Origin of the sequence: Pseudarthrobacter sp. NPDC080039 (assembly GCF_040702335.1) — a bacterium.
GTDB classification, from domain to species: Bacteria; Actinomycetota; Actinomycetes; order Actinomycetales; family Micrococcaceae; genus Arthrobacter; species Arthrobacter enclensis_A.
Genome location: NZ_JBFBKY010000010.1, coordinates 1 through 115,078, shown reverse-complemented (window position 1 = coordinate 115,078; position 115,078 = coordinate 1). Strand labels below are relative to the sequence as shown.

At 66.3% G+C, this 115,078-nt stretch carries 96 protein-coding genes, 5 tRNA genes and 1 riboswitch; of the genes, 48 read left to right on the top strand and 53 right to left on the bottom strand.

The genetic code is table 11. The annotated features are described in order from the left end of the window. Positions 1-372 precede the first annotated feature (372 nt). Genes AB0313_RS13135 through AB0313_RS13125 form a run of 3 tightly spaced genes read right to left on the bottom strand, consistent with a single transcriptional unit; the run spans position 373 to position 7,935 of the window. Positions 373-4,101 (bottom strand): 1,4-alpha-glucan branching enzyme, encoded by a 3,729-nt coding sequence (locus AB0313_RS13135; RefSeq protein WP_366305981.1) that lies wholly within the window; start codon positions 4,099-4,101, stop codon positions 373-375. Position 4,102: 1 nt separating this feature from the next. Then, entirely contained in the window at positions 4,103-5,896 is a 1,794-nt protein-coding gene (gene treS / locus AB0313_RS13130) for a maltose alpha-D-glucosyltransferase (RefSeq protein WP_141943646.1), read from the bottom strand. Beyond that, positions 5,893-7,935: an alpha-1,4-glucan--maltose-1-phosphate maltosyltransferase gene (locus AB0313_RS13125; protein ID WP_141946559.1), complete on the bottom strand. Its 2,043-nt coding sequence runs from the start codon at positions 7,933-7,935 to the stop codon at positions 5,893-5,895. The genes treS and AB0313_RS13125 overlap by 4 nt, the downstream gene beginning before the upstream one ends. A gap of 191 nt (positions 7,936-8,126) precedes the next feature. Between AB0313_RS13125 and glgP the strand changes: the two genes are divergently transcribed. Next, positions 8,127-10,745, top strand: coding sequence for an alpha-glucan family phosphorylase (gene glgP, locus AB0313_RS13120; RefSeq protein ID WP_186338486.1), 2,619 nt, complete (start codon positions 8,127-8,129; stop codon positions 10,743-10,745). 129 nt (positions 10,746-10,874) lie between these two features. Here glgP and AB0313_RS13115 read toward each other — a convergent pair whose 3' ends face one another. The 8 genes from AB0313_RS13115 to AB0313_RS13080 all read right to left on the bottom strand — a co-directional run bounded on the left by AB0313_RS13115 (position 10,875) and on the right by AB0313_RS13080 (position 18,375). Then, on the bottom strand, positions 10,875-11,231 hold the full coding sequence (locus AB0313_RS13115) for a barstar family protein (RefSeq protein WP_366305979.1): 357 nt from the start codon (positions 11,229-11,231) through the stop codon (positions 10,875-10,877). 5 nt (positions 11,232-11,236) lie between these two features. Further along, a complete protein-coding gene (locus AB0313_RS13110; RefSeq protein WP_141943653.1) occupies positions 11,237-11,725 on the bottom strand; it encodes a ribonuclease domain-containing protein in 489 nt (162 codons plus the stop codon). Continuing rightward, on the bottom strand, positions 11,726-13,831 hold the full coding sequence (gene glgX / locus AB0313_RS13105) for a glycogen debranching protein GlgX (RefSeq protein WP_366305977.1): 2,106 nt from the start codon (positions 13,829-13,831) through the stop codon (positions 11,726-11,728). It abuts the gene before it with no gap. 93 nt (positions 13,832-13,924) lie between these two features. Further along, positions 13,925-14,914, bottom strand: coding sequence for a 23S rRNA (guanosine(2251)-2'-O)-methyltransferase RlmB (rlmB, locus tag AB0313_RS13100; protein ID WP_141943657.1), 990 nt, complete (start codon positions 14,912-14,914; stop codon positions 13,925-13,927). A 90-nt stretch (positions 14,915-15,004) separates the two neighbouring features. After that, on the bottom strand, positions 15,005-16,471 hold the full coding sequence (cysS, locus tag AB0313_RS13095; RefSeq protein WP_366305975.1) for a cysteine--tRNA ligase: 1,467 nt from the start codon (positions 16,469-16,471) through the stop codon (positions 15,005-15,007). Between the two features lie 21 nt (positions 16,472-16,492). Then, entirely contained in the window at positions 16,493-16,993 is a 501-nt protein-coding gene (gene ispF / locus AB0313_RS13090; protein WP_141943661.1) for a 2-C-methyl-D-erythritol 2,4-cyclodiphosphate synthase, read from the bottom strand. After that, on the bottom strand, positions 16,990-17,772 hold the full coding sequence (gene ispD / locus AB0313_RS13085; RefSeq protein WP_141943663.1) for a 2-C-methyl-D-erythritol 4-phosphate cytidylyltransferase: 783 nt from the start codon (positions 17,770-17,772) through the stop codon (positions 16,990-16,992). Before ispD ends, ispF begins: the two co-directional genes overlap by 4 nt. 120 nt (positions 17,773-17,892) lie before the next feature. Beyond that, positions 17,893-18,375, bottom strand: coding sequence for a CarD family transcriptional regulator (locus tag AB0313_RS13080; RefSeq protein ID WP_011690592.1), 483 nt, complete (start codon positions 18,373-18,375; stop codon positions 17,893-17,895). A gap of 271 nt (positions 18,376-18,646) precedes the next feature. Between AB0313_RS13080 and AB0313_RS13075 the strand changes: the two genes are divergently transcribed. Next, positions 18,647-19,222, top strand: a complete 576-nt coding sequence (locus AB0313_RS13075) for a hypothetical protein (protein WP_307309530.1) — start codon at positions 18,647-18,649, stop codon at positions 19,220-19,222. Positions 19,223-19,307: 85 nt separating this feature from the next. Here AB0313_RS13075 and AB0313_RS13070 read toward each other — a convergent pair whose 3' ends face one another. Next, complete coding sequence (locus AB0313_RS13070) at positions 19,308-19,988, bottom strand: response regulator transcription factor (RefSeq protein WP_141943665.1); 681 nt, start codon at positions 19,986-19,988, stop codon at positions 19,308-19,310. Next, complete coding sequence (locus AB0313_RS13065) at positions 19,985-21,247, bottom strand: ATP-binding protein (RefSeq protein ID WP_366305972.1); 1,263 nt, start codon at positions 21,245-21,247, stop codon at positions 19,985-19,987. The genes AB0313_RS13070 and AB0313_RS13065 overlap by 4 nt, the downstream gene beginning before the upstream one ends. A gap of 205 nt (positions 21,248-21,452) precedes the next feature. On the opposite strand from AB0313_RS13065, the gene phoU reads away from it, so the two are divergent. Beyond that, the gene (gene phoU / locus AB0313_RS13060; protein WP_141943667.1) at positions 21,453-22,115 is read left to right on the top strand and encodes a phosphate signaling complex protein PhoU; all 663 of its coding nucleotides are present in this window, start codon (positions 21,453-21,455) and stop codon (positions 22,113-22,115) included. 73 nt (positions 22,116-22,188) lie between these two features. On the opposite strand, the gene AB0313_RS13055 is transcribed toward phoU, so the two are convergent. Then, positions 22,189-22,935, bottom strand: coding sequence for a phosphoglyceromutase (locus AB0313_RS13055; RefSeq protein WP_307309360.1), 747 nt, complete (start codon positions 22,933-22,935; stop codon positions 22,189-22,191). Between the two features lie 111 nt (positions 22,936-23,046). On the opposite strand from AB0313_RS13055, the gene AB0313_RS13050 reads away from it, so the two are divergent. Further along, positions 23,047-23,892 carry a class I SAM-dependent methyltransferase gene (locus tag AB0313_RS13050; protein WP_366305969.1) on the top strand — a complete coding sequence of 282 codons (846 nt, stop codon included), beginning with the start codon at positions 23,047-23,049 and terminating at the stop codon, positions 23,890-23,892. 67 nt (positions 23,893-23,959) lie between these two features. On the opposite strand, the gene AB0313_RS13045 is transcribed toward AB0313_RS13050, so the two are convergent. Both AB0313_RS13045 and AB0313_RS13040 read right to left on the bottom strand, forming a co-directional pair. After that, a complete protein-coding gene (locus tag AB0313_RS13045; RefSeq protein WP_307309365.1) occupies positions 23,960-24,313 on the bottom strand; it encodes a DUF2516 family protein in 354 nt (117 codons plus the stop codon). A 9-nt stretch (positions 24,314-24,322) separates the two neighbouring features. After that, entirely contained in the window at positions 24,323-25,513 is a 1,191-nt protein-coding gene (locus AB0313_RS13040) for a PLP-dependent transferase (RefSeq protein ID WP_141943676.1), read from the bottom strand. 133 nt (positions 25,514-25,646) lie between these two features. Here AB0313_RS13040 and tmk point away from each other — a divergent pair, with 133 nt between their 5' ends. The 4 genes from tmk to AB0313_RS13020 all read left to right on the top strand — a co-directional run bounded on the left by tmk (position 25,647) and on the right by AB0313_RS13020 (position 29,258). Beyond that, complete coding sequence (gene tmk / locus AB0313_RS13035) at positions 25,647-26,354, top strand: dTMP kinase (RefSeq protein ID WP_141943678.1); 708 nt, start codon at positions 25,647-25,649, stop codon at positions 26,352-26,354. Further along, positions 26,351-27,514 (top strand): DNA polymerase III subunit delta', encoded by a 1,164-nt coding sequence (locus tag AB0313_RS13030; protein WP_307309371.1) that lies wholly within the window; start codon positions 26,351-26,353, stop codon positions 27,512-27,514. Before tmk ends, AB0313_RS13030 begins: the two co-directional genes overlap by 4 nt. Next, the gene (locus AB0313_RS13025) at positions 27,511-29,079 is read left to right on the top strand and encodes an alpha/beta hydrolase (RefSeq protein WP_366305967.1); all 1,569 of its coding nucleotides are present in this window, start codon (positions 27,511-27,513) and stop codon (positions 29,077-29,079) included. Before AB0313_RS13030 ends, AB0313_RS13025 begins: the two co-directional genes overlap by 4 nt. A gap of 106 nt (positions 29,080-29,185) precedes the next feature. Then, positions 29,186-29,258, top strand: a tRNA-Thr gene (locus tag AB0313_RS13020). Positions 29,259-29,529: 271 nt separating this feature from the next. Here the strand turns inward: AB0313_RS13020 and AB0313_RS13015 are convergent. Further along, complete coding sequence (locus AB0313_RS13015; protein WP_366305965.1) at positions 29,530-30,768, bottom strand: transglycosylase; 1,239 nt, start codon at positions 30,766-30,768, stop codon at positions 29,530-29,532. Between the two features lie 266 nt (positions 30,769-31,034). Here AB0313_RS13015 and AB0313_RS13010 point away from each other — a divergent pair, with 266 nt between their 5' ends. Continuing rightward, positions 31,035-31,208 carry a CsbD family protein gene (locus tag AB0313_RS13010; protein ID WP_141943686.1) on the top strand — a complete coding sequence of 58 codons (174 nt, stop codon included), beginning with the start codon at positions 31,035-31,037 and terminating at the stop codon, positions 31,206-31,208. A gap of 135 nt (positions 31,209-31,343) precedes the next feature. After that, a complete protein-coding gene (locus AB0313_RS13005) occupies positions 31,344-31,652 on the top strand; it encodes a hypothetical protein (RefSeq protein ID WP_141943688.1) in 309 nt (102 codons plus the stop codon). Between the two features lie 92 nt (positions 31,653-31,744). On the opposite strand, the gene AB0313_RS13000 is transcribed toward AB0313_RS13005, so the two are convergent. Together AB0313_RS13000 and AB0313_RS12995 are read right to left on the bottom strand one after the other, a co-directional pair. Then, a complete protein-coding gene (locus AB0313_RS13000) occupies positions 31,745-32,680 on the bottom strand; it encodes an FUSC family protein (RefSeq protein WP_366305962.1) in 936 nt (311 codons plus the stop codon). A gap of 480 nt (positions 32,681-33,160) precedes the next feature. Further along, positions 33,161-33,373: a hypothetical protein gene (locus AB0313_RS12995; protein ID WP_141943691.1), complete on the bottom strand. Its 213-nt coding sequence runs from the start codon at positions 33,371-33,373 to the stop codon at positions 33,161-33,163. A gap of 440 nt (positions 33,374-33,813) precedes the next feature. Between AB0313_RS12995 and AB0313_RS12990 the strand changes: the two genes are divergently transcribed. Together AB0313_RS12990 and AB0313_RS12985 are read left to right on the top strand one after the other, a co-directional pair. Beyond that, on the top strand, positions 33,814-34,800 hold the full coding sequence (locus AB0313_RS12990) for a polysaccharide deacetylase family protein (protein WP_366305960.1): 987 nt from the start codon (positions 33,814-33,816) through the stop codon (positions 34,798-34,800). A gap of 122 nt (positions 34,801-34,922) precedes the next feature. Continuing rightward, on the top strand, positions 34,923-35,561 hold the full coding sequence (locus tag AB0313_RS12985) for a hypothetical protein (RefSeq protein WP_366305958.1): 639 nt from the start codon (positions 34,923-34,925) through the stop codon (positions 35,559-35,561). Positions 35,562-35,613: 52 nt separating this feature from the next. Here AB0313_RS12985 and AB0313_RS12980 read toward each other — a convergent pair whose 3' ends face one another. Continuing rightward, positions 35,614-36,855, bottom strand: a complete 1,242-nt coding sequence (locus AB0313_RS12980) for an NAD(P)/FAD-dependent oxidoreductase (protein ID WP_366305956.1) — start codon at positions 36,853-36,855, stop codon at positions 35,614-35,616. Positions 36,856-36,982: 127 nt separating this feature from the next. On the opposite strand from AB0313_RS12980, the gene AB0313_RS12975 reads away from it, so the two are divergent. From AB0313_RS12975 to AB0313_RS12965, 3 genes are all read left to right on the top strand, one after another. Beyond that, the gene (locus AB0313_RS12975) at positions 36,983-37,999 is read left to right on the top strand and encodes a hypothetical protein (RefSeq protein WP_366305955.1); all 1,017 of its coding nucleotides are present in this window, start codon (positions 36,983-36,985) and stop codon (positions 37,997-37,999) included. A 64-nt stretch (positions 38,000-38,063) separates the two neighbouring features. Then, complete coding sequence (locus AB0313_RS12970) at positions 38,064-39,158, top strand: hypothetical protein (protein WP_366305953.1); 1,095 nt, start codon at positions 38,064-38,066, stop codon at positions 39,156-39,158. An 81-nt stretch (positions 39,159-39,239) separates the two neighbouring features. Further along, positions 39,240-39,425, top strand: coding sequence for a hypothetical protein (locus AB0313_RS12965; protein ID WP_141943703.1), 186 nt, complete (start codon positions 39,240-39,242; stop codon positions 39,423-39,425). A gap of 138 nt (positions 39,426-39,563) precedes the next feature. Here AB0313_RS12965 and AB0313_RS12960 read toward each other — a convergent pair whose 3' ends face one another. The 7 genes from AB0313_RS12960 to AB0313_RS12930 form a co-directional block, all read right to left on the bottom strand. After that, the gene (locus tag AB0313_RS12960; RefSeq protein WP_366305951.1) at positions 39,564-40,409 is read right to left on the bottom strand and encodes an aldo/keto reductase; all 846 of its coding nucleotides are present in this window, start codon (positions 40,407-40,409) and stop codon (positions 39,564-39,566) included. Between the two features lie 107 nt (positions 40,410-40,516). After that, positions 40,517-40,969 (bottom strand): hypothetical protein, encoded by a 453-nt coding sequence (locus AB0313_RS12955; RefSeq protein WP_366305949.1) that lies wholly within the window; start codon positions 40,967-40,969, stop codon positions 40,517-40,519. A gap of 7 nt (positions 40,970-40,976) precedes the next feature. Beyond that, on the bottom strand, positions 40,977-41,603 hold the full coding sequence (locus tag AB0313_RS12950; protein ID WP_141943708.1) for a bacterial proteasome activator family protein: 627 nt from the start codon (positions 41,601-41,603) through the stop codon (positions 40,977-40,979). An 80-nt stretch (positions 41,604-41,683) separates the two neighbouring features. Further along, complete coding sequence (locus tag AB0313_RS12945; protein ID WP_366305947.1) at positions 41,684-41,887, bottom strand: YbdD/YjiX family protein; 204 nt, start codon at positions 41,885-41,887, stop codon at positions 41,684-41,686. Beyond that, complete coding sequence (locus AB0313_RS12940) at positions 41,887-44,184, bottom strand: carbon starvation CstA family protein (protein ID WP_366305946.1); 2,298 nt, start codon at positions 44,182-44,184, stop codon at positions 41,887-41,889. Before AB0313_RS12940 ends, AB0313_RS12945 begins: the two co-directional genes overlap by 1 nt. A gap of 404 nt (positions 44,185-44,588) precedes the next feature. Continuing rightward, positions 44,589-45,194, bottom strand: coding sequence for a PadR family transcriptional regulator (locus tag AB0313_RS12935; protein WP_366305944.1), 606 nt, complete (start codon positions 45,192-45,194; stop codon positions 44,589-44,591). A 122-nt stretch (positions 45,195-45,316) separates the two neighbouring features. Beyond that, complete coding sequence (locus AB0313_RS12930) at positions 45,317-46,300, bottom strand: NAD(P)H-quinone oxidoreductase (protein WP_141943716.1); 984 nt, start codon at positions 46,298-46,300, stop codon at positions 45,317-45,319. 109 nt (positions 46,301-46,409) lie between these two features. On the opposite strand from AB0313_RS12930, the gene AB0313_RS12925 reads away from it, so the two are divergent. Next, positions 46,410-46,497: transfer RNA gene (locus AB0313_RS12925), tRNA-Ser, on the top strand. 157 nt (positions 46,498-46,654) lie between these two features. Here the strand turns inward: AB0313_RS12925 and AB0313_RS12920 are convergent. Next, positions 46,655-48,586 carry an FAD/NAD(P)-binding protein gene (locus AB0313_RS12920; protein ID WP_366305942.1) on the bottom strand — a complete coding sequence of 644 codons (1,932 nt, stop codon included), beginning with the start codon at positions 48,584-48,586 and terminating at the stop codon, positions 46,655-46,657. 85 nt (positions 48,587-48,671) lie between these two features. On the opposite strand from AB0313_RS12920, the gene AB0313_RS12915 reads away from it, so the two are divergent. From AB0313_RS12915 to AB0313_RS12905, 3 genes are all read left to right on the top strand, one after another. Then, positions 48,672-50,939: a prolyl oligopeptidase family serine peptidase gene (locus tag AB0313_RS12915; protein WP_366305940.1), complete on the top strand. Its 2,268-nt coding sequence runs from the start codon at positions 48,672-48,674 to the stop codon at positions 50,937-50,939. Between the two features lie 115 nt (positions 50,940-51,054). Further along, positions 51,055-51,144 (top strand) — tRNA-Ser (locus AB0313_RS12910). Between the two features lie 117 nt (positions 51,145-51,261). Next, complete coding sequence (locus AB0313_RS12905; protein ID WP_366305938.1) at positions 51,262-52,788, top strand: MFS transporter; 1,527 nt, start codon at positions 51,262-51,264, stop codon at positions 52,786-52,788. Here AB0313_RS12905 and AB0313_RS12900 read toward each other — a convergent pair. Continuing rightward, a complete protein-coding gene (locus AB0313_RS12900) occupies positions 52,712-54,913 on the bottom strand; it encodes a RecQ family ATP-dependent DNA helicase (protein ID WP_366305936.1) in 2,202 nt (733 codons plus the stop codon). The two genes, AB0313_RS12905 and AB0313_RS12900, sit on opposite strands and share 77 nt — an antisense overlap. Before the next feature lie 150 nt (positions 54,914-55,063). Here AB0313_RS12900 and AB0313_RS12895 point away from each other — a divergent pair, with 150 nt between their 5' ends. From AB0313_RS12895 to AB0313_RS12880, 4 genes are all read left to right on the top strand, one after another. Continuing rightward, complete coding sequence (locus tag AB0313_RS12895; protein WP_141943727.1) at positions 55,064-56,482, top strand: phosphomannomutase/phosphoglucomutase; 1,419 nt, start codon at positions 55,064-55,066, stop codon at positions 56,480-56,482. 6 nt (positions 56,483-56,488) lie between these two features. Next, a complete protein-coding gene (locus AB0313_RS12890) occupies positions 56,489-56,986 on the top strand; it encodes a hypothetical protein (RefSeq protein WP_366305934.1) in 498 nt (165 codons plus the stop codon). Positions 56,987-57,001: 15 nt separating this feature from the next. Then, positions 57,002-57,451 carry an Rrf2 family transcriptional regulator gene (locus tag AB0313_RS12885; RefSeq protein ID WP_141943731.1) on the top strand — a complete coding sequence of 150 codons (450 nt, stop codon included), beginning with the start codon at positions 57,002-57,004 and terminating at the stop codon, positions 57,449-57,451. Positions 57,452-57,588: 137 nt separating this feature from the next. After that, positions 57,589-58,749 (top strand): globin domain-containing protein, encoded by a 1,161-nt coding sequence (locus AB0313_RS12880; RefSeq protein ID WP_366305932.1) that lies wholly within the window; start codon positions 57,589-57,591, stop codon positions 58,747-58,749. 143 nt (positions 58,750-58,892) lie between these two features. On the opposite strand, the gene AB0313_RS12875 is transcribed toward AB0313_RS12880, so the two are convergent. Further along, positions 58,893-60,719, bottom strand: coding sequence for a phosphoenolpyruvate carboxykinase (GTP) (locus AB0313_RS12875; RefSeq protein ID WP_366305930.1), 1,827 nt, complete (start codon positions 60,717-60,719; stop codon positions 58,893-58,895). Between the two features lie 276 nt (positions 60,720-60,995). On the opposite strand from AB0313_RS12875, the gene AB0313_RS12870 reads away from it, so the two are divergent. From AB0313_RS12870 to AB0313_RS12850, 5 genes are all read left to right on the top strand, one after another. Further along, positions 60,996-61,072, top strand: a tRNA-Arg gene (locus AB0313_RS12870). A 63-nt stretch (positions 61,073-61,135) separates the two neighbouring features. After that, a complete protein-coding gene (locus AB0313_RS12865; RefSeq protein ID WP_307309434.1) occupies positions 61,136-62,590 on the top strand; it encodes an NAD(P)/FAD-dependent oxidoreductase in 1,455 nt (484 codons plus the stop codon). A gap of 67 nt (positions 62,591-62,657) precedes the next feature. Next, positions 62,658-63,377, top strand: a complete 720-nt coding sequence (locus AB0313_RS12860) for an ABC transporter ATP-binding protein (protein WP_366305928.1) — start codon at positions 62,658-62,660, stop codon at positions 63,375-63,377. Then, the gene (locus AB0313_RS12855) at positions 63,374-65,410 is read left to right on the top strand and encodes a YhgE/Pip domain-containing protein (RefSeq protein ID WP_366305926.1); all 2,037 of its coding nucleotides are present in this window, start codon (positions 63,374-63,376) and stop codon (positions 65,408-65,410) included. The genes AB0313_RS12860 and AB0313_RS12855 overlap by 4 nt, the downstream gene beginning before the upstream one ends. After that, positions 65,407-66,054: a TetR/AcrR family transcriptional regulator gene (locus tag AB0313_RS12850; protein ID WP_141943742.1), complete on the top strand. Its 648-nt coding sequence runs from the start codon at positions 65,407-65,409 to the stop codon at positions 66,052-66,054. The genes AB0313_RS12855 and AB0313_RS12850 overlap by 4 nt, the downstream gene beginning before the upstream one ends. Before the next feature lie 604 nt (positions 66,055-66,658). On the opposite strand, the gene AB0313_RS12845 is transcribed toward AB0313_RS12850, so the two are convergent. Then, entirely contained in the window at positions 66,659-67,663 is a 1,005-nt protein-coding gene (locus AB0313_RS12845; RefSeq protein WP_366305985.1) for an EamA family transporter, read from the bottom strand. A gap of 73 nt (positions 67,664-67,736) precedes the next feature. On the opposite strand from AB0313_RS12845, the gene AB0313_RS12840 reads away from it, so the two are divergent. Next, positions 67,737-68,654: a LysR family transcriptional regulator gene (locus AB0313_RS12840; RefSeq protein ID WP_366305924.1), complete on the top strand. Its 918-nt coding sequence runs from the start codon at positions 67,737-67,739 to the stop codon at positions 68,652-68,654. On the opposite strand, the gene AB0313_RS12835 is transcribed toward AB0313_RS12840, so the two are convergent. From AB0313_RS12835 to AB0313_RS12825, 3 genes are all read right to left on the bottom strand, one after another. After that, a complete protein-coding gene (locus tag AB0313_RS12835) occupies positions 68,623-69,150 on the bottom strand; it encodes a histidine phosphatase family protein (protein ID WP_307309447.1) in 528 nt (175 codons plus the stop codon). The two genes, AB0313_RS12840 and AB0313_RS12835, sit on opposite strands and share 32 nt — an antisense overlap. 297 nt (positions 69,151-69,447) lie before the next feature. Further along, positions 69,448-70,311 (bottom strand): winged helix-turn-helix domain-containing protein, encoded by an 864-nt coding sequence (locus AB0313_RS12830; protein WP_141943750.1) that lies wholly within the window; start codon positions 70,309-70,311, stop codon positions 69,448-69,450. Positions 70,312-70,875: 564 nt separating this feature from the next. Continuing rightward, positions 70,876-71,838, bottom strand: a complete 963-nt coding sequence (locus AB0313_RS12825; RefSeq protein WP_366305921.1) for a hypothetical protein — start codon at positions 71,836-71,838, stop codon at positions 70,876-70,878. A gap of 229 nt (positions 71,839-72,067) precedes the next feature. Here AB0313_RS12825 and AB0313_RS12820 point away from each other — a divergent pair, with 229 nt between their 5' ends. The 6 genes from AB0313_RS12820 to AB0313_RS12795 all read left to right on the top strand — a co-directional run bounded on the left by AB0313_RS12820 (position 72,068) and on the right by AB0313_RS12795 (position 81,090). Next, positions 72,068-72,808: a response regulator transcription factor gene (locus AB0313_RS12820; RefSeq protein WP_141943754.1), complete on the top strand. Its 741-nt coding sequence runs from the start codon at positions 72,068-72,070 to the stop codon at positions 72,806-72,808. A 12-nt stretch (positions 72,809-72,820) separates the two neighbouring features. Continuing rightward, a complete protein-coding gene (locus AB0313_RS12815; protein ID WP_141943756.1) occupies positions 72,821-74,314 on the top strand; it encodes a HAMP domain-containing sensor histidine kinase in 1,494 nt (497 codons plus the stop codon). A gap of 113 nt (positions 74,315-74,427) precedes the next feature. After that, complete coding sequence (locus AB0313_RS12810) at positions 74,428-75,807, top strand: bifunctional glycosyltransferase family 2/GtrA family protein (protein WP_366305919.1); 1,380 nt, start codon at positions 74,428-74,430, stop codon at positions 75,805-75,807. Further along, positions 75,804-77,969: a glycosyltransferase family 39 protein gene (locus AB0313_RS12805; protein WP_366305917.1), complete on the top strand. Its 2,166-nt coding sequence runs from the start codon at positions 75,804-75,806 to the stop codon at positions 77,967-77,969. Before AB0313_RS12810 ends, AB0313_RS12805 begins: the two co-directional genes overlap by 4 nt. Before the next feature lie 6 nt (positions 77,970-77,975). Continuing rightward, positions 77,976-80,039, top strand: coding sequence for a glycosyltransferase family 39 protein (locus AB0313_RS12800; protein WP_366305915.1), 2,064 nt, complete (start codon positions 77,976-77,978; stop codon positions 80,037-80,039). 173 nt (positions 80,040-80,212) lie between these two features. Beyond that, positions 80,213-80,374, top strand: a riboswitch (cyclic di-AMP (ydaO/yuaA leader). A 5-nt stretch (positions 80,375-80,379) separates the two neighbouring features. Continuing rightward, the gene (locus tag AB0313_RS12795) at positions 80,380-81,090 is read left to right on the top strand and encodes a hypothetical protein (RefSeq protein WP_366305913.1); all 711 of its coding nucleotides are present in this window, start codon (positions 80,380-80,382) and stop codon (positions 81,088-81,090) included. 72 nt (positions 81,091-81,162) lie between these two features. Here the strand turns inward: AB0313_RS12795 and AB0313_RS12790 are convergent, their stop codons facing one another. From AB0313_RS12790 to AB0313_RS12780, 3 genes are read right to left on the bottom strand one after another with little or no spacing between them, the layout of a single operon-like run. Next, complete coding sequence (locus AB0313_RS12790; RefSeq protein ID WP_366305911.1) at positions 81,163-81,576, bottom strand: glyoxalase superfamily protein; 414 nt, start codon at positions 81,574-81,576, stop codon at positions 81,163-81,165. A gap of 44 nt (positions 81,577-81,620) precedes the next feature. Beyond that, entirely contained in the window at positions 81,621-82,256 is a 636-nt protein-coding gene (upp, locus tag AB0313_RS12785) for a uracil phosphoribosyltransferase (RefSeq protein ID WP_141943767.1), read from the bottom strand. 12 nt (positions 82,257-82,268) lie between these two features. Beyond that, complete coding sequence (locus AB0313_RS12780; protein WP_307309465.1) at positions 82,269-83,072, bottom strand: phosphatase PAP2 family protein; 804 nt, start codon at positions 83,070-83,072, stop codon at positions 82,269-82,271. A 55-nt stretch (positions 83,073-83,127) separates the two neighbouring features. Between AB0313_RS12780 and AB0313_RS12775 the strand changes: the two genes are divergently transcribed. Beyond that, positions 83,128-83,634: a nucleoside deaminase gene (locus tag AB0313_RS12775; RefSeq protein WP_366305909.1), complete on the top strand. Its 507-nt coding sequence runs from the start codon at positions 83,128-83,130 to the stop codon at positions 83,632-83,634. Positions 83,635-83,701: 67 nt separating this feature from the next. Here AB0313_RS12775 and AB0313_RS12770 read toward each other — a convergent pair whose 3' ends face one another. The 4 genes from AB0313_RS12770 to AB0313_RS12755 form a co-directional block, all read right to left on the bottom strand. Continuing rightward, positions 83,702-84,820 carry a glycosyltransferase family 4 protein gene (locus AB0313_RS12770; protein WP_366305907.1) on the bottom strand — a complete coding sequence of 373 codons (1,119 nt, stop codon included), beginning with the start codon at positions 84,818-84,820 and terminating at the stop codon, positions 83,702-83,704. Beyond that, entirely contained in the window at positions 84,787-85,182 is a 396-nt protein-coding gene (locus AB0313_RS12765) for a 6-carboxytetrahydropterin synthase (protein WP_307309472.1), read from the bottom strand. Before AB0313_RS12765 ends, AB0313_RS12770 begins: the two co-directional genes overlap by 34 nt. A gap of 3 nt (positions 85,183-85,185) precedes the next feature. After that, positions 85,186-86,226 (bottom strand): dehydrogenase, encoded by a 1,041-nt coding sequence (locus tag AB0313_RS12760; protein ID WP_366305905.1) that lies wholly within the window; start codon positions 86,224-86,226, stop codon positions 85,186-85,188. A 145-nt stretch (positions 86,227-86,371) separates the two neighbouring features. Beyond that, on the bottom strand, positions 86,372-87,730 hold the full coding sequence (locus AB0313_RS12755; protein ID WP_366305903.1) for an acyltransferase: 1,359 nt from the start codon (positions 87,728-87,730) through the stop codon (positions 86,372-86,374). 201 nt (positions 87,731-87,931) lie between these two features. Between AB0313_RS12755 and AB0313_RS12750 the strand changes: the two genes are divergently transcribed. The 4 genes from AB0313_RS12750 to AB0313_RS12735 all read left to right on the top strand — a co-directional run bounded on the left by AB0313_RS12750 (position 87,932) and on the right by AB0313_RS12735 (position 90,676). Next, a tRNA-Ser gene (locus tag AB0313_RS12750) sits at positions 87,932-88,021 on the top strand. A 112-nt stretch (positions 88,022-88,133) separates the two neighbouring features. Then, positions 88,134-88,667 carry a hypothetical protein gene (locus tag AB0313_RS12745; protein WP_366305901.1) on the top strand — a complete coding sequence of 178 codons (534 nt, stop codon included), beginning with the start codon at positions 88,134-88,136 and terminating at the stop codon, positions 88,665-88,667. A 310-nt stretch (positions 88,668-88,977) separates the two neighbouring features. Further along, positions 88,978-89,835 carry an alpha/beta hydrolase gene (locus AB0313_RS12740; protein WP_366305899.1) on the top strand — a complete coding sequence of 286 codons (858 nt, stop codon included), beginning with the start codon at positions 88,978-88,980 and terminating at the stop codon, positions 89,833-89,835. Between the two features lie 220 nt (positions 89,836-90,055). Beyond that, positions 90,056-90,676 (top strand): Rho termination factor N-terminal domain-containing protein, encoded by a 621-nt coding sequence (locus AB0313_RS12735; RefSeq protein WP_366305897.1) that lies wholly within the window; start codon positions 90,056-90,058, stop codon positions 90,674-90,676. A 79-nt stretch (positions 90,677-90,755) separates the two neighbouring features. Here AB0313_RS12735 and AB0313_RS12730 read toward each other — a convergent pair whose 3' ends face one another. The 10 genes from AB0313_RS12730 to AB0313_RS12685 all read right to left on the bottom strand — a co-directional run bounded on the left by AB0313_RS12730 (position 90,756) and on the right by AB0313_RS12685 (position 103,399). Continuing rightward, positions 90,756-93,011 (bottom strand): gluconokinase, GntK/IdnK-type, encoded by a 2,256-nt coding sequence (locus AB0313_RS12730; protein WP_366305983.1) that lies wholly within the window; start codon positions 93,009-93,011, stop codon positions 90,756-90,758. A gap of 78 nt (positions 93,012-93,089) precedes the next feature. Further along, entirely contained in the window at positions 93,090-94,319 is a 1,230-nt protein-coding gene (gene manD, locus AB0313_RS12725; RefSeq protein WP_366305895.1) for a D-mannonate dehydratase ManD, read from the bottom strand. Positions 94,320-94,357: 38 nt separating this feature from the next. Beyond that, positions 94,358-95,779: a mannitol dehydrogenase family protein gene (locus tag AB0313_RS12720; protein ID WP_366305893.1), complete on the bottom strand. Its 1,422-nt coding sequence runs from the start codon at positions 95,777-95,779 to the stop codon at positions 94,358-94,360. Next, a complete protein-coding gene (gene uxaC, locus AB0313_RS12715) occupies positions 95,776-97,179 on the bottom strand; it encodes a glucuronate isomerase (RefSeq protein WP_366305891.1) in 1,404 nt (467 codons plus the stop codon). Before uxaC ends, AB0313_RS12720 begins: the two co-directional genes overlap by 4 nt. Before the next feature lie 3 nt (positions 97,180-97,182). Then, positions 97,183-98,088, bottom strand: a complete 906-nt coding sequence (locus AB0313_RS12710; protein WP_366305889.1) for a sugar phosphate isomerase/epimerase family protein — start codon at positions 98,086-98,088, stop codon at positions 97,183-97,185. 4 nt (positions 98,089-98,092) lie between these two features. Then, positions 98,093-99,253: a Gfo/Idh/MocA family oxidoreductase gene (locus tag AB0313_RS12705; RefSeq protein WP_366305887.1), complete on the bottom strand. Its 1,161-nt coding sequence runs from the start codon at positions 99,251-99,253 to the stop codon at positions 98,093-98,095. Then, complete coding sequence (locus AB0313_RS12700; protein WP_141943796.1) at positions 99,250-100,098, bottom strand: sugar phosphate isomerase/epimerase family protein; 849 nt, start codon at positions 100,096-100,098, stop codon at positions 99,250-99,252. The genes AB0313_RS12705 and AB0313_RS12700 overlap by 4 nt, the downstream gene beginning before the upstream one ends. A gap of 2 nt (positions 100,099-100,100) precedes the next feature. Further along, positions 100,101-101,024: a carbohydrate ABC transporter permease gene (locus tag AB0313_RS12695; RefSeq protein ID WP_331324908.1), complete on the bottom strand. Its 924-nt coding sequence runs from the start codon at positions 101,022-101,024 to the stop codon at positions 100,101-100,103. Further along, a complete protein-coding gene (locus AB0313_RS12690; protein WP_141943800.1) occupies positions 101,021-102,031 on the bottom strand; it encodes a sugar ABC transporter permease in 1,011 nt (336 codons plus the stop codon). The genes AB0313_RS12695 and AB0313_RS12690 overlap by 4 nt, the downstream gene beginning before the upstream one ends. 6 nt (positions 102,032-102,037) lie before the next feature. Next, positions 102,038-103,399 (bottom strand): extracellular solute-binding protein, encoded by a 1,362-nt coding sequence (locus tag AB0313_RS12685; RefSeq protein WP_174237541.1) that lies wholly within the window; start codon positions 103,397-103,399, stop codon positions 102,038-102,040. Between the two features lie 220 nt (positions 103,400-103,619). Here AB0313_RS12685 and AB0313_RS12680 point away from each other — a divergent pair, with 220 nt between their 5' ends. Beyond that, positions 103,620-104,672, top strand: coding sequence for a LacI family DNA-binding transcriptional regulator (locus tag AB0313_RS12680; protein ID WP_366305884.1), 1,053 nt, complete (start codon positions 103,620-103,622; stop codon positions 104,670-104,672). Positions 104,673-104,823: 151 nt separating this feature from the next. On the opposite strand, the gene AB0313_RS12675 is transcribed toward AB0313_RS12680, so the two are convergent. Together AB0313_RS12675 and AB0313_RS12670 are read right to left on the bottom strand one after the other, a co-directional pair. After that, the gene (locus AB0313_RS12675; protein WP_366305882.1) at positions 104,824-106,071 is read right to left on the bottom strand and encodes an FAD-dependent oxidoreductase; all 1,248 of its coding nucleotides are present in this window, start codon (positions 106,069-106,071) and stop codon (positions 104,824-104,826) included. Further along, positions 106,064-107,356 (bottom strand): aromatic acid/H+ symport family MFS transporter, encoded by a 1,293-nt coding sequence (locus AB0313_RS12670; protein WP_366305880.1) that lies wholly within the window; start codon positions 107,354-107,356, stop codon positions 106,064-106,066. Before AB0313_RS12670 ends, AB0313_RS12675 begins: the two co-directional genes overlap by 8 nt. Positions 107,357-107,403: 47 nt before the next feature. Between AB0313_RS12670 and AB0313_RS12665 the strand changes: the two genes are divergently transcribed. The 7 genes from AB0313_RS12665 to AB0313_RS12635 form a co-directional block, all read left to right on the top strand. Beyond that, positions 107,404-108,210: an IclR family transcriptional regulator gene (locus AB0313_RS12665; protein ID WP_366305878.1), complete on the top strand. Its 807-nt coding sequence runs from the start codon at positions 107,404-107,406 to the stop codon at positions 108,208-108,210. Between the two features lie 107 nt (positions 108,211-108,317). Continuing rightward, a complete protein-coding gene (locus tag AB0313_RS12660; protein WP_366305876.1) occupies positions 108,318-109,448 on the top strand; it encodes a cupin domain-containing protein in 1,131 nt (376 codons plus the stop codon). Continuing rightward, complete coding sequence (locus AB0313_RS12655) at positions 109,448-110,275, top strand: fumarylacetoacetate hydrolase family protein (RefSeq protein ID WP_366305874.1); 828 nt, start codon at positions 109,448-109,450, stop codon at positions 110,273-110,275. Before AB0313_RS12660 ends, AB0313_RS12655 begins: the two co-directional genes overlap by 1 nt. Next, positions 110,275-111,027, top strand: coding sequence for a maleylpyruvate isomerase family mycothiol-dependent enzyme (locus AB0313_RS12650; RefSeq protein WP_366305872.1), 753 nt, complete (start codon positions 110,275-110,277; stop codon positions 111,025-111,027). The genes AB0313_RS12655 and AB0313_RS12650 overlap by 1 nt, the downstream gene beginning before the upstream one ends. Before the next feature lie 246 nt (positions 111,028-111,273). Then, positions 111,274-112,869 carry a helix-turn-helix domain-containing protein gene (locus AB0313_RS12645; RefSeq protein ID WP_366305870.1) on the top strand — a complete coding sequence of 532 codons (1,596 nt, stop codon included), beginning with the start codon at positions 111,274-111,276 and terminating at the stop codon, positions 112,867-112,869. Then, the gene (locus tag AB0313_RS12640; protein ID WP_366305868.1) at positions 112,866-113,798 is read left to right on the top strand and encodes a glutaminase; all 933 of its coding nucleotides are present in this window, start codon (positions 112,866-112,868) and stop codon (positions 113,796-113,798) included. Before AB0313_RS12645 ends, AB0313_RS12640 begins: the two co-directional genes overlap by 4 nt. Positions 113,799-113,843: 45 nt before the next feature. After that, on the top strand, positions 113,844-115,078 hold a 1,235-nt coding region (locus AB0313_RS12635), incomplete at its 3' end, for an amino acid permease (protein ID WP_366305866.1).

Here is a 115,078-nt window from a genome sequence, read left to right as displayed (position 1 = left end):
ACAGGGGCGGCACGATTCGGCAAATTCAACCAATTACATACATAATCGGTATCAACAAACTTGGCACACTATTGAGTTCTCAAACAACAGACACACCCGGCACCACCCAAACCAACGTTCAGGATCGCTCCGGAGCAACTTTTCAAACTTACCCGCTGGCTTCCTGCGTGTCAAACCGGCGTCCGCGACCATCCTCAGCATAAGCTTTGGGGGATCGGTTTTCCGTCTGACTCCGTGGAGCAGCGCGGAAATAAACTGTACCACCACTCGTTCCGGATCGCCAGTCCACCCCGGGCAGCCGTCCCGGGTGCAGCTGTAAGGCCCGGAATCACGCGGATTCCGGGCCTTACGTTCCTTACCGGACCAGCCGGCTCAGACAGCCGAAGTGGATCCGGGTTTAGAGGCGGTGCCGCCAGGTTTGAAGTAGGAAGCGCCGAGCGGGGGCAGCGTCACGGTCAGCGTCGCCGGCTGGCCGTCCTGTCCTTCGTCGGTTGCCTCCAGCTCGCCCTCGTTCAGCACGCCGGATCCGCCGTAGGTGGTGTGGTCCGTGTTCAGGACCTCGATCCAGGCTCCGGCAGAGGGAACTCCGAGGGTGTACCCCACGTGCGGGCCCCCCGAGAAGTTGATGGCGCAGACGATCGGGGTGCCTTCGGTATCCCACCTGATGAAGGACAGCACGTTACGGTCCGCGTCTCCCCCGTTGATCCATTGGAATCCTGCGGGAACGTTGTCCTGCGTGTACAGGGCCGGCGTAGCTGCGTACAGCTCGTTCAGGTCCTTGGTCAGCAACTGCAGTCCCCGGTGCGAGGGGATGTCGGCCAGCCACCAGTCCAGGCCGTGCTGCTCCGACCACTCGGCCTCCTGGCCAAACTCGGTCCCCATGAAGATGAGCTGCTTACCCGGGTGCGCCCACTGGTACGCGAAGAAAGCGCGGAGGTTGGCCAGCTGCTGCCAGCGGTCACCCGGCATCTTGCGGAGCATCGAGCCTTTGCCGTGCACAACCTCGTCGTGGCTGATGGGGAGCAGGAAGTTTTCGGTGAAGGCGTAGACCAGGGAGAACGTCACCGTGCCGTGGTGCCACCTGCGGTTGTACGGGTCCTCGGAAATGTACTTGAGGGAGTCGTGCATCCACCCCATGTTCCATTTCAGGCCAAATCCCAGGCCGCCGTGGCTGGTGGGAGCCGTGACGCCGGGGAATGCCGTGGATTCTTCGGCGATCATGACGGCACCGGGGTGGGTCTTGTAGACGGTGGCGTTGACTTCCTGGAGGAACGAAATGGCTTCCAGGTTCTCCCTGCCGCCGAAACGGTTGGGCCGCCACTGGCCTTCCTGGCGCGAGTAGTCGAGGTAGAGCATGGAAGCCACCGCGTCCACGCGCAGGCCGTCGATGTGGAATTCCTCCAGCCAGTAGAGGGCGTTTGCCACCAGGAAGTTCCGGACCTCGGTGCGGCCAAAATCGAAGATCAGGGTGCCCCAGTCAGGGTGTTCCCCCAGTGCCGGGTCCGAGTGCTCGTAGAGCGGTTCGCCGTCGAACCGGGCCAGGGCCCAGGAATCCTTCGGAAAGTGTGCCGGCACCCAGTCGAGCAGCACGCCAATACCCGCCTGGTGGAGTGCGTCAACCAGGTAGCGGAACTCGTCGGGGTGGCCAAACCGGGATGTGGGCGCGTAGTAGGACGTGACCTGGTAGCCCCAGGAACCGCCGAAGGGGTGCTCCGCTACGGGCATGAATTCGACGTGCGTGAACCCAAGCCACTTGACGTACTCCACCAGTTCCTTGGCGAGTTCCCGGTAGCCAAGGCCCAGGCGCCAGGACCCCAGGTGCACTTCGTAGACGCTCATGGCCGAGTTGTGGGGGTCGCGCTTGGCCCGCGCCTCCATCCATTCATCGTCCTTGAAGGCGTAGGAGGGCTCCACCACACGGGAGGCGGTCAAGGGGGGAACCTCGGTGCCGAATGCCAGCGGATCGGCCTTTTCCACCCAGTAGCCGCCCCGTGTGAGGATTTCGTACTTGTAGCAGGCCCCTGCGGCGACGCCGGGAATAAAGACTTCCCATACGCCGGAGGAACCCAGGGAGCGCATGGAGTTTTCCCGGCCGTCCCAGGCGTTGAAGTCACCCTTGACGCGGACTGCCTGGGCGTTGGGTGCCCACACGGCGAAGGAGACACCGTTGACGTCCCCCAGCGATGACTTGTAGTGCCGGACGTGGGCGCCAAGCACCTGCCAGAGTTTCTCGTGCCGGCCCTCCCCGATGAGGTGCAGGTCTACTTCGCCCACGGTGGGAAGGTAGCGGTAAGGCTCGTCAATGGTCACCGGGTCCTTGCCGGGGTAGGTCACGGCGAGCCGGTAGTCGGGAACGTGGCCCTGCTCCGTGGGCTCAAGGACGGCAACCCAGACGCCGTGGGCCTCGTGGGTCATGGGAACTTCCCCGGCCTGGGTGATCACGCTGACTGCCTCGGCGAGGTGCTTTACGGTGCGGATGGTGACGTGCCCATAGTCGTCCAGGTGCGCGCCCAGGACGGAGTGTGGGGCGTGGTGTTCGCCGTTCGCAATCCTGCCCAAGGTGCCTTCGTCCACGTGCAGGGGCACCCCCGGGCGGTCAGTTCGTGCTGAGCCTGTCATTTCGTTACCTTCCGATGCTGCACCGGCGTGATCGCCGGCGCCGTTACTGCCCAGGAGCCGCCTGGCGGCGTTTACGGGAATCGCCAGCCAGTCGGGCCTGTTACGCATTTCATAAACAACTTCGTACAGCGCCTTGTCCAGCCACAATGCCACAAACAGGGGTGAGGTCCGGTCCACCGTGCCGGAAATAACTCCCGCATACCCTGCCAGGAAGGCATCGGCGCAGTCGTCAACCCAGGTGTCAGGGACGTGTGCACCCTCCTGTTCGCGCTGCGCTGCCCCCGCCGCGTAGTCGAAGGACCGTAGCATTCCGACGACGTCGCGCAGGGGCACGTCCGGGATGTTCCGTTCAGCGATGGGCCGCAAAGGCTCGCCTTCGAAGTCCAGGATTGCCCAGCGGGACTCGTCGCCTGACTGCCCGGTGACCAGGAGGATCTGGCCCAGGTGGAGGTCTCCGTGGATGCGCTGCAGGGTTCCGGCCGGTGCCCTGTTGAGGTCGGCCAGGAGGGCGTCCAGGGCGTCGTCGTAGGGCCCGACGGCGGCACGGGCTTCAGCCCAGGCGGCGCGGACACGCTGGGCAACAGCACGTCCTGCCCCGTTGCCGGGTTTCGTCTCGGCTGATTGCCCCAGGGCCTCTGCCAGGCGCTTGTGCACCGTGGCCGTGGCCGCGCCAAGGGCGCGGGCTTCGGACGTGAAATCCCTTCCCGTGCGCGCGGCATCCACGGCCAGTCGCCAGGCGTCACGGCCGCCGGCGAGGAATTCGTGGGCCACGGCAAGCTCCCCCTGGACGTAGCGGCTGCCCTGCCCGGAGCCAGCCGAGCCAGCGGAGCTGTGGTTGCCGTGGCCGAGCCACTCCCCCCTGACCCAGCCAAGGGTGGCAGGAACCTCCGACGTACCCGCCTTAGTGAGGGCAGCTCCCACTTCGATCTCCGGGTTGGTCCCTTCGGAAAGGACCCGGAAGAATTTCACCATGGCGGCCGATTCGCCGTCGTCAACGAGGACGGAACTGTTGGACTGCTCGCCGGATAGTACTTTGACCACACCCTTGGCCGTCGGCAGGCGGTACGGCCCTTCCACGCGGTAACCCGTCGCGGTGCCACTGTCTGCTTTCCCTTCCTGCCGGATGAGCTCCAGCCAGGCGCCCACGAAGTCGGGGTCGTGTACGGCGTCGTAGACCCAGGGTCGGGTGGGGTCCATACCTGCCGCTTGGCCCACCAGCGCCCGTTCCATGCCGCCGGCCGGTGCCGGCCGGAAGCTCAAGGGAACCTGGACCACTGCGGTGCGGCGGCCGCCGTCGGGTCCCTCAGTGGTGACGTTGAGGAGGAACACGGCAAGGGCGGCGTGGCCGCTGGGGTCCGTGAGGCCCAGGCTGCCGGCCTGGGAAACGCTGAAATTGGGGGTCTTGACAGGGAACCAGCGCTGCTGCGGCAGCCATTCCTTGAGCAGCGCGGTCAGGGCGGGAGTGAGGATTGGCTGGTTCATCTCAGTTCTCTATCGACAGGATGGGCATGGCCTGGGTGTAGGGCGACGACGGGTTGGACCCCGCCGACCGCATGCGGAGCCAGAAGAAATCGTGGCTGCCGATGGTCAGGGTGAGGCTGCCGTCATCGCCGATGCCGGGGAAGATCTGTCCGCCAAAGACGTCGCGGAGCCCCCGGCCGGCGTACTCGGGTATCCGCAGCGTTGCAGCGACCGGATGCTGGGAGAGGTTGAACGCGCACAGGATGGTCTCGGCGTCGGCCCCGGCGGGGTTGCTGTCCGGCAGGACGCGCAGGTACGCCAGTACTGCATCGTGGTCTGCCTCAACGTGTTTGAACCCACCCAGGCCAAACGCGGGGTGGTTCTTGCGGACGCTGAGGATCTGGCGGGTCCAGCGCAGCAGGGAACCGGAGTGCGCAGCCTCTGCTTCCACGTTGGCCATGCTGTAGTTGTACACCAGCGACTGGATGGGCGGCAGGTAGAGTTTGCCGGGGTCCGCGTGGGAGAAGCCCGCGTTCCGGTCCGGGTTCCACTGCATGGGCGTGCGGACCGCGTCACGGTCCTCCAGCCAGATGTTGTCCCCCATGCCGATCTCGTCCCCGTAGTACAGGAACGGGCTGCCCGGAAGCGAGAGCAGGAGTGCGTTGATCAGTTCGATCTCGGCGCGGGAATTGTCCAGCAGGGGTGCCAGCCGGCGGCGGATGCCGATGTTGGCCCGCATCCTGGGGTCCGGGGCGTACCAGCCAAGCATCGCCGCGCGCTCGTCAGCGGTGACCATTTCCAGGGTGAGTTCATCGTGGTTGCGGAGGAATGTTCCCCACTGCGCACCTTCGGGGATGTCCGGGGTGTCACGCATGGTCTCGATGATGGGGGCGGCCTTCTGGTCCCGCAGCGCATAGTACAGCCGGGGCATGATGGGGAAGTGGAATGCCATGTGGCATTCGGGCTCCTCGGCGGTGCCGAAGTACTCCACCACCTCGTTGGGCGGCTGGTTGGCTTCGGCGATGATCACCCGGCCGGGGTAGTTTTCGTCCACCATGGTGCGCAGCCGGCGGAGGAACTCGTGGGTTGCCGGGAGGTTCTCGCAGTTGGTGCCCTCCTCCTCGTAGAGGTAGGGGATGGCGTCGGCCCGGAACCCGTCGATCCCCTGGTCCAGCCAGAACCGAACCACATCGAAGACAGCATCAATGACCGCAGGGTTTTCGAAGTTCAGGTCCGGCTGGTGGCTGAAGAACCGGTGCCAGAAGAACTGGCGGCGGATGGGATCGAAAGTCCAGTTCGATTCCTCCGTGTCCACGAAAATGATGCGCGCGTCCTGGTACTTCTCGTCGGTGTCGCTCCAGACGTAGAAGTCGCCGAACGGGCCGTCCGGATCCTTGCGCGACTCCTGGAACCATGGGTGCTGGTCCGAGGTGTGGTTCAGCGGCAGGTCGATGATCACGCGGACGCCGCGGGCGTGGGCTTCCGCCACCAGGCGCTTGAAATCACTGATGGTGCCGAACTCGTCAAGGACAGAGTTGTAGTCGGAGATGTCATAGCCGCCGTCCCGCAGCGGCGACTGGAAGAACGGGGGCAGCCAGAGGCAGTCCACCCCCAGCCACTGCAGGTAGTCCAGCCGGTCGATGAGTCCGGAGAAGTCACCGGACCCATCGCCGTTGGCATCCGCAAAGGCCCTTACCAGTACTTCGTAGAACACTGCCTTGCGGTACCACAGGGGGTCATGCTGAAGGCCGGGCGCATTTAGCTCGAACGTGCTCTTGGGGGTGAAGTGGCCGGAACTTTGCGGATTGAAAGTCACTGATGCATTCTCCTCACGCTCAGGATGTGGGCGGGCTCCACATGCGGATCGAGCCGCACGTAGTTGTACTCGCCCCACTCCCAGCTTTGGCCGGAGATCAGGTCATCCACGTAGAAGCCGCCGCCGGGGGTGAGGTCCTGCGGATCCAGTTCCAGGGCTGCCAAGTCCAGCGCCACGCTGCATTCCTTGGTGACGTGCGGGTCAACGTTGACTACCACGATGATGGTGTCCTTGGACCCGTCGGGAAGCGTCTTGTGCTTGGAGTAGACCACGGTGGAGGCGTCGGTGCTCTGGTGGACCGTGAGGTTTTGCAGATCCAGCAGGGCAGGATGGTCGCGGCGGATGTGGTTGAGCCGGGTGATGTACGGGGCCAGCGATCGCCCTGATTCAGCGGCGGCATCCCAGTCACGGTGCTTGTATTCGAACTTTTCGTTGTCGATGTACTCCTCGGCTCCTGGCCGGGCAACGTGCTCATAGAGTTCGTAGCCGGCGTACACCCCCCAGAGCGGGCTTCCGGTGGAGGCCAGCACGGCGCGGATCCGGAACGCAGCAGGTCCCCCGTACTGCAGGTACTCGGTGAGGATGTCCGGCGTGTTGACGAAGAAATTGGGGCGGAAGAACGCCGGGGATTCGTGGCTGACTTCGTCGAAGTACGCCTCGATCTCCTTCTTGGTATTGCGCCAGGTGAAGTATGTGTAGGACTGCTGGAAGCCCGCGCGGCCCAGCGCGTGCATCATGGCGGGCCGGGTGAAGGCTTCGGCGAGGAACACCACGCCGGGGACCGCTTTATTCACTTCCGCGATAAGCCATTCCCAGAACCAGACGGGCTTGGTGTGTGGGTTATCCACGCGGAAAATCTTTACGCCGTGGCTGACCCACAGCAGCACAATCCGCAGAATTTCCTGGGAAAGGCCTTCCGGGTCGTTATCGAAATTGAGCGGATAAATGTCTTGGTACTTCTTTGGCGGGTTTTCCGCGTAGGCAATGCTGCCGTCCACCCGGGTGGTGAACCATTCCGGGTGCGACTGCACCCAGGGATGGTCCGGGGCTGCCTGCAGTGCCAGGTCCAGGGCGACTTCCAGGCCCAGCTCATTGGCCCGGGCCACGAAGGCGTCAAAGTCCTCGAAGGTGCCGAGGTCGGGGTGGATGGCGTCGTGGCCGCCTTCCTTGGCGCCAATGGCCCAGGGTGAACCAGGGTCGTTGGGGCCAGCCACCAGCGTGTTGTTGGGTCCCTTGCGGTGCTGGATGCCGATGGGATGGATGGGCGGCATGTACAGCACATCGAAGCCCATGGCGGCCACGGCGTCGAGCCGCTTTGCCGCCGTCCGGAAGTTTCCCGACGTCCAGGCGCCGGTGTTGTGGTCCTTCACGGCTCCCTCCGAGCGGGGGAAGAACTCGTACCAGGCACCCCGGCCTGCGCGGTCCCGCTCCACCAGCAGGGGGAACTTCTGGGACACGGTCACCAGTTCACGGATCGGCTGGCGCGCGACGATGTCCGCGATCTCCTGGCTGAAGCCAGCCCCGAGCCGTTCCTCGGTGCCGCGGGACTGGTCACCCAGTACCTCCGCCGCGTGCCGGAGGGCTGCCCGGTCCACCTCGTCACGAGAGTCGTCAGCGGACGCTTCGCCGAGCAGCTTGGCGCCTTCGGCGAGCATCAGTTCGACGTCGATCCCGGCGTCGATCTTCACCTCCGCGTTGTGGTGCCAGGTGCCATAGCGGTCATGCCAGGCTTCGATGACAAAGGACCAGTTGCCGGTTTCCGACGGCGTGAGCACGCCTTCCCAGCGGTCCGTCCCCATGCCGCGTTCCCCGCGGGGTGGCGCGAGCCGCACGCGCTGGCGCTCGGCGCCGGAGGGGTCCAGCAGCACGGCGCTGACGCCGAGTTGGTCGTGCCCCTCGCGGAAGGCCGTGGCGCCCACCACGATGCCCTCGCCGGGCACCGCCTTGGCCGGAAACTTGCCGCCCTCGACGACGGGCTGCACGGCAGTGATGGGGAAACGCCCGAACTGCAGGCCCTCGGTGATACGGCGCTGGGGCATTTTGGTGGATGCGGCACTGGTTCCTGAGTTAGTCGTCACAGGCTCGACGTTAGCGAGAAATGACCAGGATTGCTAAGCCTGCTCAGTAAATTCGGCGTGCCGCCGCCGAATTTCTTCATGCCCGTGTCATTTACCCAAAAGAAACCGAAAGCTGGTTCCAGCCGCGCATGTTGTCGATTAGTGTGACGCAGGTGAAGGCAATCCGCAGGTTTACGGTCCGTACAGTCCTCCCTGAGCCCATCCGGCCCCTGGCCAGGCTGGCAAGCAACTTGCGGTGGTCCTGGCACCGCCCCACCCGGGAGCTCTTCGCCGCACTGAACCCCCGGCTCTGGGAGGAAAGCGGGCAGGACCCCATCGGTTTCCTTGGCATGGTCAGCCGTGAAGAGTTCCAGCAGCTGGCCGCTGACCAGACGGTGGTGAACCGGGTGCGCGCCGCCGAAGACGATCTTGACCGATACCTCGAGGAGCCGCGGTGGTACCAGGGCCTGGGCGCGGATGCCCCCGCCTCCATCGCATATTTCTCGCCCGAATTCGGTATCACCGAGGTCCTCCCCCAGTACTCCGGTGGCCTGGGCATCCTGGCCGGCGACCACCTCAAGGCAGCCTCGGACCTGGGCGTTCCCCTGATCGGTGTGGGTCTGCTGTACCAGGCCGGATACTTCAAGCAGTCTCTCTCCAGGGATGCGTGGCAGCAGGAGACCTATCCCGTCCTGGACCCGGACGGCCTGCCGCTCACCCTGCTCCGCGAGCCGTCCCCCGACGGCACCGGCAACGCCCTGCAGATCTCCCTCCCGCTGCCCAACGGCAGGCGCCTGCTGGCACACATCTGGCGTGCCGACGTCGGACGTGTTCCCCTGCTGCTCCTTGACTCCAACGTGCCCGGCAACGATGACGCCGCCCGCAGCATCACAGACCGCCTGTACGGCGGCGGCGGCGATCACCGGCTGCAGCAGGAGCTGCTGCTGGGCATGGGCGGAGTAAAGGCCCTGCGTGCCTTCCAGAAACTGACGGGCTGCGCAGCGCCGGAGGTGTTCCACACCAATGAAGGGCACGCCGGCTTCCTTGGGATCGAGCGCATCCAGGAACTGATGTCCGGGGAGCAGGCCCTGACGTTCGATGAAGCCCTGGCCGCCGGGCGCTCCTCCACGGTGTTCACCACCCACACCCCGGTTCCCGCAGGCATCGACAGGTTCGAGATCAACCAGATCAACCACTTCTTCCAGGCCGGACTGGCGCCGGACGTGCCGCTGGACCGGATCCTGGAGCTGGGCAGGGAGAACTACGCGGACGGCAACCCGTCTGTGTTCAACATGGCGGTCATGGGCCTGCGGCTGGCGCAGCGGGCCAACGGCGTGGCCAAACTCCACGGGGAAGTGTCCCGCGGAATGTTCTCGGCGCTCTGGCCGGGGTTCGACCACTCGGAGGTCCCCATCACGTCGGTGACCAACGGCGTGCACGTGCCCACCTGGGTGGACAGCCGCATCTCAAAGCTGGCCCGCGACCAGTTCGGCAGCGAGGCGGAAGCATTGGGCAAGTGGGACCTCGCATACAACGTCAGCGACGCCGACGTGTGGGCGCTGCGCCGGGAAATGCGGGCAGCCCTGGTGGAGGACGTCCGGCGCAGGCTGCGCGCGGCATGGAAGAAGCGCGGTGCCGCGGATGCTGAGCTTGGCTGGACGGACAATGTCCTGGACCCGGATGTGCTGACCATCGGGTTCGCCCGCCGCGTCCCCACCTACAAGCGCCTCACCCTGATGCTGCGCGAGCCTGCCCGGCTCAAGGCACTGCTCCTGCACAAGGACCACCCCATCCAGCTGGTCATCGCCGGCAAGTCCCACCCGGCCGACGACGCCGGCAAGAAGATGATCCAGGACCTGGTGCGTTTCTCGGATGATCCGGAGATCAGGCACCGCATCGCATTCCTGCCGAATTACGACATCGCCATGGCACGGACCCTGTTCCCGGGCTGCGACGTCTGGCTTAACAACCCGTTGCGGCCTTTGGAGGCCTGCGGAACCTCGGGCATGAAGGCGGCGCTCAACGGGTCGCTTAACCTGTCCGTCCTGGACGGCTGGTGGGATGAGATGTACGACGGCGAGAACGGCTGGGCGATTCCCACCGCCAACAACGACGCCTCGCCCGAGGAACGCGACGACATCGAGGCGGCGGCGCTGTATGAGCTGCTCGAAACGCAGGTGGCGCCCCGCTTTTACGGAAGCACGGTGTCCGAAGGCGCCGGCTCTGCGGGACCGTCCACCAGCAGGAATGAGACGGTTCCGACGCACTGGGTGTCCATGATCAAGCACACCCTCTCCCACCTTGGGCCGGCCGTCTCCGCGGAACGCATGCTTCGCGACTACGTCAACATCCTGTACCGCCCCGCTGCGGAAGCGGGCCGCAATGCCACCGCCAACTCGTACGCGCAGGCACGGGCCCTGGCCTCCTGGTCGGCGAAGGTCCGTGGCGCCTGGCCCCAGGTGCACGTGGAGCACGTGGATTCGGTGGGCGTGTCCGAGGATCCGCAGATTGGCGACACACTGCAGGTCAACGCCTATGTGGCGCTGAACGCCCTTACCCCTGAGGACGTCTGCGTCGAGGTGGCCTACGGCCGGGCCGAAGAGAACGACGCACTGGCGGACATCACCATGATGGAACTGCAGGTGAAGGAGGACCTGGGCAATGGAAGGCACCTCTTCAGCGGTTCCCTGGTGATCGACCGCTCCGGGCCGTTTGGCTACACGGTCCGCGTCCTGCCACGGCATGAAGCCCTTGCCTCAAAAGCGGAGCTGGGACTGATCGTCAACGCTTAGCCCGCGCGCCCGATGGGTAAGGCTCCTGGCACGCAACGCCGGAACCGAAACCCGGGAGGGCGCAATGACCGAACGAACGGCGTCCTACGTGATCGTGGAGCGCCTCACCGCTTGAGGCGGTCTGTTGCCTTAGAGCAGGACCGCCGTCACGGCCAGGTCCTTGCCCGCGTACCGTTCGGCATCCTGCAGGATTTCACAGATGATGCCAAAGGACCTGTCGGTCCGGAACGGGGCGGCCACCTGCCACAGGACCGTGACGGGCGGGTGGCCGTTCTCCGTGATGCTGTCTGCGAAGTCGTGGAGCGAGTCGTTCAGGGCGTCGAGGTTCACCCCGTAGTGCTCCGGGAAGCTGAGGACCTCACCGAAAGTTTGCAGGACTGCGCGCTTGCTGTCCGCCGGTGGGACCACAACGCTGCGGCGTCCGGAGTCGGCCACCTGTTCCTGCAGTTCTTCCAGGGTCCAGGTGTCGCCGGAATAGATTCTCATGGGGGCTAGCTGCCTTCCGCTATGTACTTGAACGTTGTGTAGTGGTCTGCGGTGTAATATTTTTCCCCGCCGTTGCCCGCAATAATGCGCCGCGCACCGCGGTCCGCCTCACCCGGCGTGGGCACCGTGTATTCGCGGTAGTAGCCCCGGTCGCGCACGGGCAGGACACGTTCGAAGTTGCCGAACACCTGGTCATCCTGGCTGTACTGGTACGGGCCGCCGGCGCGGACCAGCGCCAGCACCCTGCGGCCCTCGACAGGAAGCGCCGATTCCCGGATCTCCGGGAGGCTGGACGGGTTGGCCCCGCGGTGGGGCGCTGACTGCTTCGCCGGTGCGGACGCCGGCGTCCGGCCCGGGGCGGTGGTGGCGCTGGAAGCAGTTCCCGGCGTCGTACTTTCCGTCTGCCCGCCCAGCAACCCGGCGCCGCCGAACGCCACCATGGCCAGTACCACCAGGGTGGTGAGGAGCAAGGGCAGGATGGAACGGTTGCGCATTTACGTCCGGTAGATACTGATGGAGTTGGCCTCGGCAAGGTCCGTTTCACCCGAGGCCACCTGGATGCCCTGCCGCTGTTTGTGATGCGGGGACGTGGTGAGCCGAAGCTCGAACAGGCTGGGAGTCTGCCTGCCGGCATCCGGAAGCGTGAACTGCACGTCCGAGGCGCCGCCGTTCACCACCACCAGGCCGGCAAGGTCACCGCCGTCGTCGCCGAGCAGGAGCTGCATGACGCGGTGCTGGGGATCGTTCCAGCGCTCCGCGGACATGGGCTGGCCGTACTGGTCGAACCAGTAGAGGTAGGACTGCTCATCACGGACGGGGAAGTCGTGGGGCTGGGCGGCCAGGAACTCCTTGCGCAGCCTGATGTAACGCTTGGTGCTGCGCAGCATTTCGTGCGCTTCGGGAGTCAGCGTCCAGTCCAGCCACGTCATGGCGTTGTCCTGGCAGTAGGCATTGTTGTTTCCCTGCTGCGTCCTGGCCAGCTCGTCGCCGGCCGTAATCATGGGGACTCCGAGCGAGACCATCAGCGACGCCATGAGGTTGCGGCGGGACTGCGCACGCTTCGCCAGGATCAGTCCGTTCTCGGTGGGCCCCTCCACGCCGTGGTTGTAGCTGCGGTTGTCACCGTGCCCGTCCCTGTTCTCTTCCCCGTTGTCCTCGTTGTGCTTCCGGTCGAAGGAGACGAGGTCATTCATGGTGAAGCCATCGTGGGCGGTGACAAAGTTGACCGACGCGAGGCGTGATCGGCCGGAGGCCTGGAAGAGGCCTGCGGAGCCGGACAGGGCGTCTGCGAGTTTGGCCATGGTGCCCCCGTGTCCGCCCGACTCGATCGCCGCCCTGTCTGCCAGCCAGAAGGTGCGTACCGCATCGCGGAAGTGGTCGTTCCAGTCCACCCACCCGGGCGGGAAACGGCCGGTCTGCCAACCGTCATAACCGATGTCCCAAGGCTCGGCGATCAGCTTGACCTCGGAGAGCACGGGGTCCGCGGCGACGGCCGTGAGGAAAGGGTGCTTGGGGTCGAATTGGTTCGCTGCGTTCCGGCAGAGCGTAACGGCCAGGTCGAACCGGAATCCGTCTATATGGAACTCGTCCACCCAGTACCGCAGCGAATCTGTGACCAACTGGACCACGCGATGGTCGGCGAAGTTAAGGGAATTGCCGCAGCCTGTGGTGTCGATGAACTTGCCGTGGCTGTCCACCCGGTAGAACGTGTCCTTACCCAGGCCCTTGAAGTTCAGGACTGGCCCGTCCGCTCCACCCTCGGCCGTGTGGTTGTAGACCACGTCGAGGATGACCTCCAGCCCGGCCGTGTGCAGGGCCTTCACCATGGCCTTGAACTCATCCTGCACGGCCTGCGCGCCGGCTTCCCGGGCAGCGCGCGTGGCGTACCCGGGGTGCGGGGCAAAGAAGGCTGCGGTGTTGTAGCCCCAGTAGTTGTTGAGCCCCAGGTCCTGCAGGTGCGGCTCGTCGATGTGGAAGTGGACGGGCAGCAGCTGGACGGAAGTAATGCCCAGGCTGGTGAGGTGCTCCACAACTGCGGGATGGGCCAGACCCGCGTAGGTGCCCCTCAGCTCCTCCGGTACGTCGGGGTGGAGCATGCTTTGGCCGCGGACATGGGCTTCGTAAACGATGGTGTTGCGCCAGGGCAGGCGCAGCAGCTCATCCGTTTCCCAATCGAAGTCGTTGGCCGTCCGCACGCTGGTGAGGACACCGCCGCGCTGGTCCACTCCCCTGCCATAGGGGTCCAGCAAAAGAGGCTGGACGCCGGAGCCGCTGCCGTTGCCCGCCTGGATGCGAGGCGGCAACGGCTGGTTGTCCGACGACGGGCGGAAGCCGTAACGGGATCCGTAGGGCAGGTCCTCCACGATCCCGTGGTGCACACCCTTTGTGATGTTGGCCAGGGTCTGCGCCCGCCACTCACCGCCGGGAGGGCAGTAAACGATGTCCAGGCTGGATACGGCGGGAGCGAGGACGGCAACGTTGGCCCGGCCGCCCGCGTGGTGCCGGGTCCCGCCGGAATCAACGCGCGGGGCACTGACACCGAGGGGAACAGCCGATGAGGCGTCCATGGTGGAAGCGGTGTCGAAGAGCGGCATGACCATCACCTAAATAGTAGCGGCCTGCGGCACTTGACCTGCCCGTCTACACCGGGGCACGGCAAACCTACCCACCGGAAGACGCGGGCAGGGAGTTGGTTAGCGCGTCGCCCTCTGGCGGGAGACCTCATACAGCGAGATGCCAACGGCCATGGAGGCATTCAGCGACTCCATGGCGGAATCGATGGGAATGGAAACGATCTGGTCGCAGTTTTCCCGGACCAGGCGGCTCAGGCCCTTGCCTTCGGAGCCCACCACGATGCATACCGGTTCGGTGGCCAGGGTGAGGTCAGGCAGCGAAACGTCACCGTCGCCGTCGAGACCCAGCACGAAGATGCCCATGTTCTTGAACTGCTTCAGGGCGTTGTTCAGGTTGGAGGCGCGGGCCACGGGCACGCGGACCGCCGCACCGGCGCTGGTCTTCCAGGCCGCCGCGGTGACGCCCACGGAGCGGCGTTCGGGCACGATGACGCCGTGGCCGCTGAAGGCGGAGACTGAGCGGATGATGGCGCCGAGGTTGCGGGGGTCGGTGATGCCGTCCAGGGCGACGAAGAGCGGGGCGTTGGCGATGTGGCCCTTCTTCCACTTCTCTACGGTTTCCTCGGCAAGTTCGTAGGCGTCCTGGTACTCGTAGGGCGGAATCTGCAGCACCAAGCCCTGGTGCACAGCGTCATCCGTCATCCGGTCCAGCTCCGGCTTGCCCGTTTCCAGCAGCGGGATGCCGCGCTCTGCGGCAAGCTTGAGGGATTCCTTGACGCGGTCATCCATCTCGATCCGGATGGCCACGTGCAGGGCCTTGGCGGGGATGCCGGCGCGGAGCGCTTCCACTACCGAGTTGCGTCCGGTGACCACTTCCTCGGTGGCACGGCCCTTGGGGCCGGACTTTGCGGCGCCGGCACTGCGGGCACCGGTGCCGCGCTTGGCGGCAGAGCGTTCAGCAAGCTGCCTGGCCTTGTGCGCCTTGTGGTAGACGCGGTCCTCCGCCTTGGGCGTGGGCCCCTTGCCTTCGAGGGCCTTGCGGCCATGGCCACCGGTTCCGACGGTCGGGCCCTTCTTCGCTTTAACCGATCGGCGACCATTGTTGGCCATGATGTTCCACCCTTGATTGTGCTGACTGAGTCTGCGTACCAGTCTACTGACCCGAAAAAAATCGGGGGCAGCCGCCCGTTCAGGCCGGGCTCAGTCCCGTTTGAGGCTCCAGGTGGCCCCGTCGGGCCCGTCCTCCACCACCACGCCGGCCTGATTGAGCGTGTCCCGGATGGCATCGGACCTTGCCCAGTCCTTGTCAGCGCGGGCGGCTGCCCTCTCTGCAAGCTGTGCCTCCACGAGTACGCCCAGCGCTTCGGCCTCCCGGGTGCTCACCGCGTCGGAGCCTGCGACGGCGTTCAATCCCAACACGTCCGTCATGAGGACCACGGCGTGCATGGCATCCCGTGCGGCGTCGTCATCGCCCTCAGCGAGGGCTGTGTTGCCTGCCCGGACAGTCTCGTGCAGGGCTGCCAGGGCGCGCGGGACGTTGAGGTCGTCGTCCATGGCTTCGCAGAACGCTTCGATGCCCGGGGACGAGGAGCCGTTGTTGCCGGCCGACGGTCCGCCGTCGCCGCCAAAACGGGCCGCGGCCTTGGCCAGGAAGCCGTCAATGCGTTCGACGGCGGCCGCCGCCTCCTGCAGGGAGGTGGGCCGGTAGTCCAGCACGGAGCGGTAGTGGGCCTGGCCCAGGTAGTAGCGGACTACTCGGGGCGCCGCCAGTTCCAGCATTTCCGCCGGGCTGATGGTGTTGCCGATGGACTTGGACATTTTCTCGCCCTGGTAGGTCACCATGCCGTTGTGCATCCAGAAGTTGGCGAAGGGGTGGCCTGCCGCCTGGGACTGGGCCATCTCGTTTTCGTGGTGCGGGAAGCGCAGGTCCAGGCCGCCACCGTGGATGTCGAAAGCGGTACCGAGGTATTTGGTGACCATGGCGGAGCACTCCAGGTGCCAGCCAGGGCGGCCGGCACCCCACGGGGAGGTCCAGCTGGCGGTGGCAGGTTCACCTTCCTTGGAACCTTTCCACAGCGCGAAGTCGCGGGGGTCCTTCTTGCCGCGGGGATCGGCGTCGGGCGCCGCCTGCATGTCGTCGATGTTCTGCCGGGTGAGGGCACCGTACTTGTCCCAGGAGCGGACATCGAAATAGACGTCACCTGAACCGTCCAGTGCCGGGTAGGCGTGGCCGCGGTCGATGAGCTGCTGGATCAGGGCGTGCATCTCCGGGATGTGGCCGGTCGCCCTGGGTTCGTAGGTGGGGCGGGAAACACCCAGGGTGTCGTAGGCCTTGAGGAACTCGCGCTCGTAGCGGTACGCCAGCGCCCACCACTCTTCGCGGGGCACCTCGCCGGATTCCGCGGTGAAGTCCGGCGCGAAGGAGGCCTCGGACTTGGCCAGGATCTTGTCGTCAATGTCCGTCACGTTCCGGACTACAGTGACGCGCAGGCCCCGGAATTGCAGCCAGCGGGTGAGCTGGTCGAAGGCGATTGCGGAACGGATGTGTCCCACGTGCGGCATGCCCTGCACGGTGGCCCCGCAGTAATACAGGCTGACCTTGCCCTCGTCGATGGGAATGAAGTTCCGGACTTCGGCGGAGGCGGTGTCATAGAAGCGCAGGGTCACCGCTCCAGACTAACCGATGCCTTAGGACTGGCGCGGGTACACCAGGGCGGTGGCCACCGCTGAAATGCCCTCACCGCGTCCGGTGAATCCCAGGCCGTCGCTGGTAGTGGCGGTGACGCTTACCGGTGCGCCTGCAGCGTCCGAAAGAACCTCCTGCGATTCTTCCCGCCGTGGACCGAACTTGGGGCGATTGGCCACGAACTGGACCGCTACGTTGCCGATCTCGAAACCGGCCGCCCGGACGATCCTTGCCGCTTCGGCGAGGAGGGTGGTGCCGGAAGCGCCGGCGAATTCCGGGCGGTCGGTACCAAAGTGGGTGCCGAGGTCACCAATGCCGGCTGCCGAAAACAGGGCATCTGCCGCAGCGTGCGCCACGGCGTCGCCGTCCGAATGGCCGGCCAGGCCCCGTTCTCCGGGCCACAGGAGGCCGCCGAGCCAGAGCGGGCGCGGAGCATCCTCCGGGGCCAAGGCATGGACATCGATTCCCACTCCCGTGCGCGGAAGGGTCACCTCCGGGCTCACCCCTCCACCCACCTGGCGCCGAGGGGGCCTTCCAGGAGCCCTTCGGCGAAGATCAGGTCCAGGGGCGTGGTGATCTTCAAAGATTGCGTTGATCCCCGGACCGCATAGACCGGCGTGCCAAGCACTTCGACGAGCATGGCGTCATCCGTGACGGCGGCCGCCTGCTCCTGGTCCATGGCCTGCGCGGCCTGGTGCGCCTGCAGAAGAGTGTTGATTGTGAACCCTTGCGGCGTCTGCACCGCGCGCAGTTCTTCACGGCGGGCAGTGCCGGTGACAACTTCGGGCGCAACTGCGGTGCTGTCCCCCGCCGTGGTGGACACCGTCTTGATGGTGTCCACCACGGGAAGCACGGGGATGACGGCATCGGCGCCGGCCGCCAGTGCGTCAGATACCCGGTGGAAGACGGATTCGGGGGTCAACGCGCGCGCGGCGTCGTGGACCAGCACGGCTTCGATGCCCTCCATGAGCCCGGCAATGCCTGCACGGACTGAATCGGCCCGGGTGGATCCGCCGTCGACAAGGGTCAGGAGGGGACCGCCGTCGGCAAGTTCCTCGCGGAAGTCATCACATAAGCGACGCAGTCCCTGGTCACCGGCGGGCAGCGCCACGCACACCTGGCTGGCGATGCCTGACGCGACAATTCCCCGCAGGGCATGCATCAGGATCGGCTCGCCCCCGAGCGGCACAGCGGCCTTGGGCATGCCATAGCCAAGGCGTTGCCCTGAACCGGCAGCCACGAGGATAACGGCCGCGGCCAGGCGTGGAGGTGTATCACTCATGCGGACAAGCCTACGACGCCGGCGCCCAGGTTGAGTGCCCGCGACACTGCACGGTTGCAGGCAGCGAATCCGGGCAAAAAGAAGCCCCGGCAGCACTTGCGTGCCGCCGGGGCTCAATTCTTAGGAAGCCAGGACCTCGTCGAGAACGCTTGCAGCCTTCTCCTCGTCGGTCTTCTCAGCCAGTGCCAGTTCTGAAATCAGAATCTGGCGGGCCTTGGCCAGCATACGCTTCTCGCCTGCGGAAAGGCCCCGATCGTGATCCCGGCGCCACAGGTCGCGAACAACCTCTGCAACCTTGATGACGTCACCGGAAGCAAGCTTCTCCAGGTTTGCCTTGTACCTGCGCGACCAGTTGGTGGGTTCCTCGGTGAACTCGGCACGAAGCACATCAAACACGTGCTCCAGGCCTTCCTTGCCCACTACGTCCCGGACCCCAACAAGGTCAACGTTCTCTGCTGGAACTTCAATGGTCAGATCACCCTGGGCCACCTTGAGCTTGAGATACATTTTCTCTTCGCCCTTGATGGTGCGCATCTTGATTTCTTCAATCTTCGCAGCACCGTGGTGAGGGTAAACTACTGTCTCGCCGACCTCAAATACCATGTGGACATTTCCCCTTTCCCGCAGACCAGTTTATCACGATTCAGGCATATGACCGGCCGGAGAACGGCCCCTCAACCGCGAAAATACGCGGAAAAATGGCCCAATCCACCCCCTCCACCCCCTTGACGGATGCACGGATTAGTGCATCGGGTGAGCGTTCCCACGGGGGTTGTGACGGCACCGAATCCTCGTTTGGCGCTCTTTACGGATAGGCTATGGCTGAAAAAGACTTCAAATTTCTTGAGGAGTACGTGACGTGCGTTCCACTGCGATGAACCGGGCCCAGCGCGGCAAACTGGCACTGACGGCGGCTGCCCTTGGCGCCAGCCTGCTGACAGCGGGCTGCGGTTACATCACGCCCCAGCAGACCAGCCACCAGTACTCCGCCTCGGACGGCATCCGGACGGACCTCGGTCCCCTGCAGTTGCGGAACATCCTCATCGTCTCCAACGGCGAAGACGAGCCAGGCCGCCTGATCGGTGCCGTTTACAACTCCTCCTCGAAGGACGTCACGCTTACGGTCAATGGCGCAAAGGGCTCGCAGACCCAGGTCCCGGTGAAAGCCAACTCCTACACGCTGCTCAATGACAAGTCCGACGCCGCCATTCTGAGCACCACCGGCGGCAAGCCAGGCTCCATGGTGGACGTCAAGATCAGCGAGAACGGTACAAACGTCAGCAACACGGTCAAGGTTCCCGTCCTGGACGCCACCTTGAAGGAATACAAGGACTACGTGCCTACCCCCAGCGCCTCGGCAACGGCCACACCGTCGTCGTCCGCTTCTGCAAGCGCAGGCGCAACCTCGAGCGCCAGCGCAACGGCCTCGGCTACCGCAACAGGCCGCTAAAGCCAGCACGGTCCGTAGGGACACAGCAAAAAGGGAGGAGCCGGCGGCTCCTCCCTTTTTGCTGTGTCCGCTCTCCGCTGCCGGTTTACGGCTCGAACTTGTACCCCAGGCCGCGGACGGTAACCAGGTAGCGGGGAGCGGATGGATCCGGTTCAATCTTGCCCCGCAGGCGCTTTACGTGGACGTCCAGGGTCTTGGTGTCGCCCACGTAATCGGAACCCCACACCCGGTCGATCAGCTGGCCGCGGGTGAGTACGCGGCCCGAGTTCCGGAGCAGCATCTCCAGGAGCTCAAACTCCTTCAAAGGAAGCAGGACCTGCTCGCCGTCCACACTCACCACGTGGCGCTCAATGTCCATGCGGACCGGGCCCGCCTGGACCGTTGAAGAGACCAGCTCCTCCGGCTCGCCCTGGCGCCGCAGCACGGCCCGGACCCTCGCCACCAGCTCACGGGAGGAGTACGGCTTGGTCACGTAGTCATCGGCGCCGAGCTCCAGGCCCACGACTTTGTCGATCTCGGAGTCCTTGGCGGTCAGCATGATCACGGGAACGCTCGATCGCTGGCGCAGCTGGCGGCATACCTCCGTGCCGGACAGGCCGGGGAGCTGCAGGTCGAGCAACACCAGGTCGGCACCGTTGCGGTCGAACTCGGTGATGGCGTCAAGGCCGTTATCCACAACCTCAACCTCGAACCCTTCCTTGCCCAGCAAATACGACAAGGGGTCGCTGAACGATTCCTCGTCCTCCACAATCAAGATCCTGCTCAAGCGTTAGCTCCTTGTTCTGTAGCGCCCGGTTCTGTTGCGCCGGCGGCGCGGGGTACCTGGGTAAGAGTTGGCGGGTCGGGTGTCTCCCGCGCGGCCACCAGCGCCGCCGCTTCCGAAGCCTGGGTGCCGGCGTCGTTGTCCTGCCCTTCCATCTCGGGCAGCCGGAGGGTGAAGGTGGACCCCTGCCCGGGCTGGGACCACAGCGTCACCTCGCCGCCGTGGTTGGAGGCCACATGCTTGACGATGCTCAGCCCCAGTCCGGTGCCGCCGGTGTGGCGCGACCGGGCGGCATCCACCCGGTAGAAACGTTCGAAGACGCGCTCCCGGTCCTCGGGGCTAAGCCCCTCCCCCTGGTCCGTCACAGAGATGGAGACCAGGCCTTCCCGGGACCGTACCCCGATTCCCACCCGGGTGTTGGGCGGTGAATAGCGGATCGCGTTGTCGATCAGGTTCCGCAGCGCGGTCACCAGCAGGTCCTGGTCGCCGAACACCTTGCCGTCGGTGCGCCCACCCACCACGATGCTGATGTTCTTGCTCTCCGCGGGAAGCTGGGACCGGTCCACGGCCTCCGCGATGACGGCATTAATGTCCACGGGACCGCCTTGCTGGGTGACGCTGGCACCCTGCAGGCGGGAAAGTTCGATGATGTCCTGGACCAGGGCGGCGAGCCTGGCCGACTCCTTATGCATGCGCTTGGCGAAGCGGCGTACGGCTTCCGCGTCGTCCGCCGAGGATTCAAGCGCCTCGGCCAGCAGGGAGATGGCACCCACCGGAGTCTTCAATTCGTGCGATACGTTGGCGACGAAGTCGTTGCGGATCTCTTCGGTCCGCGTAATCTCGGTCCGGTCATCGGCCAGGAGGAGGATGTATTCCTCACCCAGCATGGCCGCCCGGACCTGGACGATGATTGTCCCCTGCCCAAGCGGACCCCGGGGAAGCTCCAGCTGCTTTTCCAGGATGACGCCGTCGCGCCGGACACCGGCCGTCATGTCCAGGAGTTCCTTGTGCACCACGGTGTGCCCGCGGACCAGGCCGTACGCATACGCTGCGGGGCTGGCACGGACCACGCCGTCGACGTCGTCCAGCACCACAAAGGCGCGCCCGACGACGGCCAGCACCTCCGCAGCGCCCGCCGGCAGGGCGGGTTCTCCCGCGTCGACGTCCAGCAACTCGCGCTGCTTCTCGCTGACCCTGTAGGCAAGCACGCCGAAGGTGCCAAGCGCCAGGCCGATAAGGCCGGCAACCAGACCAATGAGCATAGGATCCACAGCTCCACTTTATGCTCATGGCTGCCGCGCCCCGCCGCCTGGGGGTGCTTCGGGCAAACGGTTCAACTAACGTTCATCTGTGTGGGCATAATCGTTTACCGGGCGATGACAAAGTGTGTGGTTAGAGCGCCCATCGGCGACACGATTCCTGCTGCCCTGGAGCGGCCGGCGGGAGTTCCAAGGAAAGGACGCCTACGTGCGTAAGGTTTTTCAGGAAGAACTCACCCAGGTCGGTGACCAGCTGGTGGAGATTTCCCGGCTCGTCAGCGAAGCGATGGACAAGGCCACCACCTCATTCCAGGTGGCGGACGTGGACCTCGCCCAGGATGTCATCGCAGCCGATGCGCGCATTGACTTCCTGCAGAACAGCCTTGATGAGCGGGCCATCGACATCCTGGCGCTGCAGGGTCCCGTCGCCAGCGACCTGCGCATGATCGTGGGTTCCCTCCGGATGAGCGCGTCCCTGGAGCGGATGGGCGACCTGGCTCGCCACATCGCCCAGCTCGCCCGCCTCCGCTACCCCTCCACCGTGATTCCGGCGTCCATGACGGAGACCTTCAACAAGATGGCCGAACTGGACCAGGAGATCGCCGACAAGCTGACGGTCCTGCTGGAGAGCCGCGACCTGGAGGTGGCCCGGGACATCCTGAAGGCCAATACGGCCATCAACGATCTGCACCTGAGCGTCTTCAAGGCCATCGCTGCTCCCGAATGGTCCGAGTCCCCCGCCACCACCGTGGACGTGGCCCTCGCAAGCCGCTACTTCGAGCGGTTCGCGGACCATGGCGTTTCCGTTGCCCAGAAGGTGACCTATCTGGTCACCGGTGCGTGGCAGCCGAACGCCACTGAGCACAGCTGATCCCACTTCGGGTAAAAACCGACGGCGGGCTGGTCACCAAGGTGACCAGCCCGCGGTCGTACGCGTTTAAGCCTTACTTCTTGCCCTGGTTGGCCACCGCAAGAATGGCCTGCTCGGCGGCCTCGGGATCGAGGTAGGTGCCGCCGGGCTTGACCGGCTGGAAGTCCTCATCCAGTTCGTAGACCAGCGGGATGCCGGTGGGGATGTTGAGGCCGGCGATCGCCTCGTCACTGATGCCGTCAAGGTGCTTCACCAGCGCACGGAGCGAGTTGCCGTGGGCCGTGACCAGGACGGTCTTGCCGGCCTTGAGGTCTTCCTTGATGTCCGATTCCCAGTACGGGAGGAGGCGCACCAGGACATCCTTCAGGCACTCGGTGCGCGGGAGGGCGTCCCCCAGGTCCGCATAACGGGGGTCATGGGCCTGCGAGAACTCGGAGTCATCGGACAGGGGCGGCGGCGGGGTGTCATAGGAGCGGCGCCATTCCATGAACTGCTCTTCACCGAACTCGGCCAGGGTCTGCGCCTTGTCCTTGCCCTGCAGGGCCCCGTAGTGGCGTTCGTTAAGGCGCCAGTCACGCTTGACCGGGATCCAGCCGCGGTCGGCTTTGTCCAGGGCAATGTTGGCGGTGTTGATGGCCCGCTTCAGCAGGGAGGTGTAGAGAATGTCCGGCAGGATGTTGTTTTCCACCAGCAGTTCACCGCCACGCGCTGCTTCCGCGCGCCCCTGGTCGTTCAGGTCGACGTCCACCCACCCGGTGAACAGGTTCTTTGCGTTCCATTCGCTGTGGCCGTGGCGCAGCAGAATCAGCTTGTAAGTCATGATTTTCATCCTAGCCGAGCAGCGTTGCGGGCCGCCCAGCGTTACAAGGCCGGGCGATCCGGGACCCCTGCGATTGCGGCCCCTCCCCCGCCCTGGCGATAGGGTGGGGCGGTGGTTCAAAAGGCTGAACGGGTCAACGCCCCGCAACTTTCCGGCAGGACATCCGATGCCAGGCACGGGCGCCCGGTGGGCAACGTAACCCGCGGCACCACCAATCCCAACCGCATGCGCCGGGTGGACCGCTGGCTGACCGGGCCCCAGGCCTGGCGGCTGCGGCGCGCATCAGACCCTCTGGTCGTGGACCTGGGCTACGGCGCAACGCCGGCCACCGCCGTCGAACTTCATGAAAGGCTCGCCGTGATCCGCCCGGACGTCAAGGTCTGCGGAATCGAAATTGAGCCGGACCGGGTCCGTGCGGCACTTCCGCTGCAGCGGCCCGGGCTGACCTTCCACGTGGGCGGCTTTGAACTGCCCGTCCCGGGGCGCCCTGTACTGGTCCGGGCATTCAATGTCCTCCGTCAGTATGAGGAGAACGATGTTCCCGGTATCTGGCGGCTGGTGCAGGACCGGCTGGCCCCTGATGGGCTGTTCGTCGACGGTACGTGCGACGAGATCGGACGGCGCGTGACCTGGGTTGCACTCGACCAGGACCGGCCGTTGTCCCTGGGCATAGCGGTCCGGTTCGGAAGCTTCGACCTGCCTTCAGTCGTGGCCGAACGGCTTCCCAAGGCACTGATCCACCGAAACGTCCCCGGTGAACGGATTCATGCCTTCCTGCAGGCAATGGACCGTGCGTGGCTTGAGAGTGCGCCGCTTGCATCCTTTGGCAACAGACAGCGCTGGGTGGGCATGTGCCGGAGCCTGCGCGATGCCGGGTGGCCTGTCCAGGACGGTCCGGCCCGTTGGCGGCTGGGTGAGCTGACGGTGGATTGGGAGTCTGTGGCGCCCCTGGATTAGGCGTTCCTGTGCCCACGCCGGCAGGGATCCCTGCGCGAGCTTGCTTAGCGGAGGGAGCCGGTGGGGATCACCAGGGGCCGTAGGGACCCATGTTGCGGCTGCCGCCGCGGCCTGCGTCCTTTACGGCCGGCCGGACATCGGCAAGGTAGACGGAGGCGGCAACCACTGCCGCCAGTCCGAACAGGCCGAGGGTGCTGAAGAGGCCGCCGCCGGCCCCGAACAGCGAAATGACGCCAACCAATGCCGAAGCGCCGGTGAGGGCGAGCCAGAACGTCTTGGTCCGCTTGCCGGTCGCTTCGAAGGCGTTCGGTTTGTGCCGGGCACAGTCCACAAACGCCCACAGCTCAAGCCCCAGGGCCACGAGGCCGAGGATGAAGAACACTGCCTGTTCTACGTACGCAATGATTATTCGACCGTCCACAAGCCCAGCCTAGCCGTCCAGCGTGTCCAGCGCCTGCTTCAGGTCGGCCCAAAGGTCCTCAACGTTTTCCACGCCAACGCTCAGGCGCACCAGGTTCTCCGGCACGCTGGCGGGTTCGGCCGAGTGCCGGCGCCGGCGTTCAATCAGGGACTCGACGCCGCCGAGGGACGTGGCGGGCAGCCAGAGGCCAAGCGCCTGCACCAGTTTGTCGGCGGCGTCGGCCCCGCTCAGGCCTGCCGCAGGTGCCACCTGGATGCAGATTATGGAGCCGAACCCCTTCATCTGCTCCTTGGCGCGGATGTGCCCGGGATCGGTGCTGAGGCCCGGGAACCGGATGGATTCGATGGCGGGGTGCGTGGCAAGGCGTTCGGCCAGGACCATGGATGACTCCTGGGACCGTTCCACCCGCAGCGCGAGGGTCCGCAGCCCGCGCAGCGCCAGCCACGCTTCGAAGGGACCGGCGATGGCGCCATGGATGATGCGGTGGTGGAGCAGGGCGGCCCGGATCTCCGGGTTGGAGGTGACCAGCGCACCGAGGACGACGTCGGAGTGGCCGGCCAGATACTTGGTCACCGAATGGAGGACGACGTCGGATCCGAGCAACAGGGGTTGCTGCACCAAGGGTGTGGAGAAGGTGTTGTCTGTGACAACAACCGCGCCTGCCGCGTGTGCGGCCGCTGCCACGGCCGTCATGTCTGCAATGCCCAGCATGGGGTTGGTGGGGCTCTCCAGCCAGAGCATGGACGCGGCTTTGCCCGACGGGCCGCCCGGAGCGAGTGCTTCCTTGACGGCGTCGGTATCGGCAATGTCAACGGTCCGGAGCTCGATGAAGCCCTTTTGGGCGAGTTCCGAGGCCATCACCAGGGAACCGGAGTAGCTGTGGTTGGGCATGACCAGCACGCCGCCGGCAGGAACCAGGGACAGCGCCGAACTGACCGCCGCCAGACCAGAGGCGTAAAGCAGGCCGGGCAGCGCGGAACCTTCCAGCTGGCCCAGCGCCTCTTCGAAGGGATCCCAGGTGGGGTTGGAGTAGCGGCCGTAACCCCGGTCGCCGTCGCCGAGCGGACCCGTCCCGAAGTAGGTGGAGGAAAGGGTAATGGGCGGATTGACCGGCTGGTCCCTTTCCCGCGGCGGACGCCCAGCCGCCACCACCACAGTTTCGGGTGAAAGGGACGCGGCCTGGTGCTCGGAAAGACTCATGCTCAAAAGATTACTGTTCCTGCCGATTAGGCCGGAAAGCAGTGTCGCTTTGTGGACGCCGGTACATCCACCCGTCCTGCACAGGGTATGTACCAAGGCCAAAAATGTCGCTATGCCTCGGTAGGCTTGAGAAGTGAACAAACAGAAGGCCGGGGTATTCATCGCATTCGAAGGTGGCGATGGCGCCGGCAAGTCCACCCAGGCGGCCCGGCTCGCGGGATCACTGGAGTCCCGTGGCTACACCGTGCTCCGCACCCGGGAGCCCGGCGGAACCCCTGTTGGCGAAAAACTGCGCTCGCTGGTGCTGGACCACGGCAACGGCGAGATCGATGCCCACACCGAAGCCCTCATCTTTGCCGCTTCCCGCGCGGCCCACGCCACCCAGGTCATCCGCCCGGCACTTGCCCGCGGCGACATCGTCCTGACAGACCGGTACATCGACTCGTCCGTGGCGTATCAGGGCGCGGGCCGCGGCCTCGGCCAGGACGCAGTGCAGTCGCTCAATGAGTGGGCCACCTCGGGCCTCCAGCCACACCTTACTGTCCTCCTCGACGTTGATCCGCAGCTGGGGCGGCGGCGCCGCACCGCCGGCCAGTCGGCCGAAGACCGCCTCGAGTCGGAGGCGGACGAGTTCCACATCCGCATCCGCGACGCTTTCCTCAGCCTCGCAGCGGACCGCCCAGCCGCATACCTGGTTCTCCCTGCCCAGTTGCCGGTCGATGAACTGGCGGGGCGAATCCTCGCCCGGGTTGATGTCCTGCTCGGTACTCCTGTCCCGGCAGAAGGGAAGGAAACTGCACCGGCAGTCCCGGAAGCCGGTGTAAAGGGCAGCAGGCCATGACCGTCTGGGATGACCTTCAGGGCCAGCCGGCCGTCGTCGAGCAGCTGCGCCAGGCCGCCGGCAGCGACAGCCTCACCCATGCCTGGCTGTTTACCGGGCCGCCCGGCTCCGGGCGCTCGAACGCCGCCAAAGCCTTCGCAGCGGCGCTGAACTGCGACCAGGAGGATGTGAGCCTGCGCGGGTGCGGACAGTGCCACGCCTGCCACACGATCCTGGGCGAAACCCACTCCGACGTGACTTTCGTGCGTACCGAAAAAGTCACCATCACCATCGACGAGGCCAGGGAACTGGTGGCTGCAGCCGGAAACCGGCCGTCGTCGGGGCGCTGGCGGATCATCGTGGTGGAGGACGCGGACCGCATGGCCGAACGCACCACCAATGTACTGCTCAAGGCCATCGAGGAACCCACGCCCCGGACGGTGTGGATGCTGTGTGCGCCCTCCCCGGCCGATGTCCTGGTCACCATCCGGTCCCGCTGCCGCAGCGTCGCCCTGCGGCTGCCGCCTGCGGCTGATGTTGCAGCCCTGCTGGTCCGGCGCGACGGCGTTGACCCGGCCCTCGCCGAACAGGCTGCCCGGGCAGCGCAAAGCCACGTGGGCATCGCCCGCCGGCTGGCACGGGATCCCGCAGCACGGGAACGGCGGCTGGAGACAGTCCGCTTTCCGCTCGGGCTGCGCGGTGTCACGGCTGCGGTCATGATGGCGGACAAGCTGGTCAAGATCGCCACCGCGGAGGCCAACAGCTCCAATGAGGAACGGGACGCCGCAGAGAAGGCCGCGCTGTTGGCCACCCTTGGGGCACCCGAGTCCGGGACGCTGCCGCCGGCCATGCGCAGCCAGGTGAAGCAGCTCGAGGACGACCAGAAGCGGCGGGCCAAGAGGTCCATCACGGACTCGTTGGACCGCACGCTCACGGACCTGCTGTCCTTCTACCGGGACGTACTGATCATCCAGCTCGGGAACGCGGTGGAATTGGTCAACCTTGAACTGAGGAGCGAGCTGGAGGAATTCGCCGCCCGCAGCACTGCCGAGACAACGCTGGCCCGCATGGACGCCATCAACAAGGCCCGTGAACGTATCACCACCACCAACGTAGCCCCGCTGCTGACCATTGAGTCCATGGCGGCCAGCCTGATCCAGCCTTCCAAGGAGACCCGATGACTGCCCGCCCCCTGCCCGTGCCACCCAGGTCCCTTGCAGTCACAGTCCGCGCCCTCGGTGCCATGGTCCTGGCTATGGTCCTGGCCTCATGCAGCCTGCTCAACAGCGGCGACAAGAACCCGCCGCAGGCGGCCACCGCCAAGGCCGATCCCTCCATCGTCGCGTCCGCGCCTGCCGGACTGGAAAAGTTCTACTCGCAGGAGGTCGTGTGGCAGCCCTGTGAGGGGGAATTCCAGTGCGCCAAGGTGACCGTCCCCATGGACTACGCCAACCCCGGCGGTGACACCATCCAGCTTGCCGCGCTGCGGGCACCCAGCACGGGCAAGAAGACCGGCAGCCTCCTGGTTAATCCCGGCGGTCCGGGCGCATCCGGGTACGACTTTGTCAAGGACGCGGCGTCAACCCATTTTTCCGCTGCCATCCGCAACGCCTACGACCTTGTGGGATTCGATCCGCGCGGCGTGAAACGGTCCGCTCCTGTCACATGCATGACAGACGCGGAACGTGACGCAGCCCGGGCGAAGATCTATGCCCTCCAGACCGATTCCGGACTGGCGGCGGCCCTGGCTGACAACAAGGCAATTGCCGCCCAGTGCGCTGCACAAACGGGCCCCGTTCTGGGGCACATCGACACCGTGAGCGCAGCCAAGGACCTGGATGTTCTCCGCGCCGTGGTAAACGACGCCAAGCTGAACTACCTGGGCTACTCCTATGGCACGTTCCTGGGTTCCACCTACGCTTCGCTCTTCCCGGACAACGTGGGCCGGATGGTCCTCGACGGAGCCCTCGACCCATCCATCAGCAATGAGGACCTGACCAGCGGGCAGGCCCGCGCGTTCGAGAAAGCGCTCCACAGCTACGTGGCCAACTGCCAGAAGCAGGGCAAATGTCCCCTGAGCGGGGACGTGGATTCCGGAGTACAGCAGATCCGGGACCTCATCGCCGCCGTCGAGCAGACACCCCGCACCGCGAAAGACGGGCGCCTGGTAAATGCCACCATGTTCGTCAGCGGGCTCATCACCCCGCTTTACAACGACCAGAGCTGGCCCGCCCTTACCCAGGCACTTGAGGCTGCGATGTCCGGAGACGTCAGCCTCATGCTCAGGCTTGCCGATCTTGGGGCAGACCGCGGGCCCGACGGAAAGTACACGTCCAATTCGACGTTCGCGTTCAACGCGATCAACTGCCTCGACTACCCCATGGTCTCCGACACCGCAGGCATGCGTGCCGAAGAAAAGCGGTTGGAACAGGACTCCCCCACCCTCGGCTACTACTTCGCCTACGGCGGGACCACCTGCGCTGACTGGCCCTACAAGAACGTGCGTACGCCCGCTCCTGTGGAATACAGCGGAGGTTCCCCCATCGTGGTCGTCGGTACTACGGGTGATCCAGCCACCCCTGTCGACTGGGCGGCGTCGCTGCGCAAGCAGTTGGGGAATGCTTCGCTGCTGACCTGGCGCGGCGAAGGGCATACCGCTTACGGCCGCGCCAACAGCTGCCTGGATGACGCGGTGGACAACTACCTGGTCGGCGGCAAGCTTCCGGCCGACAACACGGTCTGCTGACCACTCCAACGCCTTGGGCAGGCCCCATTTTGACCGGGGCGAGGAGACTCTATTACAGTTGACTCTTGCATGAAGGGACCGGCTCCGCCGGGAAATTTCACGCGGTGCTTCCTTAGCTCAGTCGGTAGAGCGTTTCACTCGTAATGAAAAGGTCATCAGTTCGATTCTGATAGGAAGCTCGGGATAAACCCCGGACAGCCCCTTGTTTTAGGGGTTTCCGGGGTTTTTCGCTGGTTAACGGGTGGCCTTCAAGTGCGGGGCTGGGCACACTTTCGGCACCGTTTCGCCTCTTTTCGCTTGCCGTTCCCATTGCGAGGTGCGCGGGACTTCCTCAACAGAACGCATCGTCCCGAATGCCACGCCCATGGATGGATCCAGGCCGCGGGAGAATCCTGCCTTCGATACCGTGGCCCGGGCGCTACTTAGGCCGCGGGCACGGAAAAGCTCAGCTCAGTACCAGTTGTTGGACATTTCGTGATCCCAGGCTCCGCAGGGGGAGCCGTACCGCGCCGCGATGTATCCAAGCCCCCAGTTGATCTGGGTACGGTAGCTGGTCAGCCAATCAGCCCCCGTGGAGGAATACTTCTCCGGTGGAAGGGCCTGCGCGACACCGTAAGCTCCGCTGGAGGGGTTTGTTGCGTTAGTCATCCAGCTCGATTCCTGATTCCACAGCTTGAGCAGGCAGGTCATCTGGTCCCCGCCCCATCCGTGCGCACCTAACTGGCTGGAAGCGTAAGCCTGTGCACCGGCGGGATCATTGACCGCCCCGCCGGGAATGTTCGGCAGCAGCACGTCTTCCTGGGGGCGGACCGGGGACGGGGCGGCGGACTTGGCGGCCTCGGCCGCCGCCGCGGCTGCTGCTGCCGCCGCTGCTTCTGCTGCACGCTGGCGGGCGGCCTGCTGGGCCTCATAGGCGGCCTCGGCCTCGACCCCGGCACGGTAGTTTTCTTCGACGGCGGCGCTGGTGTCCTTCAAGGTGGCCAGCTGGGCATTGAGGGTGTCACTATGCGCCGTTTCCTCGGCCACCTTCTGCTGCGCGTCCCGTTGCGCGTCCTGTGCGGCAACAAGTTTTGATTGGGCGTCGTCGGCAAGCCGCTGGTTCTCAGCCTGCACCACTGCCTGCTGCGCATCGAGGGACGAGGCAACCGCCTCCGCGGCGCGCGAACTAGCGTAGAGATCGGTGGTCCGCTGGGTAACGATCTGCAGGACGTCCAGCTTCTGCAGCCCGTCCGGGCTCTGCAAAGTATTCATCACCGTCAGGGGTCCCAGGTCGTTTCCGCCTGTCATGTAGTCCTGGGCCGCGAGGGCTCCTGCTTGCCGCTTCAGCTTTGCTGCGATTGCATGCGCCGTGTCGGTCTTGTCCTTGAGGGCGCTCAGCTTCGCGGTGGAGGCGTCAAGCTCGTTGCGCGCCAGGGCGTAGGCCTGACCCGCTTTGACCGCCGCGGCCCCGAGCGCGGAAGCCTGTTGCTCCAGTCCGTTCAGAAGATCGTTGATTTTTTGGATCTCGGCACTCTTGGCGTCGGCATTGGCCCGGGCGGCCTGGACGTCGGCCCACGACGGGTAGCCGGAGGGCGGCGCATCGTCTGCGCTGGCCGTCGGCACGGCAGTGACCGCCAGCAGAGCGGCGGTCGTCAATGCCGCACAGATTTTGCTGGCGGATACTTTGCGCATGAGTGTGAATCTGGGCATATCCCTTTGAGCCTACTGGGTTACCCAATCACAGCTGGGACCGGCCGGGGTGTCGCACCCCGGGGGGCCCTCCCGATGATCGGCATTATCGCTGCCTGCACCCATCCTGGGCACCGGCAGGGGTACTTGGGACGACATATGAAAAGCAGCAGCGAATTGTGCTGCCGGCGACCAAATCACCCCAGGGACTTGCGTTCCAATTCCTAAGCATGCTTAGTATGGGTATAGCCGAATGCGAACGGCTACCAACCAGAGGAGGAAACACCATGGGATTGGGCGACAAGATTGAGAACGCCGCCGAGAAGGCCGGCGGCAAGGGCAAGGAAGCGGCCGGCAGCGCCACAGGCGATGAAAGCCTGAAGGCCGAAGGCCAGGCTGACCAGGCCAAGGGCGACGTGAAGCAGGCCGGCGAAAAGGTCAAGGACGCCTTCAAGGACTGACAGGCATACCGGGAAGGGCGCGCTCAGCGAACGGAGCGCGCCTTTTCCGTGCCCCGCTTCTGACAGACAGATGGCTGGGCTAGGATCCCCTCAACCCGGGAATCGGCCCGGGTTGAACTGTTTGGGGGAACAAGAGTGAAACGCTCGACCGGCTTTGGGCGCATCGGGCACGGGAGGCGGGCAGTGGGACTGGGCGGCGCAGCCCTGCTGGCTTCGGCAACGCTGTCGGGCTGCACGACAGCCTCTTCCATCCAGGCGAGCCCGCCAGCAGCACCGGTCAGTCCTCTCCCCGTCTTCGGCCTCATGAGCGCCGTCTTCGCGATCCTCACCGTCGCGCTGGGTGTCCTGGCGGCGTACGCCCTGGTCCTGCTCATCATGTTCCTGCGGCTGCGCATCGCCGAACTCAGGCGGACCGCGCCGCCGAAGAACAAGCCCCAGGACTGACGGCTGCCACGACGCAGATCAGGCGCCCGGCCACGAACCCCGCGTGGTGCAGACGGACCGGCAGGGCATTCCCGCCTCCGTTGCCTCTCCGGTCAGCTCGACCGCAGCCTGCCACGGCCAAGGAGGAGGACGGCGACAACCATGCCGATGATGGCGCCGATCAATGTTTCAAGTCCGCGGTCCCTAATCAGGGTGCCCGGATCCATCGGGTGCGCCAGGAACGTCATGATCAAAATCAGGGGTGTGAAGAATACCAGCGCCAGGCCGTAGTGCCGAGTCATGAACAGCTCGGAGGGGAACTGCAACGCGGCAATGCATACCACCAGAAGCACTGCGGCAGGGTGTTGGTACAGGATCAGCGCCGTTACGCCCAGGCCCAGGAACGTTCCCAGGATCCGATTGAGTCCACGCCGGATACGACCGGCAAAATCTGCGCCGGCAAGGGGTACAGCAGCGGCAGCCATAGCCCAATACCCATGGCCGTTCCCGGTGAGTTGTCCAGCGGCGCCGGCCGCACCGACCGCCAGGACGTAGGCGAGGGCGTGAAGCAAGGCTACGCGGAGCCTGGCCCCCCTAAGCACCGGCACAACCCGCCGGACCCCGGCCTCCCAGGACGGTCGTCGACGCGCCCAGCCGGCGAAACCCACCGCAACCGAGAACGCAGCAGCTACTGCTGCCACCGCGACAACGTCCAGCACCGGGGCTATCGGCGAAACGGACGCGCAGGCACCGAGGGCGAAGATGCAAAAGAACGGGCCGACGGGTTTCAGGTTTGCCCGGTCTGCCGCCAAGGACGCGACCCCGGCGGCCAGCGGCTCAATAGCCAGGAGGCCCAGCGGGCCGGCGTGCGTTGCTGAAAGCACGGCACCGACCGTGACCCCGGAGACGAGCAGGACCGCGGCCGTCAACTGGTGGAACAGACGCAGCTGGTGGCGTTCATCCCTTCCGTACATTCCAGTGAAAGCGCCGAAGACTGCGTAGATGGAAAGGTCCGGCCGGCCCATGGCCAGCAGAACTAACAAAGGCACCGCGACGCTGACCCCGACCCGGAGCGCCGCAAGGTGATCGTTCGTCGCCGGACTGAGTGCAAAGTATTCGCCAGGAAACCTCGCCGCGCGCCGCGCCATACTTCTGCAACTCCTCGCTGTTCGCGGATGACCGGCCCCGCGCGGGCAGCCACTCCGTCAGCTCCAACGTACCCGGGTGCGCTCCCGGCCAGACCGTTCCACCGCAAATGTAACCAAGCTCTCCCCCTGACCGACCGGCCCTGCCGTTTCTCCGGCCGGATGAATGAGCAAAAGCGGCTGGGCGCGGCGATGGCGTCCGTATCGAAATCGAGGGGATCGGCGCATTGACGAACACGCCCGTCTAAGCGGGGAAGAAACCCGGCCCGGGGAAACTCAGGGAGCAGCCTGAACTGGTCTCCGGAAGTCTTAACCGGCTATCCCGGTCCCGCTCCCGGGAAAGGTTGAGTGGGCAGATGAAATAACCGGCCTCGTCGCGCGTGTTCAGCCGTTGCGCTCATTGACCTTTGAACGGATGAAGTCCTGGTCCTCTCGTGAGATCGGCGCCTCTCCGTGGAGGCCGGTGGGAAGGTTTTCCCCTGTCTCTTTCGAGATGACAGCGGTGATTGTCCGCGGGAGTATCTGGCAGCCCGGGTTGTCCATGAACCACTTCCGGGTGGCAGGGTCGAGGTGTCCCCAACGATCTTTGAGATTCATTGCCTGGCACTGTCTCCTTTGCTCTCCTCCCGGGGTCCACGGCCCCGGGAGCGGGCGCTCTGCCCATTCCAACGCACAAGTAAACCCGGCCGGCAATTAGCCGCACAGGGGCAAAAGTCCCGGTATCCACGAAATCCAGTGGTCCTGCACCTTCCGCTCAGCGTGCCACGGTGATCTTTGTCGTTGGGAAAGCGTCAAGATAACCGGTCGCTGCGCCGGTTCCCCTCCGGTACCGCGCTCCCTGTTCCTCGCACAGGAGGAACCCTCCCCCTGTGGTCCAAGAGGTCATCCGGCAAAACGAACCGGATGCGCTGCGGCGGCCCGCATCCACGTCGGGCAAGGAATCCCCAAACGGTGGCGAAAAGCCTTTGTTACACACGACGCCGCCGCTTCAGGCCAAGGTTCAGCAAACGGCAAGGCAGCCGGGGTATCCTCCCCTCATGACCCCCCGCTTTCAGGCTGCTGTTTGGCGCCCAGACGCAGAACCGCCTGCACCGGGCAACGCACCCAGGCACCTTGGCCAGGACGGCAAAGGACCCGGCCGCAGGGCAGTCCTCCTGGCCGCCGTGCTGACATTAACGTCAGCCGTCCCGGACCTTCAGCCGCACCCAGAGCACGGGCCGGAAGCACAGGGAGGGGCGGGGGAAAATGACAACACTGCTGTCTCTTCGCCGGTCCTGGATACGGGCCCCGACGGCGATTCGCCTGCACCGGCCCGTTCCGCGCCCCCTGCGGCATCGCGGGCGCAGATCGTGGACACCTTTGGCAAGCGTCCGGCCCGCTACTGGGGCCTGGAAGCCCCCGGCGTCCTCACACGGCTATCAGCCGCGCCCCAGGGAATCGCCCTCACCTTCGACTTTTGCGGCGGTCCTGGCGGCAGCAGCCTCGACCAGGCACTGCTGGACACTCTGCGCCAGCGCCACATTCCCGCAACGCTCTTCCTGAATTCGCGGTGGATCACCGCCAACCCCGCCGCGGCCCGGCAACTGGCAGCCGATCCGCTCTTTGAAATCGCGAACCACGGCACCTCCCATAAGCCGCTGTCCACCACCGGCAACACGGCCTATGGCATCCCGGGCACCAGGAATGCCGGGGAAGTCTATGACGAGGTCATGCCCAATGACGGCGTGCTGGCAGGCATCACCGGCACGCGTCCGCGATACTTCCGGCCAGGCACGGCGTTCATGGATGACGTCGCTGTAGACATCCTGAAGGCGTTGGATGTGAAGCCAGTGGGCTTCAGCGTCAACGGCGACGGCGGCGCAACCTACCCGGCCCCCGTCGTCGCCAGGGAAGTGGGAAAGGCCCGGCCCGGGGACGTGGTGATATGCCACGGCAACCATCCCAGCGGCGGAACAGCCGAGGGCGTGAAACAGGCCGTAGACAAGCTGCTGGCGGCAGGAATGTCCTTCACCCATCTGGCCTGAGAACGTCCTGCAGCTCCGGTGGCGGGCCACGGGCTGATCCGATACGTTGAAAGGGAAGCCCTGCCCATCAGCGGTGGATGCCAGCTCACGGTCCTGCTGCTGCCACACGTTAGGAATTCCCCATGCCGGAACAGCACGACATCCCAACGACCGGCTGGGTTCCTGCCTGGGCCGACCTCCAGGAACGTCCGGCCGAGGCCGCCAGCCACGGGTTCGCCGTCGGGACCGGCGCGGAGCAGTCGTCCGAAAGCCGGGAGTACATAACGGGCTGGCCGGGCCCGGGCACGGAGGAGCTTGCAGCCAAGGCAGCGGCCGAAGGGATCCGCCTCACCCTGGTTACCGCCGAATCCGGCGCTGCGGACGGTCCGGCCCCCGGGGGCCTCACCCCGGTGTCCGAGCGGGTGCTGCTCATGGCCCCCACTGCGGAGCTGAGTACGGGTGTGGAGCTGCCTGAGAATGCCCAGGTGGCGCTGGCACCCATGGAGACGTTCGACGCCGTCGAAATCACCCTCTTTGACCGCCCCGTGGCACGGGGGCGCATCCAGGTCCGGGACGATTTCGCGGCGGTGGCCATCAGGGAGCTGCCCGAGGGGCCGGAAAAGGAGACGCTGGAACGGGCGCTCTTCGCGGCCATGGCCGAAGAGGCCTTCATCCACGGCGCAGAGTACCTGCACATGGTGGTCGCACAAGAGGCCGCTGCGTCCTACGAGGCGTCGGGATGGACGGCGGCGGCCCGGCTGGTGAGTTTCGAAAAGATATGACGACGGCGGCACGGCCTCCGTGGCCCGGGCCGCCCGAGCGTCATGGCAGGAACTAGTAGGGCCTGCCCACCACTACCTGCGACGGGCTATGGGTGACGTAGCCGTTTGCCCAGGAGAACAGTGCCCGGACTTTCTGCTGGAAGCCCGGGAGCAGGGCAAGGTGGACCGCCAGCCACGATACGAATGCCAGCGGACCCTGCAGCTGCAGGCGCCGGCGGCCCAATTCCGCCACCGCTGCTCCGCGCCCCACCATGGCCATGTACCCTTTGTCCCAGTACCGGAAGGGCTCCCGCCTGCCGCCGGTCAGGTCCGCATAGATGTTACGTGCAGCCCACTTCCCCGACTGCTGGGCCACCGACCCCAGCTGGGGAAGTTTGTTGCCGTCCGCATCGGTGATGTTGGCGGAGTCGCCCAGAACGTAGACGCCCTCGAGGTCAGGTGCGGTCAGGTCAGGCTGCACGTCCACACGGCCGCCCCTGCCCTGCTTCAGGCCCGACTCAGTGATGATCCGTCCGGCCTGCAGCCCGCCCGCCCACACAACGATCCGTGCGGGGATGACGGTCCCGTCCTTAAGGGTCACTCCGTCGGTGCGCACTTCACCCACTGGCTGGCCCATATGCAGCTGGACTCCAAGTTTTGTCAGCCGGTCCCGGGCGTAGGCCTGCGACTTCTCCGAAAAGGCAGCCAGCACATTGGGAACCATGTCCACCAGGTGGACATGGCATCGGGCTGCCAGCCCCGGTGAGAAGTACTTTGGCACGAGGTACTTGACGTTCTCCGCGAGCGCCCCGGCAGTCTCCACGCCGGTGGGGCCTCCCCCCACCACGATCACGTCAGCTTCGGCGGACGGCTCGCGGTCGGCCTCGTCCAGGGCTGCGGTAATGGCAGCGCTGAGCCGCGTTGCGTCGGCCACCGAGTACAAAGGATAGGCGTGCTCATCAGCGCCGGGGGTGTTGAAGAAGTTCGGCACCGCCCCCGTGGCGATGACCAGGATCCGCGCGCGGTAACTGGACCCGTCCGCGGTGGTGACCGTCCGGTTGGCCGCGTCAATCGCGGTCACTTCCGCAGTCAGGACGCGGACGTTATTGATCCTGCGGAACTCCGACCGGAGTGGCCGGGTGACTGCGGAAACACCAATCTGGGAAGCAGCCACTTGGTAAAGGAGCGGCTGGAACTGCTGGTAGCTGTTCGCATCGAGCAGCAGCACCCGGACGCCCTTGCGGCCCAACTCCTCAGCCGCCGCCTTTCCTGCGAAACCGCCGCCAACCACAATGACCTGGTATGAATCGTCCATTCGAGCAACATACCCCTCCCAGCCGGTGAGTAACAGGGTCCCCGGGGCGCTGCGTCACCGGGACGTTCACCGGGCTGCAGGCCCCGATGCCTGCGGGAGCCCGCCGGCAGGCACCTAAGATGGCGGCATGGAAGACGAAGCCCTGGCGGACATTGCGGACCGCCTGTATGCCGGGGCGCTGGACAACTTCGTGTCCGCCCGTGCCGCCGCGGCCAAGGAGGTGGCGCACCGGGATAAGGATTTGGCGGCGGCGGTCCGCGGCCTGCCAAAGCCGTCCGTCGCTGCGTGGGCAGTGAACATGCTTGCACGGCACCGGCCGGACGTTCTGGCGGGGCTCGGCGAACTTGGGGAGCGGATGCGGTCAGCCCAGGACTCGCTTGATGCTCCCGCCCTGCGCGAACTGGGCCGTGAACGCCGCACCATGCTCGCCGACGCCGTGGACACCGCCCGGTCCGTCGCCCGGGAACAGGGCCGGTCCGTCAGCGACACGATGGCTTCCGATGTCGAGGAAACCCTCCGGGCCCTGACGGCAGACCAAGGCGCGGCCAGCGCCGTCGGCAGCGGGCGCCTGTTGAAAGTCCTCTCTGCGGACGGCGTCAATGACGTCGACCTTGAAGGGGCGGTAGCCCTCCCCGGGCTGCTTCCGGCGCGGTCCACGGAAGACGCGGGCGCTGCCCGCCGGGCCCCGGAGACAACAGCGCCAAAGACAACTACGTCCAGGGGGCAGTCGGCAAGGGAGCCGTCAGCAAAAACGCGGACGACGGCGGCCCTTGGACCGGAACCGAAACCAGACAAGCCCCGGCTTGAGGCCGTCCGGCAGACTCCGCGAGCGGCCTCACCGCCGGCGCTGGAACGCGCCAGGGCGGCCCTGGCGGAGGCGCAGGCCGCAGAAGGGGAGGCGTCCCGGCTGGCCGCTGAACTGCAGGAGCAGGAAGAGCAAACCCGCAGCAGGATTGTGGAACTGCAGCAGGAGACAGCGGAGCTGCGCGCCCGGCTCAAGTCCGCGGAAGAAAGCCTGGAGCGCGCCCGCAAGCAGGTTGCGGGCACTTCCGCCGAAGCGAAACAGGCGAAGCGGGCGGCAGAAAAAGCCAGCCGCACAGCCATGCTTGCGCAGGAGAGGGTGCTGCGCCTGGACAACCACTAAAGTCCCATGGCTCCGGTCCGGAAACTCTCTCGCCCTGGACGGCGCCCGGACTTACTGTTGACCTATGGATGCCGCAGCAACCCGTGCTTTCGCAGTACCACCTGTTTCGGTCCACCGCCCCACAACGGCCGCTGAAGACGTCGTCACCCTCGCGGCCGGTGTCTGGCTCCTGGCCGGGACCTATGTCGACGGCTGGGCCCACAACAACCTCCGCGGGCTCGAGACCTTCTTCACCCCGTGGCACGCGATCCTCTATTCGGGCTTTGCAGCCTGTGCCGTGTGGATCGCGGCCCTCACCTGGCGCCGGCACGCCGCGGGCACCCCATGGACGGAAGCAATTCCTGCCGGACACGGGGCCGCTGTTGCCGGCGTGGTCCTCTTCCTGGCATCCGGACTGGGCGACTTCGCCTGGCATTCGGCATTCGGTATTGAACAAAACATCAGTGCCCTCTTCAGCCCGTCCCATCTGGGGCTCGCGACCGGCGGCTTCCTCATTCTCGGTGCCCCGTTCTCCGCAGCCTGGAATGCTCCCAGGCGGCCATGGCAACAACTCATCCCCGCCGCGGTGAGCGCCATGCTCGCAGGAATGGTTGCAGCGTTCATCCTGCAGGAGTTCGCCGTCTTCGCCCGCCACGGGCTCGTCCAGACGTACGTCACCGCAGGCGGGGCCCCGCCCACGGTGACGGGCCCGACGTCGTCAAGCATCATGATCTCGCTGGCAACCTTCCTCGTCTCCACGGTGGCGCTCTTCGTTCCTGTCCTGTTGATGTCCTTGCGGTGGCGCCTGCACGCCGCGGTTCCTGCGGCCATGGTGCTGCTCCCCTCCGCGGCCCTGCAGACCATGGTGGCGCTGCGGGACGCCTGGCTTATCCCGGCAGCCCTCGCCGGTGCCCTCCTGGTGGGCCTGGTGTGGGCTCTGGTACGTCCGGCTCCCGACCGCCCGGGAAGGATCATGGCCGCGGCAGGCCTGTGCCCCATCGTGTTCTGGGGGCCCTATTTCGCAGGGGTGGCTATCCATGACGGCGCGCTCAGCTTCCCGCCTGAAATCTGGAGCGGAACACTCGTGTGGACGGGGCTTGGGATGCTCGCATTGACTGCGCTCACACTGAAGGTACGGGGAACGGCAAGTTCCGGCCCAGTGCTTGAAGAGGGCCGGTGATCCAGGCTTTGATTGCTCCCGTCGTGACAACACGCGGCCCTGGTTCCACAGAATGTCAGACCCCGGTTGCAGACTGGATTCATGGAAAACCAGGCAGTACAGGAATTTCACGTAACGTACTTTGACGCCGATTGCGGCCGGGCCCGGGCCGAAGTCTTTGAGACGCTGGAAGAGGCGGAACGCTTCGCCTGCCGCCACTGCCACGGCGAAGACAGCTGGGCCGTAGTGGACGCCATTACCGTGGAGCACATCCAGGCGGCTGCCTGAGCTCTCCCCGGAACGCCCTCCGCGGGTCCAGGACCCTTAACGGCGTCAGCCCGTGCTGCCCGGCGATGGCCGGCAGCACGGGCTGACGTCGGTTCGGCGGCGGTTGCCGGCCGGTCGGGCCGGTGCCGCCGTCGCGGTCTAGGCGAAGTCGGAGACCGCAGGATCGGCACCGATGCGGCCTTCGCCGCCGGCGGTCCGGTCCAGGTTGTTGATGGCTTCGACGTCCTCGGCGTCCAAGGACACCTCGAGGCCTGCGAAGTTCTCCTTGATGCGTGACTCGGTCACGGACTTGGGAATGACCACGTTGCCAATCGCCAGGTGCCAGGCGATGACTACCTGGGCCGGGGTGGCCTGGTGCTTCTCAGCGATGGACGCGATGGTGGGGTCCTTCAGCAGCTCGCCGCCCTGCCCCAGGGGGGACCAGGCCTGGGTCAGGATGCCCTTCGACGCTGCGAACTCACGCAGTTCGCCCTGGTTGAAGTAGGGGTGCAGCTCGATCTGGTGGATGGCCGGCACTACGCCCGTTTCGTCGATGATGCGCTGCAGGCCCTCGACGGTGAAGTTGGAGACGCCAATTGACTTGACGCGGCCGCGCTTCTGGAGCTCGATCAGCGCCTTCCAAGTGTCAACGTACTTGTCCTGCTTGGGCTGCATCCAGTGGATCAGGTAGAGGTCCAGCGTTTCCAGGCCCAGCCGGTCCATGGATTCCTCGAAGGCGGCGAGGGTCGACTCGTATCCCTGGTCCGCGTTCCACAGCTTGGTGGTGATGAAGATCTGCTCCGGCGACAGGCCCGAACCGGCGATGGCGCGGCCCACACCGGCCTCGTTGCCATAGATCTTTGCCGTGTCGATGTGGCGGAAGCCGGCTTCGAATGCCTGGCGGACAACCTTTTCAGCCACGTCGTCCTCAACCTGCCACACACCGTAGCCGAGCTGGGGAATCGTGTTTCCGTCGTTGAAAGTCAAGGTAGGTGAAAGAGTCATGACTTCATCCTGCCAAAGCCGCCGGACCCGGCGCTGCCATTTTCGGCGCTGTCAGCCAGACGCTTAACCGGAAAGTATGCTTCCGAACTGGGAATAATCCGCTGCGGCTAAGGCAACTTGCCCCCGCGCAGCTGCCGCTCGGCGTCGTCCACCTGCTGGAAGACGGCGTCGGCACGGCGCCGGACCGACGCCGCCCCTACGGGTACGGGACCAACGGCCAGCCGAAGCATGGCTGCTGCTTCGGCCGTCGTGGCAAGTGAATTGCCCGCCTTGGACAGGGACCTATGCACGTCCGCGAGGGATGCCGGAATGTCCAGGCCGTCACTGGGCGCGCGCCGCTGGGCCTCCATGCACACCGCTCTGACCCGCTGCAGCAGGGCAGCGAGTTCATTGGCGATCTCCACCAGCTCGGCGTACAGCTGGTCATCCTCCACGCCCTCAAGCACCTGGTGGAAGCGGTCAAGTCCCCGGTGGAAGCGGTCATGGGCGCGGCGCCACAGCCCCTTGCCCAGTTCCGCGTCGTCCCTGCGCCCCTGCCTGGCAGCACTGAAAAAGCCCAAGCGGAACCTACAGGTACTGCCCCGGACCGTGGTCCGACTCGTCGCGCTGGTTGGGCGCGCCCTGCGCGGGCGGCCGTGCCCCGGCCGGCGCACGCTGCGGCTCACCGTTTTCACCGATGACGACGCCGGGCGCAATCATGGTGCCCGGCGGCAGTTGGCGAAGCTGCAGCTGTGCCGCAGCGTGTTCCCGGGCGGCGTTCTGCGCCGCGATGGCCGTCTGGATGCCATGGAACAGGCCTTCCAGCCAGCCCACCAGCTGGGCCTGGGCGATGCGGAGTTCAGCATCCGAGGGGGTGGCATTGTCGGAGAACGGCAGGTTGATCCTGTCCAGTTCAGCCACCAGCTCGGGGGCAAGGCCGTCCTCCAGCTCCTTGATGGAACGCTTGTGGATGGCTGCCAGCCGCCCCCTCGCGGCCTCGTCCAGGGGTGCGGACTTTACCTCTTCCAGCAACTGCCTGATCATGGTGCCGATCCGCATCACCTTGGCCGGTTCGTCAACAAGGTCGTGCAGGCTGCTGCGCTGCGGCCTTCCGTCCGTTCCCCGCGACGCCTGGAGCGGCGACGGGTCGTCGTCAACGGGGGTGCCTTCTACCGGGAGGTCCTCAGCTGCCTGAGTGTCATTGGGATCGCTCATGCGTTCATACTCTCATGCGCCATCGGGCCCCGGGCCACTCCATGAACGCCCTCCGGACGCCCTGTCCGCTGCGGGCTCAATCAGCAGCACCTGCCCTGCGGGTTGCTGTCCTGGCGGTCCGTGCGGTCCCGCCAGAACTCCCGCTCGCTGAGCGGCGCGTCCTGGTGCCCCGCCGCCCTGTGGTGTTCCAGGTACTTGGCGTACGCGTCCGCGCCCATGACGCCGCCGAGGTACCGGGCGAAGCCGCGGAACCCGTTGGCCACCAGGGCGATGCCGCTGCTCATCAGTGCCCTGCCCGCTCAAGGCGGGCGTCCGCCGGAACTTTCTCCCATTCGGCGGCCAGCTCGCGCTCAGCAGTGGTGGGCACCAGCCCGGCCGGGGCAAACACCCGTGACGGAACAAATGGGTCCTCGTTGTCCGTGGTGGCTGTCCCTGCCGCCCTGTCCCGGAACGCTTTTAGGGTGGCGAGCACGGCCGTCACAATCACGATGATGCTCAGCACCACGAAGATCACGGACAGCCAGCCCTGGATGGCGGTGTTGCGGACCACTGCCTCCATGGCCGCCACGGTCTTGGCGGTTCCGAACTCGGTCTTGCCGTCCGCCAGGGCCTTGCTGAAGGCTGCGTTGTTGGCGAAGTACCCCACGGCCGGGACGGGCGAGAAGATCTTCTGGTAGCTCGCGGTGATGGTCACCACGGCGGCGAAGGCCAGCGGCAGGGCGACAATCCACAGGTACTTGAAGGTTCCTCGTTTGGCGACGATGGCCAGGACCACGGCCAGCGCGATGGCGGCGAGCAGCTGGTTGGCGATGCCGAACAGCGGGAACAGGGTGTTGATTCCGCCCAGCGGATCGGTGACGCCCATGAGCAGCACGGCGCCCCAAGCGGCCACCATGATGGCGGTGCAGAGCCAGGCACCGGGACGCCAGGAGGCCTCCTTGAACTTGGGGACGAAGTTGCCGATCGAGTCCTGCAGCATGAACCGGGCAACGCGTGTTCCGGCGTCCACTGCCGTGAGGATGAAGAGCGCCTCGAACATGATGGCGAAGTGGTACCAGAAGCCCATCATGGCCGTCCCGCCCACGAACTGGTGCATGATGTGCGCCAGGCCCACGGCCAGGGTGGGTGCACCGCCTGTCCGGGACACAATGCTCTGCTCCCCCACGTTCGCGGCCGTTTCGCGGAGCAGGCCGGGGGTGATGTTCACGCCGCTGAGGCCCAGGCTGTTGACCCACGTGGCTGCCGCCTCCGCGGTTCCGCCGGTGAGCGCTGCGGGGGCGTTCATGGCGAAGTACAGGCCGCGGTCAATCGAGATCGCGGCCACCAGGGCCATGATGGCCACGAAGGACTCCATCAGCATGCCGCCGTAGCCGATGTACCGGGTCTGACGTTCCTTCTCCACCAGCTTGGGGGTGGTTCCGGACGAGATCAGGGCGTGGAAACCGGACAGGGCACCGCAGGCGATGGTGACGAAGAGGAAGGGGAACAGCGCACCGGACAGCACCGGTCCGTTCTCACGGGAGGCGAACTCACTGAAGGCCGGGACGCTGACTTCGGGCCGGACCACGATGATGGCCAGCGCGAGCATCACGATCACGCCGATCTTCATGAAGGTGGAGAGGTAGTCACGCGGGGCCAGGAGGAGCCACACGGGCAGGATCGCCGCGACGAAGCCGTAGATGAGCAGGCCCCAGGCGATGGTCACCTTGTCAAGGTGGAAGAACGCGGCTCCCCATTCGGTGCCGGCCACCGCGCCACCGCCCATGATGGCGGCCATCAGCAGGACGAAGCCGATGACGGAGACTTCCATGACCTTGCCGGGGCGCAGGTAGCGGAGGTAAACGCCCATGAACAGGGCAATGGGTATGGTCATGCCCACGGAGAACACACCCCAGGGGCTTTCGCCCAGGGCATTGACGACGACGAGCGCCAGGATGGCCACGATGATCACCATGATGAGCAGGGTGGCGATGAGGGCGGCCGTGCCGCCGATGACGCCGAGTTCCTCGCGGGCCATCTGGCCGAGCGAGCGGCCGCCGCGGCGCATGGAGAAGAACATGACCAGGTAGTCCTGGACGGCGCCGGCGAGGACTACGCCGACAATGATCCAGATGGTGCCGGGGAGGTAGCCCATCTGGGCGGCGATGACCGGGCCCACCAGCGGCCCGGCCCCGGCGATTGCGGCGAAGTGGTGGCCGAATAGTACGTTGCGGTCGGTGCGGACGTAGTCCTTGCCGTCGGCCTTGTACTCGGCCGGGGTAGCGCGGCGGTCGTCCGGCTTGGTGATGTAGCGCTCGATCACCTTGGAGTAGAAGCGGTAGCCGATCAGGTAAGTGCATACTGAAGCGAAGACAAACCAGATGGCGTTGACGGTTTCACCGCGGACAATGGCCAGCATGAACCAGGCGACGCCGCCCAGCAAGGCGATGGCGGCCCAGAGTGCGATCTTTGCCGGGGTCCATTTCCGGTCTTCGGCCTCGAGCCTGGCCTCGTCCACGGCGGGTGGCGGAAGATTCGGATCCGTAGCCAGCCCGCCCCCCGCCCGGGATCCGTTGTTCCGTTGGTCAGGCACTCCGGCCATGTCTCCTCCTTGAGAGTTATCCCACTTTTGCTACTGGGCACCCTACCAACGCGGGTTCCGCCTTAGAGGGCCGACGGCGGCGCAGCGCCGGGCCGTGCGGTGAGCGGCAGCGACCCGGCGACGAACGACGGGCGGAGCCTTCCCGCTAGCCGGTCCCGTCTGGACAGCGGCAGGCGTTGCATGGCCGGCACGGGCGTCGGCCAGGGACAGGCCTGTGGTGATGCCTGCTGCGCTGAGGAACAGGGGGTGGTCACCACTATCCCGTCGGCATCCAGCCCACCCAACGCCTCCCTGGAGGGATCACGGCCCAGCACAGTCGCGGGGGGCAGCCACCGCCGTCGGGCCTTCCCCGTATACCCTGCCCCCTTTGGCGGGTTTTGGGACCTGTTGCGGCCCTTGCACGCTCACCGGCGGCCGTCCGCGTTGAACGGGGCGTCTTCCGTTGCCCCGTTGGACGGCTTCCGGGCTGCGCCGGCGGCGTTGGCCTGCGCCTGCTGGACCATTCTGGCTTCGCAAAGGTCCAGCCAGCGGACTTCCGCCTCCGTCTGGAAGATCAGCGAGTCGAGCACCAGCAACCACGCCGTATCCGCGGCCCGTTGGTTCGCTGCCGTGTCACGGCGGGCCTTGGTGTAGTCCTGCAGCACGCGGATGGATTCCACGCGCTGGGCCTGGATGATGGCCTGCACGTCCACTCCAGGCAGGGTGACGGCGAGCGCGAGCTTGATGGCGAGTTCGTTGCGTGGCGGGTTGTTCCGCTGCACCGGGGCGGCGAACCAGTTCCTTACCTCGGCCTTGCCGGCGGAGGTAAGGCTGTACACCACGTGGCCTTCACCGTCATCGCCTTCCTTGGCCACCAGGGCATCGCGCTCAAGGCGGTCCAGCGTGGTGTACACCTGCCCGATATTCAGGGGCCAGGTGGCTCCCGTACGGTTCTCGAACTCGACCCGCAACTGGTAGCCGTAACGCGGCTGGTCCTGCAGCAGGGCAAGGAGGCTGTGGCGAATGGACATGTTGCTCCCCCGGGCTAGTCACGACCGGCATGCACAGGCCCCCAAGACCCGTGCATACCGCGTATATCGAGCCTAGCGCCCAAGACCAGTGAAGGCAATACCGGGTATGCACCCCAGGCTGCTTACATGACCAGGAGGACCTTCCCCACGTGGTCGCCGGAGTCGAAGTAGCGGTGGGCTGCCGCCACCTGGTCCAGCGGGAAGGTCTTGGCCACCAGCGGCCGGATCCTGCCATCGGCGACCAGCGGCCAGACCGCGTCCCGGACAGCGGTCATGATGGCACCCTTTTCCGCCACGGGCCGGGGCCGCAGGGCAGTGGCCACCACGGCAGCGCGTTTCTTCAGCAGCAGCCCCAGGTCCAGCTCCCCCTTGGCGCCGCCCTGCAGTCCAATCACCACGAGGCGTCCGTAATCAGCCAGGGCATCGATGTTCTGGGCAAGATACTTGGCACCGACCACGTCCAGGATCACGTCCGCCCCCTTCCCGCCGTTCTGCCGCCGGAGGCTCTCCGGGAAGTCCTCCTCCTTGTAATTGATGGCGATGTCCGCGCCGAGGAAGGCCTTGGCGGTGCTGACCTTCTCTTCCGTACCGGCAGTCGTTGCCACCTTGGCGCCGAACGCCTTGGCAAGCTGGATGGCCATGGTGCCAATGCCTCCGGTGGCCCCATGGACCAGGACCGTCTCGCCCGGCTGAAGCTGCGCCGTCATGATCAGGTTCGAGTACACGGTGGCGGCAACCTCGGGGAGGGACGCCGCGGTGACAAGGTCCACTCCTTCAGGCACCCTCAGTACCTGCTCGGCAGGAACCGCCACCTGCGTGGCATACCCCCCGCCGGCCAGCAGGGCGACTACCTTGTCCCCCAGGGAGAAAGGCTTGCTGACGCCCGGGCCGAAGCCCGCTATCCGGCCCGACACTTCCAGCCCGGGGACCTCCGATGCGCCGGGCGGCGGCGGATAGAAGCCGCGGCGCTGCTGGACATCGGCCCGGTTCAGGCCGGCCGCCACCACATCGATCAGCACTTCGCCCTGGCCGGGCACCGGGGCATCCACCTCCCGGACCTCCAGCACTTCCGGGCCGCCCGGTTCCGATATGTAGACGGCTTTCATGGACTTCTCCCGTTCCTGATTCAAATCCTGGCTGCAACCAGTGTGCACCGGGCACCGTCCCTGGTCCTGTTTTGTTGCAGGCAAGTGCCTATGAAACACTACTAGCTGAGGAAGGTTGTCCGAGCGGCCGAAGGAGCTGGTCTTGAAAACCAGTGTGCGGTAACCCCGTACCAAGAGTTCGAATCTCTTACCTTCCGCAAGGGAACCCCTGGCAGCCGGCATCGGCCGCCAGGGGTTTTTTGCTTCGAGCACCCAGGGCCGCCAGGGTTTTTTGCTTCGAGCACCCAGGGCCGCCAGTGGCCAACAGGTATAGCGGCTTCCGCGCCCGCCTGCACTGCCCGTGGAGCCCTTTTGTTAGAACCTGCTGAGGATGGCGGCGGCGATCTCGTCGGCATCGCGCAAGGTGCGCTGGCCGCTGCGGTAAGCGGGGCTGCCGTCCTGGACCGCCTCAGCAGCGATCGCAGTTCCCCACTGGGCGGAAGACAACTGCAGCCCCAGCACGAAGAGGCCTTCGGTCACGGAGCCGTTGGCGGCCACCGGACGGTACGGGTGCGGCTCCACATCCAGGCCGGTGGACTCGATGGGGGCGCCTTCGGGGGTCATCATGAGCCTGGGCCGCACCAAACCCTCAGACAGCAACTGCGCCAGCACGGGCGAATCGTTGGCCGAGACCCGGTTCCCGGGAGCCAGGGCCTCCACCATGGTCCGTGCCATGGCGGGCGGACCGGAAACCCACGGCGAAGCAGCGGTAAATACCCCCGCTTTACGGTCCACCCCAAACTTCGGGTCCGGCCCCACGAAACTCACCACCCCGGCCCTGGCCAGCGCGGCGAGCTGTTCGGCACGCAGCGCCGGCGGCCCGCTGGCCAGGCCCTCCACAAAGGACTCAAACCAGCCACGCAGCCCGGCGACCCATGACTCATCGGTGATGCCGCCGTCGGCCACTGCTGTTTTAAGGACCGCACGTCCGTGATGCAGCGCCCCAATGGCCATCTTGACGGGATCGTCCTCACCCAGCGCGGAGCGGCGTGCATCGTCAAGCAGGAACTCCACCACGGCGGCGTCGTGCTCGCGGCGGGAGGCGAAGGATCGGCCCGCCAGTGGAGCCGCCAGTCCCGGCAGGTCAAGCCGGTGGCGGGGGCCAACGTGGACGGCCAGCACGCTTTCCACGCTGTCTTCCCAATTAACGGCGCTGTGCGCGTGCGGCTGGAGGGCCTCCTCCAGCGCCGCAAGGAATGCCGCCGCGTCGGGCACGGCGCCGGGCTGCGAGCGCACCAGTGTGGAGTAGTAGGCCCACAGGGCGTCCCGGTGCAGCAGCGGCCAGAGATCATGGTCAAAGGACGGACGGATCCCTGTTTTGGCCAGCCGCTCGATGGCTCCCTCGGTGAGGTAGCGCAGGGTGATGGACGAGGCGTAGTAGCCGTTGAGTGCCGCCTTTGCCCGGTAAGGCGTTCCGCGCCGGGATGCGGCGATGATCAGCGGTTCCTGGCCGGACGGTTCGTAGTCGAGCCGGCTGCCGTTTGACACGAATTTGCCCCCGCGGCCTTCGGTGAGCTGGCCCATGGTGTCGAAGAAGTTGAGTCCCATCCCGCGGACCAGGACCGGTTCGCCGGCCGGGATGCGGGACCAGTCGACGTCCGCTGGCACGGCAGGGGGAAGGTACTGCAGCCCCAGCTGGGCGGCTGAGGCCTGGAGTCCGCGCTGCTCGGGGTTGAGCCTGGACGGAATGTGTCCCAGAGCCAGCACCACGGAGTTGGCGTGGATGGCTGCTCCGGTGGCAAGGCCGACGTCGAACCTTCCGTCCCCCGCAGGGCGCACGGACAGCGCCGACGTTTCGTGGAAGTCGACCGTGATACCGCCGGGCGCCTTGCCCAGCAGTTCGTCAAGGGTGCTGCGCAGGTAGCGTCCGTAGAGGGCGCGGCTGGGAAAGTCAGTGGCCTCCAGGACCGCCAGTTCCGCCCGTTCCCCGGCGCTGAGCGCGGGCAGCGGGTCCCGACGCTGCTTCAGGCGCCACTGGTCGAAGGTGGTGCCGGCAACCGGTGCGGGAAGTGACGGGTCCTGGGGAATCAGCGTGGGATAGAAGGACTGGGTGTTCATGAGGAACAGCCGGGACTGGTCCGGCTGCCATACGTGTCCGGGACCTGCAGGATAGGGGTCCACGACGTCGATGTGGAGCCGTACGGAGCGTCCCGCGGCAGCAGCGTGGGCGAGCAGCCGCTCCAGCACGCTGGTGCCGCGGGGGCCGCCGCCGATGATGACAGCCCGGATGCTCTGCGATTTTTCCACGGCATCCAGCGTACGGGCTGAAACAGGGTTGCGCTCCGGAACGCTTGACTTGCCAGCATGTGGCCCAGTTGTTTGGATGGGGCGCATGACCACCACAGCAGCTGATCAAGAGTCCGTTCCCGGTTCCGGCCGGCACACCTCCGGCACCGCCTCCCTGGAGACGGCCTTACTGGACAAGGCGCCGGAACCCGTCGACGAAAATGTGTGGCTGGAGGACATTTACGGCGAGGAACAGCTGGCCTGGGTGAGGGAGCAGAACTCCCGTACCGAGGACCTTTTGGAAGACGCAGACTACGCCGGGCTGGAGGCCAGCATCCTGGAAGTCCTTGACTCCACGGACCGGATCGCCATGGTGGGCAAGCGTGGGGACTGGTACTACAACTTCTGGCGCGACCAGCAGAACCCTAAAGGCCTGTGGCGGCGAACCACCTGGGAGAGCTATTGCACCGATTCCCCGGAATGGGACGTCCTGCTGGATGTGGACCGGCTGTCCCGCACCGAAGGCGAAGAATGGGTGTTCCACGGTGCAACGTTCCTGCGCCCGGCAGCCGGCGAGCCCTACCGGCTGGCGCTGCTCGCGCTTTCCCCCGACGGCGGCGACGCCAACCGCTACCGGGAGTTCGACGTCGAGGCACGCGGCTTTGTCGATCCCGCCCAGGGCGGGTTCGACCTGCCGACGGCGAAGGGCAACGTGTCCTGGCTGGATGCGGACACGCTCCTGGTGGCTTCCACAGCGGACGGCCTGCCGAAAACGGCCTCCTCCTATGCGCGCACCGCGGTGACCCTCACGCGCGGCCAGGCCCTGGACTCGGCCCCAAGGCTCTTCGAGGTGCCCGAAGACCACATGATGGCCGTGGCCGCGCACGACTCCACACCCGGCTTTGAGCGTACCTTCGCCGTGGACTACATCGACTTCTTCAACCGCACCAACTTCGTGCTGCGGGACGGCGACTGGGTCCGGATCGACGTACCCACTGACGTCAACGTCAGCGCCCACCGGGAATGGCTGCTCTTCCGCCCGCAGCAGGACTGGGTGCTGGACGGCACCACCTACCCGTCCGGCTCCCTGCTGGCAGCCAATTTTGAGGGCTATCTGGCCGGGGTCCGGCAGCCAACCGTCCTGTTCACTCCTGACGCCCGCACCTCCCTGCAGTCCTGGAGCTGGACGCGGAACTTCCTGCTGCTCAACCTGCTCAAGGACGTGTCTTCCGAAATCCGGGTGCTGGACCCGTCCCGTCCCACCGGCAACGGTGACGGCGGCTGGGCGGCAACGGTCCTGGACGCCTGCCCCCCGCTGCATGACGTGAACGCGTACGCGGTGGACGACGAGGACGAAGAACCTGCCGATGGGGGCGCCGGGGACGACTTCTGGCTCATCGCCACCGGCTTCACCACCCCCACCACCCTGATGCGCGGCACGCTGGAACGCGCCAAGCCGGAGGGTGCCGGGACGTCCGGCGTGGTGAGCCGGCACGCGGCAGTCAAGGCCTCGCCGTCGTTCTTTGACGACGGCGACTACGAGGTGGAGCAGCACTTCGCCGTGTCCGACGACGGCACCCGGGTCCCGTACTTCCAAATAGCTCCGCGCAGCCTGCCGCTGGACGGGCAAAACCCCACCCAGCTCTCCGGCTACGGCGGGTTCGAAGTGTCTCAGACCCCGGCCTACAGCGGCACGGTGGGCCGGGCATGGCTGGAGCGGCGGACCACGCTCTCCGACGGAAGCGACGGCAAAGCTCCGCACTCCCGGGGCGGCGTATACGTGGTGGCCAACATCCGCGGCGGCGGCGAATACGGACCGGCCTGGCACCGGGCGGCACTGAAGGAAAACCGGCACCGTGCCTACGAGGACTTTGCAGCCGTGGCCCGCGACCTGATCTCACGCGGCGTTACCTCGCCGCGGCGGCTGGGCTGCGTGGGCGGCTCCAACGGCGGCCTCCTGGTGGGGAACATGCTCACCCGGTATCCGGAACTGTTCAGGGCAGTCTCCTGTGGGGTGCCCCTGCTGGACATGCGCCGCTACACCAGGCTCTCTGCCGGGCATTCCTGGATTGCCGAATACGGGGACCCGGATGTTCCCGAACATTGGGATTACATCCGGACGTTCTCGCCCTACCATCTGCTCAAGGACGCCGTGGAGTATCCCGAAACGTTTATCTGGACCGCAACCTCGGACGACCGCGTGGGACCCGTCCAGGCCCGCAAGATGGCAGCCCGGATGCTGGCCATGGGGATTCCCAATGTCTGGTTCCACGAGGCCCTGGAAGGCGGGCACGCCGGCGCCTCCGACAACCGGCAGGCGGCCGCGCTGCAGGCCCGGAGCCAGCACTTCCTGTGGAAGGCACTGGCGGGCTGAACCCTTTGGAAACCCCTCCGCGGCTCTTTGTCGTTGGGCCTGAAGCCCTTGGCGGGGACGGTTTTGCACTGCGTGGCCGGATCTGCGTATCCTTGGTGGGCTAGGAATAGCAATTGGAGACGTGCCAGAGCGGCCGAATGGACTTCACTGCTAATGAAGGGTCGGGGTTAAAACTCGACCGGGGGTTCAAATCCCCCCGTCTCCGCGTTTGGCCCCGGTCCTCGGACCGGGGCCTTTTTGCGTTCCCGGAGACTTGTGGAACGCGCTGTCCGACCAACGGACGCGGCGGGCGCCACCGGTGCCGCAGTGGCAGGATTAGCGCATGGCGGCACGCACCCACCCAGACCAACCGGACAGCACCCGTTCGGGCTGGAACCCGCGGCTGGCGCTGCTGGTGGCGGCCACCTTCTTCATGGAGTTCCTGGACGGTACGGTCCTGACCACGGCCATTCCCAGCATTGCGGCCGACTTCGCCATCCCTGCCGCTGACGTCAACATCACAATGACGGCCTACCTGCTGACGGTGGCCGTGGGAATTCCCATCAGTGGCTGGCTGGCGGAACGGTTCGGTGCCCGGCGCATCTTCTGCTCAGCGATCGCAGTATTCACCCTGGCCTCCCTTGCCTGTGCCCTCAGCCAGGATCTGGCCGCCCTTACCCTGAGCCGGATCGCCCAGGGCGCCGGCGGGGCCATGATGGTTCCGGTGGGAACCCTGGTGGTCCTGCGCGGCACTCCGAAGTCCGATCTGTTGCGGGCCACCGCTTTCCTGGTGTGGCCCGGACTCCTGGCGCCTGTCCTTGCGCCGCTGGTGGGCGGGGCGCTCACCACCTACCTGTCATGGCACTGGATCTTCCTGGTCAACATTCCCCTCGGCGCAGCAGCGTTCACTGCCGCCCTGCGCCTGGTTCCGGTTGCGGCCGGCGATCCCCGGCGGCGCCTTGATTGGCCCGGGATGGTGCTGACCACCGTCGGGGTGGGCGCGCTCGTAGCAGGGCTGGAACTGGCCAGCAGCCACCCGGAGCTGCCCTGGGCCGGAATCAGTGCCGCGGCAGGGGTTGCGGCCCTGATAGGTGCGGTGGCCTGGATGCGCCGCGCTCCCCATCCCCTGTTCAACCTGCAGGTCTTCCGCACACGGACGTTCCGGGCCATGGCCACCGGCGGATTCGTGTACCGGGTTACCATCAGTTCGGTGCCGTTCCTGCTGCCGCTGATGTTCCAGACGGGATTCGGGTGGTCCCCCCTGCAGGCCGGCGCCATGGTGGCGGCGGTGTTCGTAGGCAACATCGGTATCAAGCCGGCCACCACCCCCTTGATCAGGAAGTTCGGCTTCAAGGCGGTGCTGGTGTTCGCCTCGCTGGCGTCAGCCACCACCTTCGCCCTGTTCGCGCTCCTGACGCCGGAGACCCCGGAAGCCCTGATGTTCGTGCTGCTGGTGTGCAGCGGCGCGTTCCGCTCCATCGGCTTTTCGGCCTACGCCTCGGTTCAGTACTCGGACATCCCACCGGCGCAGCTCACGTCCGCCAACACTGTTTCCGCCACGATGGTGCAGCTCGGCACGGGCTCGGGCATCGCCATCGCAGCATTGCTGATCCGGATCTTCGGCGCGCAGGACGCGGTGATCCACGACCCGGCCCGGCCCTTCCGCGGCGCCTTCCTGGCAATGGCTGTCCTGATGCTCGCCAGCACGGCAGACAGCCTGCTGCTCCCCCGGCACGCGGGGGCGGCAGTGAGCCAGCGCGGTCACCGGCAGGATCAACCAGCCAAGCCCGGCGTCAGCCCGCCTGAGCCAGAACCAGGGGAAGCACCGCACCCGCCCCGGCCTGCCGAAGGGCCCGCCCCGCGACGGTAACCGTCCACCTGCTGTCCGTCAGGTCATCGATCAGCATCACGCTCTGGCCCTGAACCGGCTGGAGCGCGGCTTCGAGCTCCGGGCCCACCAGCAGCCGGTCCCAGACGCCGGCCAGCCGGTACGCGCTGTTACCGCCGCGGCTTCCTGTGGGGCCGCCGTGGGCCAACTGCAGCTCGCCGAGGTAGGGGATGCGTCCGATCTCGGAAATCCCCCTGGCGAGTGACCCGACCAGCAGAGGCTTGCTGCGGGAGGGGATGTTCACAATGGCGGCCGGCCTGCCCGCCCCGCTCCACCCCGGATTCCGGTTGTCTCCGGAGCCCCATTCACGCAGGACCTGCACACAGGCCTGCAGCATTCCAGGGTCCACCGGCCGGTCCTCCGCACCGGCGGCAAACAGCTCCCGCAGGGCTCCGCCCCAGCCAAGGTCCGTGAGGCGGGCGAGGACACGGCCCTCCGAGACGCCTTCGCCCGGCTTGAGTTTCCCCTTCACCGGCACCCCCAGGCGGTCCATGCCGCTGGGCCACTGAAGCCGCGGTTCCAGGACGCCGCCCGCCCGGCTCAGCGTCTGCCCGGCCGCTTCCGTGGCGCTGGCTGCCACATCCACCGGGAACCATCGTCCCGCACAGTTGTCGCACCGCCCGCAGGGACGGGCTGTCTCATCATCCAGCACCGAGGTGATGTACTCCATCCGGCAGCCTGCCGTGTCCTGGTAGATCACCATCGAGTCCTGTTCATCCACCCGGGCTTCGGCGATACGGCTGTAGCGCTCCGCGTCGTACACCCACGGCTGGCCGGTGGACCGCCATCCGCCGCCAACCCGTTCCACGGCGCCGTCCACTGACAAAACCTTCAACAGCAGCTCGAGCGGCGTGCGGCGAAGATCAACCCTCGCTTCCAGCGCCACCGTGGACAACGCCGTTCCGGCGTCGGCCAATGCCGTCAGCACGGCCGCTGCCTTCTCCTCTGAAGGCATGGACGCGGTGGCGAAATACTGCCAGATGTCGCGGTCTTCGGACCCGGGCAGCAGCAGGACGTCCGCGTTGGCAGCGCCACGGCCGGCACGGCCCACCTGCTGGTAGTACGCCACCGGGGAGGACGGTGCCCCCAGGTGGACCACGAAGCCAAGATCGGGCTTGTCGAAGCCCATGCCGAGCGCCGACGTGGCCACCAGCGCCTTGACCTGGTTGTCCTTCAACAGCTGTTCTGCCCGCTCCCGGTCCGCCGGGTCGGTCCGCCCCGTGTAGGCAAGCACATTGTGTCCCGCTTCGGACAGCAGCCGGGCGGTGTCCTCCGCCGCGGAAACGGTCAGGGTGTAAATGATGCCGCTGCCGGGGAGATCTGCCAGGTGCGTCAGCAGCCAGCCCAGGCGCGCCTTGGAATCGGGCAGCGACAGGACTCCCAGCCGCAGCGAGTCACGGCCAAGGGAACCACGGATGGTCAGGACCCCGGCGCCGAGCTGTTCCTCGATATCGTGCACTACCCGCGAGTTGGCGGTGGCGGTGGTGGCCAGAACCGGTACCGAGTCCGGCAAACGGGTGATGAGGTCTGCGATGCGGCGGTAATCGGGACGGAAGTCATGGCCCCAGTCCGAGATACAGTGGGCCTCGTCAATGACCAGCAGCCCGGTACGCCGCAGGAGTTCGGGCAGCTGGGTTTCCCGGAACGCCGGATTGGTCAACCGCTCCGGGGAGACCAGGAGGACGTCAACCTCATCGGTTGCCAACTGCTCACGGACCGTGTCCCATTCCAGCTGGTTGGCTGAGTTGATGGCGACCGCGCGTACCCCTGCGCGCGCGGCTGCGGCCACCTGGTCCCGCATCAAAGCAAGGAGGGGCGAAACGATCAGCGTGGGGCCCGCTCCCCGGCGCCGCAGCAGCAGGGAAGCCACAAAGTACACGGCAGACTTGCCCCAGCCGGTTCGCTGGACCACCAAAGCCCGCCGGCCGCCGTCGACCAGCGCCTCGATGGCTTCAAACTGCCCATCATGGAACACGGCGCCTGGGTTCCCCACCAGGCCGCGCAGGACGTCCAGGGCCTCGGCGTGGGTGGCGGTGCCCGGCGTATCCGGACCTCCGGCGCCTGCATCTGCGGTGGAAACTGTGGAAGCGTACTGGTTATTGGCCATTGATTCAGTATCCCAGCACCCTCCGACAGCCCGGACAGGGCGGGGCTGCTATGTGGAAACAGCCCCAACAAGGGACACAAAGCCGCGCTGTTGCGCAAGTTCCCATAAAGCCCCCTTGGCCACATGCGCCGCACACGTAAGATAAAGCCCGTGACTAGCGAACAGACAACGACATTTGATCTCTCGGCATCCTTCAAGGCCTACGACGTCCGTGGGATTGTGGGCGAGTCGATCACCGCCGAAATCGTCGAAGCCGTGGGGGCCGCGTTCGTGGATGTCCTGCAGCTCGAAGGCCAGACCATCGTGGTGGGCGGCGACATGCGTCCCTCCTCCCCCGAGTTCTCCAAAGCGTTCGCCAACGGGGCGGCAGCACGGGGGGCAAGTGTGGAGCTGCTGGACCTGATCTCCACCGACGAGCTGTACTTTGCCTGCGGATTCCTCAACCGCGCCGGAGCCACCTTCACCGCCAGCCACAACCCCGCCGAGTACAACGGCATCAAGATGGCGAAGGCAGGCGCCGTCCCCATCTCCTCCGAAACCGGGCTCAAGGAGATCCAGGCCCTCGCGGAGCAGTACCTTAACGCCGGTTCCATCCCCGCGGCAGGCACCCGGGGCCTGATCAGCGTCCGGGACGTGCTCAAGGACTACTCCGAGTACCTTCGCAAGCTTGTTGACCTTTCCGCCTCCCGCCCGCTGAAGGTGGTGGTGGACGCAGGGAACGGCATGGCAGGCCTGACCACCCCGGCAGTACTGGGTGACACCCTGCTGCCCAAGCTGCCCTTCGACATCGTTCCGCTGTACTTCGAACTGGACGGGTCCTTCCCCAACCACCCCGCCAACCCGCTGGAGCCGGAAAACCTGCGAGACCTGCAGGCAGCCGTCATCGAACACGGCGCGGACATCGGCCTTGCCTTCGACGGCGACGCCGACCGCTGCTTCGTGATCGATGAAAAGGGCGAGCCCGTATCGCCGTCGGCCATCACCGGAATGGTGGCCCGCCGCGAAATCGCCCGGGCCAAGGCCCAGGGTGAAGAGACGCCAACGATCATCCACAACCTGCTCACCTCCCGCGCCGTGGCGGAGTTGGTGGAGCACGACGGCGGACGCGCCGTCCGCACGCGTGTCGGCCACTCCTTCATCAAGGCAGTCATGGCCAAGGAAGGCGCGGTGTTCGGCGGCGAGCACTCCGCGCACTTCTACTTCCGCGACTTCTGGAACGCGGACACCGGCATGCTGGCGGCCATGCATGTCCTGGCAGCGCTGGGCGAACAGGAAGGCCCCCTCTCCGAACTGGCCCGCGAATACGAGCCGTACGTCAGCTCCGGTGAAATCAACTCCGAGGTGGAGGACAAGCCGGCAGCGGTCGAGCGCGTCCGCCAGGCCTTCGCGGACGAGGACCTCACCATCGACACCCTGGACGGCAGCACGTTCACGGCCAACGACGGCAGCTACTGGTTCAACCTTCGCCCGTCCAACACCGAGCCGTTCCTGCGGCTCAACGCCGAGGCCACGGACCGGGCAACGATGGAACGCGTCCGCGACCGCGTCCTGTCCCTGGTGCGGGCCTAGCACCGGATGGCTGGACATACCGGTCAGGCAGCGGACGGAAACGGCGGGCAGGACAGCTGGCGCGATTCCGTCTCCGAAGCCACGGCAACTGACCTGGAAAACCTCCTGGGCACGGGCGTCAGCGCGGCCCAGGAGCAGCTCCAGCGCAACGGCGGCTTCCTGCCCTTCGCACTGACCGTGCAGAACGACGGCGAGGTGCGGCTGGTTGCCGTCTCCCCGGCGGATGCCGGCGAGGGCAGCGACGGGGACTTCGACGCCGACGCCATGATCAGCGACCTGCAGGCCCTCCTCCGCCAGAACCGGGACGATTTCCGGGCAGCCGCCGTAGTGTGCGACATCCTGCTGGTGGAGGATGACTCGGACGCTATCCATGTGGCAGCGGAACACCGCGACGGTTCCCTTTTCGCCGCGGTGCTCCCCTATTCGGCCAATGCCACCACCCAGTCCTGGGAATTCGGCGAGCTGGGGGCCGATGCCAGCGAGCCCGCCATCTGGGTGGACTAGACCGGACCTGCTGCCATGAAGATCAATGCCTTTGCCGACGTCAGCCTGCGCGCCCTCATGGTGCTCGCAGCCGTTCCGGACGGCACCCTGCTTACCACGCAGAGCATCGCAGACTCCGTGGGGACACCGTACAACCACGTCAGCAAGGCCATGGCCAAGCTGCGGAGCATGGGCCTGATTGAGGTGGTCCGCGGCCGCTCCGGCGGCTCCCGGCTCAGCCATGCAGGACGTATCGCAACGGTAGGTCAGATCCTCCGCCAGCTCGACAGCCGCACCGATCCCGCCGACTGTGTGTCTCCCGCCGGAAACTGCCCCCTCATCAACGAGTGCAGGCTGCGCGGCGCTCTGGCCCGCGCCCGCGAGGCTTTTTACGCCGAGCTGGATTCGGTGGTGATCGGGGAACTTCCCCAGGCCCGGCAGATGGCGCCGGTCTTCCAGATGATCGGCCTCCGGCCGGGGATTTAGCCCGGAATCCGGGTGCCTGCTCCCGGTTTGATTTCAAACTTCTACAAGGTGTAGAACTGAGGCAGAAATACTTGTATTTGAAATACGAGTTTTCCTCCGGCCGGACGAAGGCCCCGGCCATAACCTCAGGAGTACAGATGCTCTCGGACAAGTCCCGCCCCGTCATCGAGGCCACCCTGCCGCTGGTCGGCTCCCGGATCGGATCCATCACCCCGAACTTCTACGCCCGCCTTTTCGCGGCGCACCCCGAACTGATGGATGGCCTGTTCAGCCGCTCCAACCAGCGCTCCGGGAACCAGCAGCAGGCCCTCGCCGGGAGCATCGCGGCCTTCGCCACCCACCTGGTCAACAACCCGGGCACCCTGCCGGAGACGGTCCTTTCCCGCATCGCACACCGGCACGCCTCCCTGGGCATCACCGAGCCGCAGTACCAGGTGGTCTACGAGCACCTGTTCGGAGCAATCGCCGAAGACCTGGCGGAGGTCATCACCCCCGAGATCGCAGAAGCCTGGACCGAGGTGTACTGGCTGATGGCAGACGCCCTGATCAAGCTGGAGAAGGGCCTCTACGCAGCGCAGGCAAATGACAGGATGTGGACGCCGTGGCGCGTGGCCGCCAAGACCCCCGCAGGAACCGGGTCCATGACCTTCACCCTCGAGCCCGCGGACGACACTCCCGTCACCGCGGCCCTTCCCGGCCAGTACATCAGCGTGAAGGTGCCGGTCGCTGACGGCCTGCGCCAGGTCCGCCAGTACTCCCTTTCCGGGGACGCGGGCACCAGCCGCACCTTCACCACCAAGCTGGACGACGGCGGCGAGGTCTCCCCCGTGCTGCACAACACTGTCCAGGTGGGCGACGTCGTCGAAATTTCCAACCCCTACGGCGAGATCACCCTCAAGGAAGGCGACGGCCCCGTGGTCCTGGCCTCTGCCGGCATCGGCTGCACCCCCACCGCCTCCATCCTCCGCTCCCTCGCCGAGTCGGGCTCCGACCGCCAGGTCCTGGTGCTTCACGCCGAAAGCACCCTGGACAGCTGGGCCCTCCGCAGCCAGATGACGGACGACGTCGAACGCCTGGACGGCGCCGAACTGCAGCTCTGGCTGGAGAAACCGGTGGACGGCGCCAAGCAGGGATTCATGACGCTGCGCGAAGTCGACCTCCCGGCTGACGCCTCCCTGTACCTCTGCGGCCCGCTGCCGTTCATGAAGAACATCCGCAACGAAGCCATCAACGCGGGCATCCCCGCCACCCGGATCCACTACGAGGTCTTCGGCCCGGACATCTGGCTCGCCAGCTGATCCCCACCGCCTCCCCAATCTCGCAAGCTCGATTGGGGCCCCTCGGCGGCGTGGGCCCAAGGTCAATGTTCATCTGAACGACGACGGCCCCGCACCTTTCGCGAAAGGTGCGGGGCCGTCGTCGTGCTTCAGGCGGCGGACGCTTAGGAGAGGCGGCCCTTCAGGCCAGCCAGCTCCGACTGCAGCGCCTGGGGCAGGGACTCGCCGAAGTTGGCGAACCATTCCTCGATGGAGGCCAGTTCAGCGGCCCACTCCGTGGGATCAACCTTGACGGCTTCCTCCACCTGGGCGGCGGTCATATCCAGGCCGTCGAGGTCGACGGCGTCGCCGGTGGGCACGAAACCGATCGGGGTTTCGACGGCGTCCGCCTTGCCTTCAAGCCGTTCGATGGCCCACTTGAGGACGCGGGCATTGTCGCCGAAACCGGGCCAGGCGAAGCCGCCCTCGGCGTTCCGGCGGAACCAGTTGACCAGGAAGATCTTGGGCAGGCGCTCCGGGTTGGCCTTGGCGGAGAGGTTGACCCAGTGGTTCAGGTAGTCGCCTGCGTCGTAGCCGATGAAGGGCAGCATGGCCATCGGGTCGCGGCGGACCACGCCCACCGCGCCGGCAGCGGCGGCGGTGGTTTCCGAGGACAGGGTGGAGCCCATGAAGATGCCGTTGGACCAGCTGCGGGCCTCGGTGACCAGCGGGATGGTGGTCTTGCGGCGCCCACCGAACAGGATGGCGGAAAGTTCCACGCCGTCGGGGCTGTGGTACTCCTCGGCCAGCATGTCGATCTGGTCGATCGGGGTGCAGAAGCGGGAGTTCGGGTGCGCCGCGGGCTTGTCCGAACCGGAGGTCCAGGAGTTGCCCTGCCAGTCGGTCAGGTGCGCGGGCACCTCGTCCGTCATGCCCTCCCACCAGACACCGCCGTCGTCGGTCAGCGCCACGTTGGTGAAGATGCTGTTGCCCTTGGCGATGGCGCGCATGGCGTTGGGGTTGGTGCCCCAGCCAGTGCCGGGGGCAACGCCGAAGAGGCCCGCCTCGGGGTTCACCGCCCGCAGCTCGCCTTCCTTGCCGAACCGCATCCAGGTGATGTCGTCACCCAGGGTCTCAACCTTCCAGCCCTTGATGGTGGGGTCCAGCAGGGCGAGGTTGGTCTTGCCGCAGGCAGAGGGGAAGGCCGCTGCCACGTAGTAGGTCTTCTGCTCGGGGGAGGTCAGCTTGAGGATGAGCATGTGCTCGGCCAGCCAGCCTTCGTCGCGGGCCATCACCGAGGCAATGCGCAGGGCGTAGCACTTCTTGCCCAGCAGCGCGTTGCCGCCGTACCCCGAGCCGAAGGACCAGATGGAGCGCTCCTCCGGGAAGTGGACAATCCACTTGTCCGGGTTGCACGGCCACGGCACGTCATCCTGGCCCGGCTCCAGCGGAGCACCTACGGAGTGCAGCGCCGGAACGAAGAAGGCGTTGGTTTCGGTGATGCGGTCCAGGACATCGGTGCCGATGCGGGCCATGATGCGCATGGAGGCCACAACGTAGGCGCTGTCCGTGATCTCGACACCGAACTTGGGGTCCTCGGCGTCGAGGTGGCCCATGACGAACGGGATGACGTACATGGTGCGGCCGCGCATGGAGCCCGCGAAAAGGCCGCGGAGCTTGTCCTTCATCTCCGCCGGGTCCATCCAGTTGTTGGTGAAGCCGGCGTCGCGCTTGTTCTCGGAGCAAATGAAGGTCTGTTCCTCAACGCGGGCAACGTCTGCGGGATCCGAGAACGCGGCGAAGGAATTCGGGAACAGGTCCTGGTTGAGCCTGGTCAGGGTGCCGGCAGCAACAAGCTCGTCGGTGAGACGGGTGTTTTCCTCTTCGGACCCGTCAACCCAGTAGATGCGGTCCGGCTGCGTAAGCTCAGCAACCTCTTCGACCCATGCCAGCAACCCGGCATGTGTGGTGGGTGCTTTCTCAAGCAGCGGCTTCTGCGCCAGATCGCCCATTGCAGTTCCCTTCCTCGGGTTCATCGGTGTGAGCTAAATGCTATGGTCCGGACCGGTCCAGTTTTTGGGGGGCTTGACTGACATCTGCGGTCACCGAAAGTGAATTCCGCGGAAAATCAAGGAATTGTTGCCGCGAAAACGCGAATTAAGTGATAAAGGTCACCTAGACCGGTCTAGTAGCGGATATTACAGGGAGTTCGATTTGGCATCAGGGCCGGGCTCGCGTAAAGTAATTCGAGGTTCAGGGAGAGCGGTTCTTCTCCCGGGACACGAAATGCGCCCATAGCTCAGCTGGATAGAGCGTCTGTCTACGGAACAGAAGGTCAGGGGTTCGAATCCCTTTGGGCGCACCAGCAAGGTCCGCACCGGTTCGCCGGTGCGGACCTTTTTTGTGCAGTCGCGGTTAGGCTTTGCACATGATGCCAGAGGCCGCTGGGCGCGAGTTTGATGTTGTTGTAATCGGCGCGGGCGCCGTTGGGGAAAACGTGGCGGACCGCGTTGTCCAAGGTGGACTGACAGCCGTCCTTGTGGAAGCGGAACTGGTGGGCGGCGAATGCTCCTACTGGGCCTGCATGCCGTCAAAGGCACTCCTCCGCCCGGGCACCGCACTGCACGGGGCACAGACCACGCCTGGCGCAAAGGAGGCTGTAACCCGCACCCTGGATGCAGCAGCTGTGCTGGAGCGGAGGAATTACTTCACCTCGAACTGGCAGGACGACAGCCAGGTCTCGTGGGTGGAGGACACCGGCATCGCACTGGTGCGCGGGCACGGCTGGCTGACCGGGCCCAAGACCGTGGAAGTGGCAGGCCTGGACGGAACGCAGCATCTGCTGCGCGCCCGGCATGCCGTGGTGCTTGCCACCGGTTCGACCCCCACCACGCCGCCCATCGAGGGCCTGGAGGATGTGCAGGTCTGGGGAACGCGCGAGGCGACGTCGGCAAGCGAGGTCCCGGAGCGGCTGACCGTATTGGGCGGCGGCGTAGCCGGAGCCGAACTGGCCCAGGCCTTCGCGCGCCTGGGCTCCAGTGTCACGCTTGTAGCGCGCAGCGGATTGCTGGGCAACTTCCCTGAGGAAGCATCGGCCCTGGTGGCGGCAGGGCTGCGTGCAGATGGAGTGGAACTGCGGCTGCATACCGCTACGGAGCGGATCAGCCGGAACGACGACGGCACTCTCACCGTCAGCCTGGGCGGCGGGGCCACTGTCACCTCGGAGAACGTCCTGGTCTCCACCGGCAGGCATCCGGCGCTGGAAGGCCTGGGCTTGGAAAGCGTGGGCATCGAGCCCGGCGAATCCGGGCATCTGACCCTGTCAACGGATGCCTCCGGCCTTGTCAGGGAAACGCCCGGCGATGAACCCTGGCTCTACGCAGTAGGCGACGCCGCCGGGAAGAACCTTTTCACCCACCAGGGCAAGTACGAGGCCCGCGCCACCGGCGATGCCATCGCAGCCCGGGCGAAGGGTGACCTCAAGGGCTCCCCCAGCGACTGGTCGCGCTACGCCCAGACCGCCAACCAGCACGCCGTGCCAAGCGTCGTCTTCACCGACCCCGAGCTGGCCAGCGTGGGACGTACCCTCCAGGCCGCCCGGAAAGACGGGTACAACGCATCTTCAGTGGAACTGCCCATCCAGGTGGCCGGCTCCTCGCTGCACTCCGAGAACTACGAAGGGTGGGCGCAGCTGGTGGTCGACGAGGACCGGAAAGTGCTGCTGGGCGCGACATTTGCCGGCCCCGACGTGGCGGAACTGCTGCACGCAGCCACCATCGCCGTGGTGGGCGAGGTGCCGATGGAGCGCCTCTGGCATGCGGTCCCCTCCTACCCCACCATCAGCGAAGTGTGGCTCCGGCTCCTGGAAAAGTACGGACTCTGACCCTTATTTGAACTGACCGGTCAGTTTGGTTAGCCTTGATGCAGACCTCTTCTGCGAAAGGCAAGCTTTGCTCTCAGCACACCAGCTCCACGCCAAAGGACGCCGGGACCCGCTGCTTCCACCCACGTCACTGACGGCTGCCCGCGGCGGGCTGCTGCTCGTCACCGGCGACCGCCAGGACCAGCGGACGGCCCTGTCCCTCCTGCTCAGCGGGAGGATGAAGGCCACGGACGGCCAGCTGGGCTGGGACGGAAGCTCCCGGACCAAACAGCTCCGCCTCGCCGCAGCCCTGGTGGACTCCCCCGGCGTCAATGAACCCGAGGAACACCTCAGCGTCCGCGACCTGGTAACCGAGGACCTGGCCCTGATCCCGCGCCGGTACCGGGGGGCGCTGCTCAGCGGCCCATGGCTCAAAGTCAACCGCTTTGAGGACATCGCGGACCTGTGGACAGAGCAGCTGGACCCCCGGCGGCGGCTCGAGCTGCTGACGGCCCTTGCCCTGGCCAATCCGCGCACGGACCTGCTGGTGGTGGACTCCCCGGACCGCCACAGCGCGGATGAGGCCACCTGGCTGCCACGCCTCCAGGAGTTGGCGTACGACGCCGGACGGCCGCTCGCCGTCGTGGCGGCGGTCAGTGCCGTCCCCGCCTCGTGGGACGGACCGTCGGCCGCGATCGGCAATGCCCTCCCCGAACCTGCTACGAAGGCGTCCCCCGGCAAATACGCTGCAGGGGCCACGCCAGAACCGGAAAACGAAACCACACTCGAAACCGAGGTTGCCAAGTGACTGTCCTGCGGCTGGCCCGCTCCGAACTGAAGCGCATGACGGGTGGGCTGCTGCCCAAACTGACCATCCTGGCGCTGACCATGGTCCCGCTCCTCTACGGCGCGGTGTACCTCTACGCGAACTGGGATCCGTACGGACATCTCAACAACCTCGATGCCGCCCTGGTGGTGGAGGACTCCGGCGCAACCGCTGCCGACGGGACGAAGCTCGATGCCGGAGCAAAGGTGGCCGACAGCCTGGTGGAAGGGAACGTCTTCCACTGGATTCCCGTGGCCAGCTCCACTGAGGCGGATGCCGGTGTCAGCAGTGGCCAGTACGCATTTGCGCTGAAGATTCCGAAGGACTTTTCGGCCAACCTGGTGTCCCCCGGCAGCTTCGACTCCGCCAGCCAGGCGATGCTGAACGTCACCACGAACGATGCCAACAACTATCTCCTGAGCACCATCGTGGACAAGCTGACCACCGCCGTCCACTCCACTGTGGCCAAGGAGGTGGGTGAGGAGACGGCCAACCAGTTGCTTACGGGCTTCGGCACCATCCATTCCAAGATGATCCAGGCCGCAGACGGCGCCTCGCAGCTGGCCGACGGCGTGGCCACGCTCAGGGACGGAACAGTCACCCTTCATGAAGGGACCTCAGCCTTGAGCAGCGGGGCGGACCAGTTGTACGCGGGCCAGTTGAAGCTGCGGGACGGGGCCAACCAGCTGACCGACGGCGCAGGGCAGCTCAGCAAGGGATTGTCCACGCTGAAGGACAAGACCGCCACGCTGCCCTCCGATGCCCAGACGCTCGCCTCCGGCGCGGCCCAGGTGGCTGCCGGGAATGCCCAGCTGAACGCCAAGGTGCAGGACGTGGCCACCCAGCTCGCGGCCGCGGACCAGGGCCTCCGTTCACGGGTGGTTGAGTCGAACAGCAGGCTTGTCGCCTCAGGTGTCCTGACCCAGGATCAGGCAAACAAAGTCCTCGCAGACTTTGATTCCGCCGCAGCGTCCAGCCCCGTGGCAGCCGCCAAGGCCAAAATCCAGACAGACGCCGAACAGGTCCAGCAGCTGGCCGACGGTTCCGAAGCGGTCAGTGTGGGCGCGGCCCAGCTGGCAGCCGGCATGCCGGCGCTGAAGGACGCCATCGCACAGGCCTCGGCAGGAGCAGACCAGCTCCACACGGGCGCCGCCGCGCTGGCGGCCGGTGAGCAATCCGCCGTCGACGGGTCCGCCGGCCTTGCGGACGGAGCCCGGAAGGTCGATGCCGGGGCCGCGCAGGTTGCCGACGGTGCCGGCCAGGCCGCCACAGGCTCCCGCACACTGGCAGACGAGATCGGGAAGGGCGCCGGCCAGGTCCCCAATCCCGACGACGCTCAGAAGAGCAACCTGTCCCAGGTGATGGCCGATCCCGTGGCCGTCAGCAACGTGTCGCAGGCCAAGGCCGGCTCCTACGGCGCAGGGCTCGCACCGTTCTTCCTCACCCTGGCCATGTGGATCGGCATCTTCATGCTGGTCCAGGCAATGCGTCCCATTACGCAGCGGGCGCTGGCCTCGAATGCACCGTCGTGGAAGGTCGCCCTTGGCGGCTGGCTGCCCTTCCTTCTGGTCTCGGTGGTGCAGGCATCCCTCCTGACAGTGGTGGTGGACGTGGCGCTGGGCCTCAACCCCGCCCACCCGGTCCTGATGTATCTGTTCATGCTGGCGGCGGCCATGGCGTTCAGTGCGCTCATCCAGGGCGTGGTGGCTCTGCTGGGCTCGCCGGGCAAGCTGGTGGTGCTGATCCTCCTGGTCCTGCAGCTGGTGTCATCCGGTGGCACCTTCCCGTGGCAGACCACGCCGCAGCCGCTCCACGTGGTCCACCAGGTGCTGCCCATGGGCTATGTTGTGACCGGCATGCGGCACCTCATTTATGGCGGGGACCTGTCCATGATTGTCCCCACCCTGGTGGGCCTGCTGGGCTACACCCTGCTGGGGGCTGCGATGTCCACGCTGGCCGTGCGCAAGAACAAGTACTGGACGCTCAAGACACTGAAACCGGAGATTGCAGTATGACCACCGAACCGGCGGCCGCGGGCAAAGGGCTCCGGCCCGCCCGGACCAACGCCACCCGCCAGAAACTCTTCGATGCCTCCATGGAGCTGATCGGCGAGCGCGGCGCCGCGGGCGTCACCGTGGATGAGATCGCGGCGGCCGCCGGGGTTTCCAAGGGCACGGTCTACTACAACTTCGGCAGCAAGTCGGAGCTCATAGCCCAGCTCCTGCGCCATGGCGTGGACATCCTCAAGGCCCGGCTGCTCGAAGCCGCCGACAGCGGTGGAACCGGCCGCGATCCACTGCTCGCCATGGAAGCGATGATCGGGCAGGCCATGGATTTCATGGCCGAGTACCCGTCATTTGCCCGTCTTTGGGTCAGCGAGAACTGGCGAATCCCGAGCGAGTGGCAGGGCACGTTCTCCGTCCTGCGGTCGGAGCTCCTGGAGGTGATCGGCCAGGCAGTGGAGAAGGTGGCCGCGGCCTACCCCGTAGATGATTCGGTGTCCCGGGGCAGCCTGGAAACGGCCATCTTCGGGGCCTGCTTCGTGGTGGGCCTGGACCGCCAGACGTACAACCCCGAGCGCACCCGTGACCAAAGTGTTGCAGCAATCATGGCCATCATGCGCGGCTACGTGCTCAGGGAGCCTGCTCCTCGGGGATGATGGAGCACATGCGGCATACGGGGAAGAGCGGTAAGTTCGCGGTCATCTGCGGTGTCGTGGCCGCAGTGTTGCTGGTGCTCACGGCGATGACCCTCGCCGAACCGGTGTTTCTCGCGTTCGTGGCTGTCCTGGCGCTGGCCTACCTTGCCGCGCTTGCGGAGGTCCTGGTCCGTCGGCGGCGCCTTGCCCTGCTGGCCACAGGGGCCGGGACCGCCCTGGCGCTGGGTTTCTCCCTGGCGTTCCTCAGCACGTGGGAGTTGGCGTTCGACGGGCAGTCCTCCTTCCTGGGGACCCCGCTGCCCACCCGCGACCCCGACAACTACTTCATCGGCGCTGCCGGCGCGCTGGTGGCCACGTTCGGAGTCCTCTTCCTGGGCGCGCTGTGGCCGGGCAGGAGGCGTCCAGCGCCAGCACCACGCCCCGCGGCACAGCGCGGCGCGGCACAGCGGGGCCCAGCACAGCGGGGCCCAGCACAGCGCCCGGCAACGCAGCGCCCCGGCACGACGGCACGCAGCCCCCGGGCCACTGCCGCCCAGACTGCCACGCCCCGGGCTGCCGCATCCCGAGCGGGCGGCCAGGCAGCCGCCACCCAGGGACCTGCCGTTCAGCGGGGGTCGGCCTCCCGCACCCCTGCCCGCGGGACGTCCTCCGCAGCCAAGCGCCCGGCGTCGTCCACGGTGCCGCCGGCCAAACCGGCACCCAGGTCCGGCAGCGGCTCCAACTCCCGCCGCTGACCGCGCCTGCCTGCCCGGCTGAGCACCGCCGTCGCCACCCCGCCCAGCAGGAGCACTCCGCCTGCCAGTTCCGTCGGCGACGGCACCTCGGCCAGAACCAGCCACGCGGCACTCATGCCCACCACGGGGACCAGAAGGGTAAACGGGACAACCGCCGACGACGGGTGGCTTGCAAGGAGCCGGTTCCAGATTCCGTAGCCCACCAGCGAGGCGAAGACGGCCGTGTAGAGTGCGCTGAGCAGGGTGGGCGCCTGAAGCGTTGACAGCGAATGCCAGACGGTGCCGGGACCGTCAACCAGCACGGACAGCGCCGCCAGCGGAAGTGGCACCACGGCGCCGGACCAGACCACCAGGCCCAGCCCTGAAGCGGCTTTGGCTTTCCGGGCAATGACGTTGCCGGCAGCCCAGGACAGCGCCGCGCCCAGGACAATGACCAGCGGCAGCAGCGGCGCCACTGCACTTCGTCCCACCGCCACGAGGCCGAGTCCGGCCACGCCCAGCCCAACGCCGGCCAGTTGCCGCCTGCTGGGCCGCTCACCCAGGAAACCAGCGGCCAGCAGGACGGTCAGCAGTACCTGCGCCTGCAGCACCAGCGAGGCAAGGCCCGCGGGCATGCCGAGCGCCATGGCCAGGTACAGAAAGCCGAACTGGCCGGCGCTCATGAAGAGTCCGACGCCGGCAATGGCCTTCCAGCTGACGTTCGGCTTCCTGACGAAGAAGATCCAGGGAACAACCACCAGGACGAACCGCACGGCCACGAACAGGAGCGGGGGAAAGTCCTGCCCGCCGGCATGGAGGCCGATGTCGATGGCCACGAAGTTCAGGCCCCACAGCAGTGCGACGAGGATGGCAAGGAGGGAGTCGCGCAGGTTCACGGTTCCCACTTTGGCAGCGTCTGGCATGAAGCACCAGCGCACATTTCAATGCCAGAACATGTAGGTTTGCTTCATGATCGACATCGGTTCGCTCCGGGCCCTGGCCGCCATCGAACAGTACGGCACCGTCATCGCAGCCGCGGACGCCATGGGGTACAGTCCTTCCGCCGTTTCCCAGCAGGTGAAGAGACTGGAGAAGGAAGCCGGCTTCGCAGTGCTGGAACGGCGGGGCCGCGGGGTCCTGCTCACCGAGCGCGGACTGGCCCTCGCAGCGTATGGCAGGCGGATACTTGCCGAACTGGAGGAGTTGGAGTCCACACTGCTGGTGGACCCGGCGAAACCCAGTGGCAGCCTCCGCCTGACATCATTCTCAACTGCCTGCCGAGGCCTGGTGGGTCCGCTGCTGGCGCGGCTTGGGCAGTCGGCGCTGGATATCTCGGTGCTGGCGGAGGACCCGCGTGAAGCCGTGGCCCGGGTAGCCAACGGGGACGCCGACTTGGGGCTGGTCCATAACTGGAATTCCGTCCCATTGGTCATCCCGGAGCACCTCACCCTGGAATGGCTGTGCGAGGACGTGGCGGACCTCCTGGTGCACCGCAGCCACGCCCTGGCAGGCCGCCCTTACGTCGAACCCGCGGAGTTGGTCGATGAACGCTGGATCAGCACCCCTGCCGGAGCCATCTGCAACGAGGCCCTGCTGCGGATTTTCGCCGACCTGGGGCGGGTGCCTGACATCCGGGTCTACGATCCCGATTTCGCGACGCATATCGCTTTTGTGGAGCAGGGAGTGGCGGTTGCGCTCGTCCCCCGCCTGGGAAGGCCTGCACTGCCGCCGGAGGTCGTCGCCATTCCGGTGGTCAATCCGGTGCAAGCGCGGCAGGTGGGGCTCGTCCACCGCAGGACCATGACGTCCAGTCCGGGCATCAGGCACGTGTCAGCCCTGCTGCGCAGCATCGCCGTCAGCGCGAACGGGGAACCGCAAACCGCGTAATCCGGGCGTCCTGCCCATCAAGTTCGGCCCAGGGCTTCTCCGTTTCCAGGACCGTCAGGGCGTTGGTGGGAAAGCGGGTGGCCGCGTCCATGTAGGCATCGTGGTCGGAGTCGCGGGAGGCGAGGTGCATGGCCAGGTCCTGCACGCCGGGGAGATGCGCGATCAGCATCAGCGTGGTCACCGTGTCCGGCACATGGTTCACCACGGTGAGCATCCGCAGGGCCGAGGCCGCATACAGGCCATCCTCGAGCTTGGGCGTGGGGGCCTTGTCGCCAAGCTCCGAGCACACCCAGGTGCAGGTCTGGCGGGTGCGCAGCGCGCTTGAGCACAGGATGAAGTCCGGGACGATATTGTGCTTGAGCAGCCAGCGGCCGGCCAGCGGCGCCTCCCGGTGCCCACGTTCCTCCAGCGGCCGCTCATGGTCGGCCACCCCGCCCGGCCAGTCAGCCTTCGCGTGGCGCATGATCACAAGGCGTCGAACATGGTGCGAACTCATGGCCCAAGCCTAGCCCGAGCAAAAGCAGCAAGGACAGGAAGGGAGAACCGAAGAAGCGTCACGCCAAGCACTGCCCACAGCGGCGCAAGGACCAAGCAGTCGCGGAGGCACAGTGCCCGGAGAGCCCTCGAACGCGCCGGAAGTGACGGTCACGTTGTCGCCGGTCGCTTGAGCGTAGCGGCACATCCCGACAGCGCCGTTGTTGCGTGAGGAACGAGCGCAGGCGCAGAGGGATTGTGCCGCGAAAGCGAAAGCGACCCGTTCCACCGGAGCAGGTCGCCTTCGCGCGAAAAAGAGTTAGATCGAGTACTCCGGAGCGGCCCAGACAACAACTTCCGGGTGCTCGTAGAACCGGTAACCCTGGCCACGGACCGTGCGGACGGTGTTGGCGAGGCGGCCCAGCTTGGAGCGGAGGCGGCGGATGTGGACGTCGATGGTGCGTTCGTTGGGCACTTCTTCGGCATTGCGCCACAGCCCCTCGAGGAGTTCATCGCGGCCCACGGTGCGGGTGCCGTTTTCGACGAGGTAGTTAAGGAGCTCGAACTCCTTGAAGGTGAGGTTCAGGGATTCGCCGTCAAGGTGTACTTCGCGGCGGGCCAGGTCAATGAGAACGCCGGACGGGCGCGGCTCCTGCGACTGGGCAGGGCGGGGTGCTTCAGCGCGCTGGCGGTTGACGGTGGGGTCACCAAAGGTGGAACGGACGACGTCGAGCGCGGAACCCGGGGTGCCTGCAGGGGCTACGGCCACTGCTGCGTAGCTCTCGGCCCCGGAGACCAGCGATTGGGCGTAGGCCCGGATTTCCTGGGCGAGCTTTGCGATGGAGGTCCCGGCTGCTGCTGCCGTCTCTTCATCGATACCCATGTAGAGGACGAATCCACGGGCCACGTTGTCGTTCGCAACCGGGCGGACCGGGTTTGACCCGGCCACGACAGGAGTGGGTGCGGTGACGGGTGCGGACTCGGCAGGATGCACGGCGCGGAGTTGGCCGTAAGAGTTCGGGTTGTACCCCTGCGGGGCAAAACCCTGGGCAGGGAAGTTGCTTCCGGGGGTGGAGGGGGCGAGCGCCGGCCGGGGCCCGAAGCCGGGACGAAGGCCGGAGGACTGGCCTGCTTTGGCGGCGTTACGGACAGAGATGTGGACGTATCCGGATGCAACTGACATGGAATGCTTACCTCAATGTGAAATGGCCGTCTTCGCGGCTCGAATGCTGGCTTCCCCGTCAGGCGGACCGGGGAGGGGCGCCCGACGCTGGGCTGGAGGGCGAATGCCTAAGAACTTCAGGGGGTGGGAAGGTCAGGCGTGCATTCGACAACAGCGCATGTCGGCAGCAGCGGATGTGCTGGGCCAATATTCTGCGGCTGCAGGAGCTGTTGAGTTCTTGTTCACATTGGAAGTGTGCAGCGTAACAATGCCAACTTGCAAGTAACAATGGACCGAATCGTCCGCATCGTGAGACAAATCGGAGATTTGTGCTGCATGTCACTATTTCGGCGGCGGGAATTTTTTTGGGTCTACATCCCGCCTGAGGCCTTATTTGGCTGGTAATTTCAGAATAAAATTCGGGCGTTTGTCTTTTTTTCGAACGTACCCGAAATTCAACCGTTTGACGTGGAATCGTCCGGATGGAGAAGGGGCGTGTCCAGCCGGCGTCCTGCCTCCGGCTGATTTTTCGCATCAGGATTGTGCCGGAGGCAGGAGGTGCTGCCATCTCCCTGCCCGCAGGAGTCAGTTGCTGCTTGTCCCCGAACTGGGCGCGGTGCCCGTGGTGGACGTTGTGAGCTGAACGGTTTGGACTGTGTAGGTGTCCGCACTTTTGAGTGCTGTTATGCGGACCGTCGCCCCGGTGGTTACGTCGGACATGCTGAGTGTGCTGCCGGTGGAGCTTCCGCCACGCTGCCGCATCCCCTGGGTTACCTGCACGTCCGTGCCGACCGCATAGGTACGGGAAAAACCATCTTCGCTCTTGACGGTGATTGACGTGGCCGAGACCTCCGTGACCGTGCCCGTCTGGCCCGCCATGGTCACGTAGTTGGAGCCCTGGAGGACCACGTATTCAGAATGCACAGCGGCGTTCAGGCCTGCGCCTCCCATGCCCAGCCCTCCCGGGCCGCCGTCCATGCCACCGTCACGGCCGGTCATTCCACCCCCGTCCACACCGGCCTGGCCGCCTTGCCCCATCATGCCGCCCTGGCCCGACGTACCATTCTGGCCTCCGCGGCCGAACTGGCCGCCGGCTCCCGTGCGCTGGCCATTCGCCGAAGCGCCCGCGGTACCGTTGCCTGCCGCATATGCGCCTGCGCCGGCGCCGGCAGCTGCGGCAACCACCACCGCCACACCGCCCACCAGCAGGCTTTTCCTGGCGGTCCAGTTGCCTTTCCCGGGCCGCCCCGAGGCTTTGGCTGCGTTCTGCTGTGGTACGCCCCATCCTGCGCCCGCACTGTGACCCTGGCCGTTTGGCGGCGTAGCACCCCAGCCTGCGGACTGGGAGGCTGGGGACGGCGTGCCTGCAGACGGTGTACCGCCCAAGGGGATGGTCCGCTCCTGGGCGGACTGGCCCTCGGGCCCCCCTGCGTTGGGTGTCCCGCCCCAGACCGCGGCGGGCGGTTGTTCCCGTCCTTCAGTGGCACGCTGCGGCTGTGCATTCTGCCCTGCTGCCCCGGGGACGGCGTTGTTGTCCTGCTGGTCCATGGCTTTCTCCAAGAAGTTGAAACTGCTGGTGGTGATGCTGTTGTCCCAACAGGCTCTGACGGTTTGCTGTGCAGGGGCTGTGCGGCAGACCTAGGCGGCCTGTGACCTTTAAGGGCACCACGGCCGTGAGGCAGCGCTTACCCGAACCACAGGTGGCTAGGCTGGAGCTCACAGCCTGAACACAGCAACGGCAAAGCATCGGCAAACCGACAGATCGGAGAGTTGTCCCATGGCATCCCCGCACCCCATGACCAACAACCTTCCCCAGCTCACTCACCCTGACGGTTCCCCCATCCGAGCCCTTGTGGTGGATGACGAGCCGAGCCTGTCGGAACTCATGAGCATGGGCCTGCGCATGGCCGGATGGTCTGTTGCCGTGGCCGCGGACGGCCCGGCTGCCGTGAAACTGGCCAAGGACTTCCACCCGGACGTGCTGGTGCTCGATGTCATGCTGCCAGGGTTCGACGGCGTGGAACTGCTGGGCAGGATCCGCGCCTTTGCGCCCGAGGTGCCTGCGCTCTTCCTGACCGCCAAGGACGACGTCCAGGACCGCATCGTCGGGCTGGCCGCCGGCGGGGATGACTACGTCACCAAGCCCTTCAGCATGGAGGAAGTCCTGCTGCGCCTGCACCGCCTGGTTCAGCGCTCCGGCGTTGCTGCCATGGATACCGCCGAGCTGGTAGTGGGCGACCTGGTGCTCAACGTGGACACACGCGAAGTGACCCGTGCCGGCGAGGAGATCCAGCTGACGGCCACGCAGTTCGAACTCCTGCGCTACCTGATGGAGAACCCCAAGCGCGTGGTGAGCAAGGCCCAGATCCTTGACCACGTATGGGATTACGACTTCGGCGGCCAGGCGAACATCGTGGAACTGTACATCTCGTACCTCCGCAAGAAGATCGAAGCCAACCACCCGCCGATGATCCACACAGTGCGCGGAGCGGGCTACGTCATCAAGCCCTCAGACTAGCCAAGGAACAGCATGTCCTCGCTCTCCGGTGTTCCCCGGCCCGCCGGCCGGTCCTGGTTCAACCCTTCCACCTGGCACCTCCGTACCCGGCTGATCCTGCTCTCCATGGCCCTCCTGGTGGCGATTTCCAGTGCGATCGGCGTGGTCAGCTATGCCTCCATGGATGTGGTCCTCACCAACCAGCTGGACGCGCAACTGAAGCTGGCATCCCGGGGCCGGCCGCCGGAAGGCAATCCCTCCGGCCGCCCCGATCCCCTGGACGCGCGCGGACAAAGCGTGGGGACGCTCAATGCAAGGGTGGTGGGCGGACAAGTCAGCCGGGAAGCCGGTTATCTTTCCTCTGACGCCACCCGCATAGCCCTGACAAACCGGGACGTTGCCACCTTGCAGGCACTCCCCCACGACGGCGTGCCCGTGGACCGCGAGCTGTCCAATGGCGATTACCGCCTGATGGCAACCGAGACCCCATACGGGGATGTGGTGATCACCGGCCTGCCGCTGGCAATGAAGCAGAGCACCGAGGCTTCACTTGTGCTCACGATGGTCCTGGTGTCGCTCGGCGGCCTTCTCCTGATAGGACTGGCCGGGACGGCCCTGATCCGCCGGACCATGCGGCCGCTGGAACAGCTCTCAGACGTGGCCACCAAAGTCTCCAAACTGCCCCTCGACGCCGGCGAGGTGGCCCTTGCCGTGCGTGTGCCGCCTTCCGCAGCGCATCCCACCACCGAAGTAGGCAGCGTGGGCCATGCCCTGAACCTCATGCTGGACAACGTCTCCAGCGCCCTTGAAGCCCGGCAGCGCAGCGAGATGAAGGTGCGCCAGTTCGTGGCCGATGCCTCGCACGAACTTCGAACACCACTGACGGCCATCCGCGGCTACACCGAGCTGATGCGCATGACCGAAACCCTGACGGACGATGGCCGGAAGTCGCTGGGCCGGGTGCAAAGCCAGTCCGAGCGGATGACCGCGCTGGTGGAGGACCTGCTGCTGCTGGCCCGGCTGGACGAGGGCAAGGACACCGAAACCGCAGACGTGGACCTGACCCAGCTCGTGGTCGAGACCATCAGCGATGAAAAAGTCATGGCGCCGGATCATACCTGGCAGCTGCAGTTGCCCGACGAACCCGTGGTGGTGCGCGGCGACACCACCCAGTTGCACCAGGTCCTGGCCAACCTGCTCTCCAACGCCCGGAAACACACCCCGGCCGGCACCAAGGTTACCGCGGGCGTAATGCGCTCCGCCGACGGGAGCGTGGTGGTGACGGTGACCGACGACGGCCCGGGTATCCCTGCGGAGTTCCAGGGCAGCATCTTCTCCCGCTTTACCCGCGCAGACGCTGCCCGTTCCGGCCAGGGAGGTTCCGGTTCGGAGGGTTCTTCGGGCCTGGGGCTGTCAATCGTGGAATCCATCGTGATGGCCCATGGCGGCACGGTGGAGCTGGTCTCCCGGCCGGGCAGGACCGAGTTCGCGGTGCGGCTTCCCGCGGGCGGCACCGCCCAGGCCTGAAGCGGCGCCACCCCCGGCACCTGTCCGGGTGGGGACAACCCTGGCCGCACTTACACAGGCGCAGCACAGGTTGCGCCTAAAGCCTTCAAATCCGGGAGCGCCACTCTTGATCCATGACGCTCACCGACTCCCCTTCAGGAACCCTGCAGGACGCCGCGGTGGCGCCGCCGGGCATTCCGTCCCGGGGGCGCGCCGTACGGCGCGCCCCCGTGGATACACGCACCACCGCACCGGTCCTCGACGTGACCATCCCGGTCTTCAACGAGGAACGCGACCTCGAGGAATGCCTTCGCCGGCTTCATGCACACCTGGTGGATTCCTTTCCGCACAGTTTCCGGATCACGGTGGCGGACAACGCCAGCACTGACGGCACGCTGAAGATCGCGGAGCGGCTGGCGCGGGAGTTCCCGGAACTGGCTGTGGTCCACCTCGACGAGAAGGGCCGCGGGAACGCGCTGCGGAAAGTGTGGCTTGCCTCCCCGTCCCCGGTGCTGGCCTACATGGATGTGGACCTTTCCACCGATCTCGCCGCGCTGGCACCGCTGCTGGCACCGCTGATTTCGGGGCACTCGGACCTTGCCATCGGCACCCGGCTCACCCGCAACTCGAGGGTTGTCCGCGGCCCCAAGCGGGAGTTCATCTCACGCAGCTACAACCTGATGCTCCACTCCTTCATGGGTGCGCGGTTCAGTGACGCCCAGTGCGGCTTCAAGGCCATCCGCGCCGACGTCGCCCAGCAGATCCTCCCCTACACCGTGGACAACTCCTGGTTCTTTGATACAGAACTCCTGGTCCTGGCCGAGCGGTGCGGACTGCGCGTCCACGAGGTTCCGGTGGACTGGGTCGACGACCCTGACTCCAGTGTGGACGTGGTCCGGACCGCAGTGGCGGACGTCCGCGGAATGGCCCGCCTCACCCGTGACCTGGTGTACGGCCGGATTCCAGTTCCGGAACTGCGCGCAGCGCTGGCGCGGGGCCCGCTCCCGGCATCCTCCCGGGCCGACGAGCAAACGCCCGGCAGCAGCCTGTTCGGCCAGCTGGTCCGGTTCGCCGTCATCGGCGCCGCCTCCACCCTGGCCTACCTGCTGATTTTCCTGTTCTGCCGCGGCTTCATGGACCCGCAACTGGCAAACTTCCTGGCGCTGCTGATCACCGCGGTGGCCAATACCGGCGCCAACCGGCGCTTCACGTTCGGCATCCAGGGCGGGAACCCGGTCCGGCACCACTTCGAGGGCCTGATAGTGTTCGGCATCGGCCTGCTGCTCACTTCCGGCGCGTTGGCCCTGGTGCACAGCACGACGACGCCGGACCGGTGGTTGGAAGTCGTCACCGTGGTGGCGGCGAACCTCGCAGCCACCGCGGCCCGGTTCCTGCTGTTCCGGCTATGGGTCTTCCGTGAACGCACACCCCGCGGGCAGTCGGCCGCCGCAGGCGGCCCCAGCCCCACCAACCTCAACACTTCAGCCACCTCCACAGAAACGGCAGCATCATGACCTCCACCATCGAAACGGCGGGTGGCGGTTCCACCGCTGTCCCCCAGCCCCCAGCGGGCGAACCGGCCGTGGCCCCTCAACCCGCGGCACAGCCCGCAGCGCCCCGGACCGAAGCGGCCCATCCTGACCGGCGCTGGACACGTTACGCCTTCGGCAGCCAGCCCCGCTGGGTCCGTCCTTCAGCAGCCGCTCTCCTGGTGGCCACCGGGATCCTCTACCTCTGGAACCTCGCGGCCACCGGTTTTGGGAACTCCTTCTACGCGGCAGCCATCCAGGCCGGCACCAAGGACTGGACAGCGTTCCTCTTCGGGTCACTGGACGCCGGCAACGCCATCACGGTCGACAAGCCGCCCGCGGCACTGTGGATTCCGGCCCTCGCAGGACGGATCTTCGGATTCTCGCCGCTCAGCATGCTGGTGCCGGAGGCACTCATGGGCGTGGCCGCCGTCGGCATCCTCTACCTGACCGTCAAGCGGGTCTCGGGACCGGCTGCCGGCCTGGTGGCCGGCGGCGCCCTGGCCCTGACGCCCGTTGCGGCGCTGATGTTCAAGTTCAACAACCCGGACGCCATGCTCACCCTGTGCCTGGTGCTGGGAGCGTACTTCACTACCCGGGCCATCGAACGTGCCGGCTGGAAGTGGCTTGTTGCAGCAGGAGCCGTGATCGGCCTGGCGTTCCTCGCCAAGATGCTGCAGGGCTTCCTGGTCGTTCCGGCGCTGGGGCTCGCCTACCTGTGGGCCGCGCCCACCACGCTGGGCAGGCGGGTGGCGCATCTGTTCGGCGCACTGGGCGGAATACTCGTCGTGGCCGGCAGCTACGTTGCCCTTTTCCAGCTGACCCCTGCCTCGGACCGTCCGTATATGGCCGGGTCCACCACCAACAGCTTCCTTGAACTGACTTTCGGCTACAACGGCCTGGCCCGGATCACCGGGTCCGGCGAAGGCATGCCCGGCGGTGGCGCCGGAGGTGCTGCCGGAGGGCCGGGAGGCAGCTTCGGGGGCGGCAACGGCGGATTCGGCGGTGCGGCCGGCGTGCTGCGGATGTTCGGGACAAGCTTTGGCGGCGAAGTCTCCTGGCTCCTGCCCGCCGCCCTGATCCTGCTGGTGGCCGGGCTGTGGTTCACGCGCCGTGAGGCACGCACTTCACCGGGCCGGGGCGCGCTGGTCCTGTGGGGCGGCTGGTTCCTGGTCACCGCCGGAGTCTTGAGCTTCATGAGCGGAATAGTCCACCCCTACTACTCCGTGGCGCTCGCACCGGCGATCGCGGCACTGGTAGGCATTGGCTCAGTGGAACTTTGGCGCGGCCGCCAATCCTGGGCTGCCCGGATCGTCCTGGCCGTGACCGTCCTCGGCACCTCGGTGTGGTCCGCAGTCCTGCTCGGCCGCGATGCATCGTGGCTGCCTTGGCTCCGTGTGACCATCATCGTCCTCGGCGTCCTCGCCGCAGCGGCAATCCTGCTGCGCCTCGACGCAGGGCGCACCACCGGACGGTTCCGGCGCGCGGGTGCGGCCGCCGTCGTCGTCATATCGCTTCTTGCCGGGGGACTTGGGTCCGCCGCCTGGACCCTTGCCACTGCTGCGACCGCACATGCCGGTTCCATTCCGACGTCGGGGCCGGCGGGTTCGTCGGCGGGCGGCTTTGGAAACCGTGCCGCGGGCTTCCGCGGCGACCGCACCGACGGCAGGGATGCAGCTGCAGGCACTGACGGGGCAACCACCGGCACCGACGGGTTCGATCCCGCCAACGGATTTGGTGGTCCGGCCAACGGCGCCGACCCGGCTGCCGGTGGTCCGGGTGGCGCGGCGGGTGGACCCGGCGGTGAGGGACCCGCGGACGCCGCCGTGACCGCACTGCTCTCGTCCACCACCACCAAATGGTCCGCGATCGTCTCCGGCGCCAGCCAGGCGGCAAGCCTGGAACTTGCCACCAACACCAACGTCATTGCGCTGGGCGGCTGGAACGGCGGGGACCCCTACCCCACCCTCGCGCAGTTCCAGGACATGGTGGCCAAAGGCCAGATCGGCTACTTCATCCAGGGCGGCGGCATGGGCGGCCGCGGCATGGGTGGCCGGGGCGGCAACTCCGAGGTGGCCGCGTGGGTCCAGGCCAACTTCCAGGCCGAGACCGTCGGCAGCTCCACCGTGTACAAACTCACCAAGTAGGACGCGATGACCAGCCATTCCCCAACCCATGCAACTGCACTCCGAACCGCCCCCGGACACCGGGTTCCTGCACCACGTGCAGCCTCTGCCGGCGTCGTGCACGACCCCCAGGCACTCCGCCGGCGGCTTGAACTGGCGGCAGTACTGGCTGGCACCGCAGTGTTGTACCTGTGGAACCTTGGGGCCTCAGGCTGGGCAAACGCGTTCTATTCGGCGGCAGCCCAGGCCGGATCACAGGACTGGGCTGCCTGGTTCTTCGGTTCCTCCGACGCCGCGAACTCCATCACGGTGGACAAGCCGCCGGCCTCCCTGTGGGTCATGGGGCTGTCGGTCCGGCTCTTCGGCCTGAGCTCCTGGAGCATCCTGGTTCCCCAAGCGCTCATGGGGGTGGGGACGGCATGGCTGCTCTATCTGGCTGTGCGCCGGACGGCCGCGCCGGCAACCGGCGATGCCCGGCTGGCGCACCGGGCGGGCCTGCTGGCCGCGGCGGTCCTGGCCCTTACCCCGGTTGCCACGCTGATGTTCCGGTTCAACAACCCGGATGCGCTGCTGGTGCTGCTCATGACCGCTGCCGCCTACGCTGTCCTCCGCGCCGTGCAGGACGACAGGCTGCGCTGGCTTCTGCTGGCCGGCGTGTTCCTGGGCTTCGGATTCCTGGCCAAGCAGTTGCAGGTGCTGCTGGTGGTTCCCGGTTTCGCGCTGGCCTATGCAGTGGCGGGGCCGGGCAGGTTGCCCCGGCGGCTGCTCCGGCTGGGAGCTGCAGGGGCGGCCATGGTGGCCTCGGCCGGATGGTGGTTGCTGGCCGTTGAGCTGACGCCGGCCGGCATGCGGCCGTACATCGGCGGATCACAAAACAACTCCATCCTGGAACTTACCCTCGGCTACAACGGGCTGGGCCGGTTGACCGGCGAGGAGACGGGCAGCGTGGGCGGCGGCAACGGCTGGGGCATTCCCGGCCTGCTGCGGATGTTCGGCAGCGAGTTCGGTGGCCAGATCGCCTGGCTTCTGCCGTCAGCCCTGATCCTCGCGGGGGGCCTGTTGTGGGTGGGACGCCGCGCCCCCCGCACTGATGCCGTCCGTGCCTCTGTCATCATCTGGGGCTCATGGGTCCTGGTCACGGGGTTGGTGTTCAGCTTCATGGCGGGCATCATCCACCCCTACTACGCGGTGGCACTGGCACCGGGGATCGCCGGGCTGGCCGGCCTGGGCGCCGTCCTTCTGTGGCAGCACCGGCAGCAGGCCGTTGCAGCTTCCCTCCTCGCTGCAGCCGTAGCGGCAGCGGGCCTCATGGCCTTCTACCTTCTGGGTACCACGACCGCCTATGGCCCGTGGCTGCGCTGGGTGGTCCTGCTGGGAGGGCTGGCCGCCGCAGCAGGCGCAGGACTCACGAGCTTCCTGCGCCCGCGTTCCCTCCAACGGACGACGGCGGCGCTCGCCATCGCAGCGTCGCTCGCCGGACCGTTGGCCTACTCCATCACGACGGCGGCGACCGCCCATAGCGGAGCAATCGTCAGCGCGGGGCCTGTGCAGGGCTTCGGCCCCGGCGGTGCCGGCGCAGGCGGGCGCGGAGGCGCTCCTGGCGGAACCGGCGGGACCCGGCAGCCGGCCGCCCCTGGCGGCATCAGGCAACAGGGCACCTTCAGCGGCGCAGCACAGGGCGGAACCGGATTTGGCGGCGGAGCCGGCTTCGCCGGTGGCCGCGGCGGCGGCATGGGCGGGCTCCTGGGCGCGCCCACCCCGTCCGCCGACCTCGTGGCGGCGCTGAAGGACGGCGCGTCCAACTACACGTGGTCCGCAGCAGTGGTGGGTTCCAACAACGCGGCCGGTTACCAGCTGGCGACGGAACTGCCGGTGATGGCGGTCGGCGGCTTCAACGGCACCGATCCCTCGCCTACCCTGGCGGAATTCCAGGACCTGGTGGCGCAGGGGAAAATCCACTACTTCATCGCGGGTGGAACCATGCGCTCCAGCAGCGGATCCGATGCCGCTGCACAGATAGCGCAGTGGGTGGCGCACAACTTTGCGCCACAGAGCATCGGCGGCACCACGGTCTACCTGCTGGCGAGGTAACGGGCAGGTCTCCTCGCCGCATTGCGCCTGCCCCGCGAAGACGGTGCAGGCGCAATGCGGCGCGCCCGAGCGCGTGACTTCCGTTACCTAAATGTGACTTTCGCGCGATCTTCCTGTACCGTCGATTGGGTGCGGTCCGCGTTCGGGCCGCATATCCCGGGTTGACGCCAAGCTCTGCCGCTTCCCCGGATTCCCGATTGAGCAACGGCAGAGGCGGGGGACCCACCGTCCCGGGCAATGAATGCCCTTGGGGTTAAGCCAGTACGTGATCTTTCCGTACAGCCGGATGCCCTCATCCGAACCCGACAGCTAACTCCGCAGGTGTGAGAGGCGATCAATCATGTCCAAGAACAAGGCAGAAGCACGCCTGCATGCCAAGGCTAAACACCGGGCCGCGCAGCGGGCAAAGAAGACAACCCTCGGCCAGCGCGCCGGGATCCTCGCAGCATCCTGTGCGGTGCTGGTGGGGGTAGGCGCAGCAGGTCAGGCAACCAGCAGCATGACTCCGGTGTCATCCACCGGGTCCAACTCTTCCACCGCTGCGTCCGATGCCCAAATGAGTATCGAGAAAAGCGAAATCCGTTCCAACCCGGCAACGAACCCGGCTCCGGCCGCCATCAGCGTGGCACCGCAGGCGGCCGAACCAGCTCCCGCGGCCGCCCCTGCGGCACCTGCTCCCGCCCCTGCCCCACCGGCGCCGGCGCCCGCTCCCGCACCCGAGCCGGCACCCGCCGTCGCGATTAACGATCCTGCCGGTGCCCAGGCCTACGCTGCCGGCCAACTGTCCTCTTTTGGCTGGGGCCCGGACCAGATGCAGTGCCTGCAGACGCTGTGGACCAAGGAATCCGATTGGACCACCACGGCCACCAATGCCAGCAGCGGCGCATACGGCATCGTCCAGTCCCTGCCTGCCGAAAAGATGGCAACGTTCGGCGCGGACTACCTCACCAACTACCGCACCCAGATCAACTGGGGACTGGACTACATCAAGAAGAGCTACCAGTCGCCTTGCGGAGCCCTGAACTTCCACCTGGCACACAACTGGTACTAGGCACTCCCGGACCGGGGACATTCCGGCAGCTAACGGCGGGCCGCATCACCACGATGCGGGCCGCCGTTTGCCTTAAGGCGCGGCCCCCGCCCCGCCCTGCCCCGCGCCCCGGCCCGCATTCCGCCACGGGATGTACTGGACCGACCACTTATTCCCGTCCGGATCGGCGAAATACACGAAATGGCCCCAGGGAAGCACCTCGATATCACTGACGTCCACACCATTGCTCTTCAGTTGGTCGTGCGCCGCGTGGATGTCGTCGACCACCAGCTGGAGGTTGGTTCCCGTGCCGGCAGGGGCGTCAAGGAGCCCTTCGCCCATGCTGATGGAGCAGGCCGAGCCGGGCGGCGTCAGCTGCACAAAGCGGATGTTGTCGGATGGCCGCTCGTCGTAGTCCGCGTTGAAGCCCACCTTGTTGACGTAGAAGTCCTTGGCGCGGTCAACGCCCGTGACGGGAACGTACACAAGTTCGAGTTTCCAGTCCATGCGCACAGGCTAGCGGCAGGGACAGCTTCCAGAAAGGGTGAAAACTACCCTGCGATGCCGTAGAGGCGGTCACCGGCGTCACCGAGGCCCGGAACGATGTAGGACTTCTCGTTGAGCTTCTCGTCGATCGAAGCCAGAACGACGTGAACGTTGGCACCGGACAGCTCCTCCTCCAGGCGGGCCAGTCCTTCCGGGGCCGCCAGCAGGCAAATGCACGTGACGTCGGACGCCCCGCGCTTGAACAGGAACTTGATGGCTTCCCGCAGGGTGCCGCCGGTGGCGAGCATGGGATCCAGGACGAAGACCTGGCGCCCGGTCAGGTCTTCCGGAAGGCGCTCCGCATAGGTGATGATGTCCAGCGTCTCCTCGTCCCGGGCCATGCCCAGGAAGCCCACCTCAGCGGTGGGGACCAGCTTGGTCATGCCCTCCAGCATTCCAAGGCCGGCGCGCAGGATGGGGACCACCAGCGGGGTGGGCTTGGTGAAGGCCGTGCCAATGGTGGTGCTGACCGGCGTCTCGATGGTCACGGGCTCCGTGCGGACCTCCCGCGTGGCCTCGTACGCCAGCAGGGTCACCAGCTCTTCCGTCAGCTGCCGGAAAACCGGCGACGGGGTGTTCTTGTCCCGCAGGACGGTGAGCTTGTGGGCGACCAGGGGGTGGTCAACAACGAGAGTGCGCATCCCCCAAAACTATCATCCGGCGCTGCCCTTCCCGGGTCCGGAGCCTCCACCCTCGTGCACTTCCTGGGCCACGACGTCCCGGACAATGGGACGGTCGAACGACGGCGCAGCGCCGGCATGCTCCCGCCTGCGGATGAGATGGAACAGCCGGTGGGCCATAATCACCACGCCCACCCAGGCAAACCCCAGCAGCCAGCCCGCCATGACGTCCGTCAGCCAGTGGTGGCCAAGGAAAACCCGGCTCAGGCCCATCGCAATGATGAAGATGGTGCCGGCCGTGATGGCGCTGACACGGACCCACATCAACTGGAACTGCAGGCAAATGAGGTACACGATCAGGCTGATCACCACTGTGGTGTTCAGCGTGTGCCCGCTGGGGAAAGAGGGCGAGTCCTCGTAAGGGGGAACGGCGTCAGCGTGGTCCGGGCGGGTACGTCCCACGAGCTTCTTGCCCAAAGTGGTGGCCGTGATGGAGGCCGCGGCAGCACCGCCCACCAGGATCAGTGGACGCCAGTTCCGGCCGAGGAAGGTCAGCCACGCAGTGAGGATGCTGGCCAGGATGGGCATGCCCACGCCGCCGCCGATGTTCGTGAAGCCGGTGACGAATGCATCCAGCCCGGGACTGCGCAGGCTTTCGGCAAAGGCCAAAGCCGGTTTGTCCAGGTTGGCAAGCCCGGCCGAGTCCACCACGTTGTCGTAGACCTCAGCTCCGAGCAGCGCCAGGGACACGATGATCACGCCGCCCACCAGGATGGTCAGCACCAGCGCCGCATAGGGTTTGAACCAAATACTTATGCGGTCCCGAAGAGTGTCCATGCTGCCTCCCGGCATCGGTAAGTAACCTGAGTATCCCCGAAACTATCATTGAGCCATGCCTTTGCCCGAAAAGAAACACGACGCCTGGATGGGCCTTGCCCTGATCGAGGCCCGCCGTGCCCTTTCCACCGAGGACGTGCCCATCGGCGCCGTGGTGATTGGGCCCGACGGCGGCGTGCTGGGTTCCGGACGCAACCAACGGGAGGAACTGGGCGACCCCACCGCCCACGCCGAGGTGGTGGCCATCAGGGAAGCAGCGGCGCGGTTACAGGAACTCGCCAGGAGCGCCGGCGGTGCGGGTGACGGTTGGCGGTTGTCCGACTGCACCTTGGTGGTCACCCTGGAACCCTGTGCCATGTGCGCCGGCGCCATCGTCCTGGCCAGGATTCCCAGGGTGGTTTTTGGCGCCTGGGACGAAAAGGCAGGCGCTGCCGGATCGGTGTTCGACATCCTCCGCGAACGGCGGCTCAACCACTGGGTTGAGGTGTATCCAGGGGTCCGCGAGGAAGAGTGCGCCCTGCTGCTGCGCGAGTTCTTTGCCAGCCACCGCAGCAGCCTCTGAAGTGGCTGCCGGCCCGGTCGTTGCGGCCCAGCGGCGGCCGGCCCGCTGTTGCGCCCGGGCCGTGCCGTCAGCCCTTCGGAGCCAGTAAGGCCAGAACCTCCTCCGCTGTCCTGCTCCAGTCAGGGAGGCGCGTCCGTGCGTCCCGGGCCGCGGCCCGCCAGTTCTCCCTGGTCTCCGGATCCTCAAACCACTGGCGCAGGACCCGGCCCAGCCGCCCGGGACTCTCCTGTCCCCCTTCGGGAAGTGGCAGGGCCGCGCCGGGAAGCCAGGGGTCGCCGTCGTCCGTTGCCAGCGTCCCGAGGCCAAGCGCTTCAACCGCTCCTGTCCCGCCCCTGACCAGCACCGGGATTCCGTGGGCCACCGACTCCGTGACCGCCATGCCGAATGCTTCATGCCGGGACACTAAAAGGCTGAGGTCCGTACGTGCCCATTCGGCTTCCAGCGCGGCGCCTGCCAGTTCACCGGTGAGCAGCACCCGCTCCCCCAGCCCGCTTGCTGTGATGGCTCCCCGCACCTCCCGCGCATAGTCGGGGTCCGCCTGGTCCGAGCCCACGAATGACGCAGTCCAAGGGAGGTCCCGCACGTGGGCCAGCCCCTCCACGGCGAGCAGTTGGTCCTTGTTGGGCAGCAGCGCTGCGACCACCAGCAGGTGTGGAGGTTTGGAGCCGGTGGCCTGAGGGGCTGGGTCGACTCCCGGGAGGGCAACGGCGGGCTGCGGAAGCCCGCGTTCCGCGAGCCGGGTTGCGGCCCACGTACTGGTGCAGATCACCCCGGCTGCCGCGCGGAGGGCACGGGCTTCGCTTTCAAGGGCCGCTCGCCCGGCACTTTCCGGAACAGGCATATGTATCAGGACCCATGCTTGCCGCCCTGCGGTGGCCGCCAGTTCCAGCTCGTCCGGGGCACCAACGGCCACCAGCCCGTCCACCAGGACCACTGCCTGCCCGGGCCCTGCCGCAGGTTCCCCTGTTCCGAGGAGGGCACCAAACCGCCGTCGTTCCCCTGCGCCGGCGTCCGGCCAGCTGCCCTCGACGGCGACGACGTCCACGTCAGCGCCGAGGGCCTGCAGGCCGGCAACCAGGCGCGCGTTGTAGACGTTGCCGCCTGAACTGTGGCGGATGTTGCCCGGAACCAGCAGGCGGATGGGGCCCATGCTCAGGTGGTGAGGTCCAGCGAATAGGTGGCCCACGCATCCGGATTCTCGCGGAGGGTGACGTCGAGTCCAGCGAGTTCAGGGCCGTCCGCGGTGTCCTTGATCCTGGCGGCTACCTTCTGCGCGATGTATTCGGCGAGGGCCTCGGTGGTGGTGAGCTTGCCGTCGAAATCCGGGTGCTCGTCCAGGTTCCGGTAGTTCAGGGCGCCCAGTACGTCCTCGATGATGGTCCCGGCGGCGCCGATGTCCAGGACGATCGCGTCTTCGTTGAGGGCACGACGGCGGAACGCCACCTCGGCGACGAAGGTTGCCCCGTGCAGGCCCTGGGCAGGACCGAACGCTTCACGGGGCAGGCTGTGGGCGATCATGAAGTGGCGGCGGACGGTCAGGCTGAACATGGTTTACCTCGGGTTTCCGGAGTTGTCGGCGGCCGGGTTGGACGCACGGCTGCTGGCGGGGTACTCAACGACGTGGCAGAGGGCTTCCAGGGTGCCGTCTGCCAGGCTTTGGACGACTTCCGGCAGGTCCTCGAAGCGGGAGGAACCGGTCAGGAAGACATCGAAAACGGGATCTTTGAGCAGCGATACGGCGAGGTCCAGGCGGTCCGCGTTGGTCCGGCGGTGGCGCCGGGCGCGGGCCACCGCGCCCACCTGGCTGGCCCTGATGGACAGCCGCCGGGCGTGGAAGTCCTCGCCGAGCGGCACTGTTACCTCACGGTTCGCGTACCAGGACATTTCGATGACGTCGCCCTCATCCCCCACCAGCTGCAGGCTGCGCTCCAGCCCTCCCTGGGATGCCGAGCAATGGAAAACGATGTCGCAATCGGCCAAGGCTTCGTCAGGGTGTGCGAAGTCCACGCCCAGGCTGTCCGCGAGCTGCTTCCTGCCGGGATCAAGGTCCACCAACTGCAGCCGCTGCAGCGGGAACGTGCGCAGCAGGGTTGCCACCATGCCGCCCACCAGGCCGGCTCCGACAACGGCAATCCGGTCCCCGAGGCGCGGCCCGGCCTCCCACAGCGCGTTGACGGCCGTTTCCACCGTGCCCGTGAGGACCGCGCGCCGGGACGGAACGCCATCCGGAATCCTGGTCAGCGACTCCACCGGAACCACGTACAGGTCCTGGTGGGGGTTGAGGCAAAAGACCCGCTGCCCCTTCCACTCGTCGGGCCCCTCCTCCACGACGCCCACCGAGAGGTAGCCAAACTTCACGGGACCGGGAAACTGCCCCTGCTGGTGCGGGGCCCGCATCCGTTCCGCCACGCGTGCCGGCACCGCGCCGGCATGGACCACCATTTCGGTGCCCTTGCTGATCCCGGAGTACAGGGCACGCACCAGCGCCTCACCCGGGCCGGGGGCGGGTACCTCTTCACCTCTGAGCTCGCCGTGCTCCTTGGCGGTGGTCCAGTATGCGGTTGCGTAGATCGGTGTCTGTGAATTTGTCATCTTGCTGATGAATCTAGCCGGACGCGCATGGACGACGAAAGTCCGGCGGCGCGTGGCGGCGTTTTGGTGAGGCTGTAACCGTGGGTCCGCCGCCGTGGGCACGAGTGCGGCGGGGGCGGCGGCCGCCCCTCGGGCACACGTGTGCTTAGCGGGTCTCCTCGAGGAACTCCCGTGAATCAGCAGGCTTCGCGCCGGAAATCCCGACCGGGGACGACATGGAACCAGATCGTTCGAAGGACGCCACCTCTGCACTTGATATCCCGCCGGGCACCCCCGGGCCTCCCTTGGCGGCCCTCCCAGTAGGCTTCTTCAGCTTCATCGCCGGCCGCTCGACCAGGTAGTACGTAAGCGTGGACAACGGGAGAGCGATGGCGAGGACCAAAAGGCCGTTGAGCGGCATTGAACGGGCGTTGGATCCGAACAGCATGTCGTGGCTGATGAGCCAAAGAAGAATCGGCAGGTGCCACAAGTAGATGCTGTAGCTGATCAATCCAGTGAAACGGAACGGGAGCCACTCCAGGACCTTCGCGGCCCTGTTGGCATTGCCGTGGCGCGACGAGGGAAGGACGACGGCGAGAAGGATGAGCGCGGCCGCAATGCCTGACATATTGCTCAGGAGCGGGCGGAGCAGCGTGAAACCCGTCAACTCAACGAGGCCTGCCGCCAGAAGCAGCACGATCTTCGAACCAGTCGATACGCGGTGGACGTCGCGGTCATGGAGCTTCGCTACGACGACGGCAGCGATCATCCCGTATCCGAATAGGTCCGCTTGGCCCAGGACGCTGCGGAGGAGGACCGCTGTCCAGTTTTGCCCGAACGCGAAATCACCGGCTGCGGCCGGCGAAAGTCCGAGGGTCGCTTTGTACCCCCAGAGGGTCACGCCAACACCGAGGGCAATCATCCCAACCGGAAAACCAAAAAGCACCGCAGTCTTACTGGCACCTCGTCGGATCAACCGTGCTGACCATATGGCGATCAGGGCCAGGATGATATAGAAGCTCACCTCAGCAGTGAGCGACCATGAAACGGGAAGCCCGGTCATCACGAAGGAAGGGATCAGCATCTGCACCAGCGCGAGATTCGCCAGGATCTGCACCGGGTCCGTAATCCTGCCTATATTGTCCGGGCCCAGCCCGTGCGTGCTGCCCTTGATAAAGGCCGCCGCGAAGATGAGACCCGTGACAACGAAGATGACCACGTATGCCGGGTAGATGCGCAGCAGCCTGTTCCGGGCGTACCGGCGGATGGACGGGAGCGTCTTGTCCTCCATGAGCGTGGTGACAAAAGGCCGAAAAAGCAGGAACCCCGAAAGCACAAAGAAGAGCGTCAATCCTTGGTCCAACAGCGTGAGCAAGATACTGACGGGTCCGATCAGCACCTGGTAGGAAGCTCCAAGTCCCAGGTGATAGAGGAGGACTGAGATGGCCGCTATTCCCCTGAGCCCTTCAATGCCTGCGAGGCGGCGCCCCCAAGACGGGCGTACTTTGGTGATACTTTCCTGCATGCTGAAGCTCCCCGAAACGTCGCTTGGTCTCCGCCGGGCGTCCGCCAACCGACCGCACCAAATTCTAACGGACTTCGACGTATCCTCTGTCCTGTGCGGAGCCGGGTCGTAGGCCTTTCACGCGGTCGCCCACAACGCCCTCGCCCCCGGCGCAGCCACGTTTTGGGGATGGAGGCCTTGCTCCGGTACCCTATTCAGGTTGGTGACGTGTCCGAGCGGCCGAAGGTGCAACACTCGAAATGTTGTTTGGTGTAAAAGCCAACGTGGGTTCAAATCCCACCGTCACCGCCAAGTAGAAAGGCCCCGGTTCCCTTGTAGATCAAAGGAACCGGGGCCTTTTGCTGTACGGGGAGCGGCAATGATTGCGTGTTGTGGCAGGTGTAGCCACCATTGAAATGTGGGAGTGAAGGGCTGGCATGGCCGGCTGGCCATTGCGCTGTCCCTAATGGTCCTTCCAGGTGGAACAGCAGGGTGCTCATACGAATACGACGAACCTGTCCGCGCGTCGGCTGCCCATCCCGCGCCGGCGGCGGAGTCCCCAGCGCCATCCATCGATCCCCTGGTCCTTGAACGGGAAGTCAGGAATTACCGTGAGCTGGACCGGCTGTTAAAGGCAGTGCCGGGCCCGGCCCTCCTTTTTGAGGAGGGGCCGCTGGACGGCCCGGTCAGGGGATTTGGCACCGTGGCGGAGGTACCGGCGGCGGGACGGTACACCGTCACGGCAGCCTGTGCCGGCGCCTCCGGCGCGACGGTGTCCGTTGGGCAGGAGCATCCCGGTGCAGCTTTCCACCCCGCGGAGCTCACACTGGATTGCACGGCCGTAACAACACTGATTATCGAACTTGACCAGGGGTACGTCTTCGCGCACCTGGTGCTTCCGACCCCGGGCGATACGCCGTGGACAGGAGCAGTGGGCGGAGTACGCGTGACAGGGTAAGGCTGCCGGCCGGACAAAAGCCCCTGGCGCCCATGGCCGCACCAGGGAAGGCTGGGCCCTGAGACCGAACGGCGGACTTCCGCTCCTGGCAGGAACCCCGCAGGCAAGGCAGGAGGTTTGCGATGGCTGTGCAGCCACAGCATGGACTGCCGCCGCTGCACGCGGGCGTCTTCATCAACCCCCTCATGCCGGCCCCTCGAAACGCACCGCGATTCGCCGACCTGGGGTCCTCTCTTATGTGGGGTGCAGCGTTCGGGGTGATTGGCGCCGTCGTGCTTTTGGCCCAAAGAAGCCCCTCGCGGAGGACGACGTGAACGGCGAACCACCACGGGAACACGGCACCGAACCAGTCCTGTGGGCAGCGCGGCGTTTCACCGAGGCTTATGGCCGGGAGCTGACGGTGGGAAATGTGCAGTGGCGGTACCTGCGGGTGGGTACCGGGCCGCCAGTCCTCTGGCTCACTGGCGGTCTGCGCAGGGCTGCGCTCGGTTGCAGCTTCCTCGGGCAGCTCGCCTCGCGCCACACCGTCGTCGCCCCGGACTATCCGCCGGTGGCGCGGTTTGCAGATGTCGACGACGGCCTGTCAGCAATCCTGCACGCTGAAGGTATTGAGCGCTGCGACGTTGTTGGCCAGTCCTACGGCGGTTTGCTCGCGCAGGCATTCCTCGCTTCCCACCCCCAAATGATCCGCCGGCTGGTGTTGTCCAGCAGCGGACCGGCGGACTACGGCCTCCCCTGGGTGCCGGTACTGTCCGCAGTCGCCGCCGCGGTCCGGGTGCTGCCGAAGCGGCCGTCCGCCGCTCTTTTGGTCGCCGGCCTCAGGCGCCTGTTCCCGTCCGGCTCGGATCCCGACGGCCGGTGGGCGCAGGCGCTTAGCCACACCGTCCGGCACGACCTGACCCGCGCTGATATGGCATCCCATTTCGCCGTTGCGGCCGACGTGGCCAAAAGGCGGCTCGTACGTCCGAACCGGTTCAAACTGTGGGTGGGAACCGCAGTGGTACTCCGGGCGGAGAACGACCGCACCCAGGCCGCCAAAGACATCCCGCGTTTGCAACGCCTGCTGGGCCGGCCCGTGCGCACCATTTCCATGGGCCTCGCCGGGCACACCGCGGTCCTGCTCGAACCGGAACACTACTTGCGGTGGTTGGAGAAGGCGCTGCGCTGATCAGGGTCGCCCCGAATCAGGGCCGGCCGAAGCTTACCTTGGTTAGGAGAATCCGCTGGTACAGGCGGTGGGACTGGAAGCCGAAGCGCTCCGCCCTCCATGCCTGCCGTCCGACCCGCCACCCCGATGCTTGACGGCCGCGTCCGGTACGCGCTAAAAAGTAAGTAGCCTTATTATTTGTCGATACTGCAACAGCGTTCCGCAATAAGGAGGACATGCCGTGAGTGACAAGCCTGGTAACCAGACGCCCAACACCCCCGATGTAAGCGAAACCGAACTGCGCAACAAGAAGGTGGACGAACTCCGCCAGGAAGCCAGGGACGAACACATCTCCGGCGCTTCCGGCCTTCGCAAGGAAGAACTGGTGAAGGAAGTAGCCAAGGCCCGGCAGGATGACCACGATGGCGGCCGGGGCGGCAACAGCCGATCCGGCGGGGAAGACGCGGAGGACCTGGGAGCGGGGCCCGACGGCGGCAGGATCCGCCACGGAGATGACTCGTCCAAGTCGTTGAAGTACTCACAGGAAATCACCTCGCCCGACGAGGAGCCGGAACGTGAAGGCCGCAGCCTGGCCACCACCCACCATGAGGTCATCAAGCAGTGGGCGGAGGAACGCGGCGGTGTTCCGGCGACGGTTGACGGCACAGAACACGGGGACCACCTGGGCGTCCTGCGCATCGATTTCCGGGACAGGGACGCGAACCTGCGCGAGGTCAGCTGGGAGGAATGGTTCAAGACGTTCGACGACCGCCGCCTCAACTTCATCTACCAGGAACAACGGTCCGACGGATCCCAGTCCAACTTCTTCCGGCTGGAGAACCCGGACCGTGAAGATGCGTAAAGGACCGCGCCTAACGTACCAGCCCTGACTTAACCTGCATGAAGGAGGCGCCCCGCTGTTGCGGGGGCGCCTCCTTCAGTTACAGACGGGTATCGAACGACCCGCAAAACACGTTGTCGTTGAATGTTCCGTGGAACCCGGATTTTCCCTGGATCTTCTCCACCGCTGCCCGGATGGCCTCCCGCGTGCCCGCATGGGCGTGGATCGCCGTCTTGACCATCGGGACGTCGATCAGGTGGTTCGGCTGGTTCAGGGACACGAACACCGTGGGCACCTCCGTGACGTACCACGGAATTTCCGCGGCCATAGGTGAAGACCACTTGATCCGGATGGCCGCCTCCTGTGCAAAACCCTTCACGTTGGCAAACACAAACGCGGCATCGTACTTCTCGGCGTATTCGCCGGTGGCTTCCTCCGCCAGGACCCGCATGAAGTTCATCCCGGCCTCCCCCGACGCCTCGCGCTGCTCAGCGGTGCGGAACAGGTGCACCTGGAAGCCGGCGGCTTCCAGTTCCTCCTTCACCACCTCCAGGTACGCCAGCGGGTCCGCCCGGGTGAAGTCGGCGCCGCCCGAGATCCCGTACAGCCGGATCCGGGGGTGCGTCGCCGGAGTGATGGGCAGGTTGCCGGCCGTGTCCTTGACCAGCGTCACGGTCTTTTCCGCGATCTCTGCAGCCACCGCACGGTGCGCAGCAGATCCAATGACGTCAAGCGCTTCGGCGGGCGGCACCAGTTGGTCTGCAGCCTTCAAGTGCAGGCCCAGCGACGCCTTCAGCCCGAGGATCCGCCGCAGCGCGTCGTGGAGCCGCTGCTCGGTGATGATCCCGGACTTGTACCCGTCCAGCATGTACTGGAAGTCCTCGGCCGGGTTCCGGAAGAACAGGAACATGTCGCAGCCGGCTGCGATCGTGGCCGGTACCAGGTCCCTGCGTTTCTTCGCCTGGGTCAGGCCAACCATGAGCGAAGCGTCGGTGAGCACCAGCCCGTTGAACCCCAGTTCCCCGCGCAGCAGGTCCTGCAGCAGTTCCGGAGAAAGCGTGGCAGGCAGGATCTCGGCGTCGGACATGCGTGGCCGGAAATGCCGGGAAACCGCCGGTGCCCCGATGTGGCCCACCATGATGGACTGCACGCCGTGCGCAATCATTTCCCGGTACACGTGCCCGTACGTCCGGTCCCAGTCCTCGTAAGTGAGGGTGTTGTAGGACGTCACCACGTGCTGGTCCCGTTCGTCCACGCCGTCACCGGGGAAATGTTTGATGGCACATGCCGTGGGTGATTCGCTGATCCCGTCGAAGTACTCCTTGGCCCGTTCCACCACGATCTCCGGTGTGTTGCCGAAGGACCGGGTGGAAATGACCGTGTTCCGCCAGTTGTAGTGGATGTCCACGATCGGTGCGAACGCCCAGTTGCAGCCCAGTGCCGCCGTCTCCACTCCCGCAACCCTGCCCATCTGCCGGGCAATGTTCTTGTCCGGGTGGGAACCTGCCTGCAGGTGCGTGCACACGAACGTGCCGTCGTCGCAGCTGCCCGCCCCGCCCATCTCCGGGTTGGAGGCAACCAGCAAGGGGACACGGGACTTGGACTGCGCATACCGGATGTGGTCCTGCACAGCAGCCGACGGCCCCGGGCGGTACCGCATGCCGCCCACATGGAAGTTCTCCAGCACGCCGTCGAGGTACTCCGGGGAGTAGTCGTTGTTGTGGTTGATGAACAGCTGCCCGATTTTCTCCTCGAGCGTCATGGCACCAAGGGTTCCCTCCACCCAGGCGATGGCGTCGGCGTCGAGATTGAACGGCGATGCGGCAAGGTCGACGTCGAACTGCCGTGCCCGGGTGCTTGGCACACCGTTGGCAGGAGGTACGACGGCGGCAATTCCCTTGAGTGCCTCAGCCACCACCTCGGGAACGGGCGCGGCGATGTCCACCACCACTCCCCGTTCGTCCTCCTGCAGGGGCTGCAGCGTGGCGAGTTGGGAGTCCAGCAGGGCAGCGGGCATGAAGTGGCCCGACCTGCCGGCGATCCGCTGGGACAGGACCTCCCTGCTGCCGTTGAGGTGCAGGAAGATGGTGTCCGGCGCGTGTTCCCGGATGGCGTCGCGGTAGCTTCGCTTGAGGGCGGAGCACGCCAGGACCAGTCCGCCGTCACCGGCGGCGGCCAGTTCGCGGCCCACGATCGCCAGCCAGGGCCAGCGGTCCTCGTCCGTCAAAGGTGTGCCGGCTGCCATCTTGGCCACGTTGGCTACGGGGTGGAGGGAGTCGCCGTCAAGGAACGGGACGCCCAGTTCCCGGGCTACGAGGCCGCCCACTGTGGTCTTGCCGCAGCCCGAGACGCCCATGACCACCACACGGGGTCTGGCGGGGGCGGGATTATTGATGCTCACCGAAGTTGTCCTTCTTGCCTGTCGTGGCGGGTGTTACCAGTCATGCACGGTGCCGTCGACGAGGCGGTTGTAGGGCAGGTAGGCCTGCTGGTAGGGGTAAGCCTTGGCGGCTTCCTCGTTGAACTCAACCCCGATCCCGGGGTTGTTGCCGGGGTGCAGGTACCCGTCCACGAACGTCATGGACTGCTCAAAGACCTCGTTCGTCCGGGCCGAGTGCTGCATGTACTCCTGGATCCCGTAATTATGGATCGCCAACCCCACATGCAGCTGCGCCGCGAACCCCACCGGCGAAATATCCGTCGGCCCATGGAACCCGGACTTAATCTGGTACTGCGCCGCGAAATCCATCACCTTCTTCAACGGGGAAATCCCGCCAAAATGCGTCGACGCCGCCCGGACGTAGTCGATCAGCTGCTCCTTGATCAGCGTCTGGTAATCCCACACGGTGTTGAAGATCTCCCCGATCGCCAACGGCGTCGTGGTGTGCTGCCGCACCAGGCGCAAACCCTCCTGGTTCTCCGCCGGGGTGCAGTCCTCCAACCAGAACAAGTCATACGGCTCCAACGCCTTGCCCAGCTTCGCGGCCTGGATCGGCGTCATCCGGTGATGCCCGTCATGCAGCAACGGGATCTCCGGACCAAACTCATTCCGGACCGCCTCAAACACACCAGGCAGGTGCCGCAGGTACGCGCGGGTGTCCCAGTCCTCTTCCTGCGGGAACGCACCCCGGCCGGCCGGCTCGTAGTCATACCGCTCCCCCGACGCCTGCGCCTGCGCCGCCACACCGTAGACAGCCTTGATCCCGGGCACCGCCGTCTGGATCCGGATCGACTTATAGCCCAACTCCAAATGCTCCCGCACCGAATCAAACAACGACTCAATATCGGACCCCGACGCGTGCCCGTACGCCCGCAACCCGTTCCGCGACGCACCACCGAGCAGCTGGTACACCGGCATTCCCGCCAGCTTGCCCTTGATATCCCACAGCGCCATATCCACCGCAGCGATCGCCGCCATCGTCACCGGACCACGCCGCCAATACGCACTCCGGTACAGGAACTGCCACGTATCCTCAATCCGGTGCGGATCCTTCCCGATCAGCAACTGCGCCACATGCTCCCGCAAATACGCGGCAACAGCCAACTCACGGCCATTCAGCGTCGCATCACCAATACCCGTCACACCATCCTCGGTAGTAATCCGGAGCGTCACAAAGTTCCGGGACGGACTGGTCACAAACACATCGGCGGCAATGATCTTCATGGGGTTCAACTGTTCCTTCCGGAAGTAAAAAGCAGGGTCTAAAGAGGGGTGGAAGCGGCGGTTTTGGCTATGAAGGTGCCGCACAGGCCGGAGACCATGTCCACAATGCCGGGGTCATCAGCTATGTCTGCGCTGACCAGGCGGAGCAGGGCCTGGACCCGTTCAATGCCCTCGAGTTCATTGGCCGCGCGGATCTCCGAAGCCAGCGGATCCTGGAACTCCCGGGTGGCACCCGCGTAGTCAATCCAGGCGGCAAGCATCAGGGCACTGCCGGCGCCGTTCCGGCCGCTTGACCGTTCCGCCGCCAGGACGGGGACGGCGCGCATGCGTAGTTTGGTGGTCCCGTCGGCCGCGATCTGCGCCAGCCGGTGGGCGATCCGGGCGTTGCCAAAGCGCTCCAGCAGCGCCTGCCGGTACGCAGGAATGTCCAGGCCTTCCGCATGCAGGTGGTGCGCGGCTTCGTCCCAGAAATCCTCCACTGCCTTCCGGCACACGGAATCACCCAGCGCTTCGGCGACGGTGCCGTGCCCGCGCAACTGCCCGGCATACGCCAGGATCGAATGCGAACCGTTCAACAGCCACAGCTTCCGGTTCTCGTACGGTTCGATGTCATCCACCACCACCGCGCCGGCGTCCTCCCAGCGTGGCCGCCCGGCAGGGAAGTCCCCGCTGAGCACCCAGTTCCGGAACGGCTCTGCCACCACCGGCGAGCTGTCACGGTAACCGCACTGCTCCGCTACCTCGGCGATGTCGGCGTCGGTGGTCCTCGGCGTAATCCGGTCCACGGAGGTGCTGACAAAGCTGGCATTCGCCTCGATCCACTCCGCCAGCCCGGTTCCCCACGCGGACGCCAGGCCCAGGATTGCCCGCCGCGCAACGTCGCCGTTGGCGGAAAGGTTGTCACAGCTGACGACGGCGAGTGGGCCGGCGCCGCTGTCGCGGCGCCTGGCGAGGGCCAGCACGAGGCGGCCCAGAGGTGTACCGGGCGCTGCGCCCGCCGCCCCGGTTTCCCCGGACGCCGCCGCCGACAGCGCGCGGAGGTCTTCCGCCACAGCCGGTGCCCCGGCGTCGAACGTTCCGTCCGCGGCCAGCCCGTAGGCTGCCTCGGTGATCGTCAGCGTGACGATCGCCGTTTCCTTTGCGGCCAGCAGCTCACACAGGCGCCCCACATCGGCCCCGTCCGCCGCCTCCACGATGCTGCCGATGACTTCGAAGCTGTCGCCGCCGGCCGACCGCTCCACCAGGGTGTAGAGGCAGTCCTGGGCAGAGAGCGCTTCAGCGGCATCGGGGCGCCGCCCCGTGAACGCGGCGATGCCCCACTCAGCCGCGTCCCCCGCATGCTGGGTGTACCAGGCCTGATGGGAGCGGTGGAACGCCCCCAGCCCGAGGTGCACGATCCGCACCGGAGCCTTGGGCAGCGGTTTGAGGTTGCGGTTGAGTACAGGCGGCGCGCCATTCATAGCTTGAACACCCGCCGTGGTGCGGCGTCGATGATGTCCACGATCAGGTCGTGCGCCCGTTCCTCGCTGATCCGGTGCTCGGCGACCAGCCGGGCCAGGAAGGACGCCTCGATCCGCCGGGCGGTGTCGTGGCGGGCCGGGATGGAGCAGAATGCCCGGGTGTCGTCAATGAAGCCCGAGGACCGCGAGAACCCTGCCGTCTCCGTGACCGCGGACCGGAAACGCAGCATGGCATCCGGCGCATCGAGGAACCACCACGGGGCGCCGAGGTACACCGAGGGGTAGAACCCGGCCAGCGGCGCCAATTCACGCGAGAACACGGTCTCGTCAAGGGTGAACAGGACCAGGTGGAAGTCCTTGGCCGTCCCGAAGTCCTGCAGGAGCGGCCGCACCGCCTCCGTGTAATTGACCGCCACCGGAATGTCATGGCCGGTGTCGGCGCCGAAGGCCTCAAACGTGGGCGCGTGGTGGTTGCGAAACGAGCCGGGATGGATGGTCATGACCAGGCCGTCCTCCACGGACATCCGGGCCATCTGGTAGATCATGTGGGCTTCAAAGGCGTCCCTGTCAGCAGCAGTCGCCTGTCCGGACCGGCCCCGCTCGAAAAGCCGCTCCGCCTCGCCGTCGTCCAGCTTCAGGGTGGCGGGCGTGAAGACTCCGTGGTCCGCGGACACCGCGCCGCGCTCCACGAAGTGGCGGCGCCGCGCCTCCAGGGCCCTGAGGTAGGCCGCATAGCCGCTGGCGCCCTCCCCCGCAGAGCCGATCAGGCGTTCCACGTTGTCCTGCCACGCCGGGTGCGCCATGTTCAGGTACTGGTCCGGCCGGAAGGTGGGAAGCACTCTGGCTGCAAACGAGGGGTCTGCGTGCAGGGCGGCGTGGCTGTCCAGCGAGTCCAGGGGGTCGTCGGTGGTGGCGAGCACCTCGATGTTGAATTCCTTGAACAGCTCGCGCGGCCGGAACCCCGGCTCCGAAAGTTTGGCCTGCAGTGCGTTGTAGAGCCGGTCGGCGTTGTCCGCGGACGGTTCATCACCGATCCCGAAGACATGGGCGAACTCCTGCCGGATCCAATAGCCCGAGGCTGTTCCCTCAAAGTTGGGCCAGGCCTCGCAGAAACGGCGCCACACCTGCCGCGAATCCGCGGGCTGGGTTCCCAGCCCCAACTGGTCCATGGGCACACCGCCGGCGTGGATCAGCCGGGTGACGTAGTGGTCCGGGGTGACCAGGAGGGCGGCCGGGTCTGGGAACGGTGTGTTCTGTTCGATGACTGCCGCATCCACGTGGCCGTGCGGGGAGATAATCGGCAGCCCCTCCACCTTCTTGAAGAGGGACCGTGCAATCTCCCGGACACCGGGATCCGCCGGCAGCAGCCGGTCCGGATGGTCCGCTATTGGCTGGCTCATTGCTCAACGCCTCCCTGCCGCGACGGAGAGCCCTGCCAGGGCGGCCGTGGAGCGGAGGTAGTCAAGGTTGTCCGCAGTACGTTCGGCTAACGGGAGTTCGGTGGAGAAGTCCTCCACGGTGACCCACCCGTCATACCCGAAGGCTGCGAGCGCCTTGAAGTACTGAAGCACGCTGCCCTGGCCCGAACGGAGCGGAGCCCACTCGTTGCGGTAGACGGCGGCGCCGGACTCATCGGTGTCCCCGCTGTTGACCCAGACCGCGTTCTTGACGTGCACGTGGGCCAGGTAGTCGCCGAGGAGTTCGAAGGCGGGAAGGTAGTCCTCCTGTCCTTCAATGAGGAGATTGCCCAGGTCGTGGATGACTCCAACGTGCTGCGGGTCCAGCCCTTCGAGCAGCCGGAGCGCTGAGGACGCGGAAGCGGTGATGGTCCGGTGGTGCAGCTCCACCAGGGCCTTCACGCCGTGGTGCGCAGCCCGCTCGGCGATCCACTCGAAATCGCGGCGGGCTGCGGCAAAGAGCTCCGGGTAGGGCGTGCCGCTGGCCGGCTCGTTGCCCCACGCCGCGGTGCCCAGTGGAAGGGTGGTCACCCGGACCTTTTCCGCGCCCAGCCGGGCAGTGGCGGTGAGCATGCGGTCCACGTCCGCGTGGTTGTCGCACCGTGCGTACCCTCCGATGCCGGAGAACTGTAGTCCGGCACCGCCGGTGATTGCAGCGATGCGGTCCAGGTGGTCTTCCATTCCGGCCAGCGGGACAGTGGCCCTGTTGCCGGCCCAGAAGCCCGGTTCGGCGGCGTCGGCCTGGTCGGTGATGCGCCATTCGACGCCGTCCCAGCCCTGCTCTGCGAGGTGCTGGACCGCCTCTTCAGGTGTCCACTCGGGGGTTGATGCAGTGAATACTGAAAACTTCATGGCCTCAGGCGCTTTCTGCCGCGGTGCCGGTGCGGACTTCGAGGTCGTTGTACTTGCCCGCCAGGACATCGTCGAAAAGGACGGGCTGGCCGAGGGTGGCGGAGACGTAGACGGAACGCACGGCGGCGAGCGCGTTGACCGCGTCACTGACCGTGACACCGGGCTGCCGCCCCGCTGCGATGGCGGCCAGGATGTCCCGGTACTGCCGGACGTGCCCGGCAGGGTACGTGGTGGGGTCCGCGGCCTTGTAGTCCTCCTCCGGGTACTTGGCCAGTTCCTCATCCGCCTGGTTGCCCCCGCCCTGGAGGCCCATGTCCGCGGACTCGCCCCCGGCGTCCCTGCTGTGGAAGTACTGCAGCCGGTCGTTGTCCACGACGGCCGATCCTTCGGATCCCATGAGCTGGACGCGGACGGTCAGCCCGGGGTAGGCGGCGGTGGTGGCGTGCAGGACTGCCAGTCCGCCGTTTTCGAAGGTGACGGTGGCAACGGCGGTGTCTTCCACTTCGATGCGGTCGTGCGCCAGCCGGGCGGTGTGCGCGTGGATTTCCACTGGGCGTCCCATGAACCAGAGCAGCAGGTCCACCGTGTGGACGCCCTGGTTCATGAGGGCGCCGCCGCCGTCCATGGCCCAGGTGCCGCGCCAGTCGCCGGAGTCGTAATAGCCTTGGCTGCGCCACCAGGCCACGGACGCGATGGCCGACGTCAGCCGGCCCAAGCGGCCCTTGGCGACGGCGTCCGCGACAGCCACGCTGGATTGGTCGAACCGGTGCTGGCTGATGACCGAGGCCACGATTCCCTTGCCTGCCGCTTCCTTGGCCGCGGCTTCAATTTCCTGGGCCCGCGTCAGGTCCACATCGAGGGGCTTTTCGATCACTACGTGCTTGCCCGCGGCCAGGACTTCCAGGCCCTGCTGGATGTGGAGGCCGCTGGGAGTTGCCAGCGCCACGAGGTCGATGTCCTCCGCCGCGAAGGCGTCCGCCAGCGTGGTGAACTGCGGCGGCCGCTGGCTGCCCTGCTGCTCAATGAAGTCGGCGAGCGCTTCGGCCGCCGCCGGGATGGCGTCGACGAGGGCGACAATGCGCACCTCCGGGAATGACTGGAGGGCTACGGCGTGGGTGCGGCCAATGACGCCGCACCCGGTGATGGCTACGTTCAGGGTGCTCATGCGGTCTGGACTCCTGCTTCTGCGGTGACTTTTGCGAAGGCTCGTGCTGCAATGCCGAAGGCGGTGGGGCCGGAGAACCCGCCCAGGCCGTGGGCACCGGCCAGGTGCGGTTCCAGGGAGGCGAAGCCCTGGTAGCCATCGGCCTTCAGCGCCTCGACGGTGCGGAGCACGTCCCCGTCCCCCTCACCGGCCGGAACAACGTGGGCGTTGGCGAAGAGGGCGTCCTTGACCTGCAGGTACTCCAGGTGCGGGCGGAGTTTCGCGTAGCCCTCATCGAAGGGTTTGACCCCCACCTGGACGAAGTTGGCGGCGTCCCAGGCCACCTTCAGGGCGGGAGAGTTGACGGTCTCGATGATGTCCAGGACCCGGTCCGGGACGTCCCCGAAGATGTCCTTTTCGTTTTCATGCAGGAGGATTACGCCGGCTTCCTCAGCGACATCGGCGAGCGCCCGCATTCGCTCCATGACGGCGTCGCGGATGCTCTCCACCGGCACGGACTCCCCGTAGTAGAAGGAGAAGATGCGGATGTACTTCGCACCCAGGACCTTAGCGGCGTTGACCGCCCGGCGCAGCCGCTCCACTTCGTGTTCCACGGGGAGGCTGACGTCCACCTTCCCGATGGGGGATGCGATGGCCGAGACCTGCATGCCCTTTTCGTTCAGCAGGGTGGCCAGGGCCTGGAGCTGGTCGTCGTTGAGGTCCACGATGTTGGTGCCCCACGCGCTGCGGACCTCGATGTGGTTGGCGCCGAGCGCCTGCAGCACCGCGATCTGGACTGCGGGGTCGTCGTCGATCTCGTCGCCGAATCCTGACAGCTGCCACGTGACCTGGGTGGTCGAAACCATGGTTATTTAACTCCTCCGGCGGTCAGCCCGCCTACTAGGTAACGCTGGAAAATCAGGTAAAGAATGACCACTGGTGCGGCACATACCAGCGCCGCCGCCATCATCTGGCCGTAGTAGGGAATGGCGCCGCCTTCCTGCGAGGCACCAAAGATCTGGAGTGCGACGGCGGCGGTCTGGCTTTCGGGGCGTGTCATCACCGAGGCAAAGAGCACGTCATTCCAGCCGAGCAGGAACGCGAAGATGCCGGAGACGACAATGCCGGGCCAGCTCAGCGGGAGGATGATCCGGAAAAGCACTCCCAGGTTGGACGCGCCGTCGATCCTTGCCGCCTCTTCCAGTTCCTTGGGAAGCCCGCGGAGGTAGGTGACCATCACCCAGGTGGAGAACGGCATGGCGAACGTCAGGTAGGTGACGAACAGCCCCCACTGGGTGCCGATCACCTGGATTCCCAGGTAGGTTGCCGCCGAGGAAAACAGGACGAAGACCGGCAGCACCATCAGGGTTCCCGGCACGGACTGCAGCGCCAGGAGGCCCCGCAGGATGCTCAGCCGCCCGCGGAAGGTGTAGCGGACCAGGACGAACGCGGTGGAGACGGACAGTGCAGCGGAGACCACCGCGGTCGCGCCGGCCACCAGGACACTGTTGGTCAGGCCGGTGGCAAGGCCGACGCTGGTCCAGATCTTCGAGTAGTTCTCGAACGTGACCGTGGACGGCCAGAACTCGCCGTTTGCCACCCCGATGTCCGAGTTCACCGAGGCCAGGAAGATGTACAGCACCGGAACCAGGACAAGTGCGCCCAGGAATACCAGGACGATAACCAACAGGGGTCCCGGGAGGAGCCGCAGCACCTCGTGCTGGCGGTGCGAACCCGGACGGTCCACCTGGACGGTGGCCGGACTCTGCCGTGTGGCTGTGGTGGTGCTCATTTCTTGCCTCCTGGTGTATCGGCGTCGTCAAGCTTGACGGCACGCAGGTAGACGAACAGCGGGATGGCGATGAGCACCAGGGAGATGAAGGCCATGGCGGCGCTCAGGCCAAACCGGAAGCTCTGGAAGCTCGTGACGTAGGTCAGGATGGGAAGGACTTCGACGTCGGACGGGGCCGGGACGCCGAACAGCACGAACGGGAGGGTGAAGTTGTTGATGTGGTGCAGCATCCCGATCAGGAAGGCCAGCGACAGCGGGCCCTTCAGGTAAGGGAAGACCACGTACCGCAACTTGTTCCACCACAGCGCCCCGTCCAGGGCGGAGGCCTCGTGCACCTCGTGGTCCACGGACTGCAGGCCGGACAGAGCCAGCAGGTAAATGAACGGCCAGGAGGCCCAGATCTGGACCAGGACCAGCGTCCAGAAGGTCTGCGGCCCATTGAGCCACAGGCCTACGTGGATGCCGACCGTTGCCAGAGCCTCGTCCACGATTCCGCCGGGCTGGAGCATGGTCCGCCAGACCGTTGCCACCACAAAGGACGGAAGCACATAGGGGATAAGGAAGATGGAGCGTATTACCGCCCTGCCCTTGAACGCGTTCTGCGTGGCCACCGCGGCGGCGACGCCCAGGGGCAGCGTCACCACCATGGCCAGCAGCGAGTAGCTGACGCTGAGCCAGACGGCGTGGAGCAGGGGCGAGTCCGTGACAGCTTCCACGAAGTTCTCAGCGCCGATGAGCGGTGCGCTGATCCATTTCCGCAGGGTGTACTGGTCCAGGTTGAGGACGGACATGTAGATGCCCAGCAGCAGCGGGACCACGATGATGATGATCATCAAGGCTCCGCCCGGGATCAACATCCAGAGCGGGCGGTTGCGTTCGCTCAGGCCCTTGCGGCGCGGACCGCCCTTGTGCCCGGGCTGCTGCCCGGCGTCGTCGGTATTCCGGGGCGCCCGGCTTGCGGCGGTATCCGCCGCAAGCCGGACTTCATGGGAGGCGTCGGTTGACATCAGAACCTATCCTTTGGAGGCCCGGTCCAGGGAAGCCTGGCCCTTGTTCTGGGCGTCCTTGATCCTTTGGTCGAGGGCGGACTCGTCCACCTTGCCGGCGGCCAGGTCCGGAATGGACTGCACCGTGACGTTGAGCAGGCCCAGCTGGATGTCGCCCCAGGCTCCGGTGAACGGCGTTGCCTTGGACTTGGCAGCGGCGTCTGCAACCGGCTTGAGCTTGGGATCGGTCAGGCTGGCGAGGGCCTCAGCGTTGGCAGGCAGGTCGCCGAAGATCTTCTGGTAGTTCAGCTGCTCGTCCTTGGAGGTGATGAGATTGATGTAGGCGAAGGCCAGGTCCTTCTGCTTCGAGTAGTCAGCCACCACCAGGTTGTCGCCCGAAAGGATGCTGGCGGCGGGGGCGTCGGACTTGGACTGCGTTTCACCCGGTGCGATGGTGGGCATCACGGTGTATTGGTACTTTCCGGCAACTGCCGACTTGTCCAGGGTGGGGATGGAGCTGGAGGTGGTCATCATCAGGTAACCCGCCTTGCCGCTGGCAAAGGCTGCCACGGCGTTGCTGTTGCTCCAGCCGACGGAAGCAGGGTCAACAACCTTGTCGTTGGTCAGCCAGCCGAAGTAGGTTTCGTAAGCCTTCTTGACGGTGGGATCGTCCATCTTCAGCTTGTTGCCATCGACCAGGGGGTTTCCGGCCTGGACGGACATGGCCCAGATGAACTTCCAGGGGTCGTAGTTGTCCTTGTAGCCGGTGGCGATGCCGTAGGTGTCCCCCTTGGTCATCTTCTTGGCCTGGGCTGCCAGTTCGTCCCAGCTGGTGGCGGGCTTGTCGATGCCGGCTGCGGCCAGCAGGTCCTTGTTATAGGCCATCACGAACGGACGGCTGACGAAGGGGATGCCGGCCATGTGGTCCTTGTCCGGCCCGGAAATTCCCAAGGCGGCCTGGTTGAAGCGGTCCTTGCCGCCTACTGCCTTCCAGTCGTCATCCGACAGGGTGACGAATGCTTTGGTGGCGTAGGCCGTGGGGGTGAAGGTGGTGCCGAGTCCGTAGATGTCCGGGCCCTGGCCTGATACCACCGAGGTCTGGATCCGGGTGAGCTCGTCATTGGCCGAGGCGAAGGTTTCGAATTTCACGTCGGCCCCGGTCTGGGCCTTGAACTTGGCGGCGATATCACTCTGCCACTGCTTCTGCTGCTCGGGGTACTGGGTCTGCACGCCGACCAGGACGTTGAGGGTCTTGCCCGTACCGTCAACTTTCCCATTCGCATTGGTTGAGCCTCCGCTGCTGCCGGAGCCTCCGGATCCACAACCGGTCAGGGCGAGCGCTGCAGCCGTGACAACTGCCGCGAGCCCAGTAGTCGATTTAAACCTCATTGTTTTTCTCCTCTAGGACACCCACATGGCCACATCCGTCCTGTGGCGGAAATCACTGCAGGCGACTCGAAAGTCAGTCTAGGAAGATGGCAACGAGAATGGCAAGCGGTTGCCAAAAATTGCCAAAAGTGCTCAGATTGAGTTCACCGGGCTCCGCAAACAGGTAGCCTTGGAAACCCCATTTGGCCGGTTCATGCCGGTCCGCGAGGAAGGCCCAGCGATGGCAGACCCAGCAACTGAGGCGTCAGCCCCGACCGGCCTTGGTACCGGCCTTCAGCGGGACCGCCCGCCCACCATCCGCGACGTTGCCGAGCTGGCAGGGGTAGCCACCTCTACTGTTTCGCGCGCCCTGGCACGGCCGGACAGGGTGAATCCCCGCACCCGCCTGCGGATCGAAGAAGCGGCAGCCGAACTCAACTACGTGCCCAGCTCACAGGCCCGCGGCCTCAGCTCGGGCCGGACCAATGCGGTGGCTGTCCTGGTGCCGGACATCACCAACCCGTTCTACTTCGACATCATCCGGGGCACGCAGCACCAACTCAAGGCAGCGGGCGTAACCCAGCTCCTGGTGGACACCGAGGAGTCCAGCGAGATGGAACTGGACGCGCTGCATAAAATGCGTAAATCCGCCGACGGCTTCATCCTCGCGGCGTCCCGCCTGACGGACGCGCAGCTTGCCGAAGTTTCGCAGTCACAGCCCCTGGTCACGTTCAACCGCGCTTCCACCAGCGCCCCGACGGTCATGATCGATACGCCGTCCGCCATCATCCAGGCCCTGGAGCACCTGGCCTCGCTGGGCCACCACAAGGTCTGCTACGTCGCAGGGCCGCCCACCTCCTGGTCCAACCAGATGCGGTGGAAAGTGTTCGAGGAGGACGCGACCAAACGCGGCATGGAGGTCCACCGCATTGGCCCCTACACCCCCAAGACGACGTCGGGCGCGGCCGCGGCGGACGCAGCCGTCAGGACGGGGGCAACGGCCTGCATCGTCTTCAATGACCTGCTGGCCATTGGCATGCTCCAGCGGCTCCAGGCGCGGGGCATCCGCGTGCCCGCGGACATGAGCATCATTGGCTCGGACGACATCTTCGGCGCGGACTTCTGCAACCCACCCCTGACCACCATCTCCAGCCCCATCGAGCAGGCAGGCAGGGTGGCCGTATCCATGCTGCTGGCCCAGCTCAATCCCCTTTCCGGAAGTGCCAGCCGGCAGCTGGCCGTGATGCCCACCCACCTGACCGTCCGGGAATCGACGGGACCCGCACCGGCCTGACCTCATCGATTGCTCCGTACTTGTCGTTTTCAGGGGTCAAAACGACAAATAGGGAGCAGTCGATGGGGTTGAACGCGCCGGCCCATATATAAGGCGGGCGTACGACGGCGGGACCCACCCGCCGTCGTACGCCCGCCTTGCCTTGCGGTGCTTAGGCCCCGGCCAGTACCGCGCCGGCCGGAACCTCGGCGGGAGCGCCGGGCTCGTTACGGCCGTACAGCCAGTCGTTGTACTGGAAGTTGTTGTCGCCGCGGCTCTTGAACAGCATGTTCCGCAGGACGCGTGCCACGCCGTCCACGTGCCAGGACTCGCCCCAGATCCGGGCGGTGCGCTGGACGCGTGCCGTGCGGGCGGCGCGCTCCTCGTTGAAGTCGCGGAAGGCGGCTTCCCAGGCGCCGGCGTCGATGCCTTCCGGCGTGAAGACCCGGTTGCGGGCGGCATCCTGCAGCACGGCCGCGTCCTCCAGCGCCTGGCAGGCACCCTGCGCCAGGTACTGCAGCATGGGGTGGGCGGCATCGCCAATGAGTGCCATCCGGCCCGCAACCCAGTTCTCGATGGGATCGCGGTCGTACATGGGCCAGCGGATGCCCGTGGCCAGGTTCTTCAGGGCTTCCTGCACGGCGGGCACACAGTCCTTGTACGCGGCCTGGAGTTCATCCACGCCGCCGTACTGCTCTTCGCCGCGTTCGAACGAGGGGGACTTGAACACTGCCACGGTGTTGAGCAGCTGGCCCTTCCGGAGCGGGTACTGGACCAGGTGGCAGTTCGGGCCGAGGTAGACGATGACGTCCTCCAGGTCCGTAGCGGGGGTCTCCTCCGTGATGGGAACGGTGCCGCGGTAGGCCACGTAGGCGGAGTTCACGGGACCGTCATTGGCGACGGTCCCGCGGAGGGTGGACTTCAGACCGTCCGCGGCCAGGATGGCGTCAGCTTCGAAGACCTCGCCCTTGGCGCTGTAGGCGCGGGCGCGGTCACCGTCGGTTTCCACCTTCTGCACCAGGACGTCGTTCACCAGGGTGACGCCGGCCGCCTGGCAGGCCTCCAGCAGGATCCGGTGCAGGTCGCTGCGGTGGATCACCACGTAGGGGGCGCCGTAGCGCTCCTCGAACTCGCCGCCCAAGGTCTGGCGGGTCAGTTCCTCCCCCGTGACCGCGTCGCGGAACACCAGGTGCTTGGGCTGGACGCCGATTTCCAGGGCCTTTTCCAGCAGGCCCCAGCGCTTGAGGACGCGGGAAGCGTTGGGTGCCATCTGCAGGCCCGCCCCCACTTCGCCGAAGGCCGGTGCAACTTCCACGAGGGTGACGTCGGCGCCGTTTTCGCGCAGGGCCAGCGCCCCGGCCAGCCCGGCCATCCCACCGCCCACCACGAGGACATCGGTGGACTCTTTGACGTTAGACATTGGAAACTCCTACTGCTGTTGATTTCTTGATTTTGGCGCCGACGGCGGCGATCAGGACCGCCGCTGCGGCTGCTGCTGCCGCGAAGGCCAGGAAGTTGGAATTGACGCCCAGGCCCGCGGCGAGAAGAAGCCCGCCGGCCTGCGGAGCGGCGACGGCGCCGATCCTGCCCACGCCCAGCGCCCAGCCCAGGGCGGTGCCGCGAAGGTGTGCCGGGTAGTGGCTGGCCACTGCCGCGATGATCAGGCACTGCGTCCCGTGCGTTCCCACACCGGCGAGCACCAGCATGAGGTAGACGACGGCGACGGGCGGCCCGGTCACCAGGACCAGCAGTCCGACGGCGGCCACGGCAGCTGCCGCGATGGCCGTGGGGATGGGGCCGAACCTGGTGCCGGCCCATGCGGTGAGGACCGAGCCCGCCACTGCGCCCAGGTTGAGCGCCAGCGCGAATGTCAGCGCGGAACCGAGGTTGTAGCCGGCCATTTGCATGAGGTTGGGCAGCCAGGTCCCCAGCCCGTACCAGGCGAAGAGGGTCACCAGGGTGCCGATGGCAAACAGCAGGCTGATTCCCAGGTAGGGGGCCCGGAGCAGGGAGCCGAAGCCCGGGGATTCCTTGGCGCCGTCCCCGGCTCCGCCACTGCGTGCGGGAGCAAGGGTCTCCGGCAGGTAGCGAAGACCCAGCGGGATCACCACCGCCAGGGCCACCATGGCCACCAGGAACATCACGGGCCAGCCAAAGGCAGGAATCAGCGGGATGCCCACAAGGGCGGCGATGGAGCCGCCGATGGGCACGCCGGACATCATCAGGGTGGCGATGGTGGACCGCCACTTTTCCGGAACCAGTTCAGCCACAAGGGCATTCGCCGACGGCACCAGGCCGCCCAGGCCAATGCCTGCCAGCAGGCGAAGGCCGCCGAACACGGGTGCGCTGGGAGCGAAGGCGCAAAGGATGGTGAAGACGGAGAACACGACGGCGCAGCCGATAATGGTGCGGCGCCGGCCCCAGGTATCGGACATGCGGCCGGCGAAGACCGCGCCGATCATCATGCCGACAAAAGCCATCGAGCCGATGGTTCCGGCCGTGGCCTTGGTCAGGCCCCAGCCGGTGTCGCTGATGAGTGAGCCCTGGACCGTGCCGTAAACGATCAGGTCATACCCGTCGAAAACGACCAGCAGCCAGCACACCAGTACGGCGAGCACGGAACGCCGGGGAAACCCGGAACGGCCTGCGCCCGGAGCGGGGGCGGCCGTGCGCTGCGGCGCTGCAGCGGAAGTTGTGTGATTCATCCCACCACTGTGCTGGCAGCCCGGGGGCCCGCCCATAATATTCTGTTATGCAGAATCTTCCGGCCCGGCGGAAACCTACTTACTCCATCGAAGCGGTGGACAACGCCCTGCAGCTCCTCCAGCTCCTGCGGGACGTGGGCAGCCTGCGGCTCAAGGATGCCGCGGCGGAACTGGGGGTGGCCCCATCCACCGCCCACCGGCTCCTGGCCATGCTGGTGTACCGGGGTTTCGCGGTCCAGGATGAAACCCGGCGGTACGTTCCCGGGCCGGCCATGGGGGCGGGGCCGGCCGGCTTCAGCTGGACGCGGCAGCTGCGGGACATCGCACGGCCGCACATGGAGCTCCTGTGTGCGCGCACCAACGAGACCGTCAACCTTATGATCCGGGTGGGCACCAAAGTCCGCTTCCTGGACACGGTGGAAAGCAGCAACATCCTGCGCGTTGGCGACCGCCAGGGCACCCTGCTGCCGGCGCACCGGGCATCGGGCGGGAAGGCCATCCTGGCCGAACTGGATCCGGCCATGCTGGAACAACTGTTCCGCACCCCCAACGCGGAGCTCGCCGGTGATTACATTTCCGACGCCGAGTACCCGGCTTTCCTGCGCGAGCTTGAGTCCGTACGGGCCAACGGCTTTGCCGCCAACTTCGAGGGCACCGAGGAAGGCATCAGCGCCTTCGGGATGGCGCTGCACAACGGCAAGGGAATGGTGGTTGGCGCCCTGAGCGTGGCCACCCCCGTTGCCAGGTTCCGGCCGCTGTTCGATGCCGGGCTGGTGGGCGTCATGCTGGAAACCCGGCGCCAGCTGGAGCTGGACATCGCAGCCAATCCGGCGGATGGCGGCGCAACCGGCTGAACCAAGTCCTCAGCTCTTTCTGCTGTACAGAATATGCTGGGGATCACAGCGCTGTTTCCTTAGGGTCGAATCCACGTCGCAATCAGTCCGCAGCAAGGAGATGGCCAGTGTCGATCAGCGCTGAAAACCAAACACACCAGTCCGTCGCGCAGGAACAGCATGTTCCCGCGCCCACCCCGGAGGAGGCTGCCCAGCTGGAGCAGCTGTACCGGGATTTCGACCAGGAGAACCTGATTCCGCTGTGGACGGAGATCGCGGACCTGATGCCCATGGTCCCGTCGCCCAAGGCGGTGCCGCACGTGTGGCGGTGGAACGACCTGTACCCGCTGGCTGCCCGCGCCGGGGACCTGGTGCCGGTGGGCCGCGGCGGTGAACGGCGCGCCATCGCCCTGGCCAACCCGGGCCTGGGCGGCACCCCGTACGCCACCCCCACGCTCTGGGCTGCCATCCAGTACCTGGGCGGGCGCGAAACCGCCCCGGAACACCGCCACTCCCAGAACGCCTTCCGCTTCGTCGTCGAAGGCGAGGGCGTGTGGACCGTGGTGAACGGCGATCCGGTCCGGATGTCCCGCGGCGACTTCCTGCTCACCCCGGGCTGGAACTTCCACGGCCACCACAACGACACCGATGAACCGATGGCCTGGATCGACGGCCTGGACATCCCGTTCGTTCATTACGCGGATGCCGGGTTCTTCGAGTTCGGCACCGAACGCGTCACGGACGAGGCCACCCCTGATATCTCCCGTTCCGAACGGCTGTGGGCCCACCCCGGCCTGCGCCCGCTTTCCGGCCTGGAAAACACCACCAACTCCCCCATCGCCGCGTACCGGTGGAAGTACACCGACGCCGCCCTGCGCGAGCAGCTGCTGCTGGAGGACGAGGGCCACCCGGCCACGGTTTCCCAGGGCCACGCCGCCATCCGCTACACCAACCCCACCACCGGCGGCGACGTCATGCCCACCATCCGCGCCGAGTTCCACCGGCTCCGCGCCGGCGCCTGGACCGAAACAGTCCGCGAGGTGGGCTCGAGCGTCTGGCAGGTCTTCGAAGGCGCCGGCACCGTGACCCTGAACGGCGAAACCAGGGCCCTGGCCAAGGGGGACCTCTTCGTGGTCCCGTCCTGGGCCGCCTGGTCCCTGCAGGCCGAATCCGAATTTGACCTGTTCCGGTTCAGCGACGCCCCCATCTTTGAGCGCCTGAACTTCAACCGCACCTACATCGAAGGACGCACCAAGTAATGAAACTCCTCACCCTCCGCCTGGACAACGGCAGCACGACGGCGGTCCGCCAGGACGGCGATACCCTCACCGAGATTCCAGGCTTCTCCGACGTCGGGGCCCTCCTGCGGGACCCCGCCTGGGAAACCATTGCGAAGGCGGCCAGCGGCCCAACCCACGCCCTCGACGGCGCCGACCTTGCCGCCGTCGTGCCCTCCCCCGGCAAGATCATCTGCGTGGGCCACAACTACCGCAACCACATCAAGGAAATGGGGCGCGAAGTCCCCGCGCACCCCACCCTGTTTGCCAAGTACGCCGAATCCCTGATCGGCCCCAACGACGACCTGGCCCTGCCGCAGGAATCGGACACCGTCGACTGGGAAGCCGAACTCGCCGTCGTCATCGGCAAAACCGGCCGCCGCATCCCCGAAGCCCAGGCGGCAGCGCACATCGCCGGATACGCCGTCCTGAACGACATCAGCATGCGCGACTACCAGTTCCGCACCATCCAGTGGCTGCAGGGCAAGACCTGGGAAAAGTCCACCCCGTTCGGCCCGGCCCTGGTCACCCAGGACGAATTCACCCCCGGCCCGCTGATGACCTCGGCAGTGGACGGCGACGTCCAGCAGTCCACCCCCACCTCGGACCTGGTGTTCACCCCGGAATACCTGGTCTCCTACATCTCCACGATCATCACGCTGAACCCGGGCGACGTGATCGCCACCGGCACCCCCGGCGGAGTGGGCCACGCCCAGGACCCCAAGCGCTACCTGCAGGAGGGCCAGGTCCTGGTCACCACCATCGAGGGCCTGGGCCAGCTGACCAACCGCGTGGTCAAGGAAGCCTGATGGTCGCCCGGCACGACCAGACCACCGATCCCGTCCTGCTCGACGGGCTCCTGCAGGCCAGGCGCGGCACCGCGTTCTTCGCCCGCAAGCTCAACGAGCTCTCCGACGCTGACCTGGACGGGGACTCGCTGCTGCCGGGCTGGTCGCGCCGCCACGTTGTAGCCCACGTGGGCTACAACGCGCGGGCGGTGGCCCGCCTGGTGGAGTGGGCAGCCACCGGGGTGGAGACGCCCATGTACCCCTCCGTGGAGGTCCGCAACCACGAGATCGACTTCGGCGCCACCCTCTCCCCCATCGCGCTGCGGAACCTGTTCGACCACTCGGCAGTGCACCTCAACGTGGAATGGCGCGACCTTCCCGCCGACTCCTGGCACCACAAGGTCAAGACCGTCCAGGGCCGCGTGGTTCCGGCCGAGGAAACGGTGTGGATGCGGACCCGGGAGGTATGGGTGCACGCCGTGGACCTGGGCAACGGGGCCACGTTCAGGGACATTCCCGAACCCGTCCTGGCCCGGCTCCTCACGGACATCACCGGCGCCTGGCACGCCCGAGGTACGGACAACGGGCTCCTCATCAAGGTGGACGGCACCGGCCTGTCGTTCGGTGACAGCGCGGCTGCGTCTCCCACCGTGGTGTCCGGCTCACTCGCCGCCATCGCCCAATGGGCCACCGGCCGCGGCACGGACGGCACTACGGCAACCCACGACGGCGGATCCACCACCCCCGCCCCCGCGGCCCCTGCCTGGATCTAGCTCTACCCCACATGCGCCGGCACACCGGCACCACGCCGGGCCAAAGGCGGGCCAGCATGCGCTGGCCCGCCTTTGGTGTTAAGGGCATCCACGTACCGTGTCCCCGCCTGTCGGCGCACCTCAGACTGCGGACCAAAAATTACCCCCCGCGCTTGGAAGAGGATCCATATTTTGGCCGCCCTGGGCTCGATAGCATGAGGGGACCGGACAGAGCCGTCCGGCGGGATCGACGCAAAAGGACAACCCATGGCCGCGGTTACGGTGGATGACATCCTCTCGGATCTCCCCCTCGGCTTCGCCAGCCTCATCCTCCGGCCGGCCCCTTCGGCGGCGGCCATTGAACGGTTCCTGATTGTCGATGCCGACGACGAAGCGCCCGCAGCCGCAGGAGCCTTTGTCCTGCTCATCGGCGTCCGCGGCCGCTCCGCCCTCCCCGCCCTGCGGCGGCTCCTGAAAGACCCGCCCCCGGTGGTGGCCCTCAAGGGCAACCGCGAAGACCTGGCCGAGGCGGAAGAGCTCCTGCGGGCCGCCGGCTCGGGCCTCCTGTTGGTGGACCCGGCCGCCGACTGGGACCGCCTGCTGTCCATCGCCCAGGACAGGATCCAGCCCCGGAGCTACCAGAGCGAAGTCCTCACCTTGCTTGAGGAAGACCTGTTCGCCATCGCCCAGACCACGGCCAGGCTCACCTCCAGCCACGTGCTCATCGAGGACGCCGCCAATAAGGTCCTGGCGTACTCCACCGTCACCAATGACATTGACGAACTCCGCAAGGCGTCCATCCTGTCCCGCCGCGGCCCGCGGAAGTACGAGCTGCTGCTCAAGGATCTGGGCGCCTACCGCGAGCTGCACCGCACCCGGCAGCCCGTCCGCGTGCCTGCCCGGCCCCAGGACGGGCTCCGTGAACGGGTGGCCATCGCACTCTTCGCCGGTGAACGGATCATGGGCTACATCTGGCTGCAGGAGACCGGAGACGGCTTCGGCCCCGACGTTGAATACGTCCTCACCGGGTCCGCGGCGAGGGTTTCCGCCGAACTGATCCGCTACCGCAACCAGCAGTCCGTCCACATGCGGGAGGACCGGGTTGCACGGATCCTGTCGGGTCCCGCCGAGGCCGCCGCCAGTGCCCACAGCGGCAAGATCCCCTCGGAGCGTCCCGCGGCACTGCTGCTGATTGGCATGTCCGACGCCGACTCCCGGGCTGACGACGCGGCGCTCAAGCACGGCGAACTGGCCAACCTGGCATCCATCCACGCCGCCGCGTACAAAGCGTCCGCCGTCGTGGGCCAGTTCAACGGTGACACGGCCATCATCATGCCGGACCTCCAATCCGGCACGGCGGAGGCGGGGCTGAGGTCCCTCGCGGAAGCGGTGGTCAAGGATGCCCGGAAACACCTCGGCATCACTCCCTTCGCCGCCGTCGGTCCGCTGGCGCAGGACCTGCTGTCCCTCCATCGGGTCACCGGCATCACCGAGGCCCTGCTGGCGTGCGTGCGGGACGCCACGCAAGGCACGGTGGCCGGTGTGGACGATTTCGAGGCGGAAATCCTCTACCGCGAGGCAGCCCGGAACTTCCACAGCTCGTCTTTCCGGCACCGCAGCCTCGCCGCGCTGCTCCAGGAGGACGCCGAACTCGCAGCAACCCTCCGGGCCTACTTCGACGCGTGCTTCGACGTGTCCGAATGCGCCAAGAACATGAACCTCCACAAGAACACCGTCTACTACCGCGTTGCCAAGGCGGCCAGGGTGACCGGCCTGGACTTCGGCAATCCCCGCGATTCACTGGTGGCCCTGCTCCACATCCAGGAGTGGGCCGCCTCCAACGACAATTCAGGCAGGAAATGAGCACCACACTCAGCGCACCGCCACTTGGCCTCCTCCTCGAGGACATCGTCCGGCGCCACCGGCCCCGGCAGAACGCCGGCAGCGTCCCCACAAACATTCCATTCCTGGCCACGGTCCCGTTCGACCGCTTCGGCATCGCTGTCGCCGCCACCTCCGGGGAGGTCTTCAGCTCCGGCGACGCCGGCGTTCCCTTCTCCATCCAAAGCATTTCCAAGGTCTTCACCCTGGCCATGGCCCTGCAGGGCGGCAGGTCCGCCGGCCTTTGGTCCCGGGTGCTGCGCGAACCGTCAGGGACGTCCTTCAACTCGCTGGTCCAGCTGGAAGCCGAGAAGGGCATCCCGCGCAACCCCTTCATCAACGCGGGCGCCCTGGTGGTCACCGACCACCTGCTGGAAGAGACGCCCGACGCCGCCACGCAGCTCCTGCGGTTCCTCACCGAACAAGCGGGCAGCCCTGGTCCGTTCATTGATGAAGCGGCCGCCGCCGGCGAGCTGGACAGCAGCAGCCGCAACCTGGCCCTGGCGCACTTCCTGAAGGATTTTGGCAACCTCACCCGGCCGGCCGCCGTCGTGGTGGAAAACTACGTCCGGCAGTGCTCCATCATGATGACCTGCGTCCAACTGGCCAAGGCCGGCCTGTTCCTCGCCAACAACGGCCAGGGAACATCCGGCACCGTGCTTTCCCCCAGCGAGGCAAAACGGATCGGATCCATCATGCTGACCTGCGGCATGTATGACGCCGCCGGCGAATTCGCCTACCGGGTGGGACTGCCCGGCAAGAGCGGCGTAGGCGGCGGGATCCTGGTCATCGTCCCTGGCCAGTGCTCCATCTGCGTCTGGAGCCCCCGCCTGGACGCCAAGGGAAACTCCCTGGCCGGCACCGCAGCCCTGGCCGACCTCTCCGACCGCACCGGCTGGTCGGTCTTCTAATTTTCCCCATCCAACAAGATCTCCTCCGGATCGAAAGGAATACCCATGCCCAACAACCCCAATGAAGAGGTTGAGTTCGACCACGTTATTGATGGTGGTCACGCGCATGCGACTGAGTCCTCCCTGCACGCGGAGGACAAGGGTTACCACAAGAACCTCAAGCCGCGGCAGATCCAGATGATCGCCATTGGTGGTGCGATCGGTACCGGCCTGTTCCTGGGCGCCGGCGGCCGCCTGAACGCTGCTGGCCCGTCCCTGGTCATCGCGTACGCGGTGTGCGGGTTCTTCGCGTTCCTGATCCTGCGCGCCCTGGGCGAACTGGTCCTGCACCGGCCCTCGTCAGGCTCGTTCGTCTCCTACGCCCGTGAATTCTTCGGTGAGAAAGCCGCGTTCGTCTCCGGCTGGTTCTACTGGATCAACTGGGCCACCACCACCATCGTGGACATCACCGCCGCCGCCCTCTACATGCACTTCTTCGGCAACTACATCCCCTGGATGGCCGCCGTCCCGCAGTGGGCCTGGGCACTGACCGCCCTCATCGTCGTCCTGGCCCTGAACCTGGTCTCCGTGAAAGTCTTCGGCGAAATGGAATTCTGGTTCGCCCTGATCAAGGTCGCCGCCCTCGTCGCGTTCCTGATCATCGGCACCTACTTCGTCATCTTCGGCACCCCCATCTCCGGCCAGCAGGTCGGCATCAGCCTGCTCTCCGACAACGGCGGGATCTTCCCCAACGGCCTGCTGCCCATGATCATCCTCATGCAGGGCGTCCTGTTCGCCTACGCCTCCATCGAACTGGTCGGCACCGCCGCCGGCGAAACCGAAAACCCCGAAAAAATCATGCCCAAGGCCATCAACTCCGTGGTCTTCCGCATCGCCGTGTTCTACGTCGGCTCCGTCATCCTGCTGGCCCTGCTGCTGCCCTTCACCTCCTACCAAAAAGGCGTCAGCCCCTTCGTGACGTTCTTCGGCTCCATCGGCGTCCAGGGCGTGGACGTCATCATGAACCTCGTCGTCCTCACCGCAGCCCTGTCCTCCCTGAACGCCGGGCTCTACTCCACCGGCCGGATCCTGCGCTCCATGTCCGTCAACGGCTCCGCCCCCAAATTCGCCTCCCGCATGAACAAAGCAGGCGTCCCCTACGGCGGCATCGCCATCACCGCCGTCGTCTCCCTCCTCGGCGTCCCACTGAACTACCTCGTCCCCGCCGACGCCTTCGAAATCGTGCTGAACATCGCCTCCGTCGGCATCATCATGACCTGGGCCACCATCGTGCTCTGCCA

Excerpts from the sequence above, each read along its gene's own strand:
- AB0313_RS13135 (WP_366305981.1), bottom strand. The coding sequence starts at position 4,101 with ATGAACCAGCCAATCCTCACTCCCGCCCTGACCGCGCTGCTCAAGGAA.
- AB0313_RS13125 (WP_141946559.1), bottom strand. The coding sequence starts at position 7,935 with ATGCCCCAGCGCCGTATCACCGAGGGCCTGCAGTTCGGGCGTTTCCCC.
- AB0313_RS13115 (WP_366305979.1), bottom strand. The coding sequence starts at position 11,231 with ATGAGAATCTATTCCGGCGACACCTGGACCCTGGAAGAACTGCAGGAA.
- AB0313_RS13110 (WP_141943653.1), bottom strand. The coding sequence starts at position 11,725 with ATGCGCAACCGTTCCATCCTGCCCTTGCTCCTCACCACCCTGGTGGTA.
- glgX (WP_366305977.1), bottom strand. The coding sequence starts at position 13,831 with ATGGTCATGCCGCTCTTCGACACCGCTTCCACCATGGACGCCTCATCG.
- rlmB (WP_141943657.1), bottom strand. The coding sequence starts at position 14,914 with ATGGCCAACAATGGTCGCCGATCGGTTAAAGCGAAGAAGGGCCCGACC.
- ispD (WP_141943663.1), bottom strand. The coding sequence starts at position 17,772 with ATGAGTGATACACCTCCACGCCTGGCCGCGGCCGTTATCCTCGTGGCT.
- AB0313_RS13080 (WP_011690592.1), bottom strand. The coding sequence starts at position 18,375 with ATGGTATTTGAGGTCGGCGAGACAGTAGTTTACCCTCACCACGGTGCT.
- AB0313_RS13075 (WP_307309530.1), top strand. The coding sequence starts at position 18,647 with ATGAACCGGGCCCAGCGCGGCAAACTGGCACTGACGGCGGCTGCCCTT.
- AB0313_RS13065 (WP_366305972.1), bottom strand. The coding sequence starts at position 21,247 with ATGCTCATTGGTCTGGTTGCCGGCCTTATCGGCCTGGCGCTTGGCACC.
- AB0313_RS13055 (WP_307309360.1), bottom strand. The coding sequence starts at position 22,935 with ATGACTTACAAGCTGATTCTGCTGCGCCACGGCCACAGCGAATGGAAC.
- AB0313_RS13040 (WP_141943676.1), bottom strand. The coding sequence starts at position 25,513 with ATGAGTCTTTCCGAGCACCAGGCCGCGTCCCTTTCACCCGAAACTGTG.
- AB0313_RS13030 (WP_307309371.1), top strand. The coding sequence starts at position 26,351 with ATGACCGTCTGGGATGACCTTCAGGGCCAGCCGGCCGTCGTCGAGCAG.
- AB0313_RS13025 (WP_366305967.1), top strand. The coding sequence starts at position 27,511 with ATGACTGCCCGCCCCCTGCCCGTGCCACCCAGGTCCCTTGCAGTCACA.
- AB0313_RS13015 (WP_366305965.1), bottom strand. The coding sequence starts at position 30,768 with ATGCCCAGATTCACACTCATGCGCAAAGTATCCGCCAGCAAAATCTGT.
- AB0313_RS13010 (WP_141943686.1), top strand. The coding sequence starts at position 31,035 with ATGGGATTGGGCGACAAGATTGAGAACGCCGCCGAGAAGGCCGGCGGC.
- AB0313_RS12995 (WP_141943691.1), bottom strand. The coding sequence starts at position 33,373 with ATGAATCTCAAAGATCGTTGGGGACACCTCGACCCTGCCACCCGGAAG.
- AB0313_RS12990 (WP_366305960.1), top strand. The coding sequence starts at position 33,814 with ATGACCCCCCGCTTTCAGGCTGCTGTTTGGCGCCCAGACGCAGAACCG.
- AB0313_RS12985 (WP_366305958.1), top strand. The coding sequence starts at position 34,923 with ATGCCGGAACAGCACGACATCCCAACGACCGGCTGGGTTCCTGCCTGG.
- AB0313_RS12980 (WP_366305956.1), bottom strand. The coding sequence starts at position 36,855 with ATGGACGATTCATACCAGGTCATTGTGGTTGGCGGCGGTTTCGCAGGA.
- AB0313_RS12975 (WP_366305955.1), top strand. The coding sequence starts at position 36,983 with ATGGAAGACGAAGCCCTGGCGGACATTGCGGACCGCCTGTATGCCGGG.
- AB0313_RS12970 (WP_366305953.1), top strand. The coding sequence starts at position 38,064 with ATGGATGCCGCAGCAACCCGTGCTTTCGCAGTACCACCTGTTTCGGTC.
- AB0313_RS12965 (WP_141943703.1), top strand. The coding sequence starts at position 39,240 with ATGGAAAACCAGGCAGTACAGGAATTTCACGTAACGTACTTTGACGCC.
- AB0313_RS12960 (WP_366305951.1), bottom strand. The coding sequence starts at position 40,409 with ATGACTCTTTCACCTACCTTGACTTTCAACGACGGAAACACGATTCCC.
- AB0313_RS12950 (WP_141943708.1), bottom strand. The coding sequence starts at position 41,603 with ATGAGCGATCCCAATGACACTCAGGCAGCTGAGGACCTCCCGGTAGAA.
- AB0313_RS12945 (WP_366305947.1), bottom strand. The coding sequence starts at position 41,887 with ATGAGCAGCGGCATCGCCCTGGTGGCCAACGGGTTCCGCGGCTTCGCC.
- AB0313_RS12940 (WP_366305946.1), bottom strand. The coding sequence starts at position 44,184 with ATGGCCGGAGTGCCTGACCAACGGAACAACGGATCCCGGGCGGGGGGC.
- AB0313_RS12935 (WP_366305944.1), bottom strand. The coding sequence starts at position 45,194 with ATGTCCATTCGCCACAGCCTCCTTGCCCTGCTGCAGGACCAGCCGCGT.
- AB0313_RS12930 (WP_141943716.1), bottom strand. The coding sequence starts at position 46,300 with ATGAAAGCCGTCTACATATCGGAACCGGGCGGCCCGGAAGTGCTGGAG.
- AB0313_RS12915 (WP_366305940.1), top strand. The coding sequence starts at position 48,672 with ATGACCACCACAGCAGCTGATCAAGAGTCCGTTCCCGGTTCCGGCCGG.
- AB0313_RS12905 (WP_366305938.1), top strand. The coding sequence starts at position 51,262 with ATGGCGGCACGCACCCACCCAGACCAACCGGACAGCACCCGTTCGGGC.
- AB0313_RS12900 (WP_366305936.1), bottom strand. The coding sequence starts at position 54,913 with ATGGCCAATAACCAGTACGCTTCCACAGTTTCCACCGCAGATGCAGGC.
- AB0313_RS12890 (WP_366305934.1), top strand. The coding sequence starts at position 56,489 with ATGGCTGGACATACCGGTCAGGCAGCGGACGGAAACGGCGGGCAGGAC.
- AB0313_RS12885 (WP_141943731.1), top strand. The coding sequence starts at position 57,002 with ATGAAGATCAATGCCTTTGCCGACGTCAGCCTGCGCGCCCTCATGGTG.
- AB0313_RS12880 (WP_366305932.1), top strand. The coding sequence starts at position 57,589 with ATGCTCTCGGACAAGTCCCGCCCCGTCATCGAGGCCACCCTGCCGCTG.
- AB0313_RS12875 (WP_366305930.1), bottom strand. The coding sequence starts at position 60,719 with ATGGGCGATCTGGCGCAGAAGCCGCTGCTTGAGAAAGCACCCACCACA.
- AB0313_RS12865 (WP_307309434.1), top strand. The coding sequence starts at position 61,136 with ATGATGCCAGAGGCCGCTGGGCGCGAGTTTGATGTTGTTGTAATCGGC.
- AB0313_RS12850 (WP_141943742.1), top strand. The coding sequence starts at position 65,407 with ATGACCACCGAACCGGCGGCCGCGGGCAAAGGGCTCCGGCCCGCCCGG.
- AB0313_RS12840 (WP_366305924.1), top strand. The coding sequence starts at position 67,737 with ATGATCGACATCGGTTCGCTCCGGGCCCTGGCCGCCATCGAACAGTAC.
- AB0313_RS12835 (WP_307309447.1), bottom strand. The coding sequence starts at position 69,150 with ATGAGTTCGCACCATGTTCGACGCCTTGTGATCATGCGCCACGCGAAG.
- AB0313_RS12830 (WP_141943750.1), bottom strand. The coding sequence starts at position 70,311 with ATGTCAGTTGCATCCGGATACGTCCACATCTCTGTCCGTAACGCCGCC.
- AB0313_RS12825 (WP_366305921.1), bottom strand. The coding sequence starts at position 71,838 with ATGGACCAGCAGGACAACAACGCCGTCCCCGGGGCAGCAGGGCAGAAT.
- AB0313_RS12820 (WP_141943754.1), top strand. The coding sequence starts at position 72,068 with ATGGCATCCCCGCACCCCATGACCAACAACCTTCCCCAGCTCACTCAC.
- AB0313_RS12815 (WP_141943756.1), top strand. The coding sequence starts at position 72,821 with ATGTCCTCGCTCTCCGGTGTTCCCCGGCCCGCCGGCCGGTCCTGGTTC.
- AB0313_RS12810 (WP_366305919.1), top strand. The coding sequence starts at position 74,428 with ATGACGCTCACCGACTCCCCTTCAGGAACCCTGCAGGACGCCGCGGTG.
- AB0313_RS12805 (WP_366305917.1), top strand. The coding sequence starts at position 75,804 with ATGACCTCCACCATCGAAACGGCGGGTGGCGGTTCCACCGCTGTCCCC.
- AB0313_RS12800 (WP_366305915.1), top strand. The coding sequence starts at position 77,976 with ATGACCAGCCATTCCCCAACCCATGCAACTGCACTCCGAACCGCCCCC.
- AB0313_RS12795 (WP_366305913.1), top strand. The coding sequence starts at position 80,380 with ATGTCCAAGAACAAGGCAGAAGCACGCCTGCATGCCAAGGCTAAACAC.
- AB0313_RS12790 (WP_366305911.1), bottom strand. The coding sequence starts at position 81,576 with ATGGACTGGAAACTCGAACTTGTGTACGTTCCCGTCACGGGCGTTGAC.
- upp (WP_141943767.1), bottom strand. The coding sequence starts at position 82,256 with ATGCGCACTCTCGTTGTTGACCACCCCCTGGTCGCCCACAAGCTCACC.
- AB0313_RS12780 (WP_307309465.1), bottom strand. The coding sequence starts at position 83,072 with ATGGACACTCTTCGGGACCGCATAAGTATTTGGTTCAAACCCTATGCG.
- AB0313_RS12775 (WP_366305909.1), top strand. The coding sequence starts at position 83,128 with ATGCCTTTGCCCGAAAAGAAACACGACGCCTGGATGGGCCTTGCCCTG.
- AB0313_RS12765 (WP_307309472.1), bottom strand. The coding sequence starts at position 85,182 with ATGTTCAGCCTGACCGTCCGCCGCCACTTCATGATCGCCCACAGCCTG.
- AB0313_RS12760 (WP_366305905.1), bottom strand. The coding sequence starts at position 86,226 with ATGACAAATTCACAGACACCGATCTACGCAACCGCATACTGGACCACC.
- AB0313_RS12755 (WP_366305903.1), bottom strand. The coding sequence starts at position 87,730 with ATGCAGGAAAGTATCACCAAAGTACGCCCGTCTTGGGGGCGCCGCCTC.
- AB0313_RS12730 (WP_366305983.1), bottom strand. The coding sequence starts at position 93,011 with ATGGGCGTCTCGGGCTGCGGCAAGACCACAGTGGGCGGCCTCGTAGCC.
- manD (WP_366305895.1), bottom strand. The coding sequence starts at position 94,319 with ATGAAGATCATTGCCGCCGATGTGTTTGTGACCAGTCCGTCCCGGAAC.
- AB0313_RS12720 (WP_366305893.1), bottom strand. The coding sequence starts at position 95,779 with ATGAATGGCGCGCCGCCTGTACTCAACCGCAACCTCAAACCGCTGCCC.
- uxaC (WP_366305891.1), bottom strand. The coding sequence starts at position 97,179 with ATGAGCCAGCCAATAGCGGACCATCCGGACCGGCTGCTGCCGGCGGAT.
- AB0313_RS12710 (WP_366305889.1), bottom strand. The coding sequence starts at position 98,088 with ATGAAGTTTTCAGTATTCACTGCATCAACCCCCGAGTGGACACCTGAA.
- AB0313_RS12705 (WP_366305887.1), bottom strand. The coding sequence starts at position 99,253 with ATGAGCACCCTGAACGTAGCCATCACCGGGTGCGGCGTCATTGGCCGC.
- AB0313_RS12700 (WP_141943796.1), bottom strand. The coding sequence starts at position 100,098 with ATGGTTTCGACCACCCAGGTCACGTGGCAGCTGTCAGGATTCGGCGAC.
- AB0313_RS12695 (WP_331324908.1), bottom strand. The coding sequence starts at position 101,024 with ATGAGCACCACCACAGCCACACGGCAGAGTCCGGCCACCGTCCAGGTG.
- AB0313_RS12690 (WP_141943800.1), bottom strand. The coding sequence starts at position 102,031 with ATGTCAACCGACGCCTCCCATGAAGTCCGGCTTGCGGCGGATACCGCC.
- AB0313_RS12685 (WP_174237541.1), bottom strand. The coding sequence starts at position 103,399 with ATGAGGTTTAAATCGACTACTGGGCTCGCGGCAGTTGTCACGGCTGCA.
- AB0313_RS12680 (WP_366305884.1), top strand. The coding sequence starts at position 103,620 with ATGGCAGACCCAGCAACTGAGGCGTCAGCCCCGACCGGCCTTGGTACC.
- AB0313_RS12675 (WP_366305882.1), bottom strand. The coding sequence starts at position 106,071 with ATGTCTAACGTCAAAGAGTCCACCGATGTCCTCGTGGTGGGCGGTGGG.
- AB0313_RS12670 (WP_366305880.1), bottom strand. The coding sequence starts at position 107,356 with ATGAATCACACAACTTCCGCTGCAGCGCCGCAGCGCACGGCCGCCCCC.
- AB0313_RS12665 (WP_366305878.1), top strand. The coding sequence starts at position 107,404 with ATGCAGAATCTTCCGGCCCGGCGGAAACCTACTTACTCCATCGAAGCG.
- AB0313_RS12655 (WP_366305874.1), top strand. The coding sequence starts at position 109,448 with ATGAAACTCCTCACCCTCCGCCTGGACAACGGCAGCACGACGGCGGTC.
- AB0313_RS12650 (WP_366305872.1), top strand. The coding sequence starts at position 110,275 with ATGGTCGCCCGGCACGACCAGACCACCGATCCCGTCCTGCTCGACGGG.
- AB0313_RS12645 (WP_366305870.1), top strand. The coding sequence starts at position 111,274 with ATGGCCGCGGTTACGGTGGATGACATCCTCTCGGATCTCCCCCTCGGC.
- AB0313_RS12640 (WP_366305868.1), top strand. The coding sequence starts at position 112,866 with ATGAGCACCACACTCAGCGCACCGCCACTTGGCCTCCTCCTCGAGGAC.